Annotated in this window: 89 protein-coding genes and 3 pseudogenes (1 of these 92 running past the window's edge); 39 read left to right on the top strand and 53 right to left on the bottom strand. The window is 63.3% G+C overall.

Annotated features, from left to right (window positions below; translation table 11 throughout):
- Positions 1-249: 249 nt before the first annotated feature.
- A complete protein-coding gene (locus FFS13_RS09530; protein WP_137818864.1) occupies positions 250-645 on the bottom strand; it encodes a protease inhibitor I42 family protein in 396 nt (131 codons plus the stop codon).
- A 112-nt stretch (positions 646-757) separates the two neighbouring features.
- On the bottom strand, positions 758-3,151 hold the full coding sequence (lon, locus tag FFS13_RS09525; protein WP_137818863.1) for an endopeptidase La: 2,394 nt from the start codon (positions 3,149-3,151) through the stop codon (positions 758-760).
- 147 nt (positions 3,152-3,298) lie between these two features.
- On the opposite strand from lon, the gene FFS13_RS09520 reads away from it, so the two are divergent.
- From FFS13_RS09520 to putP, 3 genes are all read left to right on the top strand, one after another.
- On the top strand, positions 3,299-4,051 hold the full coding sequence (locus tag FFS13_RS09520) for an AraC family transcriptional regulator (protein WP_137818862.1): 753 nt from the start codon (positions 3,299-3,301) through the stop codon (positions 4,049-4,051).
- Positions 4,052-4,373: 322 nt separating this feature from the next.
- On the top strand, positions 4,374-7,553 hold the full coding sequence (gene putA / locus FFS13_RS09515) for a bifunctional proline dehydrogenase/L-glutamate gamma-semialdehyde dehydrogenase PutA (protein ID WP_137818861.1): 3,180 nt from the start codon (positions 4,374-4,376) through the stop codon (positions 7,551-7,553).
- 165 nt (positions 7,554-7,718) lie between these two features.
- On the top strand, positions 7,719-9,233 hold the full coding sequence (putP, locus tag FFS13_RS09510; RefSeq protein WP_137818860.1) for a sodium/proline symporter PutP: 1,515 nt from the start codon (positions 7,719-7,721) through the stop codon (positions 9,231-9,233).
- Between the two features lie 191 nt (positions 9,234-9,424).
- Here putP and FFS13_RS09505 read toward each other — a convergent pair whose 3' ends face one another.
- The gene (locus FFS13_RS09505; protein WP_137818859.1) at positions 9,425-12,535 is read right to left on the bottom strand and encodes a transglycosylase domain-containing protein; all 3,111 of its coding nucleotides are present in this window, start codon (positions 12,533-12,535) and stop codon (positions 9,425-9,427) included.
- Between the two features lie 119 nt (positions 12,536-12,654).
- Between FFS13_RS09505 and FFS13_RS09500 the strand changes: the two genes are divergently transcribed.
- Both FFS13_RS09500 and FFS13_RS09495 read left to right on the top strand, forming a co-directional pair.
- Positions 12,655-13,335 (top strand): bifunctional 2-polyprenyl-6-hydroxyphenol methylase/3-demethylubiquinol 3-O-methyltransferase UbiG, encoded by a 681-nt coding sequence (locus tag FFS13_RS09500; RefSeq protein WP_137818858.1) that lies wholly within the window; start codon positions 12,655-12,657, stop codon positions 13,333-13,335.
- A 152-nt stretch (positions 13,336-13,487) separates the two neighbouring features.
- Positions 13,488-17,957: a DEAD/DEAH box helicase gene (locus tag FFS13_RS09495; RefSeq protein ID WP_137818857.1), complete on the top strand. Its 4,470-nt coding sequence runs from the start codon at positions 13,488-13,490 to the stop codon at positions 17,955-17,957.
- Between the two features lie 108 nt (positions 17,958-18,065).
- Here the strand turns inward: FFS13_RS09495 and FFS13_RS09490 are convergent, their stop codons facing one another.
- On the bottom strand, positions 18,066-18,719 hold the full coding sequence (locus FFS13_RS09490; protein WP_137818856.1) for a peroxiredoxin: 654 nt from the start codon (positions 18,717-18,719) through the stop codon (positions 18,066-18,068).
- A gap of 352 nt (positions 18,720-19,071) precedes the next feature.
- Here FFS13_RS09490 and FFS13_RS09485 point away from each other — a divergent pair, with 352 nt between their 5' ends.
- The 3 genes from FFS13_RS09485 (at position 19,072) to FFS13_RS09475 (ending at position 23,804) form a co-directional block, all read left to right on the top strand.
- The gene (locus FFS13_RS09485; protein WP_137818855.1) at positions 19,072-19,362 is read left to right on the top strand and encodes a GYD domain-containing protein; all 291 of its coding nucleotides are present in this window, start codon (positions 19,072-19,074) and stop codon (positions 19,360-19,362) included.
- A 350-nt stretch (positions 19,363-19,712) separates the two neighbouring features.
- Entirely contained in the window at positions 19,713-21,815 is a 2,103-nt protein-coding gene (fusA, locus tag FFS13_RS09480) for an elongation factor G (protein WP_137818854.1), read from the top strand.
- An 81-nt stretch (positions 21,816-21,896) separates the two neighbouring features.
- Positions 21,897-23,804, top strand: a complete 1,908-nt coding sequence (locus FFS13_RS09475; RefSeq protein ID WP_137818853.1) for an ABC transporter ATP-binding protein/permease — start codon at positions 21,897-21,899, stop codon at positions 23,802-23,804.
- A 561-nt stretch (positions 23,805-24,365) separates the two neighbouring features.
- On the opposite strand, the gene mapR is transcribed toward FFS13_RS09475, so the two are convergent.
- On the bottom strand, positions 24,366-25,775 hold the full coding sequence (mapR, locus tag FFS13_RS09470) for a GntR family transcriptional regulator MpaR (protein WP_137818852.1): 1,410 nt from the start codon (positions 25,773-25,775) through the stop codon (positions 24,366-24,368).
- 73 nt (positions 25,776-25,848) lie between these two features.
- Positions 25,849-27,264: a cytochrome c oxidase accessory protein CcoG gene (ccoG, locus tag FFS13_RS09465; protein ID WP_137818851.1), complete on the bottom strand. Its 1,416-nt coding sequence runs from the start codon at positions 27,262-27,264 to the stop codon at positions 25,849-25,851.
- Between the two features lie 322 nt (positions 27,265-27,586).
- On the opposite strand from ccoG, the gene FFS13_RS09460 reads away from it, so the two are divergent.
- On the top strand, positions 27,587-29,260 hold the full coding sequence (locus FFS13_RS09460) for a nitrite/sulfite reductase (protein ID WP_137818850.1): 1,674 nt from the start codon (positions 27,587-27,589) through the stop codon (positions 29,258-29,260).
- Positions 29,257-29,769 carry a DUF934 domain-containing protein gene (locus FFS13_RS09455; protein ID WP_137818849.1) on the top strand — a complete coding sequence of 171 codons (513 nt, stop codon included), beginning with the start codon at positions 29,257-29,259 and terminating at the stop codon, positions 29,767-29,769. Before FFS13_RS09460 ends, FFS13_RS09455 begins: the two co-directional genes overlap by 4 nt.
- Before the next feature lie 483 nt (positions 29,770-30,252).
- Here the strand turns inward: FFS13_RS09455 and FFS13_RS09450 are convergent, their stop codons facing one another.
- The 3 genes from FFS13_RS09450 to FFS13_RS09440 are packed head-to-tail and all read right to left on the bottom strand — an operon-like array spanning position 30,253 to position 34,466.
- Positions 30,253-31,329: a lipocalin-like domain-containing protein gene (locus FFS13_RS09450; RefSeq protein WP_137818848.1), complete on the bottom strand. Its 1,077-nt coding sequence runs from the start codon at positions 31,327-31,329 to the stop codon at positions 30,253-30,255.
- On the bottom strand, positions 31,319-33,796 hold the full coding sequence (locus FFS13_RS09445) for an FtsX-like permease family protein (RefSeq protein WP_137818847.1): 2,478 nt from the start codon (positions 33,794-33,796) through the stop codon (positions 31,319-31,321). The genes FFS13_RS09450 and FFS13_RS09445 overlap by 11 nt, the downstream gene beginning before the upstream one ends.
- Before the next feature lies 1 nt (position 33,797).
- Positions 33,798-34,466 carry an ABC transporter ATP-binding protein gene (locus tag FFS13_RS09440; RefSeq protein WP_137818846.1) on the bottom strand — a complete coding sequence of 223 codons (669 nt, stop codon included), beginning with the start codon at positions 34,464-34,466 and terminating at the stop codon, positions 33,798-33,800.
- 302 nt (positions 34,467-34,768) lie between these two features.
- Here FFS13_RS09440 and FFS13_RS09435 point away from each other — a divergent pair, with 302 nt between their 5' ends.
- Positions 34,769-35,245, top strand: coding sequence for a YbhB/YbcL family Raf kinase inhibitor-like protein (locus FFS13_RS09435; RefSeq protein WP_137818845.1), 477 nt, complete (start codon positions 34,769-34,771; stop codon positions 35,243-35,245).
- Between the two features lie 25 nt (positions 35,246-35,270).
- On the opposite strand, the gene metR is transcribed toward FFS13_RS09435, so the two are convergent.
- The gene (metR, locus tag FFS13_RS09430; protein ID WP_137818844.1) at positions 35,271-36,191 is read right to left on the bottom strand and encodes a transcriptional regulator MetR; all 921 of its coding nucleotides are present in this window, start codon (positions 36,189-36,191) and stop codon (positions 35,271-35,273) included.
- A 158-nt stretch (positions 36,192-36,349) separates the two neighbouring features.
- On the opposite strand from metR, the gene metE reads away from it, so the two are divergent.
- On the top strand, positions 36,350-38,677 hold the full coding sequence (gene metE / locus FFS13_RS09425; protein ID WP_137818843.1) for a 5-methyltetrahydropteroyltriglutamate--homocysteine S-methyltransferase: 2,328 nt from the start codon (positions 36,350-36,352) through the stop codon (positions 38,675-38,677).
- Positions 38,678-38,830: 153 nt separating this feature from the next.
- On the top strand, positions 38,831-39,850 hold the full coding sequence (locus FFS13_RS09420; protein ID WP_137818842.1) for an alpha/beta fold hydrolase: 1,020 nt from the start codon (positions 38,831-38,833) through the stop codon (positions 39,848-39,850).
- Here FFS13_RS09420 and FFS13_RS09415 read toward each other — a convergent pair.
- The 4 genes from FFS13_RS09415 to FFS13_RS09400 form a co-directional block, all read right to left on the bottom strand.
- Positions 39,780-40,649, bottom strand: coding sequence for an alpha/beta hydrolase (locus FFS13_RS09415; protein WP_137818841.1), 870 nt, complete (start codon positions 40,647-40,649; stop codon positions 39,780-39,782). The genes FFS13_RS09420 and FFS13_RS09415 overlap by 71 nt on opposite strands.
- A gap of 28 nt (positions 40,650-40,677) precedes the next feature.
- Positions 40,678-42,771 carry an autotransporter outer membrane beta-barrel domain-containing protein gene (locus FFS13_RS09410; RefSeq protein WP_218568608.1) on the bottom strand — a complete coding sequence of 698 codons (2,094 nt, stop codon included), beginning with the start codon at positions 42,769-42,771 and terminating at the stop codon, positions 40,678-40,680.
- An 819-nt stretch (positions 42,772-43,590) separates the two neighbouring features.
- Positions 43,591-45,129 (bottom strand): glycerol-3-phosphate dehydrogenase, encoded by a 1,539-nt coding sequence (gene glpD / locus FFS13_RS09405; protein ID WP_137818839.1) that lies wholly within the window; start codon positions 45,127-45,129, stop codon positions 43,591-43,593.
- Positions 45,130-45,266: 137 nt separating this feature from the next.
- Complete coding sequence (locus tag FFS13_RS09400; protein WP_137818838.1) at positions 45,267-46,025, bottom strand: DeoR/GlpR family transcriptional regulator; 759 nt, start codon at positions 46,023-46,025, stop codon at positions 45,267-45,269.
- 96 nt (positions 46,026-46,121) lie between these two features.
- Here FFS13_RS09400 and ybaK point away from each other — a divergent pair, with 96 nt between their 5' ends.
- Together ybaK and glpK are read left to right on the top strand one after the other, a co-directional pair.
- Entirely contained in the window at positions 46,122-46,592 is a 471-nt protein-coding gene (ybaK, locus tag FFS13_RS09395; protein ID WP_137818837.1) for a Cys-tRNA(Pro) deacylase, read from the top strand.
- 63 nt (positions 46,593-46,655) lie between these two features.
- Entirely contained in the window at positions 46,656-48,143 is a 1,488-nt protein-coding gene (gene glpK / locus FFS13_RS09390) for a glycerol kinase GlpK (RefSeq protein WP_137818836.1), read from the top strand.
- A gap of 139 nt (positions 48,144-48,282) precedes the next feature.
- Here the strand turns inward: glpK and FFS13_RS09385 are convergent, their stop codons facing one another.
- Together FFS13_RS09385 and FFS13_RS09380 are read right to left on the bottom strand one after the other, a co-directional pair.
- Positions 48,283-49,059 (bottom strand): type IV pili methyl-accepting chemotaxis transducer N-terminal domain-containing protein, encoded by a 777-nt coding sequence (locus FFS13_RS09385; protein WP_137818835.1) that lies wholly within the window; start codon positions 49,057-49,059, stop codon positions 48,283-48,285.
- A gap of 84 nt (positions 49,060-49,143) precedes the next feature.
- Positions 49,144-50,421 (bottom strand): hypothetical protein, encoded by a 1,278-nt coding sequence (locus tag FFS13_RS09380; RefSeq protein WP_137818834.1) that lies wholly within the window; start codon positions 50,419-50,421, stop codon positions 49,144-49,146.
- A 442-nt stretch (positions 50,422-50,863) separates the two neighbouring features.
- On the opposite strand from FFS13_RS09380, the gene FFS13_RS09375 reads away from it, so the two are divergent.
- Positions 50,864-51,646: a PhzF family phenazine biosynthesis protein gene (locus FFS13_RS09375; protein ID WP_137818833.1), complete on the top strand. Its 783-nt coding sequence runs from the start codon at positions 50,864-50,866 to the stop codon at positions 51,644-51,646.
- A gap of 10 nt (positions 51,647-51,656) precedes the next feature.
- Here FFS13_RS09375 and FFS13_RS09370 read toward each other — a convergent pair whose 3' ends face one another.
- Both FFS13_RS09370 and argF read right to left on the bottom strand, forming a co-directional pair.
- Positions 51,657-52,766 carry an ABC transporter ATP-binding protein gene (locus FFS13_RS09370; RefSeq protein ID WP_137818832.1) on the bottom strand — a complete coding sequence of 370 codons (1,110 nt, stop codon included), beginning with the start codon at positions 52,764-52,766 and terminating at the stop codon, positions 51,657-51,659.
- On the bottom strand, positions 52,763-53,683 hold the full coding sequence (gene argF, locus FFS13_RS09365) for an ornithine carbamoyltransferase (RefSeq protein WP_137818831.1): 921 nt from the start codon (positions 53,681-53,683) through the stop codon (positions 52,763-52,765). The genes FFS13_RS09370 and argF overlap by 4 nt, the downstream gene beginning before the upstream one ends.
- A gap of 517 nt (positions 53,684-54,200) precedes the next feature.
- Between argF and FFS13_RS09355 the strand changes: the two genes are divergently transcribed.
- A complete protein-coding gene (locus FFS13_RS09355) occupies positions 54,201-54,431 on the top strand; it encodes a hypothetical protein (protein ID WP_137818830.1) in 231 nt (76 codons plus the stop codon).
- A gap of 72 nt (positions 54,432-54,503) precedes the next feature.
- On the opposite strand, the gene FFS13_RS09350 is transcribed toward FFS13_RS09355, so the two are convergent.
- Positions 54,504-54,716 carry a cold-shock protein gene (locus FFS13_RS09350; RefSeq protein WP_108097521.1) on the bottom strand — a complete coding sequence of 71 codons (213 nt, stop codon included), beginning with the start codon at positions 54,714-54,716 and terminating at the stop codon, positions 54,504-54,506.
- 428 nt (positions 54,717-55,144) lie between these two features.
- Here FFS13_RS09350 and FFS13_RS09345 point away from each other — a divergent pair, with 428 nt between their 5' ends.
- The gene (locus tag FFS13_RS09345) at positions 55,145-57,253 is read left to right on the top strand and encodes a molybdopterin oxidoreductase family protein (RefSeq protein WP_137818829.1); all 2,109 of its coding nucleotides are present in this window, start codon (positions 55,145-55,147) and stop codon (positions 57,251-57,253) included.
- A 99-nt stretch (positions 57,254-57,352) separates the two neighbouring features.
- Complete coding sequence (grxD, locus tag FFS13_RS09340; RefSeq protein WP_137818828.1) at positions 57,353-57,679, top strand: Grx4 family monothiol glutaredoxin; 327 nt, start codon at positions 57,353-57,355, stop codon at positions 57,677-57,679.
- A gap of 86 nt (positions 57,680-57,765) precedes the next feature.
- Here grxD and bfr read toward each other — a convergent pair whose 3' ends face one another.
- Positions 57,766-58,236 (bottom strand): bacterioferritin, encoded by a 471-nt coding sequence (gene bfr, locus FFS13_RS09335; RefSeq protein ID WP_137818827.1) that lies wholly within the window; start codon positions 58,234-58,236, stop codon positions 57,766-57,768.
- 197 nt (positions 58,237-58,433) lie between these two features.
- Positions 58,434-58,652, bottom strand: a complete 219-nt coding sequence (locus tag FFS13_RS09330) for a bacterioferritin-associated ferredoxin (protein WP_137818826.1) — start codon at positions 58,650-58,652, stop codon at positions 58,434-58,436.
- Positions 58,653-58,940: 288 nt separating this feature from the next.
- On the opposite strand from FFS13_RS09330, the gene FFS13_RS09325 reads away from it, so the two are divergent.
- Positions 58,941-59,543 (top strand): peroxiredoxin, encoded by a 603-nt coding sequence (locus FFS13_RS09325; RefSeq protein ID WP_137818825.1) that lies wholly within the window; start codon positions 58,941-58,943, stop codon positions 59,541-59,543.
- 158 nt (positions 59,544-59,701) lie between these two features.
- Here the strand turns inward: FFS13_RS09325 and FFS13_RS09320 are convergent.
- The 4 genes and pseudogenes from FFS13_RS09320 to pyrC form a co-directional block, all read right to left on the bottom strand.
- Positions 59,702-59,809, bottom strand: a pseudogene (locus FFS13_RS09320) (transposase domain-containing protein); the annotation flags it as partial.
- A gap of 14 nt (positions 59,810-59,823) precedes the next feature.
- Positions 59,824-61,890 carry a bifunctional diguanylate cyclase/phosphodiesterase gene (locus FFS13_RS09315; protein WP_137818824.1) on the bottom strand — a complete coding sequence of 689 codons (2,067 nt, stop codon included), beginning with the start codon at positions 61,888-61,890 and terminating at the stop codon, positions 59,824-59,826.
- 339 nt (positions 61,891-62,229) lie between these two features.
- Positions 62,230-62,904 (bottom strand): ribonuclease T, encoded by a 675-nt coding sequence (gene rnt / locus FFS13_RS09310; RefSeq protein ID WP_137818823.1) that lies wholly within the window; start codon positions 62,902-62,904, stop codon positions 62,230-62,232.
- Positions 62,901-63,947: a dihydroorotase gene (gene pyrC, locus FFS13_RS09305; protein ID WP_137818822.1), complete on the bottom strand. Its 1,047-nt coding sequence runs from the start codon at positions 63,945-63,947 to the stop codon at positions 62,901-62,903. The genes rnt and pyrC overlap by 4 nt, the downstream gene beginning before the upstream one ends.
- A 112-nt stretch (positions 63,948-64,059) precedes the next feature.
- Here pyrC and FFS13_RS19895 point away from each other — a divergent pair.
- The 3 genes and pseudogenes from FFS13_RS19895 to gloA all read left to right on the top strand — a co-directional run.
- Positions 64,060-64,263 (top strand): annotated as a pseudogene (locus FFS13_RS19895) (OmpA family protein); the annotation flags it as partial.
- A gap of 139 nt (positions 64,264-64,402) precedes the next feature.
- Positions 64,403-65,620 carry an argininosuccinate synthase gene (locus tag FFS13_RS09295; RefSeq protein WP_137818821.1) on the top strand — a complete coding sequence of 406 codons (1,218 nt, stop codon included), beginning with the start codon at positions 64,403-64,405 and terminating at the stop codon, positions 65,618-65,620.
- Positions 65,621-65,720: 100 nt separating this feature from the next.
- Positions 65,721-66,113, top strand: coding sequence for a lactoylglutathione lyase (gloA, locus tag FFS13_RS09290; protein WP_137818820.1), 393 nt, complete (start codon positions 65,721-65,723; stop codon positions 66,111-66,113).
- An 89-nt stretch (positions 66,114-66,202) separates the two neighbouring features.
- Here the strand turns inward: gloA and FFS13_RS09285 are convergent, their stop codons facing one another.
- The 8 genes from FFS13_RS09285 to metG all read right to left on the bottom strand — a co-directional run bounded on the left by FFS13_RS09285 (position 66,203) and on the right by metG (position 73,330).
- Positions 66,203-66,385: a PA3496 family putative envelope integrity protein gene (locus FFS13_RS09285; protein WP_137818819.1), complete on the bottom strand. Its 183-nt coding sequence runs from the start codon at positions 66,383-66,385 to the stop codon at positions 66,203-66,205.
- Positions 66,386-66,492: 107 nt separating this feature from the next.
- Positions 66,493-67,131 carry an endonuclease III gene (nth, locus tag FFS13_RS09280; RefSeq protein ID WP_137818818.1) on the bottom strand — a complete coding sequence of 213 codons (639 nt, stop codon included), beginning with the start codon at positions 67,129-67,131 and terminating at the stop codon, positions 66,493-66,495.
- Positions 67,131-67,712 (bottom strand): Rnf-Nqr domain containing protein, encoded by a 582-nt coding sequence (locus FFS13_RS09275; RefSeq protein WP_137818817.1) that lies wholly within the window; start codon positions 67,710-67,712, stop codon positions 67,131-67,133. Before FFS13_RS09275 ends, nth begins: the two co-directional genes overlap by 1 nt.
- Positions 67,709-68,326, bottom strand: coding sequence for an RnfABCDGE type electron transport complex subunit G (locus FFS13_RS09270; RefSeq protein ID WP_137818816.1), 618 nt, complete (start codon positions 68,324-68,326; stop codon positions 67,709-67,711). The genes FFS13_RS09275 and FFS13_RS09270 overlap by 4 nt, the downstream gene beginning before the upstream one ends.
- Complete coding sequence (locus FFS13_RS09265) at positions 68,323-69,294, bottom strand: RnfABCDGE type electron transport complex subunit D (protein WP_137818905.1); 972 nt, start codon at positions 69,292-69,294, stop codon at positions 68,323-68,325. Before FFS13_RS09265 ends, FFS13_RS09270 begins: the two co-directional genes overlap by 4 nt.
- 111 nt (positions 69,295-69,405) lie before the next feature.
- Positions 69,406-70,578 carry an electron transport complex subunit RsxB gene (rsxB, locus tag FFS13_RS09260; protein ID WP_371922946.1) on the bottom strand — a complete coding sequence of 391 codons (1,173 nt, stop codon included), beginning with the start codon at positions 70,576-70,578 and terminating at the stop codon, positions 69,406-69,408.
- Positions 70,575-71,165, bottom strand: coding sequence for an Rnf-Nqr domain containing protein (locus FFS13_RS09255; protein WP_137818815.1), 591 nt, complete (start codon positions 71,163-71,165; stop codon positions 70,575-70,577). The genes rsxB and FFS13_RS09255 overlap by 4 nt, the downstream gene beginning before the upstream one ends.
- A gap of 128 nt (positions 71,166-71,293) precedes the next feature.
- A complete protein-coding gene (gene metG / locus FFS13_RS09250; protein WP_137818814.1) occupies positions 71,294-73,330 on the bottom strand; it encodes a methionine--tRNA ligase in 2,037 nt (678 codons plus the stop codon).
- Positions 73,331-73,559: 229 nt separating this feature from the next.
- On the opposite strand from metG, the gene apbC reads away from it, so the two are divergent.
- Entirely contained in the window at positions 73,560-74,654 is a 1,095-nt protein-coding gene (apbC, locus tag FFS13_RS09245) for an iron-sulfur cluster carrier protein ApbC (protein ID WP_137818813.1), read from the top strand.
- Positions 74,655-74,851: 197 nt separating this feature from the next.
- Positions 74,852-75,418 (top strand): dCTP deaminase, encoded by a 567-nt coding sequence (gene dcd, locus FFS13_RS09240; RefSeq protein ID WP_137818812.1) that lies wholly within the window; start codon positions 74,852-74,854, stop codon positions 75,416-75,418.
- A gap of 403 nt (positions 75,419-75,821) precedes the next feature.
- Here the strand turns inward: dcd and FFS13_RS09235 are convergent, their stop codons facing one another.
- The 3 genes from FFS13_RS09235 to FFS13_RS09225 all read right to left on the bottom strand — a co-directional run bounded on the left by FFS13_RS09235 (position 75,822) and on the right by FFS13_RS09225 (position 79,291).
- Positions 75,822-78,362, bottom strand: coding sequence for a penicillin acylase family protein (locus FFS13_RS09235; RefSeq protein WP_137818811.1), 2,541 nt, complete (start codon positions 78,360-78,362; stop codon positions 75,822-75,824).
- 227 nt (positions 78,363-78,589) lie between these two features.
- Positions 78,590-78,787 carry an SEC-C metal-binding domain-containing protein gene (locus FFS13_RS09230; RefSeq protein WP_137818810.1) on the bottom strand — a complete coding sequence of 66 codons (198 nt, stop codon included), beginning with the start codon at positions 78,785-78,787 and terminating at the stop codon, positions 78,590-78,592.
- Between the two features lie 6 nt (positions 78,788-78,793).
- On the bottom strand, positions 78,794-79,291 hold the full coding sequence (locus tag FFS13_RS09225; protein WP_137818809.1) for an LEA type 2 family protein: 498 nt from the start codon (positions 79,289-79,291) through the stop codon (positions 78,794-78,796).
- A gap of 115 nt (positions 79,292-79,406) precedes the next feature.
- On the opposite strand from FFS13_RS09225, the gene FFS13_RS09220 reads away from it, so the two are divergent.
- Positions 79,407-79,967 carry a hypothetical protein gene (locus FFS13_RS09220; RefSeq protein ID WP_137818808.1) on the top strand — a complete coding sequence of 187 codons (561 nt, stop codon included), beginning with the start codon at positions 79,407-79,409 and terminating at the stop codon, positions 79,965-79,967.
- A gap of 76 nt (positions 79,968-80,043) precedes the next feature.
- Here FFS13_RS09220 and FFS13_RS09215 read toward each other — a convergent pair whose 3' ends face one another.
- Both FFS13_RS09215 and FFS13_RS09210 read right to left on the bottom strand, forming a co-directional pair.
- Positions 80,044-80,511 (bottom strand): YchJ family protein, encoded by a 468-nt coding sequence (locus tag FFS13_RS09215; RefSeq protein ID WP_137818807.1) that lies wholly within the window; start codon positions 80,509-80,511, stop codon positions 80,044-80,046.
- A gap of 4 nt (positions 80,512-80,515) precedes the next feature.
- On the bottom strand, positions 80,516-81,013 hold the full coding sequence (locus FFS13_RS09210; protein ID WP_137818806.1) for a DUF6231 family protein: 498 nt from the start codon (positions 81,011-81,013) through the stop codon (positions 80,516-80,518).
- A gap of 395 nt (positions 81,014-81,408) precedes the next feature.
- Here FFS13_RS09210 and FFS13_RS20070 point away from each other — a divergent pair.
- The 4 genes and pseudogenes from FFS13_RS20070 to FFS13_RS09190 all read left to right on the top strand — a co-directional run.
- Positions 81,409-81,771 (top strand): annotated as a pseudogene (locus FFS13_RS20070) (OmpA family protein); the annotation flags it as partial.
- A 101-nt stretch (positions 81,772-81,872) separates the two neighbouring features.
- Positions 81,873-82,601 carry an OmpA family protein gene (locus FFS13_RS09200; protein ID WP_137818804.1) on the top strand — a complete coding sequence of 243 codons (729 nt, stop codon included), beginning with the start codon at positions 81,873-81,875 and terminating at the stop codon, positions 82,599-82,601.
- Positions 82,602-82,726: 125 nt separating this feature from the next.
- Positions 82,727-83,008 carry a DUF1145 domain-containing protein gene (locus FFS13_RS09195; RefSeq protein WP_137818803.1) on the top strand — a complete coding sequence of 94 codons (282 nt, stop codon included), beginning with the start codon at positions 82,727-82,729 and terminating at the stop codon, positions 83,006-83,008.
- Positions 83,001-83,780 (top strand): collagen-like protein, encoded by a 780-nt coding sequence (locus FFS13_RS09190; RefSeq protein WP_137818802.1) that lies wholly within the window; start codon positions 83,001-83,003, stop codon positions 83,778-83,780. The genes FFS13_RS09195 and FFS13_RS09190 overlap by 8 nt, the downstream gene beginning before the upstream one ends.
- Before the next feature lie 70 nt (positions 83,781-83,850).
- Here the strand turns inward: FFS13_RS09190 and FFS13_RS09185 are convergent, their stop codons facing one another.
- Positions 83,851-84,315: a CopD family protein gene (locus tag FFS13_RS09185; RefSeq protein WP_137818801.1), complete on the bottom strand. Its 465-nt coding sequence runs from the start codon at positions 84,313-84,315 to the stop codon at positions 83,851-83,853.
- A 99-nt stretch (positions 84,316-84,414) separates the two neighbouring features.
- Here FFS13_RS09185 and dinG point away from each other — a divergent pair, with 99 nt between their 5' ends.
- The 6 genes from dinG to FFS13_RS09155 all read left to right on the top strand — a co-directional run bounded on the left by dinG (position 84,415) and on the right by FFS13_RS09155 (position 92,846).
- Positions 84,415-86,559 (top strand): ATP-dependent DNA helicase DinG, encoded by a 2,145-nt coding sequence (dinG, locus tag FFS13_RS09180; RefSeq protein WP_137818800.1) that lies wholly within the window; start codon positions 84,415-84,417, stop codon positions 86,557-86,559.
- An 81-nt stretch (positions 86,560-86,640) separates the two neighbouring features.
- Positions 86,641-89,058 carry a beta-galactosidase gene (locus FFS13_RS09175; RefSeq protein ID WP_137818799.1) on the top strand — a complete coding sequence of 806 codons (2,418 nt, stop codon included), beginning with the start codon at positions 86,641-86,643 and terminating at the stop codon, positions 89,056-89,058.
- 134 nt (positions 89,059-89,192) lie between these two features.
- Positions 89,193-90,338 (top strand): serine hydrolase domain-containing protein, encoded by a 1,146-nt coding sequence (locus FFS13_RS09170; protein ID WP_137818798.1) that lies wholly within the window; start codon positions 89,193-89,195, stop codon positions 90,336-90,338.
- 126 nt (positions 90,339-90,464) lie between these two features.
- A complete protein-coding gene (locus tag FFS13_RS09165; protein WP_137818797.1) occupies positions 90,465-91,349 on the top strand; it encodes an OmpA family protein in 885 nt (294 codons plus the stop codon).
- 61 nt (positions 91,350-91,410) lie between these two features.
- Entirely contained in the window at positions 91,411-92,058 is a 648-nt protein-coding gene (gene pdxH, locus FFS13_RS09160) for a pyridoxamine 5'-phosphate oxidase (RefSeq protein ID WP_137818796.1), read from the top strand.
- Between the two features lie 323 nt (positions 92,059-92,381).
- Positions 92,382-92,846: a glycine zipper 2TM domain-containing protein gene (locus FFS13_RS09155; protein ID WP_137818795.1), complete on the top strand. Its 465-nt coding sequence runs from the start codon at positions 92,382-92,384 to the stop codon at positions 92,844-92,846.
- 70 nt (positions 92,847-92,916) lie between these two features.
- On the opposite strand, the gene nhaA is transcribed toward FFS13_RS09155, so the two are convergent.
- Complete coding sequence (gene nhaA / locus FFS13_RS09150; RefSeq protein WP_137818794.1) at positions 92,917-94,092, bottom strand: Na+/H+ antiporter NhaA; 1,176 nt, start codon at positions 94,090-94,092, stop codon at positions 92,917-92,919.
- A 225-nt stretch (positions 94,093-94,317) separates the two neighbouring features.
- Between nhaA and FFS13_RS09145 the strand changes: the two genes are divergently transcribed.
- Positions 94,318-95,226: a DMT family transporter gene (locus FFS13_RS09145; RefSeq protein WP_256657358.1), complete on the top strand. Its 909-nt coding sequence runs from the start codon at positions 94,318-94,320 to the stop codon at positions 95,224-95,226.
- Positions 95,227-95,236: 10 nt separating this feature from the next.
- On the top strand, positions 95,237-96,331 hold the full coding sequence (locus FFS13_RS09140; protein ID WP_137818793.1) for a PLP-dependent cysteine synthase family protein: 1,095 nt from the start codon (positions 95,237-95,239) through the stop codon (positions 96,329-96,331).
- Between the two features lie 15 nt (positions 96,332-96,346).
- On the opposite strand, the gene FFS13_RS09135 is transcribed toward FFS13_RS09140, so the two are convergent.
- The 4 genes from FFS13_RS09135 to FFS13_RS09120 form a co-directional block, all read right to left on the bottom strand.
- Complete coding sequence (locus FFS13_RS09135; RefSeq protein ID WP_137818792.1) at positions 96,347-97,966, bottom strand: NAD(P)/FAD-dependent oxidoreductase; 1,620 nt, start codon at positions 97,964-97,966, stop codon at positions 96,347-96,349.
- A 106-nt stretch (positions 97,967-98,072) separates the two neighbouring features.
- Complete coding sequence (gene gap / locus FFS13_RS09130) at positions 98,073-99,071, bottom strand: type I glyceraldehyde-3-phosphate dehydrogenase (RefSeq protein ID WP_137818791.1); 999 nt, start codon at positions 99,069-99,071, stop codon at positions 98,073-98,075.
- Between the two features lie 132 nt (positions 99,072-99,203).
- Complete coding sequence (locus tag FFS13_RS09125) at positions 99,204-99,875, bottom strand: COG3650 family protein (RefSeq protein WP_137818790.1); 672 nt, start codon at positions 99,873-99,875, stop codon at positions 99,204-99,206.
- 188 nt (positions 99,876-100,063) lie between these two features.
- Positions 100,064-100,663 carry a short chain dehydrogenase gene (locus FFS13_RS09120; RefSeq protein ID WP_137818789.1) on the bottom strand — a complete coding sequence of 200 codons (600 nt, stop codon included), beginning with the start codon at positions 100,661-100,663 and terminating at the stop codon, positions 100,064-100,066.
- 106 nt (positions 100,664-100,769) lie between these two features.
- Here FFS13_RS09120 and FFS13_RS09115 point away from each other — a divergent pair, with 106 nt between their 5' ends.
- A complete protein-coding gene (locus tag FFS13_RS09115) occupies positions 100,770-101,678 on the top strand; it encodes a LysR family transcriptional regulator (protein ID WP_137818788.1) in 909 nt (302 codons plus the stop codon).
- Positions 101,679-101,729: 51 nt separating this feature from the next.
- On the opposite strand, the gene FFS13_RS09110 is transcribed toward FFS13_RS09115, so the two are convergent.
- The 9 genes from FFS13_RS09110 to FFS13_RS09070 form a co-directional block, all read right to left on the bottom strand.
- Complete coding sequence (locus FFS13_RS09110) at positions 101,730-102,239, bottom strand: DoxX family protein (RefSeq protein WP_137818787.1); 510 nt, start codon at positions 102,237-102,239, stop codon at positions 101,730-101,732.
- The gene (locus FFS13_RS09105; RefSeq protein ID WP_137818786.1) at positions 102,236-103,024 is read right to left on the bottom strand and encodes a DUF2063 domain-containing protein; all 789 of its coding nucleotides are present in this window, start codon (positions 103,022-103,024) and stop codon (positions 102,236-102,238) included. The genes FFS13_RS09110 and FFS13_RS09105 overlap by 4 nt, the downstream gene beginning before the upstream one ends.
- Entirely contained in the window at positions 103,021-103,929 is a 909-nt protein-coding gene (locus tag FFS13_RS09100; RefSeq protein WP_137818785.1) for a DUF692 domain-containing protein, read from the bottom strand. The genes FFS13_RS09105 and FFS13_RS09100 overlap by 4 nt, the downstream gene beginning before the upstream one ends.
- 38 nt (positions 103,930-103,967) lie before the next feature.
- A complete protein-coding gene (locus FFS13_RS09095; RefSeq protein WP_137818784.1) occupies positions 103,968-104,273 on the bottom strand; it encodes a DUF2282 domain-containing protein in 306 nt (101 codons plus the stop codon).
- 275 nt (positions 104,274-104,548) lie between these two features.
- Positions 104,549-105,760, bottom strand: a complete 1,212-nt coding sequence (locus tag FFS13_RS09090; protein WP_137818783.1) for an SAM-dependent methyltransferase — start codon at positions 105,758-105,760, stop codon at positions 104,549-104,551.
- Positions 105,761-106,108: 348 nt separating this feature from the next.
- Positions 106,109-111,850, bottom strand: coding sequence for a calcium-binding protein (locus FFS13_RS09085; RefSeq protein WP_137818782.1), 5,742 nt, complete (start codon positions 111,848-111,850; stop codon positions 106,109-106,111).
- Positions 111,851-111,867: 17 nt separating this feature from the next.
- On the bottom strand, positions 111,868-112,839 hold the full coding sequence (locus FFS13_RS09080) for a hypothetical protein (RefSeq protein WP_137818781.1): 972 nt from the start codon (positions 112,837-112,839) through the stop codon (positions 111,868-111,870).
- A 160-nt stretch (positions 112,840-112,999) separates the two neighbouring features.
- On the bottom strand, positions 113,000-114,424 hold the full coding sequence (locus FFS13_RS09075; protein WP_137818780.1) for an HlyD family type I secretion periplasmic adaptor subunit: 1,425 nt from the start codon (positions 114,422-114,424) through the stop codon (positions 113,000-113,002).
- A gap of 79 nt (positions 114,425-114,503) precedes the next feature.
- Positions 114,504-115,343 carry the final stretch of a type I secretion system permease/ATPase gene (locus FFS13_RS09070; RefSeq protein WP_137818779.1) on the bottom strand. 1,311 nt of this gene lie beyond the right edge of the window, so 840 of the gene's 2,151 nt are visible here — the last part of the coding sequence; the start codon falls outside the window, past its right edge; it ends in the stop codon at positions 114,504-114,506.

Raw genomic sequence — 115,343 nt, 5'->3', positions numbered from 1 at the left:
TCGCCGAGGCCGTGATGCTCCCGCTGGCCCAACCAATGGCTGAGGATGAATGGCATAGGACGCGGCGACAAAAGGTGCAACGAAGCGGTTGATGCCGGTCAGTCTGTCGGACAGCATAAACAGCACTGCCCCGCCGATCGACGTCACCATCAGCCAGCGCCTATTCGACCCTCAAGGCTTGCTTGAGCGGCGACTATGCCCAGCCATGGCGCAGAACCACATGGCGGGTTCATAGACGTGGCGGGCGACTTATTTCACGCTGATCTGGCAATCGAAGGTCTTGGCCGGTGCGACTTCCACTTCCCAGGGGCGGTGGTAGAGCAGCAGCAAGCGCCCGTCGCCCGGGTTGGTGGCCTGGAAGCGCCAGGTCGACTGGCCGGCACTGCCGACCAGGCCGGCGTCCTCCGGGTTGCTATAGACCTCCGGGCCCAGGCTGCGTAGCACGCCAGGCGCGGCGTCCTGCACTTGCCAGCGAAAGCCGGTGGTGGGGTTGCTGGCCAGGGTGAGGGTCAGCTGTTGCCCGCTGTGCAGCTTCAGCGGGCAGTCGTCTTGCTGGTTCTGTTGCAGCGTGACGTTGCTGGGCTGCTGCGCGCAGGCGGCGAGCAGACTGAGAGCAAGGGCTAAGGGCAGGCGGGCAGCAGTCATAAACAGTTCCTGTCGGTCTAAAACTAGCCCCAGCATAACCGCAAGGCACTGAACATTCGTAGCCTGGAGCGCGCGCCGTGCGGTTTATCCGGCTACAAATGCACCTTGGCGATCAGAACAGCACCTTGGCTACATCCGCATAGCGCTTGGCGAAGTGTACGGTCAGGCCGGCCTTGAGGTAGTCCGGCAGCTCGGCGTAGTCGCCACGGTTGGCTTCCGGCAGGATCAGCTCGAAGATTTTCTGCCGCCGCGCGGCGATGACCTTCTCGCGCACCCCGCCAATCGGCAGGACATGGCCGGTGAGGGTCAGCTCGCCGGTCATCGCCACGCCCTTCTTCGGCGCCTGGTTACGCGCCAGCGAGAGCAGCGCGCTGGCCATGGTCACGCCCGCGCTGGGGCCGTCCTTCGGCGTCGCGCCTTCCGGCACGTGCAGGTGGACGAAGGCCTGGTCGAAGAAGGTCGGGTCGCCTTGGTAGGCCTTCAGGTGCGAGCTGATGTAGCTGTAGGCGATCTCGGCCGACTCCTTCATCACCGCGCCGAGCTGACCGGTGAGCTTGAAGCCGCGGTTCAGCGTGTGAATGCGCGTGGCCTCGATCGGCAAGGTGGCGCCGCCCAGGCTGGTCCAGGCCAGACCGGTGAGCACGCCGACGCCGGAGAGCAGCTGCTCGCTGCGAAACACCGGCATGCCGAGGTAGCCTTCGAGATCCTTCGGGCCAATCTTCAGCTTGGCGTCAGGCTGTTCCAGCAGCGTGACCACCGCCTTGCGCACCAGTTTGCTCAGCTGTTTCTCCAGCTGACGCACCCCGGCCTCGCGGGCGTAGCCTTCGATCAGCGCCTTCAGCGCGCTGTCGCTGATCGCCAGGCGCTGTTTCGGCACCCCGGCTTTCAACAATTGCTTGGGCCACAGGTGGCGCTTGGCGATGGCGAGTTTTTCCTCGGCGATGTAACCGGACAGGCGGATGACTTCCATGCGGTCGAGCAGCGCGCTGGGGATCGAGTCCAGGGTGTTGGCGGTGCAGATGAACAGCACCTTGGACAGATCCAGGCGCAGGTCCAGGTAGTGATCGAGGAACTCGGCGTTCTGCTCCGGGTCGAGCGTCTCCAGCAGCGCCGAGGCCGGGTCGCCCTGGTGGCTGGCGCCGAGTTTGTCGATCTCATCGAGCATGATCACCGGGTTCATCACCTCGACGTCCTTCAGCGCCTGCACCAGCTTGCCGGGCAGGGCGCCTATGTAGGTGCGGCGGTGACCCTTGATCTCCGCCTCGTCGCGCATACCGCCGACACTGAAGCGATAGAACGGCCGGCCGAGGGTCTCGGCGATCGACTTGCCGACACTGGTCTTGCCGACCCCCGGCGGGCCCACCAGCAGCACGATGGAGCCGGCGATCTCGCCCTTGAAGGCGCCGACGGCGAGGAACTCGAGGATGCGCTCCTTGATGTCGTCGAGCCCGGCATGCTGCCGATCGAGCACCTTGCGCGCGTACTTGAGGTCGAGCTTGTCCTGGCCGTAAACGCCCCAGGGAATAATGGTGGCCCAGTCCAGGTAATTGCGCGTGACGGCGTATTCCGGCGAGCCGGTCTCGAGGATCGCCAGTTTGTTCAGCTCATCAAGGATGCGTTTGCGCGCCTGCTCGGGCAGGGTCTTGCCCTCCAGGCGCTGCTGGAACTGTTCGATATCGGCGCTGCGGTCGTCCTTGGTCAGGCCCAGTTCCTGCTGGATCAGCTTGAGCTGTTCCTTGAGGAAGAAATCTCGCTGGTGCTTGCCGATGGTGCGATTGACCTCGGCCGACAGCTCACTCTGCAGGCGCGCCACTTCCACCTCTTTGCGCAGCAGCGGCAGCACCTTCTCCATGCGCTTGAGCATAGGCACGCAGTCCAGCACCTCCTGCAGCTCGGCGCCGGGTGCGCTGGTCAGGGCGGCGGCGAAGTCGGTCAGCGGCGAGGGGTCGTTCGGGCTGAAGCGGTTGAGGTAGTTCTTCAGCTCTTCGCTGTACAGCGGGTTGAGCGGCAGCAGCTCCTTGATCGCATTGATCAAGGCCATGCCGTAGGCCTTCACCTCATCGCTCGACTCTTTCGGGCTCTGCGGATACTCGACCTCCACCAGGTAGGGCGGTTTACGGCTGAGCCAGCCGAGGATGCGCACGCGGCTCAGACCCTGGGCGATGAACTGTAATTTGCCGCCTTCCTCGGAGGCATGGTGAATGCGCACCAGCGTGCCGTGTTCGGGCAGGTTCTCCGGGTCGAAGCCGTTGCCATTTGTCGTCGGGGCGTCGATATAAAACAGCGCCAGGCTCTTGTGCTCGGTTTTGGCCACGCGCGCCAGGGTTTCCGCCCAGGGCTGCTGGTTGACTATCACCGGCAGCACCTGTGCCGGGAAGAACGGGCGGTTATGGATGGGGATCACATAGAGGCGCTGCGGCAGCCGTTGGTCGGGCAGGACGAGGCTCTGGCTGTGGGCGTGCGCGGCGTCTTCGACTATGTCCGGGGTGATGTGCTGATCGTTCATGCGGCACCTTGTCATGACTACATGAAAGGGTAGATGGGTTGGCGGTCGAGGTAATTCAATCCCGGCGCGGTCTTTACGCGGGTCGGTGGTTACTGGGAAAAGCCGCTGTACTCCCGTAAACTGCGCAAAATTTGACCAGCAGCCGCCATGCTCAAAGCCCGCCTGATCCGTCTGGACGACCAAGCCCACGAACATGCCCACGACCATCACCAGTTGGTGATGTCGTTGTCCGGTCGTGCCGAGTTTGAGGTCAATGGCCGCGGCGGTGAGGTGTGTCGGATGCGCGCCTGCCTGGTGCCGGGCGATGCCGAACATCAATTCGCCGGGGTCGGCGACAACCGCATGCTGATCCTCGATCTGGATGAGCAGGGCAACTCGGCGGAAGACCTGGAACTGCTCGGCCACCTGTTCGACACGCCGCGCTACCCGGCGCTGGACGCGGACTTTCAAAACCTGCTGAGTTATGCCGGCGCCGAGTTGGCCCGTTATGGCAGCGATCCGCAGCTGGCCCGCGCCCTCGGGGGCGTGCTGTTGCGGGCGCTGCACCTGCGCTTATTTGGCGAGCAGGCGAAGCGGGCGGTGGGCCTGCTGAATGTCGAGCGGCTGGATGCCTACATCGGCGAGCACCTGGCGCGGCGCATCAGCGTCGCCGAACTGGCGCAGGTGGCCTGCCTCAGCCCCAGCCACTTCCATGCGCAGTTCAAGGACAGCGTCGGCTTCACCCCCCACCAATACCTGCTGAAAACCCGCCTCGACCGCGCCGCGCGGTTGCTGCGCGAGAGCGCTCTGCCGCTGATCCGCATCGCCGAAGAGTGTGGCTTCTCCAGCCAGAGCGCGCTGACCACGGCGATGCGCCGCTACCTCGGCCTGACCCCCAAGCGCCTGCGCGGCGCCGAGTGAGTTGCCTCGCTGCCGAGCGCCGTCGCTAGCCGCTGTTTGGCTCTGAGCCTGCTCCAGGGCGCGGCGCCGGGCATGCAGGGCGCTATATGCCAGCGCCGCTGGGCGGAAGTTCCCTCGAATAGAGCTTTGTGCAAAAACTCCAGAGGTTCTTGCAAGAACCTGTCATGCCTGTGCCTCTAAATTCCGCCATCCACTTACGCAGTCAAGTTGGTTTAGGCCCACGTGTTATTTGGCCTGAGCAGCAGCACTGAGCTAGACCCATAGCAGTGGTCGCCATAACGACCGTTTCCATAACAACAGTCTCCACAAGAGGATGGGCGTGATGTTCAAAGCCAGTCACGTCTTGCAGGGCGAGTTCCTTACCCGGATCTCCTCCCAAAAGGCCGCCGATTTTTTCCCTGTCATCAGCGCCAATTACAGCGTTGACGAGGCAGCCTATCTCACTGAGCTCCTCGAGCTCGCCGATCCCGGCGAATCCGGCATCGCGGCTATCCGCAGCGGCGCCCGGACCTTGATCGAAGACGTTCGTAGCCGGGACAACGCCGTCGATACCCTCGACGCACTGCTGCGCCAGTACAGCCTCGACACCCAGGAAGGGCTGATGCTCATGTGCCTGGCCGAGGCTCTGCTGCGCGTACCCGATGCCGCTACCGCCGACGCGTTGATCCGCGACAAGCTGAACGCCGCCGAGTGGGATCGCCACCTCGGCAAGAGCGACAACGTGCTGGTCAACTTCGCGGCCTGGGGCCTGGTGATGACCGGCAAGGTGGTCAACCTGGATGGCGCCAGCAGCGGCAAGCCCGGCGGCGCGCTGAGCAAGCTGGTGCAACGCTCCGGCGAGCCGGTGATTCGCGCGGCGATGAACCAGGCGATGAAGCTGATGGGCAAGCAGTTCGTCCTCGGCCGCAGTATCGGCGAGGCGCTGAAGAACGGCCGCCCGTGCCGCGAACAGGGCTACACCTACTCCTTCGACATGCTCGGTGAAGCGGCGCTGACCGCGGCAGACGCCGAGAAGTACATGGCCGACTACCGCAAGGCCATCGATACCGTCGGCGCCGAGCCGCAGGTCGGCCCAGGGCCGAAACCCTCGATCTCGATCAAGCTCTCCGCCCTGCACCCGCGCTATGAAGTGGCGCAGCGCGAGCGGGTGCTCAGCGAGCTGTTCGCCAACGTCCGCGAGCTGGCGATCCGGGCGCGCCAGCTGAACGTCGGCATCGCCGTCGATGCCGAAGAAGCCGACCGCCTGGAACTGTCGCTGGAGCTGTTCGAGAAGCTGCTGCGCGACCCGGCCATTGCCGGCTGGGGCGAGCTCGGTCTGGTGGTGCAGGCCTATTCCAAGCGCTGCCTGCCGGTGCTGGTGTGGCTGACGCTGCTGGGCAAAGAGCTCGGCGCCAAGATGCCGCTGCGCCTGGTCAAGGGCGCCTACTGGGACAGCGAGATCAAGCAGTCGCAGCAATGGGGCCTGGATGGTTACCCGGTGTTCACCCGCAAGGAAGGCACCGACACCTCCTACCTGGCCTGCGCGCGCTTCCTGCTTTCGGAGTTCACCCGTGGGGTGATCTACCCGCAGTTCGCCAGTCACAATGCCCACACCGTGAGCTGCATCCTGGCCCTGGCCGCCGCGGCCAAGGAGCCGCGCGAGTTCGAGTTCCAGCGCCTGCACGGCATGGGCGATGCGCTGTACGACACGATTATCGAGAAACACCGCAAGCACGTGCGGATTTATGCGCCGGTCGGTGCGCACAAAGACCTGCTGCCGTACCTGGTGCGGCGTCTGCTGGAAAACGGCGCCAACTCGTCGTTCGTGCACCAGCTGGTCGACCCGAGCATTGCGGTCGAGTCCCTGATCGATCATCCGGTGACGCAACTGCGCAAGTTCGCCAGCCTCGCCAATGACAAAATCCCCCTCCCGCCGGCCCTGTTCGGTCCGGCGCGGAAAAACTCCCAAGGCCTCAACATGAACATTCAGCAGTCCTGGAATGAGCTTGAGCTCGCCTATCAGCCGCACCTCAAGCGTCAATGGCAAGCGGCGCCGGTGATCAATGGGCAGAAACTGCCCGGCACCGCCCAAGAAGTGCGCTGCCCTTACGAGCTGAGCAGGCTGGTCGGTACCGCCCAGTTCGCCAGCGCCGCCCAGGCCCACCAGGCGCTGGATGCCCTGGCGGCGGCCTGGCCGCGCTGGAATGCGACCCCGGTATTGCAGCGTGCGGCGATTTTCGAGCGCGTCGCGGAGCTGCTCGAGGCCAACCGCGGCGAGCTGATGGCGCTGTGCACCCTGGAAGCCGGCAAGACCCTGCAGGACGGCATCGACGAAGTCCGCGAAGCCGTGGATTTCTGCCGCTACTACGCCCAGCAGGCGCGCCTGCGTCTGGGCCGTGAAGAGCTGCAGGGCCCGACCGGCGAGCGCAACGAGCTGTTCCATGAAGGCCGCGGCATCTTCGTGTGCGTCAGCCCGTGGAACTTCCCGCTGGCGATCTACCTCGGCCAGATCAGCGCCGCACTGGTGGCCGGTAACTGCGTATTGGCCAAGCCGGCCGAGCAGACCAGCCTGATCGCCGCGCGCACGCTGGAGCTGTTGTTCGAGGCCGGCCTGCCGACCGACGTGCTTGCCTTCCTGCCAGGCGACGGCGCCACGCTCGGCGAGGTGTTCTGCCACGACGCCCGTGTGGCGGGCGTGTGCTTCACCGGTTCGACCGACACCGCCCGCATCATCAACCGCCGGTTGGCCGAGAAAGCCGGCCCGATCGCCGCGCTGATCGCCGAAACCGGCGGCCAGAACGCGATGATCGTCGATTCCACCGCGCTGCCTGAGCAGGTGGTCAACGATGCCGTGCATTCCGCCTTCACCAGCGCCGGCCAGCGTTGCTCGGCCCTGCGCGTGCTCTATGTGCAAGCGGATATCGCCGAGCGGGTGATCGAGTTGCTCAAAGGCGCCATGGCCGAGCTGAACGTCGGTGCGCCGGACCTGCTCGCCAGCGACGTCGGCCCGGTGATCGACAAAGAAGCCATGGCTGGCCTGCAAGCGCATATCGCCCAGTTGAAAGGCGAGGGCAAGCTGATTGCCGAAACGATTCTGCCCGCCGGGCTGGATGGCCACTTCATCGCCCCGGTGGCGTTCGAAATCGGCGGCATCGGCGAACTGAAGAAAGAGCACTTCGGCCCGATCCTGCACATCGTGCGCTTCGAGGCGGCGGAGCTGGACCAGGTGGTCGGCGCGATCAACGCCACCGGCTATGGCCTGACCCTCGGCGTACACAGCCGCAACGAGGAAACCGCACGGCGCATCGAGTCGCTGGCGCGGGTCGGCAACCTCTACGTCAATCGCAACCAGATCGGCGCCGTGGTCGGTGTGCAACCCTTCGGCGGTTGCGGCCTGTCCGGCACCGGCCCGAAAGCCGGCGGCCCGAGCTACCTGCTGCGCTTCGCCAACGAGCGCAGCACCTCGGTGAACACCACCGCGGTGGGGGGTAACGCCTCGCTGCTGTCACTCGCCGACGCGTAATAACCGAAAAATGGGCGGGTGCCTATCAGGCATCCGCCCGTTTTTGTATGAGCAAGGGGTTAACCCCCCGCAACAAGGCGTTCGTCACAAGCGGCGCCGTTAGCCAATCAAGGGCGCGGACAACCCCGCGACTTATATAACAACAAACGAGAGGGAAACCCCTTAATGACTGCCAACACTCCAATGCTGATCACCTTCGTGGTGTATATCGCAGCCATGGTACTGATCGGCTTATTTGCCTATCTGCGCACCAAGAACCTGTCCGATTACATTCTCGGCGGCCGTAGTCTCGGCAGCTTCGTCACTGCGCTGTCGGCTGGTGCCTCCGATATGAGCGGCTGGCTGTTGATGGGCCTGCCGGGTGCGGTCTACCTGTCCGGTCTGTCCGAGAGCTGGATCGCCATCGGCCTGATAGTCGGTGCCTACCTGAACTGGCTGTTCGTCGCCGGCCGTCTGCGCGTGCAGACCGAGCACAACGGCAACGCCCTGACCCTGCCGGACTACTTCACCAACCGCTTCGAAGACACCAGCCGCGTGCTGCGGATCTTCTCCGCCGTGGTGATCCTGGTGTTCTTCACCATCTACTGCGCCTCCGGCGTCGTGGCGGGTGCGCGCCTGTTCGAAAGCACCTTCGGCATGTCTTACCAGACGGCGCTGTGGGCCGGTGCCGCGGCGACCATCGCCTACACCTTCGTCGGTGGCTTCCTGGCGGTCAGCTGGACTGACACCGTGCAGGCGTCGCTGATGATCTTCGCGCTGATCCTCACCCCGATCGTGGTGATGCTGGCGACCGGCGGTGTCGATCCGACCTTCGCCGCCATCGCGCTGCAAGACCCGACCAACTTCGACATGCTCAAGGGCGCCAGCTTCGTCGGCGTGATCTCGCTGATGGGCTGGGGCTTGGGCTACTTCGGCCAGCCGCACATCCTTGCGCGCTTCATGGCGGCGGATTCGGTCAAGTCGATCCCGGCCGCGCGCCGCATCTCCATGACCTGGATGATCCTCTGCCTGGGTGGCGCCGTCGCCGTGGGCTTCTTCGGTATCGCCTATTTCGCCGCGCACCCGGAAGTCGCAGGCTCGGTTACCGAGAACCCGGAGCGGGTGTTCATCGAACTGGCGAAGATCCTGTTCAACCCCTGGGTTGCCGGTGTGTTGCTGTCGGCCATCCTGGCGGCGGTGATGAGCACCCTGAGCTGCCAGCTGCTGGTCTGCTCGAGCGCCCTGACCGAAGACTTCTACAAGTCCTTCCTGCGTAAAGGCGCCAGCCAGACCGAGCTGGTCTGGGTCGGCCGTGGCATGGTGTTGCTGGTGGCGCTGATCGCCATCTGGCTGGCTTCCAACCCGGAAAATCGCGTACTCGGCCTGGTCTCCTACGCCTGGGCGGGCTTCGGTGCCGCCTTCGGCCCGGTGGTGTTGATCTCTCTGGTGTGGAAGAACATGACCCGCAACGGCGCTCTGGCCGGCATGCTGATCGGCGCCCTCACCGTGATCGTCTGGAAGCAGTTCGGCTGGCTCGGTCTGTACGAAATCATTCCGGGCTTCATCTTCGCCTCCGTCGGTATCCTGGTGTTCAGCCTGCTGGGCAAGGCGCCTTCGGCCGCCATGCTGAAGCGCTTCGCCGAGGCCGAGCAGGAGTATCAGGACGCTCACAACGGCTATCAGGAAGCTCCTGCCCGTTAAGCCATCCTGCGGCAGCTGGCTGGTCGTCCAGCTGCCGTTTTAGCCTGGGGCGGGAGTGTCTTCCACGCCTTGCGGCTCAGGTACTGTGCGTGCGACCGATAGTGCTTCGCCGGCCCACACTTCGTTGTGTTGGGCCGGTTTTTTTTGCCTGCAAGTTGCCGACCGCCTAGCTCCCCAACCACGTAGGGAGGTTATTTCCCACTGACTTGCAGGGGTACCTGGCAGCGCGTGTTGCCGTTGGGTTCGAGGTACGGCTGGAGAATCGGCGCCATGCCTTTCAAAACCTGCACCGGTAACGCCGAGGTAAAGCGGAAGCCTTCCGCCGCACGGCCGGGGACGAAGGCGGTGAGGGTGCCGAAGTGCTGGCTGCCGAGGTAGAAGACGAAGGTGGCGGTGCGGTTGATGGCGCGGGAGCTGATGATGCGCCCGCCGGAGCCGACGCTTTCGATCCGGTTGTCGCCGGTGCCGGTCTTGCCGCCGAGGGTCAGCGGGGTGCCGTTGGCCAGGCTGAAACTGCCTTGCAGGCGCCGGGCGGTGCCGCTGTCGACCACTTGCGAGAGCGCCTCGCGCAGGGCGGCGGCGACTTCCGTCGGGAGTACCCGGCGGCCGCGATCCGGATCGAGGCCGAGGCGGGTTTCGTAGGGGGTGTCGGCGGCGAAGTGCAGGCTGTCGATGCGAATGGTCGGCTGGCGCACGCCGTCGTTGAGGATGATGCCCATCAGTTCGGCCAACGCCGCCGGGCGGTCGCCGGAGCTGCCAATCGCGGTCGCCAGCGACGGCACCAGGTGGTCGAAGGGGTAGCCGACCCGCTGCCAGCGCCGATGGATATCGAGGAAGGCCTCGACCTCCAGCATGATGCGGATGCGGCTGTCGCGGGCGCCCTTGTGGCGGCTTTTGAACAGCCAGCCGTAAACCTCCTGGCGCTCGAAATCGCTGGCGGTCACGGCGTCCTTGAAGCTGGCCTGCGGGTGTTGCAGCAGGTAGCCGAGCAGCCACAGCTCCAGCGGGTGCACGCGGGCGATATAGCCCTGGTCCGGCAGGCTGTAGGCGCCGGGGCCGTATTTGCCATACAGCTCGTGGATGCGTTTTTCGCCGACTTTCTCCTGCGGCAGGTGGGCGTTGATAAAGGCGCCGAAGGTCGCCTCATCGACCTCCGGCATCAGGTAGCGGTGCACCGCCGCCAGGCGCGAAGCGGTCGGGCGCAGGCCGTCGAGGAAGGTGTCGAGGCGCTCCGCCGCGTTCTTGCCCTGGTATTTGCGCCAGAAGCGCAGCAGGAACACCGTGCCCTCGCGGTCGGCGAAGCGGCTGAGGTAGAGCTGGCGGCGCGGGTCGCGGTCGTCCTTCAGCAGTTCGGCGCTGTTGTTCGGGGCCTGGTAGGTGCTGTAGCGCACCAGGTCGCGCATCAGGCGGATAAACGGCAGGTTGATCGACTCGCGCAACGCCTCGCGTAGCGTCGGGTTGCGGCCGTTGTCTTCGCGGCGGAAGTTGCTGAAGGTGTGCAGCCCGCCGCCAGTGAAGAAGCTCTCGCCGGGGCTGGCCGAATACTTGCGCTCCAGCGCGGCACCGAGCATGGCCGGCAGGCTCTGGTCTTTGCTGCTGGCCAGATAGTCGACGGCCCAGCGGCTCAGGCGATCCGGTTCGGGGACTTCGACTTTGCGCAACTCGGCTGGCGTTTGCCCGGCGAAGCGCTGGTGCAGCTCGTTGATGATTTCCAGGTAGGTGGTGAGCACGCGCAGCTTGGCGGTGGAGCCGAGCTCCAGCTTGCTGCCTTCGTTGATGTCGAAGGGCTGGTCGGTGCTGTCGGTCTGCACCCGCACCCGCGAACCATCGGCGGTGAGCTCGAAGAGGGTGAAGCTGTAGCGCACATCCTGGGTTTTTTCTGCCGACAGCAGGCGCTCGCCAAACAGGCCGATCTGCTCGGCGAAGGCCGGGTCGGCGAGTTGCCGCAGGTAGGCGCTGACGGCTTGCTGCAACTCGCCGTTCAGCGTGGTGCTGGCGGCAAGGTCCAGCCGGTCGAGGTCGTACAGCGGCTTACTCAACATGCCGGCGAGCCGGCTGCGGGCGACGCTGATGCCTTTGTTGCTCTCAACCGGTTGCAGCGTGGGCTGCAGGACCAGATCGCGGAACTGGGCCTGGCTGGCCAGGGCGGCCTCGCGCAGCGCGGTGTCGATTACCCCGCCTTGGGCCAGCAGGCGGATGTGGCTATCGGTCAAGGCGGCCAGTTCCTTGCGACCCTGCGCCAGGTAATAGGAGGGGCGCCGCTGGGCGATCATCAGCGAGAGCACCTGCCGCAAGGCCAGGCCGCGCTGCGCCGTGCTGGCCTCGGGGGACTGCGCCGGGTCGAGCAGGCGGTTCACCGCCTGGAAGTCGGCGCCGTACCAGACTCGCAGGCCATCGGCCAGCCCGTGGATTTCACCATACCCTGGCGCGGCGGAGAGCGGCACACTGTTGAGGTAGTCGCGCACTACGGTTTCGCGGGCGTGGAGGGTCTGCGGCCCGCCTTGGTAGGCGCGGACGCTGGCGGAGATCATCTGCCGGAGTTTTTCCTTGGCGGAAACGGTCATCCCATCCGGCGAGTGCTGGTACTTCTCCAGCTGTGTGGCCAGGGTGCTGCCGCCGGCGGACTGCTCCTGCATATCGAGTTTCTTGCCCAGTTGCGAGAGCGCCGCCAGGGTGAAACGCGGCCAGTCCACCGCCGGGTTGGCCAGCGGTTGCTCGGTCGTCAGCAGGTCGCGGTTCTCGATAAACAGCAGGCTGCGCACCACCAGGGGCGGGATGCTGGCGAAGCTCGGGTAGAACTGCTGTGGGTAGCGGAAGCTGTAGAGCGGCAGCCCCCGGCAGTCGGCGATGTCCAGGCCGGTTTGCAGCTTCTGCGGGTAGGGTACGAAGAAGCCGCGTTTGCCGTAGTCGAGCAGGGTCGGGGAGAAGCGCGCTTGCTGCAGGATCAGGTAGTCGCGTTGTTGCAGGCGCTCCAGCATCTGCGGCATGAAGGCGTAGCCGAAGCGTTTGTCGAACGGCCCATCTTGGGGGAAGTGGATGGCGTCGCTGGGGCCGGGTCGTACCTCATAGCCGAGGGTGGCGGCGTAGCGGCTGAATTCGCGGGCCTGGTACTTGGCCGTTTTCATTTCCTCATTCAGCAGCACAGCCAGCGCGAACAGCAGCAGTAACAACAGTAACCAGAGCAACCGGTGGGATTTTGCGCGAGGTTTGGAAGGGGGGGGCGCCGCGGGCAACAGCACTTCCGGAAGGCTGTGCATGGGGAGCTCAACCTGCTCTGCGTCGGATTGCCATAGTGCACCCATATCTACTTGGCCTTGGCTACGCGTGTTGTCCGCATTTGCTTAGAGCTTAGACGCTGTCAGCGCGTCTAGAATCCAGCTAAGGTTTTAATTGCAATGGATTTAGAGGCCAGGAGGGCCCTATGCAGCGCGATCATCGTGAACAACTCAACTTCAGTTGGCAGGCCAATGCCGATGCCTGGACGGCGGCAGTGCGCGAACAACGCATTGAAAGCCGGCGGCTGGTGACGGATGCGGCGATCCTGCGGGCGATACTGGCCTGTGAGCCGCAGCGGGTGCTGGATATCGGCTGCGGCGAAGGCTGGTTGTGCCGCGGGCTGATGGCGCAGGGCATCGAGGCGGTCGGGGTGGATGCCTCGGCGCCGCTGATCGAGGTCGCCCGGGCGCTGTGCTCGGGGCAGTACCGGGTCTGCGGCTATGCCGAGCTCGAGGCGCAGGCGGCGCTGCTCGGGCGGTTCGAGGTGCTGGTGTGTAATTTCGCCTTGCTCGAAGAGCCGCTGGCGCCAGTCTTGCGAGCCCTGCACGGGTTGCTGGCGCCGGGCGGGGCCTTGCTGATTCAGACCCTTCACCCCTGGAGTGCCCGTGGCGAGGGGACGTACCAGGATGGCTGGCGGGTCGAGACCATCGCCGGTTTCGGTGCAGGCTTCCATGAGCCGATGCCCTGGTTCTTCCGCACGCTGGAATCCTGGCTGGCGCTGCTGGCGGAAACCGGCTGGCGCCTGCAGTGGTTGCAAGAGCCGCTGCACCCGGAGAGCGAGCAGCCGGTTTCATTGTTGCTGCTGCTGACTTCCGACCAGCGCTGAAGCGCCCCTGGTTTCGCAGACAACCTTGACCGTCCGGAATGGGCGAAAGCCGACAATCGGGGCATCAGCCGCCCAGCTCATAAACCGCCCAGCCATCCTAGCCACGATCGGCAGCCCTTGAGGCCGCAGCCCTAGGCTCGCATAGTGGCCCCATGATCCTTACCCCTGCTTTGTCGTCCTCCAACGCCGCGGCGCTGGAGGGTTTCCACCCCGCTGTGGCCGCCTGGTTCCGCGCGACCTTTGCGCGGCCTACGGCCGCGCAGGCGGGTGCCTGGCCGGAGATTCGCGCCGGCCGCTCCACCCTGGTGGCCGCGCCCACGGGGTCGGGTAAGACGCTGACGGCCTTCCTCGCCGCCATCGACGAGTTGCTGCGCGAAGGGCTGGCACGGGGCGGCTGCCTGCCGGACAGCTGCGCCGTGGTCTACGTGTCGCCGCTCAAGGCCTTGTCCAACGATATCCGCATCAACCTGGAGGAGCCGCTGGCCGGCATCCGCGCCGAGTTGCAGCGCCAAGGGCTGGTCGATGTGCAGATCCGCACGGCGGTGCGCACCGGCGACAGCACGCCAGGCGAGCGCGGGGCGATGCGCAAGCGCCCGCCGCATATCCTGGTGACCACCCCGGAATCCCTCTATGTGCTGCTCGGCTCCGAGTCCGGCCGGGCGATGCTGGCCGGCTGTCGCAGCCTGATCGTCGACGAGATTCACGCCATCGCCGGCAGCAAGCGCGGCAGCCACCTGATGCTCAGCGTCGAGCGCCTGGAGGCGCTGTGCCGGCGGCCGTTGCAGCGCATCGGCCTGTCCGCCACGCAGAAGCCCATCGCGGCGGTGGCGCGCTTTCTGATGGGCAGCCAGGGGCCGTTGCCGGTGGCGGAGGAGGGGCTAGGGGCCGAGGCTCTTGCGAGTGCTGCCCCTCTCCCGCATGGCGAGAGGGGCATGTTTGCCCAGGCCGACTGCGCAATAGTGGATGTCGGCTACAGCCGGCAGCGCGACTTGGCCATCGAGGTGCCGCCGTTGCCGCTGGCGGCGGTGATGAGCAATGAGGTCTGGGAGAAGGTCTACGACCGCCTGGCCGAGCTGGTGGCGCAGCACCGCACCACCCTGGTGTTCGTCAATACCCGGCGGCTGGCCGAACGCGCCTGCCGCCACCTCTCCGAGCGGCTGGGCGATGCCGCGGTCGCCGCCCATCACGGCAGCATGGCCCGGGAGCTGCGCCTGGACGCCGAGCAGCGCCTCAAGCGCGGCGAGCTGCGGCTGCTGGTGGCTACCGCGTCGCTGGAGCTGGGCATCGATATCGGCGAGGTCGAACTGGTCTGCCAGCTCGGTTCACCGCGCAGCATCGCCGCCTTCCTGCAGCGGGTCGGGCGTTCCGGCCACAGCATCGGCGGCACGCCCAAGGGCCGGCTGTTCCCGCAGTCGCGCGATGACCTGATCGAGTGCGCGGCGCTGCTCGACTGCGTGCGCCGCGACGAGCTGGATGCCCTGGTCATCCCCCGCGCGCCGCTGGACGTGCTGGCCCAGCAGATAGTCGCCGAGGTGGCCTGCCGCGAGTGGAGCGAGGATGGCCTCTACCAACTGCTGACCCGCGCCGCGCCCTATGTCGGGCTGCCGCGTGCGACCTTCGACGCCCTGCTGAGGATGCTCGCCGAGGGCTACAGCGGCCGCCACGGGGTGCGCGGCGCCTACCTGCATCGCGACGCGGTGAACCGGCGCCTGCGCGGCCGTCGTGCCGCCCGCCTGACCGCCATCACTTCCGGCGGCACCATCCCCGACAGCGGCGACTACAGCGTGCTGCTGGAGCCGCAAGGCCTGCAGGTCGGCACCCTCAACGAGGACTTCGCCATCGAGAGCATGGCCGGCGATGTGTTCCAGCTGGGCAACCAGTCCTACCGCATCCTGCGGATAGAGCCGGGGCGGGTGCGCGTCGAGGATGCCCAGGGCCTGCCGCCGAGCATCCCCTTCTGGTTGGGCGAGGCGCCGGGGCGCAGCGACGAGCTGTCGGCCGCGGTGGCGCGCCTGCGGGCGGAGGTGGAGCGGTTGTTGGCGGAGGCGGGCGGCGAGGGCAAAGTGAATCTGCAGCCGGCGATGGGCTGGCTGATGCAGTCCATTGGCCTGAACGAGCCGGCGGCGCGGCAGATAGTCGAATACCTGGCGCGGGCGCGCGCTGCCCTGGGCGCCCTGCCGACCCAGCGGCGGTTGGTGATGGAGCGCTTCTTCGACGAATCCGGCGGCATGCAGCTGATCATCCATTCGCCCTTCGGCAGCCGGCTCAACCGCGCCTGGGGCCTGGCCCTGCGCAAGCGCTTCTGCCGCAACTTCAACGTCGAACTGCAGGCCGCCGCCACCGAGGACGCGCTGATCCTTTCGCTGTCCACCAGCCACAGCTTCCCGCTGGACGAGGTGTGGCACTACCTGCACTCCAATAGCGCCGAGCGGGTGCTGGTGCAGGCCGTGCTGGATGCGCCGCTGTTCGGCGTGCGCTGGCGCTGGAGCGCCACCATCGCCCTGGCCCTGCCACGCTTCATCGGCGGCCGCAAGGTGGCGCCGCAGCTGCAGCGCATGCGCAGCGAGGACCTGCTGGCGGCGGTCTTCCCCGAGCAGGTGGCCTGCCAGGAGAACATCGTCGGCGAGCGCGAGATTCCCGATCACCCGCTGGTGGCGCAGACCCTCGACGACTGCCTGCACCAGGCCATGGACAGCGAGGCCTGGCTGGCCCTGCTGCGGCGCATGGAGGCCGGCGAGGTGGAGCTGATCGCCCGCGACCTGCCGGCGCCCTCGGCGCTCGCGGCGGAGATCCTCGGTGCCCGGCCCTATGCCTTCCTCGACGATGCACCGCTGGAGGAGCGACGGACCCAGGCGGTGCAGCGCCGGCGCTGGTCCGACCCGGAGTCGGCCGACGACCTCGGCGCGCTGGATGCCGAGGCCATCGCCGCGGTGCGCCAGGAGGCCTGGCCCGAGGTGCGCGATGCCGACGAGATGCACGAGGCGCTGCTGGCCCTGGCCTGCATCACCGAGGCCGAGGCCCGGGCCAATGCCGGCTGGCCGGACTGGCTGGCGCAGCTGGCCCGGGCCAGGCGTGCGAGCTGTCTGCAGTTGGAGGGCGGGTTGGCCCTGTGGTTGCCGGCCGAGCGCCTGTGCCAGCTGCAGGCGCTTTATCCCCTGGGCATAGCGAAGCCGGCGATCAGTGCGCCGGCCGGTTTCGATGAACCCTGGGCGGCGGAAGCGGCGCTGGTGGAAGTCGTACGTGCACGCCTGAGCGGCTTCGGCCCCTTGCCGCTGGCGCGGATCGCCGCCGACCTGGGCCTGGAATCGGCGGCGGTGGCCTTCGTCCTGGCCAGTCTGGAGCGCGAGGGTTATGTGCTGCGCGGGCGTTTCAGCCCTGGCAGCGGCGCGGAAGAGTGGTGCGAGCGGCATCTGCTGGCGCGCATTCACCGCTACACGGTGAAGCGCCTGCGCCGCGAGATCGAGCCGGTGGAACGTGCCGATTTCATGCGCTTCCTGTTCGACTGGCAGCGTGTCGCGCTGGCCAGCCGGGTGCGCGGCGCCGAGGCCCTGGCCGGGGTGCTCGGCCAGTTGGAGGGCTTCCAGGCGGCGGCCGGCGCCTGGGAGCGCGAGATTCTGCCGAGCCGGGTAGCCGACTACGGCATCAACTGGCTGGACGACCTGTGCCGTTCCGGGCGCCTGGTCTGGTGCCGCCTGGCCGGGCGTAGCCGCGCCGCCGGCGGGCCTCTGCGCAGCACGCCGATCGTCCTGTTGCCGCGCAAGAGTCTGGGCTTGTGGCGCGCCTGCCTGGCGGATGCGCCGGCGCCCGAACCGTCCGCCCGTGCCGTGCGCGTGCGTCAGGTACTGGCCAGCCAGGGCGCGCTGTTCTTCGATGAGCTGCTGGACGAGGCGCACCTGCTGCGCAGTGAACTGGAAGACTGCCTGGGCGAACTGGTGGCGCTCGGCCTGGCCAACGCCGACAGTTTCGGCGGCCTGCGCTCGTTGTTGCTGCCGGCGGCCCGGCGCAGCCGCCACGACCGCCGCGCGCGCCTGGCCCTGGCCAACATGCAGGACGCCGGGCGCTGGGCCCTGCTGCGCGGGCGCGCAGAGGAACCGGCGGCGCCGGGCCGGGTGGCGGCGCAGGCGCTGGAGCATGTGGCACGCACCCTGCTGCGCCGCTATGGCGTGGTCTGCTGGCGCCTGCTGGAGCGCGAGGCCGACTGGCTGCCGTCCTGGCGCGAGCTGCTGCGGGTCTATCACCGCCTGGAGGCACGCGGAGAGATACGCGGCGGGCGCTTCGTCGCCGGGGTCTCCGGCGAGCAGTTCGCCCTGTCGGAAGCGGTCGGTCTGCTGCGCGAAGTGCGCAAGCACCCGGCGGATGGCGGCCTGGTCAGTTTGTCCGCCTGTGACCCGCTGAACCTGCTGGGGACGCTGTTGAATGGCAGCAAGGTGCCGGCGTTGGCGGGCAACCGCCTGCTCTATCGCGACGGCGTGCCGGTGGCGACCCTGGTCGCCGGCAAGACCAGGTTGCTGGTGGAAACCGACCCCTATACCGCCGCCGAGTGGCGTGCCGCGCTGATCCACCAGCCGGGCGCGGCTGCGCCCATCGGCCACGGGCCACGCCGGGCCTGGTTGCGGCCTTGAGCGGAGTGACAGACACCCTTCACCCCCGCGAATAAAAGGGGACGGATTCATTCGACCCCGTCCCCCTTTGTTCTGCGTTCAGCCCTTGGTTTTCAACCTGGCCGCTGGTTACTTCGGTTGCGCCACCACGCGCAGGTAGGGCTTCAGCGTCTTGAAGCCCTGCGGGTATTTCTTCCTGGCATCCTCGTCGGACACCGAAGTGGGGATGATCACGTCCTCGCCCGGTTTCCAGTTCACCGGGGTGGCGACCGTGTGCTTGGCGTTCAGTTGCAGCGAGTCGAGCAGGCGCAGGACCTCGTCGAAGTTGCGCCCGGCGCTCATCGGGTAGACCAGCATCGCCTTGACCTTCTTGTCCGGGCCGACGATGAACACCGAGCGCACCGTGGCGTTATCCACCGCGGTGCGCGGGCCGCCGCTGGCATTCGGGTGAATCATGTCGTAGAGCTTCGCCACCACCAGGTTCTCGTCGCCGATCATCGGGTAGTTGACCGCGTGGCCCTGGGTCTCCTCGATGTCGCCGACCCAGGCCCGGTGGTCGCTGACCGGATCGACGCTGAGGCCGACCACCTTGGTGTTGCGTTTGTCGAACTCCGGCTTGAGCTTGGCCATATAACCGAGCTCGGTGGTGCAGACGGGGGTGAAATCCTTCGGGTGGGAGAACAGGATGGCCCATTTGTCGCCGATCCATTCGTGGAAACGGAGGGTCCCCTCGGTGCTTTCGGCGGTGAAATCCGGTGCTTCGTCGCCAATGCGGATTGCCATGTTCGATCTCCTTGTTTGTGGCTGGGGAGTGGCTAGCGCTGCCGCGACAGCCGTTTCGATCGGGCCTGGGCGTCTGCCTCGAACCTATCAGGGAGAAAAGTATAGGCCCGATAACCGGGCTGTGCCGGCTCCCAGCCGCGACTGCCGGGGTGGTTTTTTGGCCCCAGTGGATCAGCGGTCATGCGGGTGGCGCAGCGGGCTGCTATTCCTTCCCAGAGGAGGTTGGCGGACGGATGAGTGTTGCCAAACCTACCCGCGCGGACGTGCACATTTGGAAGAATGGCGGTCTTCTCCCATGCAGTGGCTCCTGACTCGGTGACCGTCATCTAGCAATCTGAACAGGAGTGAGATCATGGCTACCTTCATCACGCTAGCGAATTTCACCGATCAGGGCATTCGGAGCGTAAAGGATTCCCCGGATCGTTTCGAAGCCTTCAAGGCGCTGGCCGAATCGCTCGGCATCACGGTCAAGGCCGCGTACTGGACGGTCGGGAATTACGACCTGGTGCTTATCGTCGAGGGAGCCGAGGAAGCCGCAACCTCACTGCTCTTGAAAGTAGGTTCGCTCGGCAATGTGCGGACGCAGACGCTGCGCGGCTACTCCGAGCAGGAGGTGAGGCGCATCATCGGCAACATGCCTTAGAGCCTGTCCCTGGTGTAAATGGGGAGGGCCACGGGTGAGGCGTGAATGCCTCACCCGTGGCTCGCCTTGCCATTCCAGCAGGTTCATCTGCACAAATAAATCAGTCCCCTTTTTCACAGGCGATAAGCGGCTGCGCCTAGCCCGTCCCGGAGGCCTGTGCGGTGCTAGCGTTACTAGTGGGGGCTGCCGGCAAGCGCGCGGCGCCCTTCCCGCAGGGCCGGGCCTTCGCTGCCCGGAGCGTCCGGCAGCCGGAGCCGCTCACCGATGAACTCCGCCATCCGCCCGCGAAGCTTTTCGGGCTCCGCCGGGGCGTTGCCATTTATTGTTCAGCCGCCACGGAGGTGATAGTCATGGCCCGTACAACACCCATCAGCCATTACCGCAACATCGGCATAGTGGCCCATGTGGATGCCGGCAAGACCACCACCACCGAGCGGATCCTGTTCTACACCGGGGTCAACTACAAGATGGGCGAGGTGCACGATGGCGCCGCGACCATGGACTGGATGGTGCAGGAGCAGGAGCGCGGCATCACCATCACCTCGGCGGCGACCACGGCGTTCTGGACCGGCTCGCGCAAGCAGCTGGACAAGTACCGCATCAACATCATCGACACCCCCGGGCACGTCGACTTCACCATCGAGGTGGAGCGTTCGCTGCGCGTGCTGGATGGCGCCGTGGTGGTGTTCAGCGGCGCCGATGGCGTCGAGCCGCAGTCCGAGACCGTGTGGCGCCAGGCCGACAAGTACCACGTGCCGCGTATCGCCTACGTCAACAAGATGGACCGCGCCGGCGCCGACTTCCTCCGCGTGGTCGAGCAGATCAAGCAGCGTCTGGGCCACACGCCGGTGCCGATCCAGCTGCCGATCGGCCAGGAGGAGCATTTCCACGGGCAGATCGACCTGATCCGGATGAAGGCCATCTACTGGAGCGACGAGGACCAGGGCATGAGCGGCCGCGAGGAGGCGATTCCGCCCGAGCTGCTGGCGGAGGCGCAACGCTGGCGGAGCAACATGCTCGAGGTCGCCGCCGAGGCCAGCGAGGAGCTGATGAACAAGTACCTGGAGGAGGGCGATCTGTCCGAGCAGGAGATCAAGGCCGGCCTGCGCCTGCGCACCCTGTCCTGCGAGGTGGTGCCGGCGGTCTGCGGCTCCTCGTTCAAGAACAGGGGCGTGCCGCTGGTGCTGGATGCCGTGGTCGAGCTGCTGCCGGCACCCACCGAGATTCCTGCGATCAAGGGCCTGCACCCGGACAACCTGGAGCGGGCAGACGAGCGCCACGCCGACGACAGCGAGCCCTTCGCGGCGCTGGCGTTCAAGATCGCCAGCGATTCCTTCGTCGGTACCCTGACCTTCATCCGGGTCTACTCCGGGGTGCTGAACTCCGGCGATGCGGTGCTCAACTCGGTCAAGGGCAAGAAGGAGCGGGTCGGCCGCATGGTGCAGATGCACGCCAATCACCGCGCCGAGATCAAGGAGGTGCGGGCCGGCGACATCGCCGCGCTGATCGGCATGAAGGACGTCACCACCGGCGACACCCTGTGCGATCTGAACAGGCCGATCATCCTCGAGCGCATGGACTTCCCCGAGCCGGTGATCTCCATCGCCGTGGAGCCGAAGACCAAGGCCGACCAGGAGAAGATGGGCATCGCCCTGGGCAAGCTGGCCCAGGAGGACCCCTCGTTCCGGGTCAAGACCGACGAAGAAACCGCGCAGACCATCATCTCCGGCATGGGCGAGTTGCACCTGGACATCATCGTCGACCGCATGCGCCGCGAGTTCGGCGTCGAGGCCAACACCGGCAAGCCGCAGGTGGCCTACCGCGAGGCGATCCGCAACACCTGCGAGATCGAGGGCAAGTTCGTCCGTCAGTCCGGCGGCCGCGGCCAGTACGGCCATTGCTGGATACGCTTCGCGCCGGCCGACGAGGCCCAGGAGGGGCTGCAGTTCGCCAACGAAGTGGTGGGCGGGGCGATTCCGCGGGAATTTATCCCGGCGATCCAGAAGGGCATCGCGGAGCAGATGAAGAACGGCGTGCTCGCCGGCTACCCGCTGCTCGGCCTGAAGGCCGCGGTATTCGACGGCTCGTTCCACGACGTCGACTCCAGCGAGCTGGCCTTCAAGATCGCCGCCTCCATGGCCACCAAGCAGCTGTCGCAGAAGGGCGGCGCGGTGCTGCTGGAGCCGGTGATGAAGCTCGAGGTGGTGACCCCCGAGGAGTACATGGGCGACATCATGGGCGACCTCAACCGCCGCCGTGGCCTGATCCACGGCATGGAGGACGCGGTCTCCGGCAAGATCGTCCGCGCCGAGGTGCCGCTGGGCGAGATGTTCGGCTATGCCACCGATGTGCGTTCGATGTCCCAGGGCCGTGCCAGCTTCTCCATGGAGTTCGCCCGCTACGCCGAGGCGCCGGCGAGCATCGCCGAGGCCATAGTCCGCAAGTCGGGCTGAAGGCGCCGAGCGGTCGCCGTAGCCCAGGCCGCAGTGCAGGGTTCCAGCTGGGTGTCTCCGATTAGATGGGCAGGTGGCCATATGACAGCGCTCGACGACAAGCAGGCAGCGCAGCCCGTCCGCGCTCCCGACACTAGCGTGTCTAGCAATGGCGGCGCCGGCGCTGCCGAGGACGGCGCTGCCGGCGCCGCGCCGGTCGCACGGGCGGCCAGTGCCCGCGGTGACCTCGCGGTGGTCGCCGCGTTGCTGCCCTATCTGCGCCCCTACGCCGGACGCATCGCGCTGGCGCTGGCGCTGATCTTCGCCGCCAAGCTGGTCAACCTGTACGTCCCGATTGCCCTCAAGCAGATAGTCGATGGGCTCAATGTCGAGCCCAGCCTGCTGATGCTGCCGGTCGGTCTGCTGCTCGCCTACGGCGCCTCGCGCATCGGCGTCAGCCTGTTCGGCGAGCTGCGTCAGGTGGTGTTCGCCCGCGTCATGGCGCGGGCCTCGCGACAGATCACCCTGAAGGTGTTCCGCCATCTGCACGGCCTGAGCCTGAAGTTCCACCTCGCCCGCCGCACCGGCGGCGTGGCCCGCGACGTCGAGCGCGGCGGCAGCGCGATCTCCGATCTGCTGGACTGGACGCTCTACACCATAGTGCCGACCCTCCTCGAGGTGCTGCTGGTGACCGTGGTGCTGGTCTGGGCCTACGACTGGGGCTTCGCCTTCATCACCCTCGGCACGCTGCTGGCCTACAGCCTCTGGACCTTCGCCGTGACCGAGTGGCGCACCCGCTTCTACCGCGCCGCGGTGGAGGCCGATACCCGCGCCAACGAGCGTGCGGTGGACTCGCTGCTCAACTACGAGACGGTCAAGTACTTCAACAACGAGGCCCACGAGGCCGCGCGCTACGACGACAACCTGCGGCACCTGGAGAACGCCCGGGTCAAGGCCACCAAGTCGCTGGCCCTGCTCAACCTCGGCCAGACCCTGGTGGTCGCCCTCGGCGTCACCGCCATGATGTGGCGGGCCGCCGCTGGCGTGGTGGCCGGCGAGCTGACCATCGGCGACCTAGTGCTGGTCAACGCCTACCTGCTGCAGCTGTCGGCCCCGCTGTTCGTGCTGGGCATGATGTACCGCGAGGTGAAGCAGGCGCTGACCAATATGGAGCGGCTGTTCGGCCTGCTCGATCAACGCCAGGACGTGCAGGACGCGCCAGCCGCCAAGCCGCTCGCGTCCAGCCGGCCGCGGGTGCGCTTCGAGAACGTCTACTTCGGCTACGACCCGCGCCGGGAGATCCTGCATGGGGTGGATTTCGAGATCCCGCCCGGCGGCACGCTGGCGGTGGTCGGCCGTTCGGGCTCGGGCAAGTCCACCCTGGCCCGCCTGCTGTACCGCTTCTACGACGTCGATGGCGGGCACATCCGCATCGACGGCCAGGATCTGCGCGAGCTGACCCAGGCCTCGCTGCGCGGCGCCATCGGCATAGTCCCGCAGGACACCGTGCTGTTCAACGACAGCATCTACTACAACATTCGCTACGGCCGTCCCGAGGCCAGCCGCGAGGAGATCGAGGCCGCCGCCCGTGCCGCGCATATCCACGAGTTCATCCTGCGCCTGCCGGATGGCTACGCGACCGAAGTCGGCGAACGCGGCCTCAAGCTGTCCGGCGGCGAGAAGCAGCGCGTGGCGATCGCCCGCGCCCTGCTGAAGAACCCGGCCATCCTGATCTTCGACGAAGCCACCTCGGCGCTGGACTCCAAGTCGGAGAAGGCCATCCAGGCCGCGCTCGAGCGCATCCAGGTCGGCCGCACCACCCTGGTGATTGCCCATCGGCTTTCCACTGTGATGGCTGCCGACCGGATCCTGGTGCTGGACGCCGGCCGCATCATCGAAAGCGGCAGCCACCGCGAGTTGCTGGAGGCCGGCGGCAGCTACGCGCAGATGTGGACGCTGCAGCAGCAAGAGCCCGCTGTGGAGAGATCGCCGCGGCCTGACCATCCCTGAGCGACGCTCCTAACGCGAGCCGAGAGCGCTGAGGTTGAGGCCGCTCGTGCACCAGCGGCTACAAACCAATAGGGAAGTAGCAGCAGGGGATGAAGCACGGCGGAATCCGGGGCAATGCCCGAGAAGCAATCCTCGGCTTGCACTTCGCTCCAGCCGAGTTACGGGCCGATAGTCACGTGTGACAACCAGACCTGTGGCGTAACTAGTGTTTCTGGCACGGCAGCGTTTCTGGCTCGGCGAGTTTTCGCGTCGAGCGCTGAAGAGACGGCATCCGAGCTCCGCTTCCAGCTTAGCGACCGACCGTTAAATCGGCGATGGGCCTAGATTGCGAAGGTCCGTGGGGAGCAGTCATGTCGAACGACGGCCTTGGGGCGGAAGCCAACGCTCAGGCGGGTGACCGGCTGCACTGGCGAACGACCTCACCGGCCAAAAGCGGCCCCTCAGCAGTGTCTACAAAATTAGGGGCGATTCATAACTCGTATCAGATGGGAGCCTGATGTTGCGGGTGCGGTTCGATGGCTATTAAGCCGCTGGCCTTGGTCGGTGGTTGCTCGCAGGAAGTTAAAACGATTTGATGATTCGTCCGAGGGTTTCCGTAGCCTGTTCGAAGCGCTCGTTCCAGGGGCTGCCATAGTTGAGGCGAATGCAGTTGCGGAAGCGCTGGGTGGGCGAGAAGATCGGCCCTGGCGCAATACTGATACCTTGAGCCAAGGCCATCTGGAACAGCTTCAGCGAGTCGACTTGTTCCGGGAGTTCCAGCCAGAGGAAGTAGCCACCGGCAGGATGAGATACACGTGTGCTGCTCGGAAGGTGTCGGGCGATAGCCGCCAATAGTGCGCTTTGCTGTTCTTCGAGGGCGTAGCGCAGTTTACGTAGGTGCCGGTCATAACCCCCGTGTTGCAGATAGTCGGCGATGGCCGCTTGAGCAGGTACCGAGGCGGAAAGGGTGGTCATCAGCTTGAGTCGTTCGACCTTTTGTGCGAAGCGCCCGGCAGCTACCCAGCCGACCCGGTAACCTGGCGCCAGGCTCTTGGAGAAGGAACCGCAATGCATCACCAACCCTTGCGTATCGAACGCCTTGGCCGGCTTCGGCGGTTGCGGGCCGAAGTACAGCTCGGCGTAGACGTCGTCTTCAATCAGCGGTACCTGGTGCTGGTGCAGTAACTCCACTAGTTCACGTTTTTTCGTTTCCGGTAGTGTGGCACCCATTGGGTTCTGGAAGCTGGTCATAAACCAGCAGGCTTTGATCGGGTGTCGCTTCAGGGTTTCGGTAAGTACGGCGAGATCAACGCCCTCACGCGGGTGAACTGGAATCTCCACCGCCTTCAACTTGAGGCGTTCGAGCACTTGCAGGCAGGCATAGAACGTCGGGGTTTCGATGGCGACTAGATCGCCCGGTTGAGTCACGGCTTGCAGGCAAAGATTCAGGGCTTCCAGTGCGCCATTGGTGATCACCAATTCCTCAACGGGGAGCATTACCCCGGTAACCATATAGCGCAGGGCGATCTGTCGGCGCAGGTTCGGGTTGCCCGGTGACAGGTCGGCCACCACCATGCGCGGGTCCATGTCGCGGGTGGCGGTGGCCAGCGAGCGGGCCAGGCGCGGAAGGGGAAACAGCAGTGGGCTGGGGAAGGCCGAGCCGAAGGGTACAGTCTCCGGATCCTTGATCGAGTCGAGCACCGAGAACACCAGCTCGCTAACATCCACCTCGGTGGACTCGTTGACCTGCGGGCTGATCGCAGGCTCGGAGAATTGCCGGGGTGCATGATTGTTGACGAAGTAACCGGAGCGCGGCCGGGCGCGGATCAGGCCGCGGCGCTCCAGCAGGTAATAAGCCTGGAACACCGTGGACAGGCTGACGCCGTACGTCTGGCTGGCGTAGCGCACTGAGGGTACGCGTTGCCCGGGGGTGAGCACCCCCGAGCGGATCAGCTCGGCGATCTCGTTGGCGAATTTTTCGTAGCGCTTCATCTTGTCCTGGCACGCGGGTAGCGGAACGTCGTGCGGACACTCTAATGACAACGCGCGGTTCATGCGACGGCCATCAGCGGTTCAGCGGTGCGACGAAGGCGCTGCGCGCCTGCACGCGGTCGCTCGGATCATTGCTATTGGTCACCTCGAAACCGATGCTTTGCGAGGTGCTCTCAGCGCGTTCGCTGGTCATCGCCACTGACACCGGAATGTCGACGATCTCCCCGGCTGCCAGGCTCAGTTCGTGCTTGCCCTGCAACTGAAACTTGTCGGTTTCGGCCAGCGACAGCAGATAGCGCTGCGGTTGCTGGGTCTTGTTGATGACCTTCAAGGTATAGATGTTCTCGATCTGGCCGAGGCTGTTCTCGCGGAACAGGCCACGGTCCTTGGTCACGTCCAGCGAGACCATCGGCCGTTGGGCCAGAGCCAGGGCGAAGGCGCCGATCATCACTAGCAGGACCAGCGTGTAGCCGATCAGGCGGGGACGCAGCAGGTGGGTCCTGCCACCTTGCAGCACGCGCTCCGAGGTGTAGCGCACCAGGCCACGGGCGTAGCCCATCTTGTCCATGACCGTGTCGCAGGCGTCGATGCAGGCGGCGCAACCGATGCAGTCGATCTGCAAGCCATCGCGAATATCGATGCCGGTCGGGCAGACTTGCACGCACATCTGGCAGTCGACGCAATCCCCCAGGCCTTGGGTGGCCGGGTCGACTTCCTTCTTGCGTGGGCCGCGGCTCTCGCCACGGGCGGCATCGTAGGAGACGGTAAGGGTGTCTTTGTCGAACATCACGCTCTGGAAACGCGCATAGGGGCACATGTGCAGGCACACCTGCTCGCGCAGCCAGCCGGCATTGAGGTAGGTCGCGGCGGTGAAGAACAGTACCCAGAACAGGCTGGCGCCACCCAGTTGCAGGCTGAGCAGTTCGCTCGTCAGCGGGCGGATCGGGGTGAAGTAGCCGACGAAGGTCAGTGCGGTGAGCAGACTGATCGCCAGCCACATGCCGTACTTGGCAGAACGGCGCAGCACCTTGTTGGCGCTCCAGGGCGCGCTGTGCAATTTGATGCGCTGGTTACGGTCACCCTCGGTGATTTTCTCGCACCACATGAAGACCCAGGTCCAGGCGCTCTGTGGACAGGTGTAGCCGCACCAGACGCGCCCGGCGAAGACGGTGATGGCGAACAGGCCGAACGCGCAGATGATCAGCAGCGCCGAGAGCAGGATGAAATCCTGTGGCCAGAAGGTCGCGCCGAAGATATGGAATTTGCTGGCCGAGAGATCCCAGAGCACGGCCTGGCGGCCGCCCCAGTCGAGCCAGACGGTGCCGAAGAACAGCAGGAACAGAACCCCGCTGCCGCTTATCCGCAAGTTGCGGAAAAGACCGCTGAAGCTACGGGTGGTGATCTGGCCTTCGATCTGTTTGACCTTCGCGCGGGGGATGCTCGAAGGGGTGGCGATCTCGACAATCTGGACGGGAATTCTTTCGCTCATGGCAGGCGCTCATCGGGCTTAATCAGGCCGGGCAACAATGCGGCGCCAAGTGTTTTTATAACAGTCTCAGGTATTTGATAAAAAACCATATCAGATGCTTTGCCGAGAGGGACTTTCACAGGTTCTAAAGACCTACGTCCACTGCGTTTATCGCGCTCGGCAACGGCGTTGAAAAAGCCTTCTGATACGGTTTTTTCAGGATTATCTGCGGCTGTTTCGTGCCGTGCTGAAACTCCATAGTGACGGGCCTGAGACTGCCGCTCCTGTGTATATCCATACGCAGTTTTCCGTCCGCGGCGGTCTGCTCTGTGAGGTGCCGACTATGTATCACTACGACGATTACGACCGGGCGCTGGTCCATGAGCGGGTGGCGCAGTTTCGCGACCAGGTCGAACGCCGGATCAGCGGGGAACTGAGCGAAGAGGAGTTCCTGCCGCTGCGCCTGCAGAACGGCCTGTACCTGCAGAAACATGCCTACATGCTGCGGGTGGCGATCCCCTACGGCACCCTGGGCTCGAACCAGCTGCGCTGCCTGGCACAGATCGCCCGGCAGTACGACCGCGACTACGGCCACTTCACCACCCGGCAGAACATCCAGTTCAACTGGATCGAACTGGAGCAGGTGCCGGACATCCTCGAGAAACTGGCCGACGTGGAAATGCACGCGATCCAGACCTCCGGCAACTGCGTGCGCAATATCACCACCGAGGCCTTCGCCGGGGTCGCGGCCGACGAGCTGCTCGACCCGCGCCCGCTGGCCGAGATCCTTCGCCAGTGGTCGACGGTCAACCCGGAGTTCCTCTTTCTGCCGCGTAAGTTCAAGATCGCCCTGTGTTCGGCGTTGCAGGATCGTGCAGCAGTGCAGATGCACGACATCGGCCTGTACCTGTATCGCGATGAGCAGGGCCGGATGATGCTCCGTGTGCTGGTCGGAGGTGGTCTGGGGCGTACGCCGATTCTCGGTCTGCAGATCCGCGACGGCCTGCCGTGGCAGCACCTATTGTCTTATGTGGAGGCCGTTTTGCGGGTCTACAACCGCCACGGCCGGCGTGACAACAAGTACAAGGCGCGGATCAAGATCCTGGTCAAGGCACTGGGCATCGAGGCCTTCGCCCGTGAGGTGGAAGAAGAGTGGCAGCAAATCAAGGACGGCCCGGCCGAGCTGACCCTCGATGAGTTCGAGCGGGTCGCGGCGGGCTTCGTCCCACCGGCCTATGAAAGCCTGGCTGACACTGACCTGGAGTTCGGCACCCGCCTGTCCCAGCACCCGGACTTCACCCGCTGGGTCGATCGCAACGTCTATGCGCACAAGGTCTCGGGCTACGCCTCGGTGGTGCTGTCGACCAAACCGGGTATTACCGCGCCGCCAGGTGACGTCACCTCAACGCAGATGGACGCGGTGGCGGACTGGGCCGACAGCTTCGGTTTCGGCGAAATCCGCATCGCCCATGAGCAGAACCTGGTGCTCCCCGACGTGCGCAAGGCCGACCTGTATGCGCTGTGGCAGCTGGCCTCTGAAGCCGGACTGGCGACGCCGAACATCGGCTTGCTGACCGACATCATCGCCTGCCCCGGTGGCGACTATTGCTCGCTGGCCAACGCCAAATCGATCCCGATCGCGCAGGCGATCCAGCAGCGCTTCGAGGACCTCGACTACCTGCACGACATCGGTGAAATCAGCCTGAACATCTCCGGCTGCATGAATGCCTGTGGTCACCACCATATCGGTAACATCGGCATCCTCGGTGTCGATAAGAACGGCAGCGAGTGGTACCAGATTACCCTCGGCGGCGCCCAGGGTAACTACAGCGCGCTGGGCAAGGTGATGGGCCCTTCCTTTGGCGCTGATGAAGTGCCGGATGTGATCGAGCGCATCGTTGAGACCTTTACCGACTACAGGGAAACCGAAGAAACCTTCGTCGACACCTTCCAGCGCATCGGCCTGGAGCCCTTCAAGGAGCGCGTCTACCGCAAGACTGTGGAAGTGTCGGCATGAACAATCTGATCAAGCTGATCGAAGGTCAGGCGCAGGTCGTCGGTGAAGACAGTTGGAATTTGGTGCGCGAGGCTGAAGGTGAGCTGCCGACAGGCCTCTTGATTCTGTCACTGGAACGCTGGGAGGCCCGTCAGGATGAAGCGGTATTGTGTGGCGAGCGCTTCAGTCTGGATGGGCTGTTGCTGTCGCCTGACGATGAGGTGGAGCGGTTGAAGCCCTGGCTGGGTGTATTGCCGCTGATCGCCGTCGACTTTCCCAGTTTTCGCGACGGCCGCGGTTATAGCCAGGCCTACTTGTTGCGTACCCGTCTCGGCTGGCGTGGCGAGTTGCGGGCGGTGGGTGACGTGCTGCGTGACCAGTTGAGCCATATGCGCCAGTGCGGCTTTGATGCGTTCGCCGTGCGCGAGGACAAATCGGTCGAGGATGCGCTTAAGGGGCTGGCCGGTATCAGCGTGCAATATGGTCGTTCGGTTCTGGAGCCGCGTCCGCTGTTCCGTCGGCGCGGCTGAGACTTGTCGAGCAGCCTTTGTCTAAGAACCTGTTCATGATCTGCTGCGCGTCGGCCATGCCGCGTTGAAATCGGGCTCAAAATGCTCATTTACTACGTGTAAACTGCGCTTTCTCGCCCGATTTCGCGATCCACAGGGATGTGGTGAATGCCGCTAGCCCGCATGGAGCGGGCGCGGCCTTGCCTGACCTTAGCTCGCGAGATCGTGAACAGGCTCTAAAAAACATCCGGGAGACATCCATTCATGCCCTACCGAGTATCACGGAAAGCGGAACGGACTACCTATATCGGGTCGTTAACCGTCAGTTGATAATCGACCATGCCAGGTCCTGCATAAGCAGTTATCGAATCGAGCATCGCCCCTGATCCGCCGGGCAGGGTAAGGCGTCTGAAATGCCGCCTTTCGGCTTTGAGGATGCAACTTCAGTAGCGGCACAAGCCAGCAGTTGCCCGGCCCGGCCGGGCAAACCCATGCACAGACGCCTCAGTACCCCGTCATCTCCAGATAGCCCACCCCCTGATGGCTGCCGCTGAAACGGATGGGCCCCTCCCAGTAAGGGAAGCGGGTAGCCATCCAGGCATTTTCCTGCAGCGCCGTGCTGGTGATGTCGAAACCCTGGCTGGCGATGCGCAGCGACCAGCGGGTCGGCAGCCGGCGACCCGCGACCCGGCTGTGCTGCAAGGGGGTCATGACGATGTCCCGATTGCCCAGCACGCGGGTCTGGCCGGTGGCGCTGATCCAGGTGCCGGCGCGGTAGTGGGCGCCGTCGGCATGGCGCAGCTGGAACAGCATGAGCTTTTCGCCCGTACTCAGATGCAGCGAGAACCAGTCCCAGCCTTGCTGGTCGGGCGCCAGGGGCTGGCTGCTCCATTCGCGATCCAGCCAGGCCTGGCCCTTGACCTGATAGGTCTTGCCCTCCAGCTGGATGGCACCCCGAGCCTGGAAGAACGGCTGGCTGTAGTAGTAGGACGCCTGCCCCTGTCCGGACTTCTGGCTGAAGCCCAGCTCGCCCTGCAGGACCGGCGGCAGGCTGCTGACCAGGCGCAGGCGATAACCGAAGGCGCGGCCCCGGGCGTGCAGGTCCAGCTCGCCCAGCTCTGCGTTTGCCGGTTTCTGGCTGCTGAAGTGCCAATCGTCGATCCAGGCCTTGAAAGGCGAACTCATGACGCCGGCCTGGCCGATGCCGCCGCGGGCGAAGGTTTCTGTGGAGTGATGGCCGTAAGGGCCGGTCAGCCCGGCATGGCCCATCCACAGGTTCTGGTTGCTCCAGCCCTCATTCGTGGAGCCGGGCTGCAAGGCACTGCGGAACAGGGTCCATTGCACGCCCCAGGCGCGGCCCTGCTCATCCTCCAGATTGGCCGTCACGTACCACCATTCGATGCGGTAGTCCGGATGCGCGCCGTGGTCCACCGGGAAGCTGAAAGCCCTGCCTGGGCTGACGCGGGCAAAGCTCGCGGCTGCGCTGCCGAGCCCGGCAAAACCCGCGACAGGGGGCGGCTCGGCATCGCAGGCGCCGAGCAGCACGCCCGCGAGGAGCGCCAGGCGCAGGCTAGCGTTCATCGGCGAAGGTCCTCAGCAGCTCGGCCGGGGTGGTCCGGCCGAGCTTCCACAGCGGCCAGGCTGCGGCCAGGAGCGTGGCCAGTAACGCCATGGCCAATAGCTGCAAGAGCTGCCAGGGAAACACATGCAGCGGCAGGCGCCAGCCAAACGCCTGCACGTTGATCACCGCGACCAGGCACCAGGTCAGCAACAGGCCCAGCGGAATCGCCAGCAGCAGCGTGAGCAGGGCCAGCAGCAGGGTCTGGCCGAGGCTGAGCCAGGCCAGCTGCGCTCGACTGACCCCCAGCGCCCAGAGCGGCGCCAGTTGGCTCAGGCGAGACTGGCCGAGGGTCAACAGGCTGATGAACAGCGCCACGCCGGCAACCCCCAGGGTCAGACTGTTGAGCGCGGCGGTGGCGGCAAAGGTGCGTTCGAACACGCGGGTCGACCAGGCCTTGAGTTCGCTCTGATCGATGATCCGACTGCTATCCAGGGCAAATGCCTTCTGCAGGGCCTGCATCAGCTCGGGGACCCCGGCGGCTGGCAGATGCAGGCTGTAGCTGCTCGGGCTCAGCCCCGGCCAGTGGCGCTGCAAGCCCGCGGCATTGACCAGCAGATGACCCTTAGGATTGCCGTAATCGGCATAGATGCCGGCGACCAGCAGCGTCCATTCGCCTTTGGCGGTGGGCAGGCTCAGGCGCTCGCCCAGGTGCAGGTTCAAGCGTCGCGCCAACTGCTCGCTGAGCATCAGCGCCTCTTGCCGGGCCAGTTGCTCCCAGGCATCCGGGCTGGCGCTCAGCAGTGGCCAGTGGGCACGGTAAGCCGGGTGATCGAGTATGCCGGTGAGCTGCGCCGGCCAGCCCTGCAGCTGCAGCTCGACCCGCCAGCTCGGCAGTACCGCGCGGACCTGTGGCTGGCGGGTCAACCAGGCGCCTATGGCCAGTGCTTGCTGAGGGTCTCGCGGGTTGAGGTAAAGCTCGGCGGCCAGACGCTGATCGAGCCAGCCGCCGAAGGTCTTGCGAAAGCCCTCGGTCATGCTGCCGACGCCGATATTCGCCGCCAGCGCCAGCAGCAGGGCCATCAGCGCCAGCGCCAGCTCCGGCAGCTGCTGCCGGCTGTCGGCGATAAACCACTGCGCCAGCGGCGAGCGGCAGTGGGGTAGCAGGCCCTCCAGCAGCAGGCTCAGGCACAGCGGCAAACCCAGGGCCGCGGCCAGCAGCAAAGCGGCGAGCAGGACAAAGCCTGCGATCAGGCTGTTGCCGCCAAGCAGCGCGACCAGCGCCAGCAAACCGAGCGCTCCGGCCAGCAGGGCTTGGCGGCGTAACCAGAGCGCCTGGGCCTGCTGCCACGCCTCGGGCTGGGCCAATGCCAGCAGCGGCAAGCGCGCGGCCCTGAGCAGGCTGCCGGCACCGGCGAGCAGGGCGCCGAGCAGGCTGATGGCCAGCCCGCTGAGCCACCACAGCGGGCTGAGGCTGAGCTGCCCGGCGACCTCGGCACCATACAGGCCACGCAAGCTGGCCACGACATCCGGCAAGAGCAGGCTGGCCAGCCAGTAACCGCTGACCACGCCAGCCAAGCCGCCGAGCAAGGCCAGGCCGCAGAGTTCCAGGGCCAGGGCGCCGAGCAGGGTCCGGGCGCTCACTCCACAGGCCCGCAGGGTGCGCAACAGCGCGCGGCGCTGCTCCAGGGCCAGGCCGATGGAGGCGTGCACGATAAACAGCCCGACGACAAAGGCCAGCAAACCGAGGGCCGTGAGATTGAGATGGAAGCTGTCGGTGAGCCGGGCCAGCTCAACCGCTTCGCTGCGGCGGTTCAGTACCAGCTGTTCGGCCAACTGAGGCGGCAGGCTCGGCTTGTCCCGGGCGAAATCGCCGGCCACTAAGAGCCGGGAGAGCTGCTGCGGTGCAGCGAGCAGTCGTTGGGCAACACCGATATCCACCAGCAGCACGCCGGGCGCCAACTGTGCCCGCAGCTCCAGCGGCGGCAGGGCTTGCCCGGATTCACTCAGCGGCCGCGCCCCGGCTTCGAGGTCGAGGGCCTCGAGGGTGTCGGGCGCAATCCAGGTGCGCCCGGGCTGGCCGAGAAAGGTTGCCAGATCCAGGCTGTCGACAGCTTGCCCGGCCAGCGAAGTGCCGGTTGGCAAGGTCAGGGGTTCGATACCGACCAGTTGCAGGCGTTGCTCGGCCTGCCCCTGCAGACGCAAGCGGCCCTGCAGGAGTGGCGATACCGGCCAGCCGGCACGCCGCAGCTCGATGAAGTACCGCTGCGGAAATAACCCGCCGTTGTGGGCACTCAGCGCGTATTGGTCATCGCCGGCCAGCAGTTGGCTGGCCCGTGCATAGCTTTCCCGGGCCTGGCTGTTCAGCGCCTGCACGCCCGTCCACAGGCCGGTGGCCAGCCACAAACCGGTCAGCACGCTGAAGAACTGCACCGGATGCCGGCGCCAATGGCTAAACAGGCCACTCAGCGTCCAGTAAAAGATCCGCATCTCAGGCCTCGCCCCGATCCAGCAGGCGGCCGCCCTGCAAGGTCAGGCGCCGCTCCAGGCGCGCCGCCATGCGTGGGTTATGGGTCACCATCAGGAGGCTGGTCGGGCTGTCGGCGAGCAGCTGCAGCAGCAGCTCCAGCACCTCGTCACTGGTCGCCTCATCCAGGCTGCCGGTGGGTTCGTCGGCCAGCAACAGCGGCGGTCTAGCGGCCAACGCACGCCCCAGCGCCACCCGTTGCTGCTGTCCGCAGGAGAGTTGCTCGGGATAGCGCTCGAGCAGCTCGCCAAGGCCCAGCCGCTGGATCAGCTGCGCCTGCCAGTGCGGGTCATAACGGCCCGCCAGACGCGCCTGGAAGGCCAGATTGTCCTCGACCCGCAGGCTGGAAATCAGGTTGAACTGCTGGAAGATCAGGCCGATCCCCGTGCGCCGCCACGCCGCCAACTGGCTTTCATCGAGCGCCGCCAGCGAGCGCCCGGCAACCCGGATGCTGCCGGCATCGAAGCGATCGAGTCCGGCCACCAGGTGCAGCAGGGTGCTTTTGCCACTGCCGGATTCGCCCATCAGCGCCAGACTGCTGCCCTGCTCCAGCTCGAGGTCGATGCCCCGCAGCACCGCCAGCGGCCCCTGGGGCGTCGGATAGCTTTTGCATAAGCCGTGGATCTTCAGCATCAGTGTGCGGCCTTATCGAGGCTGTGCCGGCGATGGTTTTTAACCGAACTAGAACGCCCAGCGGCACGACCGAGCCTGGGAGCGTGCGGCGCCGGATGGAACCCTTTGCCGCGCTGCAGTTGTAAGTAATAGTGCGCTAGGCCAGCAGGACAAGGTGCTGGAGTCATTAAACCGGCTTGCAGGGGGGCGCATTCGTTGCTAAGCAACAAGAGGCGCAGCTAGCCGCTCAAACGCGGCGCACTCGCTCGCTACGCGAAGCGCGAAGACGCGTGAATCACTCCGGCAGCCAGGAGACAACCACCATGGCCATGACGTTAAGCTCTTCAGTTTTCGCCCAAAACGCGACTATCCCCGCTGTGCACAGCTGCGACGGCCGGGACCTGTCTCCGCCCCTAAGCTGGACGGCACCGCCCGCGGGCACCCAGAGCCTGGTGCTGATTGTCGACGACCCGGATGCTCCCGATCCCGCTGCGCCGAAAATGACCTGGGTCCACTGGCTGCTGTATAACCTGCCGCCCGGCGCCGGTAGCCTGCCCGAGGGGGTTGCGGACCAGGACCTGCCGCCCGGAACCCTGCAGGGGCTCAACGATTGGCAGCGAACCGGTTACGGCGGCCCGTGCCCACCGATCGGCAGCCACCGCTACTTCCATAAATTGTATGCGCTGGACAGGCTGCTCGCCGACCTTCACCACCCCAGCAAGGCGGCGTTGGAGCGGGCGATGAGCGGCCATGTCCTGGCCCAGGCTGAGCTGCTTGGCTATTACCAGCGGCGGCGCTAGCTATTGAACCCACTCGTTAAACCATTCAGCCGCGGGCGGCACTGACGCCTTCCAGCGTGGCGAAGGAGGTGTCCTTGGCGGTGAGCAGGAAGTCGCGCATGAAGGGCGCATCCAGCATGTCGCTGCGGATGCCGGCGTACAGCGTGGCAAACAGGCCTTTGTCGCCGAGGCGTTTGGCCGTCACGTAGCCCCGCGAGCTGTACTCATGCAGCGCCCAGTTCGGCAGGCCACAGACGCCACGCCCGCTGGCCACCAGCTGCATCATCATCACCGTCAGCTCCGAGGTGCGCACTTGCGCCGGTTCGATATCGGCCGGTTCCAGAAAGCGGGTGAAGATATCCAGGCGGTCGCGTTCCACCGGATAGGTGATCAGGGTTTCCTTGGCCAGGTCGCCCGGCACTATGTAGGGCTTGTTCGCCAGGCCGTGCTGGTTGGCTACCGCGAGCATGGCCTCGTAGGTGAACAGCGGCACATAGGTGATGCCGGCCAGCTCGAGCGGGTCCGAGGTCACCACCAGATCCAGATCGCCGCGGGCCAGGGCCGGCAGCGGGGCGAAGGAGAAACCCGAGGCCAGGTCCAGCTCGACTTCCGGCCAGGCGTCGCGGAACTGGTCGATGGTCGGCATCAGCCACTGGAAGCAGCTGTGGCATTCGATCGCCATGTGCAAGCGCCCGGCGGTGCCGCCAGCCAGCCGCGCCATGTCGCGCTCGGCGGCGCGCAGTTGCGGTAAGAGCGAGTCGGCCAATTGCAGCAGGCGCAAGCCGGCGCTGGAGAAGCGCAGCGGCTTGGTCTTGCGCACGAACAGCGGCATGCCCAGGCGCTCTTCCAGTTCCTTGAACTGGTGGGAGAGGGCGGATTGGGTCAGGTGCAGGCGCTCGGCGGCATCCACCAGGCTATCGGCCTCACGCAAGGCGTGCAGGGTCTTGAGGTGGCGAAATTCCAGCATGCGGCGTGCCTCATGGTGATGTGGATATGCGTCGAGCTCTTTGTAGGCGCGGGCCAATCATGAGTGAATCTATCGATCAACGCGAATATGTTGAGTTTGTCTCATGGTGCCTCGCCTGTCGACAATAGTTCCCATCATTTGCATGGAGGTGTTTTGTCATGGCCCTGGCCCACAACCTTGGTTTTCCCCGTATCGGTCGCGACCGTGAACTGAAGAAGGCGCTGGAAGCCTATTGGCAAGGCGATCTCGACGAAGCCGGCTTGCGTGCGGTCGGCCGCGAGTTGCGCGCCAGCCATTGGCAGGTACAGCGAGACGCCGGCATCGAGCTGCTGCCGGTGGGCGATTTCGCCTGGTACGACCAGGTGCTCACGCACTCGCTGTGCTTCGGCGTGATCCCCGAGCGGTTTCGCCCGCCGGCCGGGCTGCCGACCCTGGAGACCCTGTTCGCCCTGGCGCGTGGCGCTGTTGGCAACACGAGCCGCCAAGCCTGCTGCGGCGGCGCCCATGCGCAGCCCCTTCTCGCACAAGAGCTAACCAAGTGGTTCGACAGCAACTACCACTACCTGGTCCCCGAGTTCAGCCAGGATCAGCAATTCAAGCTGAGCTGGGAGCAGCTGTTCGAAGAGGTCGAGGAGGCGCATGCACTGGGCCATAGCGTCAAACCGGTGTTGATCGGCCCGCTGACTTACCTGTGGCTGGGCAAGGCCAAGGGTGACAGCTTCGACAAGCTGGATTTGCTCGAACGCCTGCTGCCGCTCTACGGCGAAATCCTCGGCCGCCTCGCCGCGCAGGGCGTGGAGTGGGTGCAGCTCGACGAGCCGATCCTCGCGCTGGACCTGCCGCAAGACTGGAAAAACGCCTTCGAGCGCGCCTACCACCTGTTGCAGTACTCGCCGCTGAAGAAGTTGATCGCCACCTATTTCGGCGGCCTGGAAGACAACCTCGGGCTGGCCGTAGGGTTGCCGGTGCAGGGCCTGCATGTCGACCTGGTCCGCGCGCCGGAACAGCTTGGCGCCGTGCTCGATCGCCTGCCGACCTACAAGGTGTTGTCGCTGGGCGTGGTCAACGGCCGTAACGTCTGGCGCTGCGATCTGGAGAAAGCCTTGGCGCACCTGCAGGAGGCGCAACTGCGCTTCGGTGCCAACCTCTGGGTGGCCGGTTCCTGCTCGCTGCTGCACAGCCCGGTGGATCTGAGCCGAGAAGATCAGCTGGATGCCGAGCTGAGCAGTTGGCTGGCCTTCGCCGTGCAGAAGTGTGGCGAGATCGCCCTATTGGCGAAGGCGCTCAGCGCGCCGGAAGATCCCGCGGTGCAAGCGGCTCTGGCCGAGAGCCGCGCGCTGCAGGCGAGCCGGGCGCAATCCCCGCGCATCCACAAGGCCGACGTGCAGGCCCGGTTGGCGGCGATCAGTGCGGCGGACAGCCAGCGGCTTTCGCCCTTCGGCGAGCGCATCGAGGTGCAGCGCGCACGCCTTAACCTGCCGAGGTTCCCGACCACCACCATCGGCTCCTTCCCGCAGACCGCGGCGATCCGCCTGGCGCGCCAGGCGTTCAAGCGCGGCAAGCTGTCGGCCGGCGAATACACCGAGGCCATGCACGGCGAGATCCGCCATGCGATCGAGGTGCAGGAGCGCCTGGGCCTGGACGTGCTGGTACACGGCGAGGCGGAGCGCAATGACATGGTCGAGTACTTTGCCGAGCAGCTTGACGGTTACATGTTCACCCGCTTCGGCTGGGTACAGAGCTACGGTTCGCGTTGCGTCAAACCGGCGGTGATCTTCGGCGACCTGAGCCGCCCGCAACCGATGACTGTGGAGTGGATTCGCTATGCGCAGGGCCTCACCGACAAGGTGCTGAAGGGCATGCTGACCGGCCCGGTGACCATGCTGATGTGGTCCTTCGCCCGTGAAGATCTGTCGCGTGAGGTGCAGGCCCGCCAGCTGGCGCTGGCCATCCGCGACGAAGTGCTCGACCTGGAAGCGGCCGGGATCAAGATCGTGCAGATCGACGAAGCGGCCTTTCGTGAAGGGCTGCCGTTACGCCAGGGGCAGTGGCAGCACTATCTCGACTGGGCGGTGGAAGCCTTCCGCCTTGCTGCCTGCGGCGTGCGCGACGAAACGCAGATCCACACCCACATGTGCTACAGCGAGTTCAACGACGTGATCGAGTCGATCGCGGCGCTGGATGCCGACGTCATCACCCTCGAGACCTCGCGTTCGGCTATGCAGTTGCTGCAAGCCTTCGAGGCCTTCGACTATCCGAACGACATCGGCCCGGGCGTGTATGACATTCACTCGCCGCAGGTGCCGGACAGGGCCGAGATGGTCGCGCTGCTGGAAAAGGCCGCCGAACACATCCCCGCCGAGCGGCTGTGGGTCAACCCGGACTGCGGCCTGAAGACCCGTGGCTGGCCGGAGACCGAGGCGGCGCTGGCCAATATGGTCGCGGCGGCGCGGCAGCTGCGCGGGCGCAAGGCGCAGGCGGCGTAGCGGGTGCTGGCAAGCGCAGGCTTGCCGAGCCGAGTCACAAAATAAGCGACCGCTCGGCAATCTTCATCAAATTGTCATGGTTCTGTGGCAGCGCGCTCGCATGGATATCACCAAACTCGCGTCCTACTGGGGTTCTGCGTTTTGGTGTTTCTTATGCGTGCGCTACTTTTCCTGGCTGCACTGGTGTGCGGCGTGCCGTCCTTGGCGGCATCGACCTGCGATCCGCGGGTACCGACCGAAATCGTCGAGGTGGGCGAGGTGCGTCTGGCCTACCAGAGCATCGGTCGCGCTGCCGATCCGGCCTTGCTGATGGTCATGGGCCTCGGCGGCCAACTGATCCACTGGCCCAATGCGGTGGTCGCGCGGCTGTGCGAGCAGGGCTTCCGGGTGATCCGTTTCGATAACCGCGATGTCGGCCTGTCCGCCTGGCGCGGCACGCCGCCGGCGGTCAACCTGAGCTATGAGGTGTTGCGCCACCGGCTTGGCCTGGCGGTGTCGGCGCCTTACCAGCTGCGCGATATGGCCGGCGACGCCTTGGGGTTGATGGACAGGCTGCACGTGCAGAACTTCCATGTGCTGGGTGTCAGCATGGGCGGCATGATCGCCCAGCATCTGGCCGATCTCGCCCCGCAACGGGTGCAAAGTCTGACCCTGATCATGACCAGCTCCGGCGCCCAAGGCCTACCGGCGCCGAGCCAGGCGCTGCTGGAACTGCTGGCCCGGCGCGAGGCCCCCAGTCGGGCGGTCGCCCTCGAGCAGCAGGCCGACCTGCTCGCCGCCCTCGGCAGCCCTAAGGTCAGCGACGACCGCGGCAAACTGCTGCGCCAGGCCGCCCGCGCCTACGACCGCGCCTTCAATCCCGAGGGCGTGCAGCGCCAACTGCTGGCCATCCTCGCCGAACCCAGCCGGGTCGACCTGCTCAACCGCCTGCGGCTGCCGACCCTGGTGGTCCACGGCACCGCCGACCCGTTGTTGCCGGTGATGCATGGCGTGCATGTGGCCGCGCATATCAAGGGCGCCGAGCTCAAGCTGATCCCCGGGCTGGCCCATCGTTTTCAGGAGGCCTTCAAGGAGCCGCTGTTGGCGGCGGTGTTGCCGCATCTCAAGGCGCACCAGCTCGGTGGGCCCCAATTCGCTCGGCTGCCTGCGCCGGCGCTGTCTTACATGCAATAGGCCGGTCGCGCCATTGCGGCCAGCGCTCAAGCCAGCCGGCATGGTGGCTAACGCCGGCAAGCCGGTGTAGCTCCAGGCAGTCGGCCGAGTCTAGCCGCGCGGCGTATTCGTCCAGCAGGCTGGCCGGTACGACCCGATCCTCGGCTCCGGTCAAATGGCGCTGCGGCAATTCCCTCAGGCGTTCGGCAAAGTCCAGTGGTTCCAGCGAGTCTTGCAACGGCGTCAGTTCGAGCCGTTCCGCCCAGCGTCGTGGGCTCAGATTGCCGGCCAGCGTTTGCACCTGGGCGATGTCATTCCGGCGTGCGGCCAGCAGCAAGGCCAGGGCGCCACCGCCCGAGTAACCGATAAGCTCGAAGTGACGGTTGCCATAGCGCTGTTTGAGTTGATCCAGGGCTTGCTCCAGGCTGCCGAGCACTTCCTTGGAGAAACGTGCATCGGTCCAATAGCGTGGCGCGCAAGCGGGCGAGTTCAGGTACTGGCAGGGGCGTGCCAGGTAGATGCTGGGCTGCGGATCTTCCATGGCCAGTCGCGCCAGCAGCGGATCGCGCGGTGTCGGGTCCAGGCTGGGTTGGGTGGGCGTGATCCAGGCCCGGCCGTCACCCTCCAGGTAGACCCGCAGCGGCTTTGCCGAAGTGGATGAGGTCGCTGGCAGTGCCGCCCGCAGCTGGAATGGCCGGGTTTCCAGGCTAACCAGTTGGTGGGCATGCGCCTGCGCCAGCCGCTCCAAGGTGGCGCCAGGACTGGTGCAACCCCCGAGGCCCGCACCGATAGTGCCCAGCAGGAACAACCAGGCCCGCATATGCGGGCCTGGGTACGGGCAGGTCAGATCAAAAATCGTAGCGGACCCTGGCCTGCACGGTGTCGGCGGAGAAGTCCGCCTTGGTCAGGTAGTCGTAGCTGACGCCGAGGCTGACCGCGCCGAGGTGGTAGGTCAGCCCCAGGCTGGCTTCGTAACTGTCGCGCGCCGGCTTGGCGCCGCTGGTGACGAAGGGCACGCCGCCGACCACGAAGGCGCTGGTGCTGCTGACCCGATCGGCGATGAAGTCGTGATAGGCCATCAGCTTGGCTTCCGGCTCCAGGCTGCCTTGGCCGGCGGCGAAGTCGCCGGCCAGGCGCACGCCGGCACCCAACTCACCCACCTCGAAACGCTGTTCGCCGACGGCCAGCGCGGCCGCCGAGCCCTTCTCGCGGAAGCCGTCGATCAGCACCTTGCTGTAACGCGCCGCTACGCGTGGCTCCAGCAACAGGCCTTGGCCCAGGTCGAAGCCATAGCCGCCGAGCAGGTTGAAGCCCCAGAGGTCGCTGTCGTAATCGCCCTTGGCACGGGTGCCGGCGATATAGCGCTTGCTCTGATTATCGCTCTGGCCATAGGTCAGGCCGGCGTCGACGAACCAGGCACCTTGCTCGAAGCCGCTATAGAGGGTCAGTGCATGGCCTTCGATATCGGTCTTGTTGCCCGTTTGGCTGCGAACGTCGCTGGTCAGGTAGCTGTAGGCCAGGCCGAGGGTAGTCTGCGCATTCAGCTTGCCGTCGGCGCCGACGGCGATGCCCTGGCTGTCGGCGTCATAGCCGGGAATGCCGCTGCGCTCGCCCTGATCCGCGTCGTTGTTCAGCACCTGCACCCAGGCGCCGGTCTCGCTCAGGCCATCGCCGGAGGACAGGCCCTGGCGCAGGCTGGCGCTGCGCCCTTGCAGAACGTTGCCGAGCAGGTTCTGGTTGCTGACGGCGGTCTGGCCGGCGGCGCCGTCCACCTCGGGGGCGAGTTGCTCGGCCAGGCGTACCAGCTCCTCGTCGTTGCTGCCGACAGTGGCCTCGAACAGCGGATCCTCGTTGCTCAGATTGCCCAGGGTAGTGCCGTAGAAGGCTGTAAAGGCGGGCAGCAGATGAGACTGAGCGCCATGTTCGCTCAGATAGTCGCCGACTTGGGCGGTGGACATACCTCTCACCACCGCAGTGATTTGGGTCTCGGTGATCTTGTAGCTCTGTATCTGGAGCAGGTCGGAGAGGCTGGTGACTTGCAGGCCATAGCCATAAGGCGCGGCTTGATCGTCGATCTGTACCGCGGAAACCAGCACATACTCGCGAAGAGGTAAGCCACGGAAGTCTTCCGAGGCGGGCTTCAGGCGAATTTCACTCTGGCCATAGTAACCGAACAGAGCATTACCGCTGACCTCCAGAATGGCGCGGCGGGGATCGGTTTGTGTATGCAGGTTGAGGTCAAGGTTGCTGCGGCCTAATTTCAGGTCACCTTCAAGACGAGTGTGAGGTTGACCTAGTTCGAGTGATGTCACCCAAAGAGTTGGGCTATCAATCAGGTGGCCATTAAACAGGGCCTCGCCAGAGGCGTACATGGCCTGAAGCCCGAGCAGATCGCCGCGGATTTCACCTCCATCGAAGTTCAGTACAACATTTCCGGCGCCTTTAATCGCAGCCTGCCCGCCTTCAATCAGGCCTTCCCACATATCGATGCCGGCCCAGGGGTAGAATCCGTCATAGTTCGCGGGGTTGTTGGCCACTTCGATAGCTATTCCCTCTGCGTGAAGTGTGCCGACGTTGATTAGATGCAGCCCTTGAGTAGCTGACGGGTCTCCAGGGTAGCCGTTGCCTAGCATAATGGCTCGGCTACCCTCGCCCAGTGCGGAGATTTCGCCTTCATTGATCAGGATGGACAGGTTTTTTGGATGGTCGATAAAGACGCCGGCGCTTTCACGGCCACTGGTCTGGATCAGTCCGCGGTTGGTCAGCGATGTGGGGGTGGCTTGCAGACTGCCCTGCGCAATTGAGACACCACGGCTGTAATCACCGCTTGTGCTGATCCGACCGCTTGTCAGATTGCCAATTGCCTCGACTGAGCTGCCACTCTCAAGCGAGATGGCGGTGCTGGACTCGCCGCTGACTTCGATGCTGCCACTGTTCTGCAAATCCCCTGAGACTATTGCTTCAGACAGCGTAATCCCCTTGGCACCCAAGCCATAGGCCTGAATAGTCCCGTTATTGTTCAGGTTTTCTGAAATAAGGGCGGTTGAGGAGAGGCTGATCCCGGCCGCTCTGGTTCCGCTGGCGCTAATGTTCCCTGCGTTGTTCAGGCCCCCAAAAAGAATGCCGCCTCGATCAATGAGCCGTATACCTGCGGCGTTGGTTCCGGTGCTGGCGATACTCCCTGAATTATTCAGGTCGCCGGACAGGAGGATTGCCGCGTTGCCGAGAAAAATTCCGCTAGCGCTCCCGCCGTTCGCATTGATCTGTCCTTCGTTGGTCAGATTGCCTCTCACTATCTCCATCCCCGAGAAAGGACTAAGGATGCCGGAGCCACTCAGGGCTAGGGTTTTCGCCTCTTCGCCGGAGGCGTTCAGATTGGCTTGGTTGGTGATGTCTGAAAAGAAAGAGAAAGGGATTGAGTTCAGATCAATTGCATACCCCTCGCCAGAAGCTAGGCCAGTAATAGTAAGGGGGGCCGAGTAATTGCTGGAGTAGAGCGTGGCCTGCGACCCGGTCAGATTGACGGTGTCGGCCAACAGCGGTTGGGAGGCGGTAATCGCCAGGGCGAGCAAGGTCTTGCGGAAACACGGACGGGCCACGGTCTACTCCTTTAGTCGGCCTTTGGAAGGGGCATAAGGAGCTTCAGACAATCCCGAGAAATGGGTGCATTGGCTCCCTGCCAGGTGCGTATCCTAATGGCTTAACGCTATCACGCAAGCGTTGTGTCCATGACTTTTGTTATATCTCGCCGCTTTCGTTATTCAGGCCGCATGGCCTGGGGGTGTGTTCCGTTGTTTGCTTTTCAGATAGGCCACCAGTCGCGCCTGCTGCCCCGGGGTCATGAACAAGCCCAGCTTGGTTCGCCGCCAGAGAATATCGGCGGCTTCCATGGCCCACTCCTCGCGGCACAGGTAGTCCACTTCACGGGCATAGAGTCCGCCGCCCAGGTGTTCGCCGAGATCGCCGAGGTCGTTTACGCCGTCGAGCAGGTTCCAGACGCGGCTGCCGTAGGTGCTGGCCCAGCGTCGCGCCAGGCTGATGGGCAGCCAGCCGAAGCATTCGCACAGCGCGTCGATCAGCGCACTCAGGCTTTCCAGCTGTTCGCCACCGGGTAGCGGGGCGCTGGCGGTCCAGCTCGGTTGCAGGTTCTTGAAGTACGGCGCGAGTTGCGCCAGGGCCGACTCGGCGAGTTTGCGGTAGGTGGTCAGCTTGCCGCCGAAGACGGACAGCAGCGGTGCCTCGCCTGGATAAGCCGACAACGCCAGGGTGTAGTCACGGGTCACGGCCGAAGGATCATCCGACTCGTCATCGCACAGCGGCCGCACTCCGGCGAAGCTGTGCAGGATGTCGGCACGGCCGAGCTGGTGCTTGAAGTGGGCATTGACCACCTGCAGCAGGTAAGTGGTTTCTTCTTCACTGATCGCGACCCTGGCCGGATCGCCTCGGTATTCGCGGTCAGTGGTGCCGATCAGGGTGAAGCGCTCGAGATAGGGAATGGCGAAGACGATGCGGCGGTCCTCGTTTTGCAGGATATACGCCTGCTCGCCGTCAAACAGGCGCGGCACGATGATATGGCTGCCCTGGATCAGGCGGATGCCATAGGGCGACTTCTGCTGCAAATCATCCTGAATAAAGCGCGCCACCCAAGGGCCGGCGGCATTAACCAGGGCGTGGGCGCGAATCGAATAGAGGCTGCCGTCGGCGCGTTCCAGGTGGATATGCCACAGCCCTTTGCTGCGCCGTGCGCTGACGCAGCGGGTGCGGGTATGCACATGGGCGCCATGCTCCCGCGCGGCCATGGCGTTGAGCACCACCAAGCGGGCATCGTCGACCGCGCAATCGGAGTATTCGAAGCCGCGGCTGATCTCGGCTTTCAGCGGGCTGCCGGCGCCGAAACGCAGGCTACGTGAGCCGGCTAGTTGCTCGCGCTTGCCCAGGTGGTCATAGAGAAACAGACCGGCGCGAATCATCCAGGCCGGACGCAGGTGGGGCCGATGGGGGAGGATGAAGCGCAGGGGTCGGACTATATGCGGCGCCTTGGCCAGTAGCACCTCGCGCTCGGCCAAGGCTTCGCGTACCAGGCGGAACTCGTAGTGCTCGAGGTAGCGCAGGCCGCCATGGATCAGTTTGCTGCTGGCGGACGAGGTGTGTTGGGCGAGATCGTCCTTTTCGCAAAGGAACACCGACAGGCCGCGCCCGGCCGCATCCGCGGCGATGCCCGCGCCATTGATGCCGCCCCCCACTACCGCGAGGTCATAGACTTCGGCAAGCGAGTTGCTGAGGTTGTGGTTTGAGCGCATTGCGAGCCTCTAAAGTCGAAAGCGAACGTTTAAATGTTCATTTTCGAAAATAGTAGTCGAATGCTTCGCCATTGGCCAGCCGCAAGTTCGTTTGCACGCCGAGTGGTTGTTCGTGGGGTTTTACTGGAGGTGAGAGGTCAAACCAGGTGCAGTTGGATCTTCTGCTGCGCCAGCAGCCGGGCCACCGCGGCGGGGGGCGCACTGTCGGTGAAGACCCGATCGACCAGGCCGATAGAACCCAGGCGCACCACCGCATTGCGGCCGAACTTGCTCGAATCGGCGGCGAGGAAGACCTGTCGGGCGTTGTCGATAATCGCCTGGGAGACCCGTACTTCCTGATAGTCGAAGTCCAGCAGGCTGCCGTCTTCATCGATGCCGCTGATGCCCATCAGGGCGAAGTCGACCTTGAACTGCTGGATGAAATCGACCGCGGCCTGACCGACGATGCCGCCATCGCTGCGCACCGTGCCACCGGCGACCAAGACCTCGAAGTCGGCTTTGTCACTGAGCTGGGCGGCGACGTGCAGGTTGTTGGTGATCACCTTCAGTCCGCGGTGATTGAGCAGGGCGCGGGCGATGGCTTCGGTGGTGGTGCCGATGCTGATGAACAGCGAGGCGTGGTCGGGAATCTGTGCGGCGATGGCTTCGGCGATGCGCTGCTTTTCCTCGCGCATCAGCCCGGCGCGCATGGCGTAGGCGGTGTTCTGCGTGCTGGAGGCCTCGCTCGCGGCGCCACCGTGGGTACGCCGCAGTAGGCCTTGTTCGGCCAGTTGATTGATGTCGCGGCGGATGGTTTGCGGAGTCACGGCAAAGGCTTGCGCCAGTTCGTCGATACTGACGTAGCCACGCTCACGGGCCAGGTCGAGAATGCTTTGCTGTCGGGGCGCCAAGTTCATGTAGGCTTCCTTATTTTGCTCGGCATTATAGGCTGTCGGCGCGGCGTTTTTCGGCTAAGGTACGCGAACTTTGTCAGATTATTTTCACATTCGAACATGACCCCTGCCATCGACCTGTTGAAAAAGGCCCGTGCCGAGCACCGGGTCCACAGTTATAGCCATGATCCCAAGGCCGCTTCCTATGGGCTGGAGGCGGCGGAGAAGCTCGGTCTGGAGCCTGCTCGGGTGTTCAAGACCCTGCTCGCAGCGAGCGAGAAGGGCGAGTTGTTGGTCGCGGTGGTGCCGGTCGCCGGCAGCCTGGATCTCAAGGCGCTGGCCCAGGCCGCCGGCGTGAAAAAGGCCGATATGGCTGATCCGGTTGCCGCGCAACGGGCCACCGGTTATCTGCTCGGCGGTATCAGTCCGTTGGGGCAGAAGAAGCGCCTGCGCACCTTTATCGATGAATCTGCCAAGCACCATTCGACTCTCTACGTCAGCGCCGGTCGCCGGGGCCTGGAGGTGGAATTGACTGCGGATGTCCTCGCGCAACAGTGCCACGCTCAGTTCGCCGCCATCGGTCGCGATTAAACCAACGCAAATCGCCGGTTGGAATCACAACAATTACGCCGTCAAAATAATAAGGAAGCCGTGATGCCCCAGTACCTTCTTGCCATCGACCAAGGCACTACCAGCAGTCGGGCGATTGTCTTCAGTGCCCAGGGCTTGCCGGTGGCGCGGGCGCAGCAGGAGTTCAAGCAGTACTTTCCCAAGGACGGCTGGGTCGAGCATGACGGCGAAGACCTTTGGCTGACCACCCTCAAGGTCTGCCGCGAGGCGTTGCAGCAGAGTGGGCTGAACGCCGCTGAAATCGCCGCCATCGGCATCACCAACCAACGGGAAACCACCCTGGTCTGGGATGCCGTCAGCGGTACGCCGATCCATCCGGCCATCGTCTGGCAAGATCGCCGTACCGCCGATTACTGTGCCGAGCTCAAGGCGGCAGGCCATGAGGCGACGGTGGCGGCCAAGACCGGGCTGCTGATCGACCCCTATTTCTCCGCCACCAAGTTGCGTTGGATTCTCGAACAGGTGCCGGGCGCCCGCGAGCGCGCCGAGCGGGGCGAGTTGCGCTTCGGCACCGTCGACAGCTTCCTGCTGTGGCGCCTGACCGGCGGTAAGTCGCACAAAACCGATGCGACCAACGCCTCGCGCACCTTGTTGTTCAATATCCACTCGCAGCAGTGGGACGCCGAGCTGCTCGAACTGTTCGAGATCCCGGCCAGCCTGCTGCCGGAGGTGCTGGATTGCGCGGCGGACTTCGGCAACACCGAGGCGAGCCTGCTCGGCGCCAGCATCCCGGTGCTGGGGATGGCCGGCGACCAACAGGCCGCGCTGATCGGCCAGGCCTGTTTCCAGCCGGGTATGGTGAAAAGCACCTACGGCACCGGCTGCTTCATGATCCAGAACACCGGCGAGCAGCCCGTCACCTCGCAGCACCGTCTGCTCACCACCGTCGGCTATCGCCTGCACGGCAAGGTCACCTACGCGGTGGAGGGCAGCATCTTCGTCGCCGGCGCGGCGGTGCAATGGCTGCGCGATGGGATCAAGCTGATCAGCCATGCGCGCGACACCGAAGCCCTGGCCGAGCAGACCGGCGATGCCTGCGGCGTCTACTTGGTGCCGGCCTTCACCGGGCTCGGTGCGCCGTACTGGGACCCGAAGGCGCGGGGGGCGATCTTCGGCCTGACCCGCGATACCGGGATCAAGGAAATCGTCACCGCCGGCCTGCAGTCGGTTTGTTATCAAACCCGCGACCTGCTCGAAGCCATGCGTCAGGACGGTGCCGCCGCGCCCAGCGCGTTGCGGGTCGATGGCGGCATGGTGGAGAACAACTGGGTCATGCAGTTTCTCGCCGACATCCTCGGCGTGCCGGTGGAGCGCCCGGAAGTGACCGAGACCACCGCGCTGGGTGTGGCGTACTTGGCTGGACTGCAGGCCGGTCTCTATCCCGACCTGGAGGCCATCGCCAGGCACTGGCATCGGCAACAGCGCTTTACCCCGCGAATGGCTGAGGAGCACCGCCGCAAGCTCTACGCCGGCTGGCTGGATGCCGTGCAGCGGGTGCGCAGCGAAGGCTGAAGTGGTTTAGGCACGACGTGCTGGGTAGGCTGGGTAGAGCGCCAGCCTACCGATCGAGATACCGTGGTCCGTTCCCAACCGCATCGGCAATGGTGCGGCTCATATCGCACCCTGCGGGCGCATCAAGAGGCACTGTGGGTTAAGAGCCCGCCTGCATCACCCCCTCATAAGCCTTGGTCAGCTCGTTCATCTGCGACAGCAGGGTCTCGGTGGTGGTGCTGATCACCGTCGGCACGTAGCGAGCGTCCGCCGAGAGGCGAAAGCCGGCGCGGGAGAAGCGCCACTGCGCATCCACCTGTTGCAGGGCCTTGCTGATCGCCGGGGTGTTCTGCTCGGCGCTCTGCAGCTCCTTCAGCGCCACATCGAACTCCTCCACCGCGCGCTGGAATTCCGCATCCAACTGGTTGACCGGCAAGTGCCAGCTCATGGCCAGATAGAGCTTGGCGATGCGCTGGCTGAGCATGCGCTGGCGGCCGCTGCGGTTGACCAGGCGCGCGCCCTGGCTGCCGGTGTGTTTCTCGATCAGTTGCACCACTTTCTCGCTCTGGGCCAGCAGGCGGTCGCTCTGCTCCAGCAGTTGTGGCGCCTGTTGTTTGTCCGGGAGTGACAGCGCCAGTTCGCGGTAGCTGTTCCAGGTCCGCCCGGCGTCGTTCAGGGCGTTGCGAATCTCGTCGGTGGGCGCGTATTGGCTGAGCGCTTGGTAGTTGCTCTCGAACTTGGCCACGCTCTGGTCGAGCTGCTGGATGGCCACCTCGGTGCGGACCTGCGCACCTATCATCAGGTAATTCTTGGCGATGCGTTGGCTGAGCATGCGCTGCATGCCGGACAGGTTCATGGCTTCGGCATCGCTGAGCACGGCCCAGCTCGGCAGGCTGAGCAGGCTCAGGCCGATCAGCAGTAGGAGGCGCTTGAGCATAGGAGTCTCTCCTGAGGGGCGCGGCGGCGCTGTGGCCGCCGCGCAGATTCAACGGCAAGCCCCGGCAGGCCGGGGCGTGGGTCATCAGTAGGTGTATTGCAGTTGCGCCCAGAACTTGTCGGTATCCACGGAGAATTCGTCGGCATCGTAGCTGGCGTATTTGACCAGGCCGACCAGGCCCGGCACGCCCGGGATGGGGTGGCCGTATGAGAGGTCGATCTCGTCGCCGTAGCTGGCGCTGCCCTGCTCGGCGTCGAAGTCGTGGTACCAGGCCTGCAGGCTGCCGCCGAGCAGGGGCGCGGTAAAGCCGACGTAGGCATCCTCGACACCGTCGGCCGGGGTGGTGAGGAACACGTCGGCCCAGCCCTGGAAGATATGCTTGGTCGCCAGCGGGGTCTGGAAGGCGCGGTTGCCTGGCCCCTCGTCGCCGCCGAGCACTTCATAGCCGGCCTTCAGCGCGACGCCCTTGAGCGCGGCGCCCTTGAGCGTGTAGCCCAGCTCGGCCAGGTAGTAGTCGCTGTCCAGTTCCTGCGGGTTGTCGGCATAGTCCTCCTGCTGGGCATACTCGGCGACGACGCTGAAGGCGCCGATGGCACCGTTGGCGCGCAGGCCGTTGGTGCGGCTGGACAGGCTGCCCAGCGCGGCGGCTCCGCTCACAGCGATGTTGTCCAGGCCGAGCAGGTAGCTGTAGCCGGTCAGGGTCAGTTGCGGAGCGCCGCGAAAATCACGCAGGAGCACGTACTGGGCATTGAACAGGTGGCTGTGACCTTCGATATTGGCCGGGTTGGTCTTGTTGTCGTACCGGCCGTTGTCCGGGCCGAAGATGCTGTTGATGTTGTCGATATAGCTGTAGGTCAGAGTCATGCCGGTGATCGGCTTGAGCTGGCCGAGCACGCCGTCGTAGGTCTGCTCGTTCTGCCGCCAGGCCACGCCGCCGACGAAGCGCTGGTTGTCGAGGTTGATGCGTTGACGGCCGGCCACGGCGTTGCCGTACTTGTGGTCATAGCGCAGCAGGGCCTGGTTGACTTCGCTGCCATCCGGGTCGGCGACCACCGAGTAGTCGCTCTGGCCATTGCGCGTGCTGTTGTAGCTGGCGTCGCCGATGCGGCTGACGTTGTCGGCTTCGACCAGGGCGGACAGGCCGTACCACTTGCCGCTCTGGAAGCCGACCCGGGTGCGCAGGGTCTGGGCGTTGGCATGCTTGAGGGCGTTGTCCTGATCGACGTGCTCGTAGCGGTAGCGGGCGTCGAAGATGGGTTTGCCCTGGGTGAACAGGTTGCTGAAATCTTCCTCGGTGGCGGCCTGGGCCAGGGCGGGGCTGGCGATGGCCAGGGACAACAGGGAGAGTCTTATCGAGCGCATGGGTATCTTTCCTAATGGGCCAAAATCGAAAAAAAAACGCCACAGTGCCCAAGGCTCCGAAGGAGGGGGCTACCGTGACGTCGTTGTCGGTTGTGGCAGACACGCCGTTGTGCTGACCGGGGGCTGCCATAGCAGGCGCCATGCCAGTTTTGCTAAGTTGCTGATTTGTTAAGGAATAGTGACGGGTTTCGGGAGTCCTTGGCGGGCCCTGATGCACCGTGAGTGCTCGGCCTGCCTTGAGACAGTGCAGGCCGCGGCAGGCGATGGCAGATCATTCTTTCTGCAGGAGCGGGCCATGCCCGCGAAGCTTTTACGGTGCCCGTTTCGCGGGCATGGCCCGCTCAGGCAGCTGTAGCGCTGGAAAAGATGTCGACTGTATTGGGCGCACCGCCGCTCGGCGAGGCATGCTGAGGTGATCTTTTTCCAGGCAGGGAGCGGGACCATGCACCTCGAATTCCATCAGATCGATGCTTTCAGCGAACGTCCCTTCGGCGGCAACCCGGCGATGGTCTATCGCCTCGACGCCTGGCTCGCCGACGAGCTGATGCAGCGGATCGCCGCCGAGCACAACCTGGCGGAGACCGCCTTTCTGGTTCGAGAAGGCGCCGCCTGGCATATCCGCTGGTTCACGCCAACGGTCGAGGTGCCGCTTTGTGGTCACGCCACCCTGGCCGCCGCCCACGCGCTGTTCGAGTTGTACAAGGAGCCCGGCGAGCGCATCGAGTTCATCTGCAAGTCCGGCGAATTGCGCGTCACCCGGGAAGGCGTTCGGCTGGTGCTGGATTTTCCGGCGCAGGTGCCACAGCCGCTGGGCGAGCCCCAGGAGCTGGCTAAGGCACTGGGTGTTGAGGCGCTGGAGGTGCTGGGCACCGACAAGCTGCTGGTGCTGCTCGACTCGGAACAGGCGGTACGGGCCTGTAAGCCGGACTTCGCGGCCCTGGCCAAACTGCCCTGGCTGGGTGTGATCATCACCGCGGTGGGCGAGCGGCACGATTTCGTCTCGCGCTTCTTCGCCCCGGCCATCGGCATCGACGAAGACCCGGTGACCGGTGCGGCGCATTGCAGCCTGATCCCCTATTGGGCGCAGCGCCTGGGTAAGCAGGAGCTGTCGGCTTACCAGTGCTCGGCGCGCGGCGGCGAGCTGCTCTGTCGGCTGGAGGGCGAGCGGGTGAGGATCGCCGGGCATTCGGTGTTGGTCGCCAGCGGACGGCTCTGGCTGGCTTAAGCGGCCGCGCTCAGGTGGTGGTGCTGTAACGGCGCACGCCGGAATCCGGCAACGCGACCTGTGCGGCCACACTGCCCGGGGCCGGGAATACCACCAGGTGATCGGCGGCGACGCGAATACCGACCTGCTCGCCCGGCTGGTGATCGGCGTGGCTGGGGAAGATCGACTCCAGTTGGCTGCCGGTGGGAAGTTGCAGGCGGTACAGGGTGGCGGCGCCGAGGAAGGTCTTACCGACGATCAAGGCTTTTTGCTCGCTGTCCGGGGCGTAGACAATATCGTCTGGCCGTAGCAGCACATCCACTGCGCTGCCGGGCGGCCAGGTGTAGGCGCGGTTGCCGCGGATCACCCCTAATTCGGTCTGCACCGAGTCGTGACTGAGCAGCTGACCCCGAATGAAATAGCCCTGGCCGATAAAGCTCGCGACAAAGGGTGTCAGGGGTTCGTGGTAGAGGTTGTAGGGCGTGTCCCACTGCTGCAGCCGGCCCTCATGGAAGACCCCGACGTGATCGCTGACGGCGAAGGCTTCTTCCTGATCATGGGTGACCAGGATCGCGCTGGTGCCACGTGCCTTGAGGATGTCGCGCACCTCATGACTGAGGCGTCGGCGCAGCTCGCCATCCAGGTTGGAGAAGGGCTCATCGAGCAGCAGCAGTTGCGGTTCCGGGGCCAGTGCACGGGCCAGGGCCACCCGCTGTTGCTGGCCGCCAGAGAGCTCATGGGGGTAGCGCTTGCTCAGTGCGGACAGCTTGACCAGCTCCAGCAGCTCGGCGGTCACCCGCTCGCGCTCGGGGTGTTTGCGGATGCCGAAGGCGACGTTCTCGGCCACGTTCAGGTGCGGGAACAGTGCATAGTCCTGGAACACCATGCCGATCCGGCGCTTCTCCGGCGCCAGGGTGAAACCGGCGCGCGAGATGACTTGATCGGCCAGCTGAATCTCGCCTTCCAGCACCGGCTCGAAACCGGCGATGGCGCGCAGCGTGGTGGTCTTGCCGCAACCGGAGGGCCCGAGCAGGCAGCCGATATCACCGACGTTCAGGTGCAGGTGCAGGTTTTGCACGACTTTGTGTTCGGGGTAACCACAGGCCAGGTCGCGCAGGCTAAGCAGCAGGGGATGGCTCATGCGTGGTGGTAGGCCGGTTCGACCAGGAACTCCAGCAGCGCCTTCTGCGCGTGCAGGCGGTTCTCGGCCTGATCCCAGGCCACCGAACGTGGGTCATCGAGCAGGTCTTCACTGATTTCCTCGCCGCGGTGGGCCGGCAGGCAGTGCAGAAACAGCACGTCTGCGGCGGCTTGATCGAGTAGGGCGCGGTTCACCTGATAGGGCTTGAACAGCGCCAGACGCTTAGCGGTTTCCTCTTCCTGGCCCATCGAAGTCCACACGTCGGTGCTCACCAGGTGGGCGCCGGCCACGGCTTCACGCGGATCGCGGACGATGGTCACGCGGTCTGCGGCTTGGGCGAGGAACTTGGCATGCGGCTCGTAACCCTCGGGGCAGGCGACGCGTAGCTGGAAGTCGAACTGTTGTGCCGCCTCGATATAGCTGTTGCACACATTGTTGCCGTCGCCGATCCAGGCCACGGTTTTGCCTTGGATCGAGCCGCGTTGCTCGAAGAAGGTCTGCATGTCGGCCAGCAGTTGGCAGGGGTGCAGGTCATCCGACAGGCCGTTGATCACCGGAACCCGCGAATGCGCGGCGAATTCGCTCAGGGTGCTGTGGGCGAAGGTACGGATCATCACCGCATCGAGCATGCGCGACATGACAATGGCGCAGTCGCTGATCGGCTCGCCGCGGCCCAGTTGAGTGTCGCGCGGAGAGAGGAAGATCGCTTGGCCGCCGAGCTGGATCATGCCCGCTTCAAACGACAGGCGGGTGCGGGTCGAGGCTTTCTCGAAGATCATCCCGAGCACGCGATTCTTCAGCGGCTCGAAGAGCACGCCGCGATTACGCAGGGTTTTCAGCTCGATGCCGCGACGAATCAGGCCCAGCAACTCCTGGGGAGTGCAGTCCATTAGCGAGAGAAAGTGCCTTGCGCTCATCATTAACTACCTTTTGTACAGCAGTTGCGCCGGTCGATAAGCCAGGTTTTACCAGAAAAACAGGCGGGACCAGCGGCTGGGGGGCCGCACGGTGCGACGAAATGGGGAAGGCGCGATCTTATAAGGAAATGTCGCGCCATGTCATTAGCGTTCAATAACTGCGTGGTCTGCAGAGGCTAACTAAGGTGCCTCTTGCAACGGTTATCCTTGCGCTTGGTTCCCAGCGTCTGCAATTCAGGCCAATCTGCCCTGAAATTGCGCCTGCCCGCATCGCTGAAGGGGAGCATTTGTACACTGTGGCCCAACGGGTTGGCAATGAAAGCCAGGCGCAGGCCTGTCATCAAGGCCGGTTTTCAGCGGTGTGGCGGGTGGCGCAAGTGGCTGCCGGGGGGCGCGCAGGATACCTTGGGTATAGATATTAGGCCCATCCGTCTGGGAGCTTGGGCTGCTCACGGATACTGCGCATACTCAAAGCCAGAGTCGATCTCTTGTCGGCGAGCCTAGAACAGGAAGTCTTATGAGCCAGCGCACCTTTGCCCATCATCTTGTTTGGAGTGCGGCCAGAATGGTCGGCAAGGAGCCGCAAGCTTTCCTGGCCATCCGCCGCCTGTGGGATGATTCCGACGCGGTCTACCATCGCATCTGCACCGATCAGCACTTCGAGTACAAAATCGATGCCGAGACCGCGGCACTGGCGGAGCTGGCTAAAGTCATCGGCATCGACAAGAGCGATAACCCGGTTTTCTGAGCCCGACGGGCTAACGCCGGGCACAAAAAAGCCCCGCATGATGCGGGGCTTTTTTGATCAGAACTGGGAGTCTTAGACTACCTGAACTTCTTCAGCTTGCATGCCTTTCTGGCCTTTAGCAGCCACGAAAGAAACGGTCTGACCTTCTTTCAGGCTCTTGAAGCCGTCGCTCTGGATTGCTTTGAAGTGTACGAACAGATCAGCGCCGCCATTGCTTGGGGTGATGAAGCCGAAGCCTTTTTCATCGTTGAACCATTTAACGGTGCCAGTTTCGCGATTAGCCATGGTGTTTCTCCTTGAACAGAGTGGGTTGCGGTACAGGCAGTAACCTGTGCCAGTACTGAGTGCAAAGAGTTATCGGATTCGTGTAGATGGTTGGATCGAGATCTAAACACCAAGTTGCGATTCGCGGTACACATGCAGCACAGTGGCCCAAAGATACGCACTTTGCGCGATTAATGCGACTAGCTAGGGCATGGATATTTTGTTTCAGGGGAAAAAGTTGGCTGGAATGGGCTGCTCATGGGGTGTGCTGAGGCGACGGGAAACCCTCGTACCTCGGCGCTATTGACGCTGGACGCAGGGTTAAATCGGTCGGCCTGATGCCTGCCGATTCATAAGGCGAACGCTCCTAGCGAAGTCACTCGCCTGCCGCCATAGTCTTCAATCCACGGCCTGAACGGTCGTCTTGAACAAGAATATGAGGTTAGGCCATGACCAAGACCCTCCACCACCGTGCGTGCCACCTGTGCGAAGCCATCTGCGGTCTGACCATCGAGACCACGACCCTGGAGAGCGGTGGCCAGCAGATTCTCTCGATCAAGGGCGACGCCCAGGACAGCTTCAGCCGCGGCCATATCTGCCCGAAGGCCGTCGCCCTGCAAGACATCCAGAATGACCCCGACCGCCTGCGCCAACCGATGCGCCGCGTCGGTGGCGAATGGCAGGCCATCGAATGGGAAGAGGCGTTCGAGTTGGTCGCCAGCCGTCTCGCCGATATCCAGGCGCGCCATGGGCAGAATGCGGTGGCCACCTACCATGGCAACCCCAGCGTGCATAACTACGGGGTGATGACCCACAGCAACTATTTCCTCGGTTTGCTGAAAACCCGCAGCCGTTTTTCCGCCACCTCGGTGGATCAGTTGCCCCATCATCTGGTTAGCCAGCAGATGTATGGTCATGGTTTCTTGCTGCCGATCTGCGATATCGACCACACCGACTTCATGCTGATCCTAGGCGGCAACCCGCTGGCCTCCAACGGCAGCATCATGACCGTGCCGGATGTGGAGAAGCGCCTGAAGGCGATCAAGGCGCGGGGCGGCAAGATAGTGGTGGTCGACCCACGGCGCAGCGAGACCGCGGCCATCGCCGACCAGCACCTGTTCGTGCGTCCGGGCCAGGACGCGGCGCTGCTCTTTGGCATATTGAACACCCTGTTCGAGGAAGACCTGACCCGTGCCAGCCATCTGCCGGTCGAGGGGCTGGACGAGACGCGCCAGGCCATCGCCGGGTTCACTGCAGAGACCATGAGTGGGCGCTGTGGCGTGCCGGCCGAGCAGATCCGCCAACTGGCCCGCGACTTTGCGGCGGCCGACAAGGCCGTGTGCTATGGCCGCATGGGGGTCTCCACCCAGGCCTTCGGCACGCTCTGTCATTGGCTGATCCAACTGATCAATCTGGTCACCGGCAACCTTGACCGGGTGGGCGGCGCCCTCTGCACCGAACCGGCGTTGGACCTGGTGGCCAGCACCTCTGGCAACAACTTCAATCGCTGGCAGAGCCGTGTCTCCGGCCTTCCGGAGTACGGCAGCGAGCTACCGGTGGCGGCGTTGGCCGAGGAAATGCTGACGCCGGGCGAGGGGCAGATCCGTGCGCTGATCACCGTCGCCGGCAATCCCGTGCTGTCCACGCCCAACGGCCGTCAGTTGGAGCAGGCGCTGGATGGCCTGGAGTTCATGCTCAGCGTCGATCTCTATATTAACGAGACCACCCGCTATGCCGATCTGATCCTGCCGCCCACCGGGCCGCTGGAGCATGACCACTACGACACCACCTTCAACATGTTCGCCGTGCGCAACGTCACCCGCTTCAACGAGCCGGTGCTGGACAAGCCGGTGGGCGCGCTGCACGACTGGGAAATTTTCGTCGGTCTGGCCAAGGCCTTCGCCAGCAAAACCGGTATCGAGTTGAAGCCGACCATGGCGCCGGCGCAGATGATCGATATGGGCCTGCGTCTCGGTCTCTACGGCGACAAGTCCGAGCACCAACTGTCGTTGGCCAAGCTGCGCGAGCATCCCCACGGCATCGATCTGGGGGCGCTCAAGCCCAATCTGGCAGAGCGTTTGAAGACGCCTGGCAAAAAGGTCCAGGCTGCCCCAGCCTTGCTATTGAGCGATTTGCCGCGCTTCGCCGCAGACTCCGTGCCCAAGGCCGATGAGCTGGTGCTGATCGGCCGTCGCCATGTGCGCAGCAACAACTCCTGGATGCATAACTACCATCGCCTGGTGAAGGGCAAGCCGCGCCATCAACTGCTGATGAACCCCGAGGATCTGGCCAAACGCGGTCTGGCCGACGGTCAGCGCGTGCGAGTGCGCTCGCGGGTGGGCGCCATCGAGGTGGAAGTGGCCGCCAGCGAAGAGATGATGCCCGGCGTGGTCAGTTTGCCGCACGGTTGGGGTCATGGCCGGCCGGGGGTGCAGATGGCGATCGCCAGTGCGCAACCGGGGGCCAGTGCGAATGATTTGACCGACGAGCGTCAGCTCGATGCGTTGTCTGGCAATGCCGCCTTGAATGGTGTTCCCGTCGAAGTCGAAGCGGCTTAATCTTCAAGGATGGGAGGCCGAGCCAAGTGCGTGGCTTTCCGTTACAATGCCGCCACCGTGCCGACCCGTGAGTCGGAAAGTCCAGTGCTGAGGTACCCCATGGATATCATCGAAACCATCAAAGAGCAGATCGCTAACAACACCGTTCTGCTGTACATGAAAGGCTCGCCGAATGCCCCACAGTGTGGCTTTTCGTCGAAAGCTGCGCAGGTCGTCATGGCGTGTGGCGAAAAGTTCGCCTATGTCGACATCCTGCAAAACCCGGAAATCCGCGCCAACCTGCCGAAGTACGCCAACTGGCCGACCTTCCCGCAGCTGTGGGTCGGTGGTGAGCTGGTCGGCGGTAGCGACATCATGGCCGAACTGTTCGAGAAGGGGGAGTTGCAAACCCTGATCAAAGCGGCGACGCACAAGGCCGATGCCTGATTCAGAGTGCTGTGCCGGTTGACTCGGTAGAGAAAACCTGAGCAATAAAAAGCCCCGCCAGTGCGGGGCTTTTTTGTGTCTGCGGTTTATTCGTCCATCTGCGACTGCAGGTAGTTTGGCAGGCCGACCTTGTCGATCAGGCTCAACTGGGTTTCCAGCCAATCGATGTGGTCTTCCTCGGAGCAGAGGATCTCTTCCAGCAGCTCGCGGCTGGCATAGTCGCTAATGCTCTCGCAGTAGGCGATGGCGTCTTTGAGGTCGATGTGGGCTTTATGCTCGATCTTCAGATCGCACTCGAGCATTTCCTTGGTGTTTTCGCCGATCAGGATTTTGCCGAGGTCTTGCAGGTTGGGCAGGCCTTCGAGGAAGAGGATGCGCTTGATCAGCTTGTCCGCATGCTTCATCTCGTCGATGGATTCGTGGTACTCGTGCTCGCCGAGTTTTTTCAGACCCCAGTCTTCGTACATGCGCGCGTGCAAGAAGTATTGGTTGATCGCCACCAATTCGTTCCCGAGGATCTTGTTCAGATGCTGGATGACTTTCTTGTCGCCTTTCATGTCGGATCCTGCCGTGCAAGGGAGTAGGTGACTATGAATTTTGGGCCGACAGATAGTGGCTGTCAAATGTTAAGTTATTGAAATTTAAGTGAAAATTAATCTGAATACGAATGTTTAAGTTCTGCGTTTTACCGCTAAGCGCTTGAATTGCAGGCATAAAAATCGGACACGAGGTCCGGTTGTTCAAAGCGTTCGAATTAGGCTGAAACGAAACCGACGGGGTAGGCCAGTGCAGCTTGGCTGCTTTGCACTTCGGTCAGTGTCTCACGGACTACTTGCTTGGCCAGGGTGGCGCATTTGCCACATTGGCTGGCAACGTCCAGCGTCTTGCGAACATCACGGTAGCTGCAGCAACCTTCGAAGATCGCATCGCGAATTTGGCCGTCGGTGACACCAAGGCAGAGACAGACGTACATGGATGGCCCAAAGCTCGAAATGACTTGATGCCAAGGATACTAATGTTAATGAGAATGCTTGTCAAAACGTATGTTTAAAGTATTGTGCGAGAGGCCCTGCTGCCGGATGAACGGTTATCCGGGGTGCGTGCCCCATAAGCGCGAGGAGGGTCAAAAAGCGGTGGGCCTTGCTCAAAATCGAGGTGTATCATTAATGATTCCTGGAGCGGGTCGTGTCATTGCGCTGTCGTTTGTCGGTGCTAGGTTTAGCTCGGCTCGCACCTCACTCATCACTCAAGGAGATATCGAATGAGCGTACTGGTAGGCAAACAAGCCCCTGATTTCAACGTAGCTGCGGTGTTGGGTAGTGGCGAGATCGTTGACAGCTTCAGCTTGTCCTCGGCAATCAAAGGCAAATACGGTCTGGTTTTCTTCTACCCACTGGACTTCACCTTCGTTTGCCCGTCCGAGCTGATCGCTCTGGATCACCGCATCCCTGAGTTCAAGGCACGTAACGTGGAAGTGATCGGTGTCTCCATCGACTCCCACTTCACCCACAACGCCTGGCGTAACACCCCGGTAGACAAAGGCGGCATCGGCCAAGTCCAGTACACCCTGGCCGCCGACGTTAAACACGAAGTCGCCAAAGCCTACGACGTTGAGTCCGCAGACGGCGTGGCGTTCCGTGGTGCCTTCCTGATCGACCTGAACGGCGTCGTGCGTTCGCAGATCGTCAACGACCTGCCGCTGGGTCGTAACATGGACGAGCTGCTGCGTCTGGTCGATGCTCTGCAGTTCACCGAAGAGCACGGCGAAGTCTGCCCCGCTAACTGGAAGAAAGGCGACAAAGGCATGACCGCCACACCTGAAGGCGTAGCCTCGTACCTGGCTGAGAACGCTAGCAAGCTGTAAGGCTGTTGCGCCCACCAAAAGCCCGCAGTTACAGACTGTGTGAAAACCTAGCAGTCTGAGCCATGGATGAAGACAATGCCCGTATCGAGCGATACGGGCATTGTCGTTTATGGGTAAGCGCTCCAAAGCCCCATCCTACCCAATGCGGGGCATATACCCTACAGGGCGGGCGAGCAGTTCCAAGGTAGGAGCGCTTCGTAGTCCTCGACGCATTTGGCCCGCGGCAGGCGCTCCAGGATGTGGCGCAGGTAAGCGTAGGGCTTCTTATCGCGAGCAGGGCTCAGAGTGTCGCGGGGTTAGTGCTGGTGTTGCTGACACGGCGGGATTGTTTCAGGTACTGCATCAGCTCGCGGGCCGCTAGCGGTTTGCTGTACAGATAGCCCTGCCCCTCATTGCAGCCCTGGGCAATGATGTAGGCCTCCTGCTCGAGGTTTTCCACGCCTTCGGCGATGACCTGCATGCCCAGGCTTTTACCCAACTGGATGATGGCGCGCACTATGGTCGCGTCGTCCTCGTCGTCCAGCAGATCCTGCACAAAGCTCTTGTCGATCTTGATCTTGTCCAGCGGCAGGCTCTTCAGGTAACTCAGCGACGAGTAGCCGGTGCCGAAGTCATCGATCGCGATCAGCGCACCGGAGCGGCGCAGGCTGAGCAGGTGCTGGGCGGCGGTGGTGATGTCTTCCATCAGGCCGGTTTCGGTGACTTCCAGTTCCAGGCTGCGTGGCGGCAGGCGGTAGACCTGCATCAGGTTGTTCACCAGCCGCGGCAGCTCGGCGTGGTGCAGTTGCACGGTGGAGAGGTTGACCGCCATGCGCAGGTCGACGAAGCCCAGATCGTGCCATTCGCGCAGTTGGCGGCAGCTCTGGTCGAGCACCCACTCGCCGATGGCGATGATGCTGCCGTTCTGCTCGGCCAGCGGAATAAACAGGTCCGGCGACACCAGACCGTGTTGCGGATGCTGCCAGCGCAACAGCGCCTCGACGCCGACCATGCGATGATCGCGATAGTCCACCTGGGGCTGGTAGACCAGATACAGCTGGTTTTGGGCGAGGGCGTCGCGCAGATCCTTCTCCAACTCGCGGCGGCGGCGCATTTCGCTGTCGACGCTGGCGATATAGAACTGATAGCGGTTGCGCGAGCGGCTCTTGGCCAGGGTCATGGTTTGTTCGGCTTTCTGCAGCAGCTTCTCGGTGCTGTCGCCATCTTCCGGAAACAGGGTGATGCCGATGGTGGCGCGCAGGTGCACCTCTTGCTGCTCGAGCAGGAACGGCGCTTCCAGGTCATCCAGCACGCTTTGCGCCAGTTCGGCGGCGTCATAGGGCTGTTCGATATCCGCTTGCACCAGGGCGAACTGATCGCCACCCAGGCGCGCCAGGGCACCGAGGCGACCGCTGTGGCTGCGCAGGCGGTCGGACAGGGCGAGCAGCAACTGGTCGCCGGTCTGGTAGCTAAACTGTTCATTAATCCCTTTGAAATCGTCCAGGCCGACGCAGAGCACCGCCACCCGGCGTTGCAGGCGGCCGGCATCGGCGAGAATCTGATCGAGCTGCTGCTGCAATTGTTGGCGATTGGGTAGGCCGGTGAGGAAGTCGTATTGGGCCATGCGCAGCAGGCTGTCTTCTGCCTTACGGCGTAAATGCGTGTTGCGTTCGATGGAGGCGAGCAACTGATTGGCGGTATTGATCCACAGACCCAGTTCGTTCTGCTCGTTGCCCTTGAGCATCGGCAGCTTGTGCTCGCTGGGGCGGTCCGGGTTGATGTGGGTCAGGTGCTCGATGATCTTCGACAGCGGTTTGGTCAGCAGCCAGTGGTAGACCAGATAGAGCACCAAGCTCATGGCCAGCGCGCGCAGCACGCCGGAGATGAAGATGATCACCGAGCTGGTGACGAAATCCTCGCCGTAGGGCGCAGTGTCGAGGGTGAGGGTCAGGTCGCCGTAGTATTCGCTGTAGGGGCTGCGGCCCACCAGTTGGGTGGAGAAGGTGGCTTCATCGCCGAGAATCGGGTCGGTCAGCCAGCGCATGGGGCGCTTCATCAGGTCGCGGGACTTTTCCGCGAGCATCGGCTCATTCGGATGGCCGATCGCGGCGAAACGCACGGATTCGTTCTGGAACAGGCCTTCGATGACCTGCATGCCCATCTCCCGATCCAGGCTGTAGACCGCCTGAGTCGAGGGGTCGCGGAACATGTTGAGGATGCGTTGCGCATCGTTGGCCACCGCTTGGCGCGTCTTGTAGGCGTCGAAGAGGATTTGCCCACAGCTCAGCGCCACCCCGACTACCAGTGCTGAAAGCAGCACCACGCGGAGCAGCTTCAGCGACAAGCTGTGTTTGAGTTCCAGCTTCACATGAGCATTCCTTGTTCGAGGCCAGAGGCATCAGACTGCTGTGAGTATTGGCAACCGCGCGGAAGCCGTCAAAGGGCCATTAGCCTGAAGACAGTTGTGCCCTAGCTGCGCGGCTGTGGCCTGCGCTGTCAGCTTAGGCCTGGCTGTGGGAGTTGTGTCGGGGCTGCGGTGCTTGGGCTTGAGGACTCTCGGCGAGCTCATCGCGCCGATGGCGCTGAAACGCCGTTTTTCCCATCATCACCCGCACAAAAGCAAACGCCCCGAACAGGTCGGGGCGTTTGCTTGGCCCGCTATCAGCGGGTGTTCACACAGTCTGTTAGGCCGGGTTTTTGTGTGCGTTTATTCGTTGAAGTCTTCCCAGCCGCCCATTTCTTTCCAGCGGTTGACGATGCCGCAGAACAGCTCCGCGGTTTTCTCGGTGTCGTAACGCGCGGAGTGTGCTTCGCGGCCGTCGAAGTCGATGCCGGCGGTCTGGCAGGCCTTGGCCAGCACGGTCTGGCCATAGGCGAGGCCGGCGAGGGTGGCGGTGTCGAAGCTGGAGAAGGGGTGGAAGGGGTTGCGCTTCATGTCGTTGCGGTTGACCGCCGCGTTGAGGAAGCCCAGGTCGAAGCTGCTGTTATGCCCGACTAGGATGGCACGCTTGCAACCGTTGGCTTTCAGCGCCTTGCGGATGCCCCGGAAGATGTCGGTCAGGGCGGCCTCTTCACTCACGGCCATGCGCAGCGGGTGGTCGAGCTTGATGCCGGTGAACTCCAGTGCGGCCGCTTCGATATTGGCCCCCGCGAACGGTTCGACCCGGAAGAAATAGGTGTGCTCGGGGAAGAGGAAGCCTTTTTCGTCCATGCCCACGGTAACCGCGGCAATTTCCAGCAAGGCGTCGGTGGCGCAGTTGAAGCCGCCGGTCTCGACGTCGACGACTACCGGCAGATAGCCGCGAAAGCGCTGGGCCATGGGGTGGCGTGAGTTGCCACCGCCGTGACCTTCCTGTTCGTCGTCGTAGTTATCGTTGCTCACGTGTTTTGCTCCAGCAGGCGCCAGCGCAGTTTTTCACCGGCGCGCAGCGGGATTACGCTTTGCTCGCCGAACGGCAAGCTAGTCGGGGCGATCCATTCTTCACGAACCAGGGTAATGGTCTCGCTGTTGCGCGCCAGACCATAGAAGTCTGGGCCGTGTTGGCTGGCGAAGGCTTCCAGTTTGTCCAGCGCGTTGCGCTGCTCGAAGGCCTCGGCGTACAACTCGATGGCGGCATAGGAGGTGTAGCAGCCGGCACAACCGCAGGCGGTTTCCTTGGCGTGCTGGGCGTGCGGTGCCGAGTCGGTGCCGAGGAAAAACTTGCTGTTGCCACTGGCCGCCGCATCCAGCAGGGCTTCCTGGTGCACGTTGCGTTTCAGAATGGGCAGGCAATAGAAGTGCGGGCGAATACCGCCAACCAGCATGTGATTGCGGTTGTACAACAGATGATGGGCGGTGATGGTGGCGCCGACGTTCGCCGAAGCCGCGGTGACGAACTGCACGGCCTCGCGGGTGGTGATGTGTTCGAACACCACTTTCAGCGTCGGGAAACGTTCGACCACCCGGCTCAGCTGCTCGTCGATAAACACCTTCTCGCGGTCGAATACGTCGATTTCGCCACGGGTGACTTCCCCGTGTACCAGCAGCGGCAGGCCGACTTCGGCCATGGCTTCCAGCACCGGGAAAATCTTGTCGATGCTGGTGACGCCAGCGTCCGAGTTAGTGGTGGCGCCGGCCGGATAGAGTTTGGCGGCGTGGACGAAGCCCGAGGCCTTGGCCGCACGCACGTCTTCGGCGCTGGTGAGGTCGGTGAGGTAAAGCACCATCAGCGGCTCGAAACGGCTGCCGGCCGGGCGTGCGGCCAGGATGCGCTGGCGGTAGGCGTCGGCTTCTTCGGTGTTGCGTACCGGCGGCACCAGGTTCGGCATGATGATGGCGCGGCCAAAGGTGCGCGCGACGTCGGCGACGGTACGCGGCAGTACTGCGCCGTCACGGAGATGGATGTGCCAGTCGTCGGGGCGCAGCAGGGTCAGGCGGTCGGTCATTGGGGGGATTCCAGGCGGGCAAAACTGCTGGGAATGCTACCGGAAAAGCCGCTCTCAGGCACTCGCTATCAAGTTTTGCCTGACTCAACCGATAGCACCGAGGCATGCCGTTATTCCTTGTGGAGCCCGCCATCTCGCTGTGCTTTGTCTGTTCGCCAGCCTGCCGGCCGTGGCCATCAGCGTTCAGGCGCGTCTGGAAAAGCTTGAATGGACGGTCGAGGGCGATCAGTTCGAGTGCCGCCTGTCGCAAAGCATCACCGATTTCGGCGCCGGAGAGTTCGTCCGCCGTGCTGGCGAGCAAGCCAGGTTCCGCCTATACCTCCTGATCCTGCTTTAGCGGTCGCAGCGACGACAGGTTCTGTCGCTTCGTCATCACAAGCCGTCGCGCCTCTGTAAATCAGTCGGCGCGAGCAGTAGAATCACGGGTTTTCCGTACAACCCCGTGGAGTGATGGCATGGCGGACGTAAAGAAGGTTGTCCTGGCGTATTCCGGTGGCCTCGACACTTCGGTGATTCTCAAGTGGCTGCAAGATACCTATCAATGTGAAGTGGTGACTTTCACCGCGGATCTCGGCCAAGGCGAAGAAGTTGAGCCGGCACGCGCCAAGGCGCAGGCCATGGGCGTCAAGGAAATCTACATTGACGACTTGCGCGAAGAGTTCGTGCGCGACTTCGTCTATCCGATGTTCCGCGCCAACACCGTTTACGAAGGCGAGTACCTGCTCGGTACCTCTATCGCCCGCCCGCTGATCGCCAAGCGTTTGATCGAGATCGCCAACGAAACCGGCGCCGATGCCATTTCCCATGGTGCGACCGGCAAGGGCAACGACCAGGTGCGTTTCGAGTTAGGTGCCTATGCCCTGAAGCCGGGCGTAAAAGTCATCGCCCCCTGGCGTGAGTGGGATCTGCTCTCACGCGAGAAACTGATGGATTACGCCGAGAAGCACGCGATCCCGATCGAGCGCCACGGCAAGAAAAAATCGCCGTACTCCATGGATGCCAACCTGCTGCACATCTCCTATGAAGGCGGCGTGCTGGAAGACACCTGGACCGAGCACGAAGAGGACATGTGGCGTTGGACCAAGTCGCCGGAAACTGCGCCGGACGTGCCGACCTACCTCGAGCTGACTTACCGCAACGGTGACATCGTTGCCCTCGACGGTGTCGAAATGAGCCCGGCTACCGTGCTGGCGACACTGAACAAGATCGGCGGCGAGAACGGTATCGGTCGCCTCGACATAGTCGAGAACCGCTACGTCGGCATGAAGTCGCGCGGCTGCTACGAGACGCCCGGCGGCACCATCATGCTGCGTGCGCACCGCGCCATCGAATCGATCACCCTGGACCGCGAAGTCGCGCACCTGAAAGACGAGCTGATGCCCAAGTACGCCAGCCTGATCTACACCGGCTACTGGTGGAGTCCGGAGCGTCTGATGCTGCAACAGATGATCGACGCCTCGCAGGCCCACGTGAATGGTGTGGTGCGGCTGAAACTCTACAAAGGCAACGTCATTGTCACCGGTCGCAAGTCTGATGAGTCGCTGTTCGACGCCAAGATTGCCACCTTCGAGGACGATGCCGGCGCCTACAATCAGGCCGACGCGGCCGGCTTTATCAAGTTGAACGCCTTGCGCATGCGCATCGCCGCCAACAAGGGTCGCAAGCTGTTCTGATAAGCTGAACAGCCTGAGCCTGACCAAACAACCCCGGCCAAGCGCCGGGGTTGTTCGTTACTGCGTCCGCCACCAGCGGCACCGAATAAGGAGAAGCCTGATGAGACTGCTGCACACCATGCTGCGCGTCGGCGATCTGGATAAGTCCATCGCCTTCTACACCGAGGTGCTGGGCATGACCCTGCTGCGCCGCAAAGATTATCCGGAGGGCCAATTCACCCTGGCTTTCGTCGGTTACGGCAACGAAGCCGAGAATAGCGTGATCGAGCTGACCCAGAACTGGGGCGTCGAGCAATACGAACTGGGTAGCGGTTACGGGCATATCGCGCTGGAAGTCGACGATGTCTACAAGGCCTGCGAAGACATCCGCGCGCGAGGCGGCAAGATCACCCGCGAGCCGGGGCCGATGAAGCACGGCAGCAGCCTCTTGGCCTTTGTCGAAGACCCGGATGGTTATAAGATCGAGCTGTTGTCACCGCACCGCGGTGATTGAGCGGCTGTGTTCTGTCAAGCCGGCGCGGCCAAGGCCGTTCCTGGCGTGAATGAAAAAGCCCCGCATCGCGGGGCTTTTTCATGGGGCGATTACAGATCGAAGTCGTATTCGGCCAGTTGTTTGTTCAGGCGACGCTCTTCCAAGAGGTTGTCGATGATGCGCCGTTTGGTCAGATTGGTTTTGGCGACTTCCACCGGGGTCTCTGCCGCATCATCCGCCTCATCGGTGCCAACGTCTTCGTCGAGTTCCAGGTCTTCTTTGCTAGTGCTCATGACGTTCACTCCCGGCTACAAGGGCCATTTGCGCACCTTATAACGGCAAAACCGGGGCGGGTAAAAAAGATTTTTTCAATCGCTTTACTGGGTGAAGCAATAGCGGGTCAATCGTCAGAGGTCTTGTGTTTGTATTCGCACAGATCTTCGATACGGCAGCTGCCGCAGCGTGGCTTGCGGGCCTGGCACACATAGCGGCCATGCAGGATCAGCCAGTGGTGCGCGTCGAGCAGGAATTCTTTGGGGACAAATTTCATCAGCTGTTTTTCCACCTCCTGCACATTCTTGCCAGGGGCGATGCCGGTGCGGTTGCTGACGCGGAAGATATGGGTGTCCACCGCCATGGTCAGTTGGCGGAAGGCGGTGTTGAGCACCACATTGGCGGTCTTGCGCCCGACGCCGGGCAGGGCTTCCAGCTCTTCGCGGGTTTGCGGCACCTGGCTGCCATGCCGTTCGACCAGCAGGCGGCAGGTTTCGATGACATTCTTCGCTTTGCTGTTGAACAGGCCGATGGTCTTGATGTACTCACTCAGGCCTTCGACACCGAGGGCATAGATGGTCTCCGGGGTATTGGCTACCGGGTAGAGTTTGGCGGTGGCCTTGTTGACGCCGACGTCGGTCGCCTGGGCGGAGAGAATCACCGCGATCAGCAGTTCGAACGGCGACGAGTAGGCCAGCTCGGTCTTGGGTTCTGGGTTGTCTTCATGCAGGCGGCGGAAAATTTCGTGGCGTTTGGTGGCGTTCATCAGTGGTCGGTTTTCACGGTGAAGAGGCGGCGTCCCCCTGCCAGCAACAGGCCGAGCAGGATAAAGGCGCCGGGCGCGAGGGCGAACAGTTGCAGGCCGCTGAACTGGGCGAGGCCAAGTTGCCAATGGGCGGCGTTCTGGCCGAACAGCCAGTCCATATGGGCGAACAGCGTGCCGCTGCCGAGGGCTTCGCGCAAGGCACCCAGCAGCAGGGCGCTCAGGGCGAAAACCAGGCCCAGTGCCAGGCCAGAACTGGGGCGTTGCGGTTCGCCCTGGGCGAGTTGCAGACAAGGCAGGATCAGCAGCGCTAGAAACGGCCCCAGCGCGTGATGTAGGTCGAAGGCGAAGGCCTGCATCAGCAGTTCGGCGCAGCTGACCAGGGTGCAGGCGATCAGCAGCGCGGCCAGCCAATAGGTGGTTCCATTAATGCGCTTATGCACGAGCGCTAGCAACAGGCCAAAGCCGGCCAGCACCGGCAGGCCGGCTAGCGCGAGCCCCAGTGCCTTGACCAGCAGATCGCTGGCACCCAGCAGCGGGGCGAGGCCGAGCAGGCTAAGCGGGGTGCTGGGCAGGCGCCTCATGGTGCTGCATCCGCAGGGGCTTGCAGCAAACGCTGCCGGTGCGCGTCGAAGAAGCTCAAGGCCTGCTGCACGGCCTTGACCACGCCGCGCGAGGTGACGGTGGCGCCGGCGACCTGATCGAACCGGCCGCCGTCGGCACGCACCCGCCAGTCCGGCTCGGGCGAGGTGCGTAGCGACTTGCCGACGAATCCACGCAGCCAGGGGCGCTTGTCGGCCGCGGTCAGATCGCCGAGGCCGGGCGTCTCGCGCTGTTCGAGCACCTTCACGCCGAGCAGTCGGGCATCCGGGCCTATGGCCAGCAGCAGACGGATCGGTCCTTCGTAGCCGTTCGCCGTGGCTGGTAGCAGCAGCGCGCTGGGTGCGCCTTGCCAGGTAGCGAGATAGGCGAACTCGGGCGCTGGCTGGCCGAGCAGGTCGCTGGCCGGCAGGGCGATGCGCCGGGCCAATGGATGGTTGTCGTAGCTGCCGGCCGGCAACAGGTCGAGCAGGGCGCGTTCGGCGGTGGCTTGACGTTCGCGCTCGATACGCTCGGCGAGCAGCTGTTGGATGCCGACCAACAGAACCAGACCAAGGATGGCGAGCAGGGCCAGCGTCACGGCTTGCCGGCTATTCATGCTGTGGCTCCCGCACTGCGCGCGGCCAGCCGTTCCAGCGCCGGCACCGCCAGGTTCATCAGCAGCACGGCGAAGGCCAGGCCGTCCGGGTAACCGCCCCAGGTGCGGATGACATAGACCAGTACCCCGACGCCGACGCCGAACAACAAGCGGCCCCGTGAACTGGCGGCGCCGGACACCGGTTCGGTGACGATAAAGAAGGCGCCGAGCATGGTTGCGCCGGAAAATAGGTGCAGCAGCGGCGAGCCGTTGGAGTCAGAGCCCGAGCCGTTCCAGCACAGCAGGCTGACCACGAACAGTGCAGCGAGCATGCCCAGCGGCGCCTGCCAGCGGATTACCCGCTGCTGCACTAGAAACAGGCCGCCGAGCAGAAAGGCCAGGTTGACCCATTCCGTCCCGCGTCCGCCGAAATGACCGAACGCCGGGTGAGCGGCGAACAGCTCATCGATGGTCAGGCGGTCGTTGTGCTTGAGGCTGTCCAGCACCGTCGCCTGGCTCCAGCCATCCACCAGCCCGGAACCGAGGTCGAACACCTGTTGCAGCGCCGCCAGCAAGCCATGGCCGCTACCGGGCGCCGGCCACTGGCTCATCTGCACCGGGAAGGCCACCAGGACGAAGGCATAGCCGAGCATCGCCGGGTTGAACGGGTTCTGCCCGAAGCCACCGAACAGCGCCTTGCCGAACAGGATGGCAAAGGCGCTGGCGGCCAGGGTCAGCCACCAGGGTGAGTAGGGCGGCAGCGCCAGGGCCAGCAGGGTGGCGCTGACCAGCGCGCTGCCTTCGGCGAAGGCGCCGATGCCGAACAGGGCGTGCGCGTTGTCGAGTGGTTGGTGGCGCAACTGGCGCACCAGAGCTTCGCAGGCGAGGGCGGCGGCCAGGGCCAACAGCAGTTGCAGCAGGCTGCCCCAACCGTATTGCCAGAGCAGCGCCAGCGCGCCGGGCAGGCAGGCCAGCAGCACCAGCTGCATGCTGGGGCGCGGGTCGAAGCGGGGGAGGCCGCTCACTCTGTCGCCTCGCCACAGGTTGGCGATGCCCAGCATTCGGCGCCCAAGGCTAGCCAGCCGCGGCCCCAAGCCGGGTTATACCGGGGCGTATTCATGCAACTGCCGCTCGGCCTCGGCCAGCCGGGCCCTGGCCTTGGTCAGGGCATCCGCATCGGCCTCGCTGCGGCGTTCCAGTTTGCTCACCTCGGCGCGGGCGTAGGCCAGTTCGGTCTTGAGTGCGCGCAGGCGGGTATCGACCGGTTGCTTGTCGATTCGCACCAGCTCCGGCGGCGGCTTGCCGCTGGCTTCCTCGGCCGCCTGTAGCGCCTGCTCGGCGTCACTCAGGGCGGCGCGCAGACGCATCAGTTCGGTTTCCTCGACACCGTTGCGTTCGGCGCTTTTCAGCTCGGTGCGGCGGACGGCGAGGGCGATTTTGGCCTTTTTCAGCGCGGCCTCATCGGCGCTGGCGGGCGCTGCCGGTGAGGCCGCTTGCAGGGCCGCCTGCGCCGCGACGGCGGCTGCGCGCAGCTCGGCGACCTGGGCCTCGAGCGCCGGCGTACCATGGGTCGCCAGCTGCTTTTCGGCCTTGCTTAGCGCGACCTGGGCCATGGCGGCCTCGATCTTCAAGCGTTTCTGCTGGTCGGTGAGGGTGCCGGCTGCGGCCTTCTGCGCCTTGACCCGCTCGATCGCCGCTTGCACCGGGTCGCTCGCTCCTGCGCTCTGCTGCGTCTGGGGCTGCGCGGCGCGCTCGACGCGGGCCTGCCGTTCAGCCAGTTTGCGCGCCTCTTCCCGTTCCAGTCGGGCCTGATGGGTTTCGAAGCGCAGGCGGAACTGGTCGGCGCGCTGGCGTTGGGCCTGAGCCTCAGGTTCGGGCAGCGGCAGGATATCGATGCAGTCCACCGGGCAGGGTGCGACGCAGAGTTCGCAGCCGGTGCATTCGTCGACTAGCACCGTGTGCATCTGCTTGGCCGCGCCGACTATGGCATCCACCGGGCAGGCCTGGATGCACTTGGTGCAGCCGATGCATTCGGCCTCGCGGATAAAGGCGATCTGCGGCGGAATTGGCGGGATCTCAGGCGGGAGCACCGGAACATCCAGCAGTTCGGCCAACGCCTGGATGGTCGCGACACCACCGGGTGGGCACTTGTTGATCGCCTCGCCCTCGGCAATCGCCCGGGCGTAAGGCTTGCAGCCGGGGTGGCCGCACTTGCCGCACTGGGTCTGCGGCAGCAGCGCGTCTATGGCCTCGATGCGGATCAGGCTGCTCATGGCGCACCTAGTCCATTGAGACCGAACCCATTGAAACCGAGCCCGTTGAAGCCAAGAAAGGCCAGGCCCATCAGCCCGGCACAGATGAGCATCACTGGCGCCCCCTTGAACGGCGCAGGTATATCGGCCTGTTCGATGCGCCCCAGCAGGTCGGTGAACAGCGCCAGTGCCAGCCAGAAGCCCAGGCCGCCGCCGAGACCAAGGGCCAGCGCCAGGGCAAAGCTCGCTGCCGGCTGGCTGGCCAGCAGCATCGCGGCCAGGGCTGCGCCGTTACCGAGCAGCAGTGGCCAGAGTCCGTCCTGGGGCAGTTGCGGGCGCAGGCGAGCCAAGACCTTTGAGCTCAGCCAGGCGAGCGGCGCCAGCAGTGGCATGAGTACGAAGAGTCGCAGATAGCTGAGCTCGAGTGGCTCCAGCAGCAGGCTTTGCAGCAGCCACGCCAGCGGCGTGGCGAACAGGATCAGCAGGGCGCTGGCCGGGCCCAGCAGCCGCACGCGCCGTGCGCGCAACGCATCGGCACCGGCGGGCAGCATGAGGAAGAGGTTGTTGACCAGTGCTGCGCCGAGCAGGGCGAGGAAGAGTTCGGTCATGACCGTACGCAGAGCCCGTTGAGTGAGATGGGTGGATTATCGGCGATGGGTCGGGAAAGTGGTAATCGGCCGACGCTGGCAGTAGGAGCGAGCTCTGCTCGCGATGCTCGCTCCTACGAAAAGCCGGCTTACTTGACCCGCTGCCCCGGCTTGGCGCCGTTGTCCGGGCTGAGCAGGTAGATTTCCTCGCCACCAGGGCCGGCGGCCATGACCATGCCTTCGCTCATGCCGAAACGCATCTTACGCGGCTTGAGGTTGGCGACCATCACGGTCAGGCGGCCTTCCAGTTGGGCCGGGTCCTTGTAGGCGCTCTTGATGCCGGCGAACACGTTGCGTTGTTCGTCGCCGATATCCAGGGTCAGGCGCAGCAGCTTGTCGGCACCGTCCACATGTTCGGCCTTGACGATCAGCGCCACGCGCAGGTCGACGGCGGCGAAGGTGTCATACTCGATTTCCGCTGCCAGCGGGTCTTTCGCCAGTTCGCCGTTGCCGGAGGGGGCCGCCTCGGTCGCGGCCAGGTCTTCTTTCGAGGCGTCGGTCATGGCGGCGACGGCCGCGGCGTCGATGCGGGTCATCAGCGGCTGGAAGGCGTTCAACTGGTGGTTGGCCAGCAGGGTCTTGTGGTCGGCCCAGGTCAGCGGCGCGACATTGAGGAACGCCTCGGCATCGCTGGCCAGGTTCGGCAGCACCGGCTTGAGGAAGATCACCAACTGACGGAACAGGTTGATGCCCAAGGCGCAGACGGCCTGCACTTCGTCCTGCTGGCCTTCCTGTTTGGCCAGGGACCAGGGCGCCTTGTCGGCGATCCAGGCGTTGGCGCGGTCGGCCAGGCCCATGATCTCGCGCATGGCGCGGGCAAAGTCGCGGGCCTCATAGGCCTCGCCGATGCTCGGGGCGGCGGCGAGGAAGGCCTCGGTCAGCGCAGGCTCCGCGTTGACATCGACCAGCACTCCGGCGTTGCCCTTATGGATAAAACCGGCGCAACGGCTGGCAATGTTGACGACCTTGCCGACCAGGTCGGAGTTGACCTTCTGCACGAAGTCTTCGAGGTTCAGGTCCAGGTCGTCGACGCCGCGGCTGAGCTTGGCCGCGTAGTAGTAGCGCAGGTATTCCGGCGACAGGTGGTCCAGGTAGGTACGGGCCTTGATAAAGGTGCCGCGGGACTTGGACATTTTCTGCCCGTTCACGGTCAGGTAACCGTGCACGTTGATCCCGGTCGGCTTGCGGTAGCCCGCGCCTTCGAGCATCGCCGGCCAGAACAGGGCGTGGAAGTTGACGATGTCCTTGCCGATGAAGTGGTACAGCTCGGCGGTCGAATCCTTGCTCCAGTACGCGTCGAAATCCAGTTCCGGGCGCCGTGCGCAGAGGTTCTTGAAGCTGGCCATATAGCCGATCGGCGCGTCCAGCCAGACGTAGAAGTACTTGCCCGGCTCGCCGGGGATCTCGAAGCCAAAGTAGGGCGCATCGCGGGAGATGTCCCACTCCTGCAGGCCGGAATCCAGCCATTCGGCGATCTTGTTCGCCACGGCGTCCTGCAGGGTGCCGCTGCGGGTCCAGCTTTTCAGCATGGCGTCGAAGTCGGGCAGCTTGAAGAAGAAGTGCTGCGACTCCTTGAGCACTGGGGTGGCGCCGGAGATCGCCGATTTCGGGTCTTTCAGGTCGGTCGGGGCGTAAGTGGCGCCGCATTTCTCGCAGTTGTCGCCGTACTGGTCCTCTGCCGCGCATTTCGGGCAGGTGCCCTTGATGAAGCGGTCGGCCAGGAACATCTGTTTTTCCGGGTCGAAATACTGGGTGATCGCCCGGGTGGCGATATGCCCGGCATCGCGCAGGCGGGTGTAGATCAGGCTCGACAGCTCGCGGTTTTCGTCCGAGTGGGTCGAGTGGAAGTTGTCGAAGTTCACCAGGAAGCTGGCAAAGTCGGCGCTGTGCTCGGCCTTGACGTTATCGATCAGCTGTTCCGGGCTGATCCCTTCCTTCTCGGCGCGGAGCATGATCGCCGAACCGTGGGCGTCGTCCGCGCAGACGTACACGCATTGGTTGCCGCGGTGCTTCTGGAAGCGCACCCAGATATCGGTCTGGATGTACTCGAGCATATGGCCAAGGTGAATGGAACCGTTGGCGTAGGGCAGGGCGCTGGTGACGAGAATCTTGCGGGGCTCGGACATGGGGCTCGGCTACTGATCTGAGTGAAACGGAGGTCGGCCACTATAAAGGCCCGGCGGGTTTTTTTCATCCGTAGAGGTTCGCTGACCTTGCGCCTATTCAGCTTATGGGCGATAGCGGCGGTGCAGCTGCTTTTCGTTTTGCGCTTCACAGCCGGTGGGGGCTTATGCGAGAACGGGGTGCCTGGAGTAGGATAGCGCCCATCTGTTTTATGCCCGTCAGGATTTCCTTATGTCCACTATTACCCGTCAAGCAGTGGAAGCCGCGCTGCGCCAGTACACCGACCCGCATTTGAACCAGGACCCGGTCAGCGCCGGCTGTGTGCGCGATATCGCCATTAACGGCGAGCAGGTCAGTGTGCGGTTGGAGTTGGGTTATGCCGCCGGTCTGTTTAAAAGCGGTTGGGCGCAGATGCTTTCCATGGCCCTGGAAAACCTCGATGGGGTAGCCAAGGCCACGGTGCAAATCGACTCTGTCATCGCCGCGCACAAGGCCCAGGCCCAGGTGCCGGCCTTGGCCAACGTGAAAAACGTGATAGCCGTGGCTTCCGGCAAGGGCGGGGTGGGCAAGTCCACCACCGCGGCCAATCTGGCGCTGGCGCTGGCCCGTGAAGGCGCCAAGGTCGGCATCCTCGATGCGGATATCTACGGCCCGAGCCAGGGCATCATGTTCGGCATCCCGGAAGGCACCCGCCCGCAGGTCAAGGATCAGAAGTGGTTCGTGCCGATCAAGGCGCATGGCGTCGAAGTCATGTCGATGGCCTTCCTCACCGACGACAACACGCCCATGGTCTGGCGTGGGCCGATGGTGTCTGGTGCCTTGATCCAACTGGTGACCCAGACCGCCTGGGGCGATCTGGACTATCTGGTCGTCGATATGCCGCCGGGCACCGGTGATATCCAGTTGACCCTGGCGCAGAAAGTGCCGGTGGCCGGCGCGGTGATAGTCACCACCCCGCAGGACCTGGCCCTGCTGGATGCGCGCAAGGGTGTGGAGATGTTCCGCAAGGTCAACATCCCGGTGCTCGGGGTGGTCGAGAACATGGCCGTGCACATCTGCTCCAACTGCGGGCATGCTGAGCACCTGTTCGGCGAGGGCGGTGGCGAGAAGCTGGCGGCGCAGTACGGCGTGGATTTGCTGGCCTCCTTGCCGCTGTCGATGGCCATCCGTATGCAGTCAGATGGTGGCAAGCCGACCACCATCGCCGATCCGGAGAGCCAGATCGCCATGCTGTATCAGGAAGCCGCGCGCTGCGTCGGCGCGCGCATTGCCCAGAGCGAGCAGAGTGCAACGGTGATGCCGACTATCAGCATCAGCGACGATTGAAACGTATGGCTCTCCTCACGTCGGGATAGGGTGCCCGCCAGGGCGGGAGAGGGGCGCTGCGGATTGCAAGCGGATCTGCTGCGAATTTCCCCTCTCTCCCCAAGGGAGCGAGCAAGAGCCCAGACCTTTGCCCGCCGCCTTGCCTCCCGGTAAGATGCGCTCACTTTTTCACCAATTGCTATTCAGGACAGCCCGCCATGAGCATCAAATCGGATAAGTGGATTCGCCGCATGGCCCAAGAGCACGGCATGATCGAACCCTTCGTCGAGCGCCAGGTGCGCACCGAGGGCGCCGAGCGGCTGATCTCCTATGGGGTGTCCAGCTACGGTTACGACGTGCGTTGCGCCGACGAATTCAAGGTGTTCACCAACATCAACTCGGCCACCGTCGACCCGAAGAACTTTGATGAGAAGAGCTTCGTCGACGTCAAGAGCGACGTCTGCATCATCCCGCCGAACTCCTTCGCGCTGGCGCGCACCGTGGAGTTTTTCCGGATTCCGCGCAACGTGCTGACCATCTGCCTGGGCAAAAGCACCTACGCCCGTTGCGGCATCATCGTTAACGTGACGCCGCTGGAACCCGAGTGGGAAGGGCACGTCACCCTGGAGTTCTCCAACACCACCACACTGCCGGCGAAGATCTACGCCAACGAAGGTGTGGCGCAGATGTTGTTCTTCGAATCCGATGAAACCTGTGAAGTGTCCTATAAGGACCGCGGCGGCAAGTACCAGGGCCAGTTGGGCGTTACCCTGCCGAAGGCCTGAGGTTCGAAGCGCATGAAAAAGCCGGGCATTTGCCCGGCTTTTTCATGGCTGTTGCAAAGGCCAGGGGCCTTGTTTGCCGTTGGCCGTGAGAGGCCGGCGGTGTTGGAGCCGTTCCAGGCAGCAAACGCCAGGCAAAAAAATAGGCGCCTAAAGTGGCGCCCGGAGAAGCAAACGATGCATAGGTTCTGAGTGGCCTATGCCGGGAAAGTTCAAAAAATGATGCGATTTAGCCAGTATCGAGCGTTCCGGGCGCAGTGCGTGGCCTCGGGGCATGCTCAAGCGGCTTTGGCGCGGGCAAAAGAAAGGGCGCCCGAAGGTGCCCTTAAAAAGATCTATGGAGTAAGTCCACTTACTCAGAGCGAACCGCTGAGAGATTAGTTCAGCACTGGTCGACGAACGGTCATCACTTGCCCGGCGTCAGCAGCAGGCGCTTGCTGCCGTAGGTCTTGTCCAGGTTCTCTGATTGGAACGGGAAGCTCATGTAGTGCCCCTTCAGCCAGGCGTCGATGCCATCGGCGTAGTGTGGGCTGGCCGGGTTGCCGGACTGGCCGGTGCTGTTCACGCCGATCATCGGCTCGGCGCGGCCGAAGTCGACGACGATACGCATGGCCGGGATCAGCCAGGTATCGAAGTCTTCACCCCAGTGGTAGGCCGAGACGTTCAGGGTGCTGTGGTCGCCGCCGGCCGGGTAGGGGCCGCGGTCGAGGTAGCCCTTGATCGCATTGATGCCGGCGCTGTCGCTACCGCTCAGGTATTTCGCCATCTGGGTGGTTTCGGTGGCCCAGGTGTAACTGTGCAATTTACCCCACTGCCAGGCGTTGCGGTCCGCCCCGAGTTTAGCTTCGCAGAAGCTCAGGGCGGCGACCAGGCTGCGAGCGAGGATGGCCGGTTTGTCTTCCTTTTGTGCGGTTTTCAGGTCATCCCAGAACGGGCTGTCCTCACGGCCGAGCAGATGGTCGGCCGGTGCCGAGTAGGAGAGGTCGGCGGTCTCGACTAGCGCTTGCCAGGCTGGGCTGGTTTCCGGGCCCAGTTCGTCGAGGAAGGTCTGCCGCGCGCTTTCCTGCAGGAAGGCCTCATACAGCGCCGCATCTGCAGAGTTGGCGGCCAGCGTGCCGTCGAAGGCCATCAGGCGGCTATAGGCTTCGCGGGCTTGCGCGCGCTCGGCAGCGGGCAGGGCGTCGATGGCTTTTTTCAGCGGCTGGGCCATGCCGGGCGCTTCGAACATGCTTTGCAGCTTGCCGGCGAACAGCGATTTCTGGTCGTACTGCATGGCGATCGTGCTTTGGCTGTCGTGTTTGCCGCCGCCGGCCAGCTGGGCAATCCGCTCGGCCCGTTCCGGGTAATACCAGGAGTTGGACAGCTGCATGCCATAGCCGCGCGGCACTGTGCGGTGGTTGGCGGTGCCGAGCCAGCCTTGTTGCGGGTCCTGGTCGTAGGGGTGGAGCATCGGGTCGGCGTAGCCATCCCAGTCATATTGGCCATCCCAGCCGGGCGAGGGCAGCAAACCGACACCGCCACGGCGATTGGGGTAGCGCCCGGTGACCTGCCAGCCGATGTGCTGGGCATCGGCGAACACCAAGTTCAAGGGGATGGCACGGATTTCCCGAGTGGCCTCGAAGGCCTGCTCGACCGACTGCGCGCGGGACAGATTGAAGAAGGCATCGAGCGTCCGATCGCCCTCCAATTGAGCGCTTTGCAGCGCCAGGCCGTAGCCGCTGGCCAGCTGCAGGGGTTGCAGCAGGTGCTTGCGTTCACCGAGCACAGTGTTCAACAGAGGGCCATGGCGGGTTTCGAAGATGGTTTCGCGGATTGGGCGCTGGCCTTTGATAAAGAAGGTTTCCTGACGTTCGCGCGCCGGCTGCCAGTTGCCGTCGGCCTGGTAATAGAGCCGGCTGCCCTGGCGTTTGATCTTCTCCAGGAACAGGTCCTGGTTGTCGCCCATGACCATGGTCATGCCCCAGGCCAGCTTGCCGTTGAAGCCGGCGACCACGGCAGGGACGCCGGCGATGGAGACGCCGGCGGCCTGGAATTTCGGTGCGCGGATCTGGACGAAGTTCCAGGCCGAGGGCATGGCAATCGGTAGATGCGTGTCGTTGGCCAGCAGGCTTTTGCCGCTGCGGCTACGTTGCGGGGCGATGGCCCAGTTATTCGACGCCGCGACACCGAGCATGTCGAGTTTGGCGATCTGGCTGGCGGCGGCGTTGACCGCACTCAGGCCCTGGATCTGCCCGCTGAGGGCCAGCCCCTTGAGCTTCTCGGCCTCTTCAAACGGCAGCGGTTCGTCCGGGTAACTCGGCGTCAGCCAGGCCAGTTGGTCGGTGCCGACTTTCTGCGCCAGCACCAGGGAGGCGATTTCTTCCTGCAGGTTCACCGCCAGGCCGAAGTTCATCAGGCAGAACACCAGCACCGAGTCTTCCGGCTTCCAATAGGCCGGCTTGTAGCCGGACTCGGCCAGATCCATCGGCAGCTTGTCCTGGTAGCGGAACAGGTAAGCGTTGATCCCGCGGGCATAGACCTCGAAGAACTTCTTCATCCGCGGCGAGGCATTCTTGTAGAGCACCTCGGCGCTTTGCTTGAGGTTCACCGCGCGCATGAAACGGTCGATCTCCAGCGCGCCGGGGCCGACCATCTCGGCCAGGCGTCCTTCGGCCATCAGGCGCATGCCGACCATCTGGCTCAGGCGGTCGCTGGCATGCACATAACCGAGGGCGAACAGCGCGTCATGGAAGGTGGTGGTTTCGATCAGCGGCATGCCGAGGGCGTTGCGGCGGATCGATACGCTCTGCGCCAGGCCTTTAACCGGTTGGATGCCGGAGGTGGGCGGCAGGCTGTCGGCATAGTGGCTGTCCAGCCAACTCTGGCAACCGCTCAGGCCGACCATGGCGGTGAGCGCGGCGGCGGCAGCGAAACGGGGAAGGAAGCGCTGAAAGGCTGGCGAGGCCATGGCGTGAAGCTCCTGCGGGGGATGGCATTGGGCAGGCGCTACGTTAGTGAGGCGTCCGCCGCGGCGCAAGCGGCGACGAGCGTGCGGTGCGGCTTTATTGCCGGTTTACTGCTTGGCCGCGGCTGGATCGGCGCGAAACCGAGTTTACTCGCGTAGGGGGTCTTCTCTGCGCCGTATAAACCACCAGGCCCGCATTCGGCGGGCCTGGTGGAAGAACTGGCGGCGGATCAGGCGCCGTGGCACTTCTTGAATTTTTTCGCACTGCCGCAGGGGCAGGGATCATTCCGGCCCACGTCTTTCAGCGCATTGCGTACCGGCTCTTGGTGGCCATGGTTGCAGTCTGGGCCATGCACGTGGCCGTGGTGGTGATCGTGGTCATGCTCGTGCTGGCAGTCAGGACCGTGGACGTGGGGTTCTTGGCTCATGGGGTGTTACTCCGGAATAAAATCGCCGGGAATTATCTCGCCATTTCGCTTCAGGTGCACGCTACGGCCGAACAGCAGGCCGGTTTTCACTTCGCCTTGTAAGCGATAGCGGATCGGCTGGTCGGGTTGCTCCAGCAACTTGACGATGGTTTTCAGGTGGCGCCAGAGGTTGGTGCGCACCGGTACCTCGAACACCTGGTGGCCATTGGCGGGCACGCTGAACCAGACGTCGGACTCGCCTTCGGCCAGCTTCAGTTCGTTCAGATGCACGCTGTAGTCCAGGCCGCGGACAGGCAGGCTCACGGAGTTAGGGTTGTCGATGCGAAAGCGCAGGACAAACTGTTGCTCCAGCAACTTAGCTTTGATGACATCAACTTTGATGAGGCGGACATCCGGGTCCTTAAAGTCACCTGTCAACCAGGTGGAGCATCCTGCGAGGCCTGAAAGCAGGCCAAAAAACATCAATAGGCTGATAATTTTTATCATTTTCGCCGGGTGCAGCATTCCAGTGCTCCGTTTGACGATCCAGTGTGTAACAAGCCACTGCTTGGCTGCAACTTGTTGTTTATGGGGAAAAACCTACGCCATACTGAGGGCTGACTCGGACAGGAGTGTGACCATGAGCCGCTACGAGATCGCCTTTTCTGGGCAGTTGGTGCCAGGGGCCCAGTTGGAGCTGGTCAAAGCCAATCTGGCCAAGCTGTTCCAGGCGGATGCCCAGCGCATCGCCTTGCTGTTTTCTGGACGCCGGTTGGTGATCAAGAACAACCTGGATGCCGCCGCTGCCGAGAAGTATAGGGCGACTCTGGAACGTGCCGGTGCGTTGGTGGATGTGCAATCCATGGACGTCGAGATCGAAGAAGTCGAGCTGGCGCCGCCGCCGGCTTATGACGCGGCACCAGCTGTGGCCGCCGCGCAGCCGGCCAGTGGCGCGGCGCCGCGCAAACTGGTGGTGGCGCCGCGCGATGAATACATGGCGGCTTTCGTCGATGTCGAGGCGCCGGACTTCGGCATCGCCCCGCTGGGTGTCGATCTGCAGGATGACAAGCCTGAGCCGGTTGCGCCGCGGGTCGATTTGTCGCAGTTCAGTCTGGCGCCGGCGGGGAGCGACATGGGCCAGGCCAAAGCTGGCCCCGCGAGCCCACCGCCGGACACCTCGCATCTGAAACTGCAGGAATAAAACAGCGAGGCCCGCATCTGCGGGCCTCGCTGTTTCTGCTCAGTCAAAGAGCGTGCGCCGTGCAGGCCTCGGCGGTTTACACGAACCCGGCACAACACTTCTTGAACTTCAACCCGCTGGCGCAGGGGCAGGGATCATTGCGTCCGGCCTTGAGGGCTACGGTGGAGTCGATGAAGTACCAGCGGTCGCTGTTCTGCACGAAGCCCGAACGCTCCCGGTGAGTGTGTTCGCCGCTGCTGTCGTGCCAGCGGGCGGTGAAGGTGACGAAGGCATGTTCGGGCTGGCCGCCATGCACTTCGGCGCTTTCCACCTCGAGGCCGAGCCAGGTGCTTTGCGTGCTCCAGGCTTGCATGGCGGCGGAATCCAGCTCGGCCTGCTGTGCGGGTAGGGTGGTCGCCACCAGATAGTCGATCAGGCCCAGCACATAGGCGCTGTAGCGCGAGCGCATAAGGGTCTCGGCGCTCGGCGCTGGGATGCCGGCGTGGTAACGCCCGCAGCATTCGTCCAAGTGGTTGCCACTGCCGCAGGGGCAGGCCGGAGTCATGGGTTTACCACCAGTACTTGCCGAAGTTTTGCGGGTTGGCCCAGAACTTGGCGTTCAGCCAGTCGGGTACTTGTTTGTATTCGCGCAGATCGTAGGTGAACAAGGTCAAGGTCTGTTCTCCACGCTGGAAACGTTCACTGGCTTGCAGGGCCAGGGCGAAGAAGTCGGTGTCTTGCCAGCCACAGGCGTTGAGATCGACCAGTACGGCCAGGCGGCTGGCATTGAGGTTGCGAATCCCGCCGAGCAACTCCAGGCCGGTGCGTTTGGGCAGGTGCTCCAGGCAGTCGGCGATCAGTGCCAGATCGAAGCGCTGGGCGGCCAGATCTGCCGGGAGTGGGCCGGCAGCCGCGTGGGCGAGTTGGCTCTCCGGGTGCGCGTCTTGAAAGGCCTCCAGTGCGGGCAGGCCGCTGGCACCGACTAGCAACAAGCGATTGGGTGCATAGCGATCAAGCAGGGCGGCCAGCGCTTGTTGCGGAGTGCGCGAAGAAAAACTGTCAGTCATCGAAAATCCTCGATCAAGTCTGAAGAGACTAACGCGGTGCGTTGATACGTCCTAGTGCTGGCGGATTTTAAAGGTACCGTCTTTACTTCCAGAGTGTCGGTTTGGGCCGATCCTATGAGGAGACTTTGCATATGAGCATCACAAGGACCGCATTACCCCTGATTTTGTTGACCGGCGTTTTGACCGGTTGTGCCGGCGTGCAAAAGACCGACTGGCCGACCTGTGCGGCGGTCGGGGGCGTGGGCGGCGCCGCATTGGGCGCCATCGAGAGCAGTACCTGGGCAGGTTGGGGCGCAGTGGTTGGTGCAGGTACCGCTGCGGCCTATTGCTGGGTACATGGTGAGGGCGAGGAAGTGGCTGTCGTCATGGAGGAAGCTCCCGCGCCAGCCCCAGAGCCTGAGCCTGCCGCACCGGTGCGTGTCGAGTTGGACGTGAAGTTCGACTTCGACAAGTCGAAAGTCAAAGAAGAAAGCTATGGCGACATCAAGAGCCTGGCCGACTTCATGACCCAGTACCCAGCCACTTCCACCACTGTTGAAGGTCACACCGACTCCGTCGGTACTGACGCTTACAACCAGAAGTTGTCCGAGCGTCGTGCAAGCGCCGTGCGTGACGTGCTGGTTGATCAGTACGGTGTCGGCGGCGAGCGTGTTAACGCGGTCGGTTACGGCGAGTCCAAGCCGGTTGCGGATAACGCTACCGCTGAAGGTCGGGCCATTAACCGTCGCGTAGAAGCGGAGGTCGAAGCCCAGCCGTAACCAGAGGCCCGCGCCGTTTGGGGTATGGCTTGTGCAACCTGGGCGGCGGGTCTTTACTCCTGAGTTACCGGTATTCGCCGGTGACTCAGGAGATTCCCACCATGAGAACGCTACTCTCACGGGCTGCGGTACCCCTTCTTCTGGTCAGCAGTGTTCTTTCTGGTTGCGCCTCGACTTCCAGTACGGGAGATGCGGTGCTTAACCAAGGGAACTGGCCCATTTGTAGCCTGATTGGCGGCTTGACCGGTGGCGGCCTGGGCGCAATTGAAAGTTCAGCGTGGGCAGCCGGTGGTGCTGCGATCGGCGCGCTGACTGGCGGCTTGGTCTGTTACGCACAAGACGGTGACGCCGACGCCGATGGCGTCTTTGACCGCCGTGATAGCTGTCCGGATACCCCGCCCAATACTCCGGTAAATCCCAATGGTTGCCCCCTCCCGCAGTATCCGGTCGTGGCGCAAGAGCCGGTTCCAGCTGCACGGGACGAGGTGATCGTGCTGAGTGATCTGGGTAATGTGCTGTTTGCCTTCGACTCAGCTGAGCTGACTGCGCAAGCTAAGGGTTTGCTGGCGGATGTCAGTAATCGTTTGACCAGTGCCAATCTGATTGGCGTCAAGGTTGCCGGGCATACCGATAGTGTCGGCTCGACGGCTTACAACCAGGGGCTTTCCGAGCGTCGGGCGCAAAGCGTGGTGGACTTTCTGGTCAGTCAGGGGGTGCCGGCCAATAAGCTCACGACTGTCGGTTACGGGGAAAGCCAGGCTGTGGCAGATAATGCAACTGATGCAGGGCGTGCGCAAAACCGGCGGGTCGAGCTGCACGTCGATCGCTAGTGCTAGAGAGTGTGAACAAAACGGGGGCCTGTGGGCTCCCGTAGTTTTTTTCGCGGCCGCTAGTCTCAGTTACCCCGAAGCAGTTAAGGTGCGGCAAGGCCACACAATAATAAACAGGGGGCAGAATGAAGGTGTTTCTGAGGCTGGGTAAGTTAGTGGCTGGGCTGTTTTGGCTGGTAGTGCTGGTCAATCTGTTGAGTCCGTTCGCAAAACCTTTCGATCTACTGCTTTATGTCCTCGGCGGGGTGATTCTGCTGGCCCATCTGGCCGAGTTGAGCCTATTCAACTATCGCCTTCAAGGTCGCCCACAGCCTGGGTTGGATCGCTTGCAGGTGCTGTTGTTTGGGGTCTTTCACTTGCTCGGCTTGCCGCAGCCGGCAGTGAAGAAGGAGGCTGGCCATGCGTAGCCTCTGTTTGCTTGCGGTGCTGTGCTGCCCATTGGCGCAGGCTGAAGCGCTGGTCAAGGTGGAGTCCAATTCACTGCTGCGTTTGCCGACCACAACCAGCGTGCTATTGCTGGATCGCCTGGAAGTCGCCGATCACGGCACCTTGTTGATCCCCTCGAGCCTGAATGAAATCCGCGTCGGCGAATTGCGCCTGGGGCGTGACGCGCGTATCGCGATTGCGCCGAGCGCGCAGGCGTTCCGTTTGCAGGTGGTACGTGCCGAACTCGGCGCCGGCAGTCATATCAACGCCCGTGGTGCCACGGGTACTCAACAGCAGCCGGCAACGGCCGGGCGCAATCTGAGCGTCCGCTTGGAGAGTGTCACGCTTGCCGAGCTGACCTTGGATGCGCGTGGCGGTGTCGGGGCGCCGGGCTATCGGGGCCTGGATGGCGCCGATGGTGATTCGGCAGGTTGTACCTGGGGCCAAGCCAGTCGTGGTTATGACGGGCAAAACGGTGGTAATGGCCAGAGCGGAGCGGCCGGTGGCCAGGTCCGGTTAGAGGTGCCGGAGGAGTTTCCGGCGCAGTTGCTGCATGTGCGCCTGGATGGCGGTGCCGGTGGCGCAGCGGGCGAGGCAGGTAGTGGCGGTGCGGGTGGCGCGGCCAAGGGCTGTTTGTTCTATCGTGCCGCCGGTGCTCGCGCGGGGCGCCCGGGTCAGCCTGGCCAGCCAGGGGCTGCCGGCAGTGCGGGCAGTTTCAATCTGGTGCGTTTCGGCCAGGAGCCCAGCAAGTAAGTGCGGCAAAAGCCGCTTGCTGCATAGATCGTCAGTAAGCGGCTGCGACACGTTAGCCTGATCGTTTAATTCAGAGGCTCGGCCGGGCGGCGGCAATCGCCACCAGCGTCAAGCCGAGTAGCAGGTTGAAGCCGACCAGGCGGCGAATGCGGCCCAGTACCGCGCCACCGGTCGGCCGATCTTCCGCTGCCAGTGCGCGGCGCAGCTCCGGCAGTTGCAGGGCTTGCACGCGAATGAACAGCGCGACCATGGCGATATACAGCCCCATCATGATCTGCACATAACGCGGCGCCGCCTCGAAACCGGCAAAGCGCAGATGCAGCATGCCGACCCCGCTGATCGGCAAGACCAGCACCGCCAGCCAGACCCAGACGAAGAAGCGCCGAAAGACCTCGGCCCACAGCTTCAGTCGGGCGGGCGCCTCGAGCACGCTAACGGCGGCGGGCCGCAGGATCATCCAGGCGAAGAACATGCCGCCGACCCAGATCAGTGCGGCCAACACATGCAGGGCGTAGACAAAAGCATAAACGGTCATTCGGTAATCTCCGGTCGGCGGTTGGTGAAACGCGCGCTATCATAGCCGCCCGGTTAAACTACTGAAAATTTATCCAGCCTTTTGGCGCCCGCAGAATCCATGCTCAGTACCGAACTCAAGTCCCAGATCCAGGGCGCCTATTCCCGCTTTCTCGAAGCCAAAAGCCTCAAGCCGCGCTATGGCCAGCGTTTGATGATCGCTGAAATTGCCAAAGTGCTTGGGGCGATCACGGTCGACGACGAAGGCCGGCGCGACAGCGAGCCAGCGGTGGTGGCGGTAGAAGCCGGCACCGGCACCGGCAAAACGGTGGCCTATAGCCTGGCGACTATTCCGATCGCCAAAGCCGCGGGCAAGCGGCTGGTGATCGCGACCGCCACGGTGGCCCTGCAAGAGCAGATCGTCTTCAAGGATTTGCCCGAGGTGATGCGCAGCAGTGGGCTGAACTTCAGCTTCGCCCTGGCCAAGGGGCGCGGGCGTTACCTGTGCCTGTCCAAGCTCGATATGCTGCTGCAGGAAGGTGAGGCACAGAGCGCGACCGCCCAGCTGTTCGCCGAAGAGGGGTTCAAGATCGCAGTGGATGAGGGCAGCCAGAAGCTCTTTAGCCAGATGGTCGAAAAGCTCGCCGGGAACCAGTGGGACGGCGACCGCGACAGCTGGTCGCAGGCTCTGGAGGATGCCGACTGGGCGCGCCTGACCACCGATCACAGCCAGTGTACCAACCGCCATTGCCCGAACTTCCAACAGTGCGCCTTCTACAAGGCGCGTGAAGGGATGAGCAAGGTCGACGTGATAGTCACCAACCACGACATGGTGCTGGCGGACCTGGCCCTGGGTGGCGGCGCCGTGCTGCCGGACCCGCGCGACACGCTGTATGTGTTCGACGAAGGCCACCACCTGCCGGACAAGGCCATCGGCCATTTCGCCCACTACACCCGTCTGCGCGCGACTGCCGACTGGCTGGAGCAGACCGCGAAAAATCTGACCAAACTGCTGGCTCAGCACCCGCTACCGGGCGATCTCGGTCGATTGATCGAACAGGTACCCGAGCTGGCGCGTGAGGTGCGCACGCAACAGCAATTCATGTTCAACGCTTGCGAACAGCTGGCCGACTTCAAGGCCGGCGAAGACATGGAAGGCCGCGAGCGTCCGCGCCATCGCTTCGTCGGTGGCTTGGTGCCGGAGCACTTGCGTGAGATGGGCATCGAGCTGAAGAAAGGCTTTTCACGCCTGACCGACCTCTTCACCCGCCTCACCGATCTGCTCAAGGAAGGCATGGACGGAGAGAGTGCCATCGGTATCGCCAGCCACCAGGCGGAAGAATGGTATCCACTGTTCGGCAGCTTGCTGGCGCGCGCCCAGGGTAATTGGGAGCTGTGGACGGCGTTCACGGTGGAAGACCCGGAAGACAGCCCACCGATGGCGCGTTGGCTGACCTTGGCCGAGAGCGGCGCGCTGTTCGATATCGAGGTCAACGCCAGCCCGATTCTGGCGGCGGAAACCCTAAGGCGTAATCTGTGGAATGTCGCCTACGGTGCCCTGGTGACGTCCGCGACCCTGACCGCGTTGGGCACCTTCGAGCGCTACCGGATGCGCGCCGGTCTGCCGAAAGTGGCGGTCACCGCCGTGGTGCCGAGCCCCTTCCAGCACGCCGATGCCGGGGTGTTGCGGGTGCCGGACCTGAAGGCCGACCCCCGGGATGCCGCCGCCCACACCGCGGCGATCATTCGCGAGCTGCCGCAGTTGGTCGAAGGCTCGCGCGGCACTCTGGTGCTGTTCTCCTCGCGCAAGCAGATGCAGGACGTCTTCGATGGCCTGGAGCGCGACTGGCGCAAGCGGGTGTTTATTCAAGGCAACCTGTCCAAGCAGGAGACCCTGAACAAGCACAAGGCGCGGGTCGACGACGGCGAGCCCAGCGTGCTGTTCGGACTGGCCAGCTTCGCCGAAGGGGTCGACCTGCCCGGCGCCTACTGCGAGCATGTGGTCATCGCCAAGATTCCCTTTGCCGTGCCGGATGACCCGGTGGAAGCGGCGCTCTCCGAATGGATCGAGGCGCGCGGCGGCAACCCCTTTATGGAAATCGCCGTACCGGATGCCTCGTTGCGTCTGGTCCAGGCCTGCGGGCGCCTGCTACGCACCGAAGCAGATCGCGGCACCATTACTCTGTTGGATCGGCGGGTGGTCACGCAACGTTACGGCAAGGCGATTCTGAATGCCTTGCCGCCGTTTCGCCGGGAAATTGCCTGAAATTGCATAAGACACGGGCCTGCTGGGCATCATTGCGCAAGCCCGTGGTCCATTGGCTGGTTGTTTAGGAGAGCCTGTCACATGATTCGCCGTTCACTGCCTACTGTTTTTGCGCTGTTGTTTGCCGCGCCGTCATTTGCCGCGCCGGCCGAACAGCAGACGCTGTTCAACTTTGTTAGCCCCACCGATGTGGTGCAGGTGACGACGCGAAATGCCAGCTTGCCGGCCTTGACCGCCGAACTCGCGGCCGACAGCGAGCCGCTGCGGCGGGTCACCTTCAACCCGAGTGACGACCCGAGCCTGCGGCTGACGCCACAGAGTGGCCAGTGGGACTGGTCGCAAGCGGAGGTCATGAGTTTGCGTATCCAGAGTGCGATGGACTGGGCGCTGACCCTCGAGGTGCGTATCGAGAGCAGTGACGGCAAAATCCTCACCAGCCGTATCGCGCTGCCGGCTGGGCCGGCGCAGACCTTGCTGGTGCCGCTGCACGCCACTTCGCCCCGAGCCCTGGGCATGCGTGCCGGCCCGCCGATGCCATGGACGCATAATGGCCAGCGCCTGTTGCTGGCCAGCACAGTCGAAGGTGAGTTGGACGCCAGCAAGGTCACCGCCGTGAGCCTCTCTCTGAGTCACCCGGATGTCGCGCAAAGCATTCTGCTGGGGCGTTTTGGCGTGCGTACGGGGGACGATACGGAGCAGGCGCTGTTTGCCGGCATAGTCGATGCCTATGGTCAGTACAGCCGTGGCCAGTGGCCGGAAAAGATCAGCAGCGATGCGCAACTGAAAGCCGCTGCGGCGAAGGAAAAGACCCAGCTGCAAGCTTGGCTGGCCAAGCCACCGAAACAGGATCGGTTCGGTGGCCTGCTAGGCGGCCCGGAGTTCGAGGCCAAGGGCTTCTTCCGTACTGAAAAGCGCGACGGCCGCTGGTATCTGGTCACCCCCGAGGGGCATCCGTTCTATTCCCTCGGCGTCAACGCCGTGAGTACCGAGCACAGCGCCACTTACGTGGAAGGCCGCGAGGCCATGTTCAGTGCGTTGCCGCAAGAGGGCGAACCGCTGGCCGCATATTACGGCAAGAGCAATCACCACAGCGGTACTGGTGCGGGCAAAGGGCGCAACTTCGACCAGGGCCGTTGGTTCGACTTCTATGGCGCCAACCTGCAGCGCACCTACTCCGAACACAAGTGCGCCGAGACGGCTCCGGCCGTCGCTGTGGCTGAAGACACCAGCGCCACCGAGCAAGCCCCAGCAGCCCCGAAGCCAGCTGCGCTGGCATCTGCGGTGGTAGCCGAAGTCGCGCCGTGCCCGACCAAGAGCTTCGACCTCGAGCGCTGGACCAGCCATACGCTGGAGCGTCTGCAGGCCTGGGGTTTCAACACCATCGGCAACTGGAGCGAGCCGGCGCTGGGTGCCGAGAAGCGTGTGCCCTATACCATTCCGCTGTCGATCAGCGGCGATTACAAGACCATCAGCACCGGCCTGGACTGGTGGGGCGGCATGCCCGACCCCTTCGATCCGCGCTTTGCCATGGCCACCGAGCGCGCGGTGGCGATTGCTGCCCGCGACCATCGCGACGACCCCTGGCTGCTGGGCTTTTTCGCCGACAATGAACTGGGTTGGTCCGGTCCTGGCGACGACCCCAAGGCGCGCTATGCGCTGGCCTATGGCACGTTGCGGCTGACCACCGATGTGCCGGCGAAACGGGCCTTCCTCAAGCTGCTGCGCGATAAATACCGGAACCAGCAGGGCCTGTCTAAAGCCTGGGGTATCGAGCTGCCGGCCTGGGAGTTGATGGAGGACCCGGGTTTCGAGGCGCCCCTGCCGAACCCCGAGCACCCGGCCATCGAGCAGGACTTCCAGCGCTTCCAGCGCCTGTTTGCCGACACCTACTTCAAGACCATCGCCGACGCACTCAACTGGCACGCACCTAACCACCTGTTGCTCGGCGGGCGCTTTGCCGCCAGTACCCCGGAGGCGGTGGCTTCCTGCGCGCAGTATTGCGATGTGTTGAGCTTCAACTTCTACACTCGCGAACCGCAACAGGGTTATGACTTCGCCGCGTTACGCGCGTTGGATAAGCCGCTGTTGGTGGCTGAGTTCCACTTCGGCTCGCGTGATCGTGGGTCGTTCTGGGGCGGGGTGGCTGAGGTCTACAAAGAGGAAGAGCGTGGCCCGGCCTATGCGCATTTCCTCCAGCGGGCATTGGCCGAGCCGAGCATAGTCGGGGTGCACTGGTTCCAGTACCTCGATCAGCCGGTAACCGGCCGCCGGCTCGACGGTGAAAATGGCCACTTGGGCTTGGTCGGGATTACCGACCGGCCGTTCCAGGGTTTTGTCGAGGCGGTACGCAAGGCCAACCTGCAAGTCGGCAAGACCCTGTTGGCAGCGCCGGCCAAAGTGCCGGAAGCGACTGCCGCAGCCGCCAAGCCTGCCGCAGCGGCTAAGCCAGCAGCGGCCCAACCCGAGAGCACTCCCGAGCCACAACCGGCTAAGCCATAAGCCTCCACTGGCGACGCCGAACCTGCCTTTGGGCGGGTTCACAAGGGCGTCGCTGGCGGGAACAATGCGACCACTTTGTTGACGCTTTATCGTTGAACATCTCGGCGTCGAACCATTCGCTCAAGGAGCCGCGCGTGCAGATTCAGGGCTATTTCGACCTTAACTTCGAAGCGGTGAAGGAGGCCTTCGCCGCGCTCTTCGACGACCCGCAGGAGCGCGGCGCCGCGCTGTGCATTCAAGTCGACGGCGAGACGGTCATCGACCTGTGGGCCGGTAGCGCGGATAAAGCCGGTGAGCAGCCCTGGCACAGCGACACCATCCTCAATCTGTTCTCCTGCACCAAAACCTTCACTGCGGTCGCGGCCTTGCAGCTGGTCGCCGAAGGCAAGCTGGCACTGGATGCGCCGGTGGCTAGGATCTGGCCGGAGTTCGCCGCGGCGGGCAAGGAGCGGATCACCCTGCGCCAGTTGCTCAGCCATCGCGCGGGCTTGCCGGCTTTGCGCGAGTTGCTGGCGCCGGAAGCGCTGTATGACTGGGGCACCATGACCCGCGCCCTGGCCGCCGAGCAACCCTGGTGGACGCCCGGTGAAGGTCACGGCTATGCCGCGATCACTTATGGCTGGCTGGTCGGTGAGCTGCTGCGGCGGGCCGATGGGCGCGGGCCGGGGGACTGCATAGTGGCCCGCACCGCACAGCCGCTGGGGCTGGATTTTCACCTGGGGCTGGCGGACGCGGAGTTCTACCGGGTCGCGGAAATCTCCCGGGCCAAGGGCAATCTCGGCGATGCCGCGGCGCAACGCCTGCTGAAAACCATGATGAATGAGCCGACCTCGATGAGCACCCGGGCTTTTACCAATCCGCCGTCGATCATGACCAGCACCAACAAGCCTGAATGGCGGCGTATGCAGCAGCCTGCAGCCAATGGCCACGGCAACGCCCGCAGCCTTGCCGGCTTCTACAGCGGCCTGCTCGCAGGGCGTTTGCTGGACCGCGAATGGCTTGGCGAACTGACTCGCGAGCACAGCGTCGGCGAGGATAAAACCCTGCTGACGCAAACCCGTTTCGGCCTCGGCTGCATGCTCGATCAGCCGGCGGTGCCGAACGCCACCTATGGCCTCGGGCCGCAAGCCTTTGGTCACCCGGGTGCCGGCGGCTCTATCGGTTTTGCCGACCCTGAGTGTAAGGTTGCCTTCGGTTTTGTCACCAACACCCTTGGCCCCTATGTCTTGATGGATCCGCGCGCGCAGAAGCTGGCACGCGTGCTGGGCGACTGTCTCTAGGGTTTTCGATCGTGGTGTCATCGACAGGGATTGGTTGTGGGGAGCGCTGGTCAGCATTGCCAGCCGCCAATACTTGTTCGTGCGGGTCCGCTGACCCGTTTTTATTATTTTTCGTTTGGGGGTCCAATGTTTTCTAGCAAGCCTGTAGCTCTCGCTCTATGTGTCGCTGTCGCCGGTTGTGCCCATTCAGGGCAAAACACTGAAGCCCAAGTCGTCGCCAAGAGCGAAAGCCAAGCCGCAGTCACGCATTGGTGGTGGCCGTTCGGTGCCAAAAAGGAAGAAGCTAAGGACGTTAAGAAAACCGTCGCCATGCCAGACCCCAAGATCACCCAGGCGTGGCTGGACGAATACGAGCCGCGTCTGCGTGAAGCGCTGAAAGGCAGCAAGTTCGAGCTGGAGCGCCGCGAGAATCTGCTGGTGGTCACTGCGCCGGTAGACTCCGCGTTCAATCCGGATCGCCCGAGCATGCTGATGCCTAGCACCCTAGGGCCATTCAGCCGGGTAGCCAAGCTCGTTGAAGGCGATAACCAGGTCGCGGTGCTGATCCTGGGCCATGCCGACAGCACGGGCAATGAGTTGCGTAACCGTGAACTCAGCCTGGAGCGGGCGAGGTCGGTGACGGCGATTTTTCGTCTCAGTGGTTTGAAGAATAATCGTCTGATGGTCAGAGGCTTTGGTTCGGATTTGCCCCGTGCCGCCAACGACAGTCTGCAAGGGCGCGCGCTGAACCGCCGGGTCGAGATTCTGCTGACCCCCCAGGCCACCATGTCCGCCCTCTTGGCCAAGTACAGCCAGCCAGCCAAGGCTCAGCCCGTCACCGAAGCCTTGGTGCAGAACGAGCCGAAGCCAAGCGCCGCGGTCAAAGCCAAGTCGCTCCCGGCCAAGAGCAAGCCTGCCGTGGCCGCCAAAGCCAAAGTGGCTCCAGTCAAGGTCGCCAAAGCCAAACCGGCTGTGCAAAAGTCAGTTAAAGGCAAAGAAGTGGTCGTTGTAGAGCCGGCCAAGAAGCCATAGCCCTAGGAACTTTAGCCTTAGAAACTCCAGCCTTAAAAACTTTAGTCTCAGGAACTGCGTCATGACCCGGACCCTGGCCGATATGCGCCGCGACTATACCCGTGATGGTCTTACCGAGGCGCAGGCGCCTGCTGAGCCGTTCGCGCTGTTCCAGCAATGGTTTGCGGACGCGCTGAAGACCGAGCAACTGCCGGTCGAACCGAATGCCATGAGTTTGGCGAGCGTCGATGGCGAAGGCCGTCCGCATTGCCGGGTGCTGTTGCTCAAGGGGCTGGATGAGCGCGGTTTCACCTTCTTCAGCAACTACGAGAGCGCCAAGGGGCAGCAGTTGGCGGCCAGGCCGTTTGCGGCCATGACCTTCTTCTGGCCGACCTTGGAGCGTCAGGTGCGCATCGAAGGGACGGTGGAACGGGTCAGCCCGGCGGAGTCCGACACCTACTTCCAGGTTCGCCCGTTGGGTAGCCGCCTGGGCGCCTGGGCTTCGCCGCAGAGCCAGGTGATCGCCGATCGTGCCGAACTGGAGAGCCTGTTGGCGCAAACCGAGCAGCGTTTTCTCGACCAGGCGCCGCATTGCCCAGAGCATTGGGGTGGGTATCGTCTGCTGCCCGAGCGTATCGAGTTCTGGCAGGGGCGCGCGAGCCGACTGCATGATCGCCTGAACTATCGGCTACAAGGTGCAGCCTGGCTGCGTGAGCGTTTGGCGCCGTGATAGGCGCGCAGGCGAGCTAGCCATCAGTCCATGCTGGCGCGGTAGTCGGTGGCCGCGCTCTCCAACCAGCGCGGCAAATCGCGGCTCTAGGCTAATGAAATAGCCCATGGGCGCTCCTGCCGCGCTGAGTGCTCCCCCGAGCCAATCTCCGGCAAGTCTCCAAGCGGCTAGAATACTGGTGTAGAGCGTGCGCTTGAGGCGTTTTCGCTGTTCTTGATTCGGCTGTCAGAAGGCTGAATGAAATGGATTTTTATTACGTCTGTCGTGACAGTGCAGGGCGCTGCGGAGTCTAATGGGGTATCTGATCTTTCGGGAGAAATGCTATGCGTAAGTCTGTTCTGTTGACCGCTTCGTTCACCGCAGTGGCGCTGGCCTTGGGCGGTTGCCAGTCCAGCTTGACGGGCGACTCTTACTCGCGTGACGAAGCGCGTACCGTGCAAACCGTGCGCATGGGCACCATCGAGTCCCTGCGTCCGGTGAAGATCGAAGGCTCGAAAACCCCCATCGGAGCTGGCGCCGGTGCGGTGGTAGGCGGGATTGGCGGCAGTACCATAGGCCATGGCCGTGGCAGCGCGGTGGCGGCGGTGATTGGGGCGGTGGCGGGCGGCTTGCTGGGCGCTGCCACCGAAGAGGGTTTCACTCGCACCCAGGGCGTGGAAATCACCGTGCGTGAAGACGACGGCACCATGCGTGCCTATGTGCAGGGCGTGCAGGAGAATGAAGTCTTCCGCGTCGGCGACCGAGTACGCATCATGAGCGTCAACGGCACCAGTCGCGTTGCTCACTAAGCGTTCGCTCTGAACGAAAAAGCCGGCCCTTTTCACAGCCGCTGGGGGCCGGCTTTTTTCTGCCTGCGGTTTAGCTCGTCCTGCGGCTGGCCATGGCGGTGATGGCATAGCCGAGCACGGCTGCCAGGAATGATCCGGTCAGGATACCGACCCGATCCATCCCGACGTATTCGCTGACGCCTGGCGCAAAGGCTAGCGAGCCGACGAACAAGCTCATGGTGAAGCCGATGCCGCAGAGAACCGCGACGCCGAGCACCTGACCCCAGTTGGCGCCCGTGGGCAGCTTGGCAATGCGGATCTTTACCGCCAGCCAGGTCAGGCCGAACACGCCAAGGGTTTTACCCAGCAGCAAGCCGGCAGCAATCCCCAGGGGTACCGGGTGCATAAAGCTGTCGAGGCTCAGCCCGGCCAGCGGCACGCCGGCGTTGGCAAAGGCGAACAGCGGCAGAATGCCGAACGCCACCCACGGCTGCAGCCCATGTTCCAAGGTCAGCAGCGGTGAATGCTCGCCTTTGCTGGGGCGCAGCGGAATGGTAAAGGCCAGCGCCACCCCGGCCAGCGTCGCATGCACGCCGCTTTTCAGTACGCAGATCCAGAGGAACAGGCCGATCACCAGATAGGGCCCGAGTGTGCGCACGCCTAGCCGATTCATCAGTACCAGGATGGCCAGGAAGGTGGCGGCCAGGATCAGCGACAAGGTCGACAATTCGTTGGAGTAGAACAGCGCGATGACGATGATGGCGCCGAGGTCATCGATGATTGCCAGGGTCATCAGAAACAGTTTCAGCGAGACCGGTACGCGTTTGCCGAGCAAGGCCAGCACACCGAGGGCGAAGGCGATATCGGTGGCCATCGGAATCGCCCAGCCACTGATAGCCGCCGGGTTTTCACGATTCAGTGCCCAGTAGATCAGCGCCGGCACGACCATCCCGCCGATGGCGGCGGCACCTGGCAAGACTATCTGCGAAGGCTGCGCCAGATGGCCCTCCAGCACCTCGCGTTTGACCTCCAGGCCAATGATCAGGAAGAACAGCGCCATCAGGCCATCGTTGATCCACAGCAGCAGAGGTTTGGCGATTTTCAGCGCACCGACTTGAGCCACCACCGGTGTGTCGAGCAGGCCGTTATAGAGGAACGCCAAGGGCGAGTTGTTGATGCTCAGCGCCAGCAGGGCAGCAGCGATCAACAACAGGCCGCTGGCAGCTTCAAGCTGGAAGAAGCGGGTGAGGGCGCTACGCAAAGACAAAATCGGTCTCCTGGTATGAGTCTGGGGAGGCTAACCCTACCCCGCTAAGCTGTTTCATAAAACAAAAATTATATTCGTTTAAGTTATATATGAAGGGTGTTCAGGCCCCGTTCAGCCAAGGTTCAGCCGGCAACGGAACAGTTGCAGGGAGGATAGCCGCTTCACTGTAACTGTGCGGGTGCTGGGCCGCTTCCTATACTGGCGACCTTACTGGGGAGGTGTGGCATGCAGCAGCGCGAAGGCCAGGCTCTGGCCTGGGGATGTTTGGTTTTGGCCATGGCCTTGTGGGGCAGCTCCTTCATTGCATTGAAGCTGGCCTTCCAGGAGATCTCGCCCATGTGGGTGATTTTTGGCCGCATGGCGCTCGGTAGCCTGGTGTTTCTCCTGGCCTGGCGGTGGCGCGGGCGCATCGACTACCGTGCCGGGGATTGGCAGTATCTGCTCGGTCTGGCGGCGTGCGAGCCGTGTCTGTACTTCATCTTCGAGGCCTTGGCGTTGCAGCGTACCAGTGCCTCGCAGGCGGGGATGATCACTGCGCTGTTGCCGCTGCTGGTGGCGGTGGGCGCCTTCTTGTTGCTGCGCGAGCGGATCAGCCGCACCACCTTGGCCGGCTTTCTCCTGGCCGTGCTGGGGGCCGTCTGGCTGAGCCTGGCGGGCGAGGCGGATGAGCACGCGCCGGCGCCGCTACTAGGCAATTTCTTCGAATTGCTGGCCATGCTTTGCGCCACCGGCTACACCTTGTTACTCAAACACCTGTCGGCGCGTTACTCGGCCTTCTTCCTGACCGCCCTGCAAGCCTTTATCGGCGCACTGTTCTTCTTGCCACTGGCGGCCGTGAGCGCCGCTGTTCCGGGCGAGATCAGCAGCCTCGGCTGGGGCGCGGTGATCTACCTGGGCGTGGTCGTCACGGTCGGCGCTTATGGCCTGTACAACTTCGGGGTCAGCCGCCTGCCGGCGAGTCAGGCGTCCGGCTTCATCAACCTGATTCCGGTGTTCACCCTGCTGCTGGCCACGGTGTTTCTCGGCGAGCGCCTGAGTCCTGGGCAAGTGCTGGCGGCCGGCTTGGTCTTCGTTGGCGTGGCGCTCAGTCAGTGGCGCAGTACGCCGCCGGCGCCCGCCGGCATTCTCGATTGAGGGGTCAGTGATGAGTGAGGCACGGCAGTGGGCGCGTGAGGCGATTCGGATCATCGAGGCGGATTTTCAGCGCAGCGCCGATACCCATCTGATTCCCCTCGATCTGCCCGGCTTGCCGGGCGTCGAGCTGTATTTCAAGGACGAGTCCAGTCACCCGACCGGCAGCCTCAAGCATCGCCTGGCCCGCTCGTTGTTCCTGTATGCCTTGTGTAATGGCTGGCTGAAGCCCGGGGCGCCGGTGATCGAGGCGTCCAGCGGCTCGACGGCGATCTCCGAGGCGTATTTTGCGCGCCTGCTGGGGCTGCCGTTTATCGCGGTGATGCCCGCGACGACCTCCCAGGAGAAGATCGCCCAGATCGCCTTCTATGGCGGCCAGAGCCATCTGGTCGAGGACCCGACGCAGATCTACGCCGAGTCCGAGCGGCTGGCGCAGGAGAGCGGTGGGCACTTCATGGATCAGTTTACCTATGCCGAGCGGGCGACCGACTGGCGGGCCAACAACAACATCGCCGAGTCGATCTTCCAGCAGTTGCGCTTCGAGCGTTTCCCCGAACCGAGCTGGTTGGTTTCCAGCCCCGGCACCGGCGGCACCACCGCCACCCTGGGCCGCTATGTGCGTTACCGCCAGCATGCGACCCGCGTGCTGTGCGCCGATGCCGAGCGTTCGGTGTTCTTCGATTACTACCGGAGCGGCGATGCCAGCTTGCGCCTGGACTGGGGCTCGCGGATCGAAGGCATCGGCCGGCCCCGGGTCGAGGCGTCGTTCCTGCCGCAGGTGATCGACGCCATGTGCAAGGTGCCGGACGCGCTGTCGCTGGCGGCCATGCACTATCTGGCGCAGCGCCTGGGGCGCCGGGTCGGCGGCTCCAGCGGGACCAATCTGATCGGCGCACTGCTGGTCGCCCGGCGCATGGTCGCGGCGGGAGAGCAGGGGGCGGTGGTGGCGATTCTCTGCGATGGCGGTGAGCGCTATGCCACCACCTACTACGACCAAGCCTGGTTGCAGGCTCAGGGCTTCGAGTTGCAGCCCTTGATCGAGGCCGTGGCGGCCTGCGCCGAGCGTGGTGATCCGCTGCCTGCAAGCGTGCTGCAGGCCGGACTCTAAGCGCCCTTGGTAGCGTTAAGCGTCATCGCTGAGGCCGAGGATATTGCGCGCCAGCGCTTCGGCCACGCGAATCCCGTCGACCCCGGCCGAGAGAATCCCGCCGGCATAGCCGGCGCCTTCTCCGGCGGGGAACAGGCCTCTGACGTTGAGGCTCTGCAAATCTTCGCCGCGGGTGATTCGCAGCGGCGAGGAGGTGCGAGTCTCGATGCCGGTCAGCACCGCGTCGTGCATGGCGAAGCCTTTGATCTGTTTGTCGAACGCCGGCAGTGCCTCGCGGATCGCCTCGATGGCAAAGCTCGGCAGTGCCGTGGCCAGGTCGACCAGGTGCACGCCGGGCTTGTACGAAGGCTCGACGCTGCCCAGTGCGGTGGTCGCTTTGCCGGCGATAAAGTCGCCGACCAACTGCCCAGGCGCCGCATAGGTGCTGCCGCCGAGGACGAAGGCGTGGGACTCCAGACGCTCCTGCAACTCGACCCCAGCCAATGGTCCACCCGGATAATCCACGTCCGGGGTGATGCCGACGACGATGCCGGCGTTGGCGTTGCGCTCGTTGCGCGAGTACTGACTCATGCCGTTGGTGACCACTCGATTCGGTTCCGAGGTGGCCGCCACCACAGTGCCGCCCGGGCACATGCAGAAGCTGTAGACCGAGCGCCCATTCTTCGCGTGATGGACCAACTTGTAATCGGCGGCGCCGAGTTTCGGGTGGCCGGCGAACTTGCCCAGGCGTGCCCGATCGATCAGCGATTGCGGGTGTTCGATGCGAAAGCCCACCGAGAACGGCTTGGCCTCCAGGTACACGCCGCGGCTGTGCAGCATGCGGAAGGTGTCGCGGGCGCTGTGGCCGAGGGCGAGCACCACATGCTCACTGCGAATCTGCTCGCCGCTGGCCAGTTCCACGCCGCGTAGCTGACCGTCTTCGATCAGCACATCGGTGACCCGCTGCTCGAAGCGGATTTCGCCGCCCAGCGCCTCGATCTGCTGGCGCATGTGCTCGACCACGCCGGTCAGGCGGAAGGTGCCGATGTGCGGTTTGTTGACGTAGAGAATCTCTTCCGGCGCGCCGGCTTTGACGAACTCATGCAACACCTTGCGGCCGAGGTGCTTCGGGTCCTTGATCTGGCTGTAGAGCTTGCCGTCGGAGAAGGTGCCGGCGCCGCCCTCGCCAAACTGCACGTTCGATTCCGGGTTCAGCACGCTCTTGCGCCACAGGCCCCAAGTGTCTTTGGTGCGCTGGCGCACCTCTTTGCCGCGCTCGAGGACGATCGGTCGGAACCCCATCTGCGCCAGCAGCAGCGCGGCAAAAATCCCGCAGGGGCCGAACCCGACCACCAGCGGCCGGTTGGCCAACTCCACAGGCGCCTGGCCGACGGGCTTGTAAGCGGTGTCGGGGGCGACGTTGACATGCCGGTCATCGCTGAACTTGGCCAGCAGCGCGGCTTCATCTGGCACCGACAGGTCGATGGTGTAGATAAAGCACAGCTCGGCGGATTTCTTGCGGGCGTCGTAGCTGCGCTTGAACAGGCTGAAGTCCAGCAGGTCGCTGTCGGCGATGCCCAGGCGCTGCAGGATGGCGGGGCGCAAGGCCTCTTCCGGGTGATCGATCGGCAGCTTGAGTTCGGTGATGCGTAACATGAGGCAGTCCAGTATCAGGGCCGGAGGCAACCCGGCAGCTTTTCACGAGGCGGCGATTATACCCGTGATTGATCAGCCGTCGGGGCCAGGCTGTCGGCTAACAGGCTCAAGGCTTCAGCCAGGCCAGCACCACATCCAGCATACGGTTGGCGAAAGCCCACTCGTTGTCGTACCAGGCCAGCACCTTGACCAGCTCGCCCTGCACATGGGTGTGGCTGAGGTCGACCACGCAGGAGACTGGGTAACCGCTGAAATCGCTGGACACCAGCGGGAGCGCGTTGCATTCCATCACGCCGCCGGGCAGTTGCGCCGCGCCTTGTTGCAGCGCGGCATTGACCGCGTCGCGGGTGGTTGGCCGTTCGGCGCTGAAGGTCAGGTCGAGCAGCGAGACGTCTGGCGTTGGCACACGGACGGACAGGCCATCGAGGCGCCCCGCCAATTCCGGTAAGACCAGGCCGATGGTCTTGGCCGCGCCGGTACTGGTGGGGATCATCGACAGCGCCGCGGCGCGAGAGCGATAGAGATCGCCATGCGCCTTATCCAGCAGGCTCTGGTCGTTGGTGTAAGCGTGCACCGTGTTGATCAGACCCTGGCGGATGCCGACCGTCTGGTGCAGCACCATGGCCAGCGGCGCCAGGCAGTTGGTGGTGCAGGAGGCATTGGAGACGATTTGCTGGCTACCCAGGAGGTCATGATTGACCCCGTAGACCACGGTGAGATCGGCGCTTTCCAAGGGGTGCGAGAGCAATACCCGGGGGGCGCCGGCGCTGAGATGGTGTTCCACCTGGGCGCGTTTTTTCAGCTTACCGGAGCACTCCAGCACCACATCCACACGAAGCTGGGCCCAAGGTAGATTGACCGGATCGCGTTCCTGTAGCAGCTTGATCGGCTGACCGTTCACCAACAGATGTTCATCGATCAGGCTGACATGGCCGGGGAAGCGACCGAAGGTGGAGTCGAAGCGGGTCAAGTGCGCCAGAGTCTGCTGATCGCCCAGATCGTTGATCGCTTCGATACGAATTTTGTGTTCCAAGCCCCGTTCGAATAGGGCGCGTAAAACTGCGCGGCCGATACGGCCATAACCATTGAGAGCAATACGCAGCATAGGGTGTCTCCTGCGGTGGTGTTGCTCTCAGCTTAGGCGGCTCGGCGTCAGGCTGCGCTTGGAACTGTGGCAAAAGGTCTCGGTTTCAGCATTGGAAAAACGCAAAACCTGTAGGAGCGGGCCATGCGCCCTTCAGTCGTTGCGTGCGCCGCCGTAGTAGGCACAGCCGCGTTGAGTTTTGCCATTCAGGCGCAGCTCGGCAAACAGGTGCTGCACCGCGCCGCTCATGCCGTCGGCGCAGCGCTGCGGGGCCACCCAGAGCTCCAGGCGTTGGCCATTGGCTTCGCTGGTGAGGTTGAAGCGGCCGTCCGGCAGTTGCTCTTCCAGGTAGGGCAGGGCCAGGGCTTCTTGGCCTGGGCGTTCGAGCACCAGGCCTTTGCCGCTGACACTCAGGCGCCAGTCGGGCTCATGGCCGCTGGCGCGCAGGGTCAGGTGTTTGAAGTTGGGATCGTCGCAACCCCGCCCTTCGCGTTGCACGCGATACAGTTGGCTGAGGCTCAGTTGGCCATCGGCGCCGACCACTTGGCTGCTGCCCAGGCTGCCGCGCAGGTCGGCGAACAGCGGGCCCTTGCCGCCATCCAGCAACGCCGCCGCTTCTTGCAGCAGGCCGGTGTGGCCGCTGTCGTTGATCACGAAGCGGCGTTGTTCCTGGCAGGGGCGCAACAACAGCTGACCGGCGCTGACGCTTAGCTCACCTTGCAGACGCACCACGCTGGCCGTTGGCGTGGTCGGTTGCTCGCCGAACATTTGGCAACTGGCGAGCAGCGGTAGTAAGGCAAACAATAAGGGACGGGCAGCACGCATCGTGGGTCTCCTGGCAAGTGCGGCCACGTTACCCACGCGGATAGACGATCACAAGGGTGGAGCGGCAGATGATCCGGTGCAAAGGTGTCTACGCGGCGCCAGCGCGCGAAGATGGCTTTCGCGTGCGGGTCGATCGTCGGCCGCCCGCTCGCTCGCCGGTCTGTTATGCCGGCGAGCGCATGAGCCGATCAGCCGACGCGGTAGACCTGTCCGGTCTGGGCACCTTCCACGCTTTTTGCGTAAGCCAGCGCCACCTCCGCCGCCGGCACCGGTTTGAAGCCGCGGAAGAATGGCCCATAGCTGCCCATCGACTCGACCAGCACATTCGGGCTCACCGCATTCACCCGCAGGCCGCGCGGTAGCTCGATCGCGGCGCCCCGGACGAAGCCGTTGACGGCGGCGTTGACCATGCTCGCCGAACTACCGGCGCGGATCGGGTCCTCGCTGAGGATGCCGGAGGTCAGGGTGAAGGAGCCGTCATCATTGATGAATTCACGGCCGATCAGCAGCAGGTTGACCTGGCCCATCAGCTTGTCTTTGAGACCGATGGCGTATTCCTTCTCGGTCATTTCTGCCAGCGCGCCGAAGTGCAGCTTGCCGACGGCGCTGACCAGCGCATCGAAGGGGCCGACTTTCTCGAAGAGGGCGCGAATGGACCGGCTGTCGGTGATATTCACCTGGTAGTCGCCGCTGGAGTGGCCGACCCGAACGATTTCGTGGCGGTCTTTCAGCTCGTGGTCGATAGCTCTGCCGATGGTGCCGCTGGCGCCGATCAAAAGGACTCTCATGGACGTGCTCCTGGATAAAGTGATCACTACAGGTTCAGTGTAGAGTGCGATTTGTCGCCGATAATCCGGCTAATCAGAAACCTTTGGTTCTCAATAGGAAACAGTCTTGAGCGAGATGGATGATCTGGCCGCCTTTGCCACGCTGCTCGAGGTCGGCAGCTTTACCCGCGCCGCCGAGCGCCTGGGTTGCAGCAAGGGGCAGCTGTCCAAGCGTATCCGCCTGCTGGAGCAAGGGCTGGGCATGACCCTGCTGCACCGCACCACGCGCCGGCTTTCCCTGACCGCCGCCGGCGCCGCGCTGCTGCCGGAAGCCCAGGCGCTGACCGCCCAGGCCATGCGCGCACGGCAGACCCTGGCGCGGCTCAAGGATGAGGTGGCCGGCACGGTGCGGATCACGGTGCCGGTGTCCCTCGGTGAAACCTTCTTCGATGCGCTGCAGTTGGATTTCTCCAGGCTCTACCCCGAGATACGTATTGAATTGGAGCTGAGCAATACCTACCGCGACCTGGTGGCTGAGGGTTTCGATCTGGCGATTCGCTCCGGTTTGCAGGCGGATGATCGGCTGGTGGCGCGGCCGTTGTTCGCCATGCAGGAGCTGACCTGCGCCAGCCCGAGCTATCTGCAGCGACACGGCGAGCCCGCGCTGCCAGAGGACCTGAGTACCCATGTCTGTTTGCTGAACAGTCACTACAGCGGCCCTGAGGAGTGGCTGTACCACCGCCAGCACGAACTGTCGCGGGTGCGGGTGACGGGGCCCTTGGCGAGCAATCACTACAGCCTGCTGAAGAAGGCCGCGCTGGCCGGCGCCGGCATCGCCCGCCTGCCGTCCTACCTGCTGCACAAGGAACTGGCGAACGGCAGCCTGGTCTGGCTGCTGCGCGATTACCAGACCCGTAGCACCCCGGTGTTTCTGGTGCATCCCTACCAGAGCGGGTTGCCCAAGCGGACTCAGGTGCTGGCGGATTATCTGCTGGCCTGGTTCGAGCAGAGCCGACGGGCGCTGGATGGCCTTTAGGGGCGGAGCGGACCTGCCTCCAGTACCTTCGCTCTTGTAGGAGCGAGCAGGCTAGCGGTAGTGCTTGGCGATCAGGTGGTCGATAGACAGGGCTCCGGGCCCGCGGGCGACCAGGTAGAGGAGTACGGCGGCCCAGGTGCCGTGGGTCGGGTAGGCGTCCGGGTAGACGAACAGCTGGATCGTCAGCGTCATACCGAACAGGGCCAGCGCCGAGAAGCGTGTGGCGAAGCCGAGCAGGATCAGCACGGGGAACAGGTGCTCGCCGAACGCCGCGAGGTGCGCCGCCAGTTCGGGTGAGACCAGGGGCAGCTGGTACTCACTGCTAAACAACGGAATGGTCGAATCGGCCAGCCGCGGCACGCCCAGCTCGAAGGTCCCGGACACCAGGTCGATGGCCAGGCCTTCGATCTTGGTCTGCCCGGATTTCCAGAACACCGCGGCGATGGAAAAGCGTCCGAGGAAGGCGATCAGGCTGTGCGGGATAGCCTGGCACAGGTCGATGAGCCTGCCGATCAGGCGGGCGGGAAATGCGGCGGTTGCGAGCCGTGCAGGAGCGTTCATAGCGGTGGCCTTGTGCTGGTCTGGAGAGGCTGGTGCAAATGGCTGATGGCGCCCGCGCGGATCAGCAGGGCCAGGCAGGCGCTCAGGTCGAAGGCGGCCTCGGCGGCTTGTGCCTGTTCGGCGGCGTGACCCAGCGTCATGCCCTGTTGCAGGCAGCGGATGAACTGCGCGCTGCCGGGCGGCACGGCGAGCACCAGCACCTGCAGCTCGCTGCGCAGCACCAGGGCGTATTCCGGCTGCAGCGGGTCGACGCTCTCGAGCGCCAGCTCGCCCTGATGGGCCGCCCACAGCGAAACCACCGCAAAGGCCGAACCGAGCACGCCGAGCGAGGGGTGCAGCTGGAACCGCAGTTCGCCCAGGCATTCCGGCTCGGCCAGCGCGGCGGCGATCTCCTGCACCGCCAATGGCGCGCGGTCGGCGGCATGGTAGGCCTGCACGCGCAGGGCTTCGAGGCGCGCCACGTCGGCCAGGTAGGGCAGGCTGCGGGCGGGCTCGAAGCGCTCGATGAAGGGCGCAAAGTGCTCGCCATAACGGACCAGGAGGCGCGAGCGGGGCGGCTGGGCCTGCACGTAGGCATGGGCCATGGCGCGAAAGAACGCCTCACCCACCAGTTCGTGGACCACCGGATAGCTGTCCGCCAGCGCGTCGATCAGCGAATTGAACAGGTTGTTGCGATAGACCGCGAAGCGGCTGGCCGGGTCCGAGCCGTTCCAGGTTGTCAGGCCGTTCGGGCAGGGCCGGGCGGGGTCGAGCAGGGCGGCGGCGAAGGCGGACTGAGTGTTCATGCCAGGGCCTGCGGCCGATTCGCCAGCGGGTCGTGCAGCAGGCGTTCGGCCTGGTGCGCCTCGGCGAGCAGCACCTCCAGGGCCGGCACCTGGTTGTCGCGCTCGATCAGCGTTGGTGTCGGGCCGATCAGCTGCAGCACCTGCGCATAGAGTGCCCACACCGCGCTATCGACCGCGGCGCCGTGGCTATCGATCAGCAGGCGGTCGCCGGCGCCATCGATATCCTCGGCGAAACCGGCCAAATGAATCTCGGCCACGGCGCTCAAGGGCAGGGCACGGATGTAGGCGAGCGCATCGCGGTGGTGATTGATGCTGGACACATAGGCGTTGTTGACGTCGAGCAGCAGGCCGCAACCGCTGCGCCGGACTATCTCGGCGATAAAGGCCGCCTCATCCATGCTCGAGTGGGCAAACTCGACGTAGGTGGCCGGGTTCTCCAGCAGCATGGGGCGTTGCAGGCGGGTCTGCACCCGGTCGATATGCTCGCAGACGCGGCTCAGCGTGGCCTCGTCGTACGCGACGGGCAGCAGGTCGTTGAGAAACAGCTCGCCATGGCTGGACCAGGCCAGGTGTTCGGAAAACGCTTGGGGCTCATAGCGCTCGATAAGTGCGGCGAGACGATCCAGATGGCTTTCATCGAGCGGCCCTTCGGCACCGATGGACAGGCCCACACCGTGCAGCGACAGCGGGTAGCGGGCGCGGATCAGGCCGAGGAAGTGGTGGAAGGGGCCGCCTGCCACCATGTAATTCTCCGCATGTATTTCAAAGAAGCCGATGTCGGCCGCGGTCTCGAGTATTTCCCGAAAATGCTGGGGCTTGAGCCCCAGCCCGGCGCGTGCGGGCAGGCTGGCCGCGCACGCGGGTGCAGCGCGCTGCGCGGCGAGGGACGGCGAATCAAACTTCATCGTCTGCACACTTCGTCATCAACCAGGGCCTGGGGCGATCAGGCCTTTTCCTTGTAGGCCTGGAGCTGGCCGAAACCGGTCGGCGAAGTTGGCACGGCGGTCTTCTCGCAAGTGCCCTTGGGCACCAGCTTCCAGGCGTTGCCCTGATGGTCCTTTTTCGCGGTGCCGGCACAGGTGGTGCCAGCACCCGCGGCGCAATCGTTCTTGCCTTTGAGCGCCACGCCGAAGCATTTCTCGGTGTCGGCGGCCTGAGCGGTGAGCGGCGCGGCGGCGATGGTCAGTGCGCTGCCCAGAGCCAGTGCTAGGGCTGCCGCTTGAAGGGTGCTGGTGGAAGTGGTTTTCATCATGTGTTCTCTTTTCAGGGATGGGTGGTGGAGTCCAGGCTTATATCGAACGTGCCGGGTACTTCTACGCAGCCTAGACCGCAATGGCTGCAATGCCGCGTCGATCGTACCGGGGCCATGTCGCTCGCCTAGCCATGTAGAGAGGGCTACGCCGGCTTTGTTACAGCGCAATTTGAAAATGGCCAAATAATCGGCCGATTTCGCCATGGGCGGCCGGCAAACGGTGGTCTGCCTAGCCATGGGTGGACGACCCGGTAACAACCTCTCGGCCTGCGTTAAAGACGGCCGTCGGCCTTCAACAGCGTTTCCAGGCAATGCTCGTCGATGCCGTAGAAGCTCTTGATCCCCTGGATCTTCTCCAGCAGCTCGGCCGGGTTAACCGGCTCGGCGCGTTTCACCGCGAGGATCATCTTGTTCTTGTTGGTGTGCTCCAGTGACACGAACTCGAACACCTTGGTGTCATAACCGCAGGCTTCCAGCAACAAGGCGCGTAGGCTGTCGGTGACCATCTCCGCCTCCTGCCCCAGGTGTACGCCGTATTGCAGCATGGGCCGCAGCAGCGCCGGGCTGTGCATCTGTGGGCGTATTTGCTTATGGCAGCAGGGCGAACACATGATGATGGCGGCGCCGCTGCGGATGCCCAGATGGATCGCGTAATCGGTGGCCACATCGCAGGCGTGCAGGGCGATCATGATGTCGATGGCCGCGGGCGTATAGGTGCGCACATCGCCGTGCTGAAAGGACAGGCCCGGCTGCTCCAGGCGCGCGGCGGCGGCGTTGCACAGCTTGACCATGTCCTGGCGCAACTCCACCCCGGTAACCGTCGCGTTCAGCCCCAGGCTGCTGCGCAGGTAGTCGTGCATGGCGAAGGTCAAATAGCCTTTGCCCGAGCCGAAGTCGGCGGCATGGATGGCTTGATCCTGGCGCAGGGGCGAGGCGCTCAGGGCGTGGGAAAACACCTCGATGAACTTGTTGATCTGCTTCCACTTGCGCGCCATCGCCGGGATCAATTCATGCTTGGCGGTGGTCACCCCCAGATCCGCCAGAAACGGCCGGTTCAGCTCGAGAAAGCGCTTCTTCTCGCGGTTGTGTTCGGCGCTGGGCGCCTCACGCTGCACGGCCTGGCCGACAAACAGACTGCTCTTGTCCTTCTTGCCGAACACCAACTGGATCTCATCGGTCAGCGACAGCAGGTGGGCATTCTTGAACGCCGCAGGCAGCAAGTCGGCAATGCAGGCAAGGGCCTCAGTTACCGGCAGGTTCTTGGTGATGTCGCGGGTCTTGTAGTTGTAGACAAAGGACAGGCACGGCTGCTCGCGGACCGTGACCAGGCGCGCGACCACGCGCTGCAGATCCACCTCGTCGCCACGGTATTTGGCCAGCACCAGTTTGACGAAGGTGTTCTGCGTGAGGCTGGTTTCCAGCCGCGCCAGAAACTGCGCACGCTGAGCGTTCGTGGTGGTGGCGGGCAGGGAGTCGACTGACATGACGGGGGCCTCGAGCGAGCGCTCTGATTGCGGGGGCGGAATAAGGGTTGCGGCTATTTTAGGTTTTTCCGCGGCGCCTGGCGCGGGCTTATTTGGTTGTGGGGGTGCCGACTGGATGGCGCTCTATTGCGAAGGCTACGCTGGCGCGGGGTAATTCTTCGTTGGCGGGAGCCAGGGCGATTGAGCGTCGATCCTAGGACTTGTGGCTTGGCGTGATAGGCGGCAATCGGCCAGAAGCGGCCTCTCAAAAGCATGCACCTTAGCAGGACCGACTCACTAATAATGTGTTAAACAAAAAAAGGCCGGGGTACCCCATTAGGGCTGCCCCGGCCTGTTTACTTCTGAGTGTTATTGCCAGTTGCTGGCAATAACCACATTCAGCTGATCGCGCTGACTCGTCGTAAGGTTGCCTTCACCACCTGCCGGCACCCCAAAGGAGGCCATGGTGTCGACCAAGTTTTGCACCTGACTGTCCAGAAGAGTCTTCCCGTCAGAGGTTTTAAACTGTTCGACATGGTAAGCGCTGCCTGAGTACCAGTTGCTGATCGATACCTTGTCGGTGGTGCCGATGATGCTGACTTCCAGGTCCGAACCGGTGCGGCGGAACCACAGCTGATCAGGGGCTACATCGCTACCCAAGGACAGCTTGTCCGTGTTGCCGACGATGGTGTCGTAGTCGCTGATGCGATCTACGCCCGCCCCCGCGGCGAACTGATAAGTGTCGCTTCCCGTGCTGCCGTTCAGTACATCGTTGCCAATGCCACCGTCGAGAGTATCGTTCCCTGCGCCGCCGTTCAGCGTGTCGTTGCCAGCGCCACCATCGAGGAGGTCAGCCTGCAAGCCACCGCTCAGGTTGTCGTTGCCGTCCAAACCGTAAATGCGGTTGCTGCCATCGTTGTAGCCGCTGATGCTGTTGGCGTTGGCATCGCCAACGGTGATCACGCGGGCCTTGATAGCCGCCTGATCCCAGGTGACGCCATCGCTGAACTTGAACTGCTCGACTTGGTAGCCGACGTTACTGAAGTAGTTGGCCACGCTGACTTGGTCACTGCTGCCGTACTTGAGCACCAGGTCGGCGCCCTTACGCTCCAGTGAAGTAATGGCCGTGGACGCCACATCGCCGAACTGCACCACGTCGGTGTTGCCGACGGTGGTGTCGTAGTCGCTGACGCGATCGATCCCCGAACCCGTAGCAAACAGGTAAGTATCGTTACCGGCAGCGTCGTTCAGTGCATCGTTGCCAGTGCCGCCGTCGAGAGTGTCGTTCCCTGCGCCGCCGTTCAGAGTGTCGTTCCCAGCGCCACCATCGAGGAGGTCAGCCTGCAAGCCACCGGTCAGGTTGTCGTTGCCGTCCAAACCGTAGATACGATTGCTGCCATCGTTGTACCCGCTGATGCTGTTGGCGTTGGCATCGCCAACGGTGATCACGCGCGCCTTGATGGTTGCCTGATCCCAGGTGACGCCATCGCTGAACTTGAACTGCTCGACTTGGTAGCCGACGTTACTGAAGTAGTTGGCCACGCTGACTTGGTCACTGCTGCCGTACTTGAGCACTAGATCATTGCCCTTGCGCTCCAGTGAAGTAATGGCCGTGGACGCCACATCGCCGAACTGCACCACGTCGGTGTTGCCGACGGTGGTGTCGTAGTCGCTGACGCGATCGATCCCCGAACCGGTAGCAAACAGGTAGGTGTCGTTACCGGCAGCGTCGTTCAGTGCATCGTTGCCAGTGCCGCCGTCGAGAGTGTCATTACCTGCGCCGCCGTTCAGAGTGTCGTTCCCAGCGCCACCATCGAGGAGGTCAGCCTGCAAGCCACCGGTCAGGTTGTCGTTGCCGTCCAAACCGTAGATGCGGTTGCCGCCATCGTTATAGCCGCTGATGCTGTTGGCGTTGGCATCGCCAACGGTGATCACTCGGGCCTTGATGGCTGCTTGATCCCAGGTGACGCCGTCGCTGAACTTGAACTGCTCGACTTGGTAGCCGACAGCGCTGAAGTAGTTGGCCACGCTGACTTGGTCACTGCTACCGTATTTCAGCACCAGGTCGACACCTTTACGCTCCAGTGAAGTAATGGCCGTGGACGCCACATCGCCGAACTGCACCACGTCGGTGTTGCCGACGGTGGTGTCATAGTCGCTGATGCGGTCGATCCCCGAACCGCTGGCGAACAGGTAGGTGTCGTTACCGGCAGCGTCGTTCAGAGTGTCGTTGCCAGTACCGCCGTCGAGAGTGTCATTACCTGCGCCGCCGTTCAGCGTGTCGTTCCCAGCGCCACCATCGAGGAGGTCAGCCTGCAAGCCACCGCTCAGGTTGTCGTTGCCCTCCAGGCCGTAGATGCGGTTGCTGCCATCGTTGTAGCCGCTGATGCTGTTGGCGTTGGCATCGCCAACGGTGATCACGCGGGCCTTGATAGCCGCCTGATCCCAGGTGACGCCATCGCTGAACTTGAACTGCTCGACCTGGTAACCGACAGCGCTGAAGTAGTTGGCCACGCTGACTTGGTCACTGCTGCCGTACTTGAGCACTAGATCATTGCCCTTGCGCTCCAGTGAAGTAATGGCCGTGGACGCCACATCGCCGAACTGCGCCACGTCGGTGTTGCCGACGGTGGTGTCATAGTCGCTGATGCGGTCGATCCCCGAGCCAGTGGCCAGCAGATAGGTGTCGTTACCGACAGCGTCGTTCAGCAGGTCGTTACCAGTGCCGCCGTCGAGCGTGTCATTACCTGCGCCACCGGTGAGGGTATCGTTGTCGGCACCGCCCAACAGGCTGTCGGCACCCGCGTCGCCGCTAAGGGTGTCATTGCCGTTGTCGCCTTCGAGGCGGTCGGCCTGCAAGCCACCACTCAAGTTGTCGTTGCCATCCAGGCCGTAGATGCGGTTACTGCCATCGTCGTAGCCATTGAGGGTGTTCGCAGCGGCGTCGCCGATAGTGAGTACACGGGCCTTGATGGCTGCCTGATCCCAGGTGACGCCGTCGCTGAACTTGAACTGCTCAACTTGGCAGACGGCGTTACTGAAGTAGTTGGCCACGCTGACTTGGTCACTGCTGCCGTACTTGAGCACTAGATCATTGCCCTTGCGCTCCAGTGAAGTAATGGCCGTGGACGCCACATCGCTAAACTGCAATACGTCGGTGTTGCCGACGGTGGCGTCGGAGTCGCTGATGCGGTCGATCCCTGAGCCAGTGGCAAACAGGTAGGTGTCGTTGCCGACAGCGTCGTTCAGTGCATCGTTGCCAGTACCGCCCTCGAGCGTGTCATTACCTGCGCCACCGGTGAGGGTATCGTTGTCGGCACCGCCCAATAGGCTGTCGGCACCCGCGTCGCCGCTAAGGGTGTCATTGCCGTTGTCGCCTTCGAGGCGGTCATCCTGCAAGCCACCGCTCAGGTTGTCGTTGCCGTCCAAACCATAAATACGGTTACTGCCATCGTCGTAGCCATTGATGCTGTTCGCAGCGGCGTCGCCGATAGTGAGTACGCGGGCCTTGATAGCCGCCTGATCCCAGGTGACGCCATCGCTGAACTTGAACTGCTCGACCTGGTAACCGACAGCGCTGAAGTAGTTGGCCACGCTGACTTGGTCACTGCTGCCGTACTTGAGCACTAGATCATTGCCCTTGCGCTCCAGTGAAGTAATGGCCGTGGACGCCACATCGCCGAACTGCGCCACGTCGGTGTTGCCGACGGTGGTGTCATAGTCGCTGATGCGATCGATCCCGGAACCAACAGCCAACAGGTAGGTGTCGGTTCCGGCGCCTCCGTTCAGTACATCGTTGCCAATGCCGCCATCGAGAACGTCAGCGCCGCTGTTGCCATTCAACGTGTCGCTGCCCGCTCTACCGAAAAAAATTGTGCTCACCCCAGCATCACTGCTTAGGGTGTTGGCACTGTCGTCTCCAGTGCGTTCAACCATAGCAAGGGTGGCCAACGTGAATAAGAAACCTTGAGCATTAATATTGCCTTTGCTTATTAATGCTTCCCGAATTTCTGCACCCGATGAACCGTTGGCACTTAAATTGGTAGCGAATTCACGAATAGTAAGAATGGCGTTTGGTTGATCCGTCTCATAAGCTGCTTGAAACTTGCTAACCAACACACTGACATCCAGCACGTAGGATGAGGTTGCGCTATCCCAAGTAAGTTGCAGGCTGTCGTAAAAACCCTTGAAGTGTGTCTGCGCCATCAGTTGGGACGAAACATAATTCGCCAGCTTGTCATACGCCTGCATCAATACTCCGCCAGCATTCGGCCCTGGGTTGTGCAACCCCGCATTGGTGCCGAACCCCTGAGTAAATGTTTCACCCATAAAGGCTTCGAGCGCATACAGCTTGCGGCCATCGGCGATGTAGCCGCCGCGACTGCTTGCGGTGTACTGATTGGCCCCGGTCCAAGCAAACAAAATTTCATTAAGCAAGGCCTCACGGGCCGTCGCGTCGGTTGCTTGGCCGAACTGGTTAATAAGTACTTGTAAATGCCCGCTACTGTCTTGCGCCATGGCTTGGCGCAGGCTAGTTACGTTGCCAAAGCCCGCCACCTCTGGCAGAGCAGCAATTTCGGTACTGACTGCGACTTGATTGAGATTTTGCGTGCGCGCCTTATCCACACTAAACCAAACGTCGTTCATGCTGTGGCTCACGCCGTCGGCATCGGTGTAGGTGCCGGTTTGCAGTACCTGATTGCCCTGTGCATCGGTCTGGTTCTGACTGGCATAAGCGGTATTTAGACTGCCAACATTGACTTCGCTGAGGCTAAGCAACTCGCCCGCATCCAACTTGGCATCACTGTCACCGTCCTTCCACACGCGCAACTGACTAAAGGCCGCATCGCTGGCATCGACTTTGCCATCATGGTTACTGTCCAGATCGGCCAAGGCCACAAAGCCATTGGCTGCGCGCAGGTCATTAGCAAGGATGGAGTAGTTACCGAACAGCTCACTACCGTCATCTATCTGACCATTGCCATTGCGATCCCAAACCAGCAAACCATCGTCCTTGTCGACCCAGCCGGTGGTTTCGGAAAAGCCATTACCGTCGTGATCGAAGTGAATTCCGGCGGTTTTGCTAATGGTTTCAACTCCATCGCCGTCAAGGTCGAGGATAAGCGGTGATACCGTTGTTTTGGCGTTATTTAAATCGTTTTGAAGCTCATTGATTATGGGCTCACAGCTTGTGGGAGTATTGACATAGGGGATTGACGCTGGTGGCGGGGTCGGGGAGGTGTTTCCGCCACCATTATCGCTTCCACCACCACCACCACCACCACCACCACCCGGAGGTGTAGGTAGAGGGTCTTTAATAATATCTTGATAATGCGGTGTCCCATCCTCATTGAACGTGCCGTCATACAAGCGTGTGGGACCCGTTAAATCGGGTTGGTCTGGTGGAACTGTCGGATCTGAAGGAGGCGCTGGGTCTGATATGCCTGTGTCAGGGGACGGGGGCGTCGGGTCGGTTATGACCGTGTCAGGAGACGGGGGCGTCGGGCCTGTTATGACCGGGCCAGGTGGAGTACCTCCTCCGGGCTCCGGGGTTGGGGGGGTAGGAACAACATCAGTGAGCTGCCCCCGCAAATCACTCGCTCCGTCATAAAAATCTTGCTCCATTGCAGTGTCATAAATATGACGAGTCTGAGCGAGGTTAGTATTATGTCGAAGATAGGCATATTGCCTAATATCAGTGTTCGGGCTATAGCCTTCAGAAACTAACTGATCTACTTCATCTTGCCAAGCGGGATTAATTACGGCTGGGAAGCCATCGTTATAAATTTGTAATTCGTTATAGAATGCTCTGGTCTGAGCTTCTGTGTTACTCCTCATTGCTGCAGCCGTTTGATCAGCTAATGAATCATCTGGATTATCTCTGACATATCTATTCCATGCTGTCTCCCAGCCATCGTTTGTGTACTGAAACAAGCCCGATGCGGTGGTCGTGCCGGCCGCTGCATCAGGATTAAAATCCGACTCCGCGTTTGCAATAAGAATCGCGACCTCAATCAAAATATTGTCTAGACCAAGCTCGTTCCCAATATCAACAATATTGTTCACTTGAACCGCTTGATCATTTGTCAGGCTATCCAAATCCGAAGCCATTTTATATCTCCTAGGTCTTAGCGCGATGTGCGATTGTTAAAAATAATACCCCAATAGTTTTTGAAAACTTGTCCGATGAACTCGGCATCTTTCCCTGGAAAATATTTTATCTCTTGTTTTTTCCATAGATCAGGAGAAACCAACCTGACACTATCAATTGCCAATAAGCCATTGTAGTAATCTTGTTTCGAATCGGAATTTCGCAGCATACTTATCTTGTCAACCAAAGTATCTAAATACGCAGAAAGAATCCCGTTAACCTCATTTCGATCAACCTCCTTTTGACCACTTGAAATTACGTAATAATTAAAAGCTCCCTTTCCAATGCCAGGTATTTCAGGCACCACCTTCATGCCTATAGCATTTCCTAGAGCCGTTTCCGCCCGGATATACGCATCAGCTGTCACTCCTTTGCAAAACATATCTTCAACCCAGCTATTAACACCACTCACTGGGCACAACCCAAAGCCAAATATCAAATACGAACCATTTCCAAGTCTACTGACTATTGCTTTTGAATCTTTCAAACTGTAAGTAAATTCCAATTTTTTATTATTCGACAAATCAATAAAAACGAGATATCTTTTCGAAAGCGCCCAATTTTCCGTATCAAAAACAAGAAGGCTCCCGCTTTCTGAAGCCTGCATAAAACCGCATCCATCGGCTCCCGAAAATGGGTACAATTCATAGCCGAAATAAGTTTTCTCTGCGGATTTATAAGTCGTGGTAAGGATGCCATATCCGCCCACATCCTTTCGTTTTGGAGGAGAATAATAAGTTAGCTTGTAGTAACCAGCTCCAGCAGATCCACCAACACATTCTCCTTGATATCTCCAGCCAGTAAATCCTGTTTTAGATTCTATAAACTCGCGCTGGATATTTTCTTCGCCACTTTCCCCGCTGATTTCATTTGACACAGCCTGATAGGGCAATAATAAAAACATAAGAATAAACAATATAAATACAGACTCTCTTTCTTTGAATAACATGCTTAGCCCTCATTCACTATTTGAGAATTATTGGAAATTTTCTAAAAAATCATTCCTGTTTTTCATGGCCGCCCAGTCTCCGTCTTAACTATTTTTAGGGTGCAAGATATAGTGACTGCGAACTCCGAGTGCAACACTCGGCATCCCGGCACTCGCCAACTCATCGCTCACCCAAACTCTCATCTTGATACTCCTTGAGCGGACTCAAGAAGTAATCGATGACCTTGCGTTTATCCGTCTTAACTTCCGCCCGCACCGCCATGCCCGGCGACAAAGCGATTTGCTTGTCGCCCACGCGGATGCTGTTTTCCTTCAGTTGAATCCGGGTGCTGTACAGCAGCCCGCGCTTTTCATCCTCGATGGCGTCGTTGGAGATGCTGACCACCGTGCCATGCACCACACCGTACTTGGTGAAGGTGAAGGTCTCTACCTTGATCTCGACTTCCTGCCCTGGGCGAACGAAGCCGATGTCCTTGTTCTCCAGCATGGCCTCTACTTCCACCGGCTGATCCGTGGGCACGATCACCATCAGCGGCTGGGCTTCGGTGACCACGCCGCCGTTGGTGTGGATGGCCAGTTGTTGCACGGTGCCGTCCACCGGGGCGGTGAGGCGGGTCAGGCGGTCGCGCTGCTCGGCCTTTTTCAGTTCCTGGGCCAGGGCGGCGGCGCGTTGTTCGGACTCGTGTTGCAGGTCGAGCATGGCGCGGCGGGTCTGCGCCAGTACGCTCTGCCGGCGGCTCTCGGCCTCCAGCTTGGCGGCCTTCAGCTCCAGCACCTTGGCCTGCTGCATGGCCAGCTCGCGCTCCTGATCCAGGCGCAGCTGTTCCTTTTCCAGGAAGGCGTGCTTGCCGACGATGGCCTTGTCCAGCAGGCGCTTGTAGTCGGCGACCAGTTGCCGGGTGATCGGCAGGGACTCCTTTAACGTGCTGACCCAGGCCTGGGCCGCCTGGATTTCCGCCAGTCGCTGCTCGATCTCGGCGTCGCTCTGTTCGAGGGCGCTGCGCAGTTCGAGGTACTGACCTTGCAGCCAGGTCTGTGCGGCCTGCTGCTGCTCGGCGGTGGCCTGGGGGATCTGGTTGGTCAGCGAGGCCGGGGCGCGATTGTGCTGGATCGCCTCCAGCAGTGCGCTGGCGCGGGCGCTATCGACCTGGGCGGCGAGCAGATCGCTTTTCAGGCGCTCGACATCGGCACCGGTGATCTGCGCATCCAGCTCCACCAGCAGTTCGCCGGCTTTGACCTGTTGCCCGTCATAGACGTGGATGGCCTTGACCACCGCCACGTCGCTGGGCTGGATGATCTTGGTTTTGCCACTGGGCACGATCTTGCCGGAGGCGGTGGCGACCACGTCGATCTCGCCGAGGCAGGCCCAGAGCAGCGCCAGGGCGGCAAAGCCCATGATGGTCCACTGGATGTAGCGCGGCGCCGGGTGCACCGGCTGCTCCTGCAGGGCCAGGGCGGCGGGGAGGAACTGCACCTCAAAGCTCAGGCGCGACGGTGCATCCATGGTTTTGCGTTGGCGCCAGGAGTGGCGCCAGGCTTGGCGATAGCGGTTGAGCAGGTCGCGTTTGGCGCTGGAGTGAGTCATTGCGTCCGCCCCCCTCTCCCTAACCCTCTCCCCAGAGGGGCGAGGGGACTGATAGTGCAAACCCGATATTTCTGCGTTGTCATGCCACACCGCCTTGCTGCAGGCGATGCAGGCGCGAGTAGTGGCCGGCCTGATGGCTGAGCAGCTCGCTGTGGCTGCCTTGCTCGACTATCTGCCCGCGGTCCATGACCAGGATGCGGTTGGCATCGCGCACGGCGGACAGGCGGTGGGCGATGATGATCACGGTGCGGCCCTGGCAGATGGCCTGCATGTTCTGCTGGATGATGCGCTCGGACTCGTAGTCGAGGGCGCTGGTGGCCTCGTCGAAGATCAGGATGCGCGGGTTGCCGATCAGCGCGCGGGCGATGGCGATGCGCTGGCGTTGGCCACCGGACAGCGAGGCGCCATGTTCGCCGACCAGGGTGTCGTAGCCTTCTGGCAGTTCGAGGATGAACTCGTGGGCACCGGCCATCTTGGTCGCCTGCATCACCGTCTCGATCAGTGCGCCGGGATCGGTCAGGGCGATGTTTTCGCGGATGCTGCGGTGAAAGAGCATGTTGTCCTGCAGCACCACGCCGATCTGCCGGCGCAGGGAGGAGACATCCGCCAGCGCCAGGTCCATGCCGTCCACCAGCACGCGGCCGCGCTCGGGGGTGTAGAGACGCTGCAGCAGCCGGGTCAAGGTACTTTTGCCCGAGCCGGAGCGGCCGACCACACCGATCACTTCGCCGGCTTGAATGGTCAGGCTGATGCCGCGCAGCACCTCGGAGCCATCCGGGCGGTAGCGGAACTGCACCTGGTCGAACTCGACCTGGCCCTTGAGTGGTGGCAAAGCGCTGCGCGAATCCTGCGACAGCTCGGTGCGGCTGTTGAGGATGTCGCCCAGGCGCTGCACTGACACGCCGGTCTGCTGGAAGCT

The sequence above is a fragment of the Pseudomonas sp. 2FG genome, assembly GCF_005502935.1.
Classification (GTDB): Bacteria; Pseudomonadota; Gammaproteobacteria; order Pseudomonadales; family Pseudomonadaceae; genus Aquipseudomonas.
Note: the sequence above shows the minus strand (reverse complement) of the source record. Positions and strands in the feature narration are given on the sequence as shown.

Excerpts from the sequence above, each read along its gene's own strand:
- FFS13_RS09380 (WP_137818834.1), bottom strand. The coding sequence starts at position 50,421 with ATGCGCTCGATAAGACTCTCCCTGTTGTCCCTGGCCATCGCCAGCCCC.
- FFS13_RS09385 (WP_137818835.1), bottom strand. The coding sequence starts at position 49,059 with ATGCTCAAGCGCCTCCTACTGCTGATCGGCCTGAGCCTGCTCAGCCTG.
- FFS13_RS09080 (WP_137818781.1), bottom strand. The coding sequence starts at position 112,839 with ATGTTATTCAAAGAAAGAGAGTCTGTATTTATATTGTTTATTCTTATG.
- FFS13_RS09140 (WP_137818793.1), top strand. The coding sequence starts at position 95,237 with ATGAGTGAGGCACGGCAGTGGGCGCGTGAGGCGATTCGGATCATCGAG.
- grxD (WP_137818828.1), top strand. The coding sequence starts at position 57,353 with ATGGATATCATCGAAACCATCAAAGAGCAGATCGCTAACAACACCGTT.
- FFS13_RS09110 (WP_137818787.1), bottom strand. The coding sequence starts at position 102,239 with ATGAACGCTCCTGCACGGCTCGCAACCGCCGCATTTCCCGCCCGCCTG.
- metR (WP_137818844.1), bottom strand. The coding sequence starts at position 36,191 with ATGCTGGAATTTCGCCACCTCAAGACCCTGCACGCCTTGCGTGAGGCC.
- FFS13_RS09135 (WP_137818792.1), bottom strand. The coding sequence starts at position 97,966 with ATGTTACGCATCACCGAACTCAAGCTGCCGATCGATCACCCGGAAGAG.
- glpK (WP_137818836.1), top strand. The coding sequence starts at position 46,656 with ATGCCCCAGTACCTTCTTGCCATCGACCAAGGCACTACCAGCAGTCGG.
- FFS13_RS09255 (WP_137818815.1), bottom strand. The coding sequence starts at position 71,165 with ATGACCGAACTCTTCCTCGCCCTGCTCGGCGCAGCACTGGTCAACAAC.
- gap (WP_137818791.1), bottom strand. The coding sequence starts at position 99,071 with ATGCTGCGTATTGCTCTCAATGGTTATGGCCGTATCGGCCGCGCAGTT.
- FFS13_RS09355 (WP_137818830.1), top strand. The coding sequence starts at position 54,201 with ATGAGCCAGCGCACCTTTGCCCATCATCTTGTTTGGAGTGCGGCCAGA.
- FFS13_RS09195 (WP_137818803.1), top strand. The coding sequence starts at position 82,727 with ATGAAGGTGTTTCTGAGGCTGGGTAAGTTAGTGGCTGGGCTGTTTTGG.
- ccoG (WP_137818851.1), bottom strand. The coding sequence starts at position 27,264 with ATGAGCGAAAGAATTCCCGTCCAGATTGTCGAGATCGCCACCCCTTCG.
- metE (WP_137818843.1), top strand. The coding sequence starts at position 36,350 with ATGGCCCTGGCCCACAACCTTGGTTTTCCCCGTATCGGTCGCGACCGT.
- FFS13_RS09265 (WP_137818905.1), bottom strand. The coding sequence starts at position 69,294 with ATGCAGCTGGTGCTGCTGGCCTGCCTGCCCGGCGCGCTGGCGCTGCTC.
- FFS13_RS09295 (WP_137818821.1), top strand. The coding sequence starts at position 64,403 with ATGGCGGACGTAAAGAAGGTTGTCCTGGCGTATTCCGGTGGCCTCGAC.
- FFS13_RS09440 (WP_137818846.1), bottom strand. The coding sequence starts at position 34,466 with ATGCTGAAGATCCACGGCTTATGCAAAAGCTATCCGACGCCCCAGGGG.
- FFS13_RS09285 (WP_137818819.1), bottom strand. The coding sequence starts at position 66,385 with ATGAGCACTAGCAAAGAAGACCTGGAACTCGACGAAGACGTTGGCACC.
- FFS13_RS09435 (WP_137818845.1), top strand. The coding sequence starts at position 34,769 with ATGGCCATGACGTTAAGCTCTTCAGTTTTCGCCCAAAACGCGACTATC.
- fusA (WP_137818854.1), top strand. The coding sequence starts at position 19,713 with ATGGCCCGTACAACACCCATCAGCCATTACCGCAACATCGGCATAGTG.
- gloA (WP_137818820.1), top strand. The coding sequence starts at position 65,721 with ATGAGACTGCTGCACACCATGCTGCGCGTCGGCGATCTGGATAAGTCC.
- FFS13_RS09350 (WP_108097521.1), bottom strand. The coding sequence starts at position 54,716 with ATGGCTAATCGCGAAACTGGCACCGTTAAATGGTTCAACGATGAAAAA.
- FFS13_RS09105 (WP_137818786.1), bottom strand. The coding sequence starts at position 103,024 with ATGAACACTCAGTCCGCCTTCGCCGCCGCCCTGCTCGACCCCGCCCGG.
- FFS13_RS09230 (WP_137818810.1), bottom strand. The coding sequence starts at position 78,787 with ATGAGCCAAGAACCCCACGTCCACGGTCCTGACTGCCAGCACGAGCAT.
- FFS13_RS09190 (WP_137818802.1), top strand. The coding sequence starts at position 83,001 with ATGCGTAGCCTCTGTTTGCTTGCGGTGCTGTGCTGCCCATTGGCGCAG.
- FFS13_RS09445 (WP_137818847.1), bottom strand. The coding sequence starts at position 33,796 with ATGCGGATCTTTTACTGGACGCTGAGTGGCCTGTTTAGCCATTGGCGC.
- dinG (WP_137818800.1), top strand. The coding sequence starts at position 84,415 with ATGCTCAGTACCGAACTCAAGTCCCAGATCCAGGGCGCCTATTCCCGC.
- FFS13_RS09460 (WP_137818850.1), top strand. The coding sequence starts at position 27,587 with ATGTATCACTACGACGATTACGACCGGGCGCTGGTCCATGAGCGGGTG.
- FFS13_RS09155 (WP_137818795.1), top strand. The coding sequence starts at position 92,382 with ATGCGTAAGTCTGTTCTGTTGACCGCTTCGTTCACCGCAGTGGCGCTG.
- FFS13_RS09175 (WP_137818799.1), top strand. The coding sequence starts at position 86,641 with ATGATTCGCCGTTCACTGCCTACTGTTTTTGCGCTGTTGTTTGCCGCG.
- pdxH (WP_137818796.1), top strand. The coding sequence starts at position 91,411 with ATGACCCGGACCCTGGCCGATATGCGCCGCGACTATACCCGTGATGGT.
- FFS13_RS09235 (WP_137818811.1), bottom strand. The coding sequence starts at position 78,362 with ATGGCCTCGCCAGCCTTTCAGCGCTTCCTTCCCCGTTTCGCTGCCGCC.
- FFS13_RS09415 (WP_137818841.1), bottom strand. The coding sequence starts at position 40,649 with ATGCGGGCCTGGTTGTTCCTGCTGGGCACTATCGGTGCGGGCCTCGGG.
- FFS13_RS09330 (WP_137818826.1), bottom strand. The coding sequence starts at position 58,652 with ATGTACGTCTGTCTCTGCCTTGGTGTCACCGACGGCCAAATTCGCGAT.
- FFS13_RS09220 (WP_137818808.1), top strand. The coding sequence starts at position 79,407 with ATGAGCCGCTACGAGATCGCCTTTTCTGGGCAGTTGGTGCCAGGGGCC.
- FFS13_RS09210 (WP_137818806.1), bottom strand. The coding sequence starts at position 81,013 with ATGACTGACAGTTTTTCTTCGCGCACTCCGCAACAAGCGCTGGCCGCC.
- FFS13_RS09200 (WP_137818804.1), top strand. The coding sequence starts at position 81,873 with ATGAGAACGCTACTCTCACGGGCTGCGGTACCCCTTCTTCTGGTCAGC.
- metG (WP_137818814.1), bottom strand. The coding sequence starts at position 73,330 with ATGTCCGAGCCCCGCAAGATTCTCGTCACCAGCGCCCTGCCCTACGCC.
- argF (WP_137818831.1), bottom strand. The coding sequence starts at position 53,683 with ATGAGCGCAAGGCACTTTCTCTCGCTAATGGACTGCACTCCCCAGGAG.
- pyrC (WP_137818822.1), bottom strand. The coding sequence starts at position 63,947 with ATGACCGACCGCCTGACCCTGCTGCGCCCCGACGACTGGCACATCCAT.
- FFS13_RS09145 (WP_256657358.1), top strand. The coding sequence starts at position 94,318 with ATGCAGCAGCGCGAAGGCCAGGCTCTGGCCTGGGGATGTTTGGTTTTG.
- dcd (WP_137818812.1), top strand. The coding sequence starts at position 74,852 with ATGAGCATCAAATCGGATAAGTGGATTCGCCGCATGGCCCAAGAGCAC.
- glpD (WP_137818839.1), bottom strand. The coding sequence starts at position 45,129 with ATGCGCTCAAACCACAACCTCAGCAACTCGCTTGCCGAAGTCTATGAC.
- FFS13_RS09085 (WP_137818782.1), bottom strand. The coding sequence starts at position 111,850 with ATGGCTTCGGATTTGGATAGCCTGACAAATGATCAAGCGGTTCAAGTG.
- FFS13_RS09500 (WP_137818858.1), top strand. The coding sequence starts at position 12,655 with ATGCAGCGCGATCATCGTGAACAACTCAACTTCAGTTGGCAGGCCAAT.
- FFS13_RS09165 (WP_137818797.1), top strand. The coding sequence starts at position 90,465 with ATGTTTTCTAGCAAGCCTGTAGCTCTCGCTCTATGTGTCGCTGTCGCC.
- FFS13_RS09490 (WP_137818856.1), bottom strand. The coding sequence starts at position 18,719 with ATGGCAATCCGCATTGGCGACGAAGCACCGGATTTCACCGCCGAAAGC.
- FFS13_RS09450 (WP_137818848.1), bottom strand. The coding sequence starts at position 31,329 with ATGAACGCTAGCCTGCGCCTGGCGCTCCTCGCGGGCGTGCTGCTCGGC.
- FFS13_RS09370 (WP_137818832.1), bottom strand. The coding sequence starts at position 52,766 with ATGAGCCATCCCCTGCTGCTTAGCCTGCGCGACCTGGCCTGTGGTTAC.
- FFS13_RS09120 (WP_137818789.1), bottom strand. The coding sequence starts at position 100,663 with ATGAGAGTCCTTTTGATCGGCGCCAGCGGCACCATCGGCAGAGCTATC.
- FFS13_RS09530 (WP_137818864.1), bottom strand. The coding sequence starts at position 645 with ATGACTGCTGCCCGCCTGCCCTTAGCCCTTGCTCTCAGTCTGCTCGCC.
- putP (WP_137818860.1), top strand. The coding sequence starts at position 7,719 with ATGACTGCCAACACTCCAATGCTGATCACCTTCGTGGTGTATATCGCA.
- lon (WP_137818863.1), bottom strand. The coding sequence starts at position 3,151 with ATGAACGATCAGCACATCACCCCGGACATAGTCGAAGACGCCGCGCAC.
- mapR (WP_137818852.1), bottom strand. The coding sequence starts at position 25,775 with ATGAAGCGCTACGAAAAATTCGCCAACGAGATCGCCGAGCTGATCCGC.
- FFS13_RS09215 (WP_137818807.1), bottom strand. The coding sequence starts at position 80,511 with ATGACTCCGGCCTGCCCCTGCGGCAGTGGCAACCACTTGGACGAATGC.
- putA (WP_137818861.1), top strand. The coding sequence starts at position 4,374 with ATGTTCAAAGCCAGTCACGTCTTGCAGGGCGAGTTCCTTACCCGGATC.
- FFS13_RS09125 (WP_137818790.1), bottom strand. The coding sequence starts at position 99,875 with ATGCGTGCTGCCCGTCCCTTATTGTTTGCCTTACTACCGCTGCTCGCC.
- FFS13_RS09485 (WP_137818855.1), top strand. The coding sequence starts at position 19,072 with ATGGCTACCTTCATCACGCTAGCGAATTTCACCGATCAGGGCATTCGG.
- FFS13_RS09495 (WP_137818857.1), top strand. The coding sequence starts at position 13,488 with ATGATCCTTACCCCTGCTTTGTCGTCCTCCAACGCCGCGGCGCTGGAG.
- FFS13_RS09505 (WP_137818859.1), bottom strand. The coding sequence starts at position 12,535 with ATGGGTGCACTATGGCAATCCGACGCAGAGCAGGTTGAGCTCCCCATG.
- nth (WP_137818818.1), bottom strand. The coding sequence starts at position 67,131 with ATGAACGCCACCAAACGCCACGAAATTTTCCGCCGCCTGCATGAAGAC.
- FFS13_RS09185 (WP_137818801.1), bottom strand. The coding sequence starts at position 84,315 with ATGACCGTTTATGCTTTTGTCTACGCCCTGCATGTGTTGGCCGCACTG.
- FFS13_RS09325 (WP_137818825.1), top strand. The coding sequence starts at position 58,941 with ATGAGCGTACTGGTAGGCAAACAAGCCCCTGATTTCAACGTAGCTGCG.
- FFS13_RS09520 (WP_137818862.1), top strand. The coding sequence starts at position 3,299 with ATGCTCAAAGCCCGCCTGATCCGTCTGGACGACCAAGCCCACGAACAT.
- FFS13_RS09270 (WP_137818816.1), bottom strand. The coding sequence starts at position 68,326 with ATGAATAGCCGGCAAGCCGTGACGCTGGCCCTGCTCGCCATCCTTGGT.
- rsxB (WP_371922946.1), bottom strand. The coding sequence starts at position 70,578 with ATGAGCAGCCTGATCCGCATCGAGGCCATAGACGCGCTGCTGCCGCAG.
- apbC (WP_137818813.1), top strand. The coding sequence starts at position 73,560 with ATGTCCACTATTACCCGTCAAGCAGTGGAAGCCGCGCTGCGCCAGTAC.
- bfr (WP_137818827.1), bottom strand. The coding sequence starts at position 58,236 with ATGAAAGGCGACAAGAAAGTCATCCAGCATCTGAACAAGATCCTCGGG.
- FFS13_RS09420 (WP_137818842.1), top strand. The coding sequence starts at position 38,831 with ATGCGTGCGCTACTTTTCCTGGCTGCACTGGTGTGCGGCGTGCCGTCC.
- FFS13_RS09225 (WP_137818809.1), bottom strand. The coding sequence starts at position 79,291 with ATGCTGCACCCGGCGAAAATGATAAAAATTATCAGCCTATTGATGTTT.
- FFS13_RS09400 (WP_137818838.1), bottom strand. The coding sequence starts at position 46,025 with ATGAACTTGGCGCCCCGACAGCAAAGCATTCTCGACCTGGCCCGTGAG.
- FFS13_RS09090 (WP_137818783.1), bottom strand. The coding sequence starts at position 105,760 with ATGTCAGTCGACTCCCTGCCCGCCACCACCACGAACGCTCAGCGTGCG.
- FFS13_RS09275 (WP_137818817.1), bottom strand. The coding sequence starts at position 67,712 with ATGAGGCGCCTGCCCAGCACCCCGCTTAGCCTGCTCGGCCTCGCCCCG.
- ybaK (WP_137818837.1), top strand. The coding sequence starts at position 46,122 with ATGACCCCTGCCATCGACCTGTTGAAAAAGGCCCGTGCCGAGCACCGG.
- FFS13_RS09345 (WP_137818829.1), top strand. The coding sequence starts at position 55,145 with ATGACCAAGACCCTCCACCACCGTGCGTGCCACCTGTGCGAAGCCATC.
- FFS13_RS09455 (WP_137818849.1), top strand. The coding sequence starts at position 29,257 with ATGAACAATCTGATCAAGCTGATCGAAGGTCAGGCGCAGGTCGTCGGT.
- FFS13_RS09095 (WP_137818784.1), bottom strand. The coding sequence starts at position 104,273 with ATGAAAACCACTTCCACCAGCACCCTTCAAGCGGCAGCCCTAGCACTG.
- FFS13_RS09100 (WP_137818785.1), bottom strand. The coding sequence starts at position 103,929 with ATGAAGTTTGATTCGCCGTCCCTCGCCGCGCAGCGCGCTGCACCCGCG.
- FFS13_RS09475 (WP_137818853.1), top strand. The coding sequence starts at position 21,897 with ATGACAGCGCTCGACGACAAGCAGGCAGCGCAGCCCGTCCGCGCTCCC.
- FFS13_RS09075 (WP_137818780.1), bottom strand. The coding sequence starts at position 114,424 with ATGACTCACTCCAGCGCCAAACGCGACCTGCTCAACCGCTATCGCCAA.
- FFS13_RS09375 (WP_137818833.1), top strand. The coding sequence starts at position 50,864 with ATGCACCTCGAATTCCATCAGATCGATGCTTTCAGCGAACGTCCCTTC.